Genomic DNA, 114,069 nt, shown 5'->3' with positions numbered 1-114,069 from the left:
GATTGTTACCCGCTTTCCAAGCTTACAGCAGGTCGCAGGTTGATGCCATTGCCGCCGCCCCTGAAAGACAGCTTTTCAGGTCTGTGTACTTTGCTGCATGAGAGCCCGAATGTCGGATAAGGGTCAACTTGCGTCGTCAGGGCTCTCGGCGTCAAAGGTCCAAGAGAGTTCGAAGTCGGTCGTTCAGAGTGATTGCGTTTTGACTCCAGTGCGCCGCGCGTCATTGGACGCGCAAAGGACGCTATAACACTTTGAATTTTGCATGACCCTTTCCGAACCGGAGGTCAGCGCAGCAAAACCATGCCGGTTTCCGGGGGGTCCCGCCCTAAGGCAGCCTGAACCGGTATTCGGTCACGTGATGGTAGATCTGCCCGGGCCACAGCGTGGCTTGCGGGAAATACGGCCGGTTCGGCGCATCCGGCCAGATTTGCGGCTCCAGGCAAAAGCCCGAAAACGCCTTGTAATGGCGTCCGCCCAGTCCAGGCGAGGACGGCGCCAGATACTGGCCGGTATAGAGCTGGACGCCCGGCTCGGTCGTCCAGAGCTCCATCTCGACGCCGGAATTCGCGCCTTGCGCCCACGACGCCTGCTTCAGCGGCCCGCGCGTTGAGGCGAGGCAGAAATTCTGGTCATAGGGGAGCTGTTCGCCCTCGGTCTCCATGCGCAGCGGCCGCGCCTGGCGAAAGTCGAAAGGCGTGCCGTCGACCGGCTTTACCGTGCCTGTCGGAATGAGATCCGCGTCGACCGGCAGATAGGCGCCGGCATTCAGCATCAGCCGGTGATCGAGAATGTCGCCGGCGCCGCCGTCATCCAGGTTGAAATAGGAATGCTGGGTGAGGTTGCAGAGCGTCGGCTCCTCGCAGGTGGCGGTCAGTTCGACGCTGAGCGTGCCGGGGATCTTGAGCCGGTAGGTGCAGGTCACGTCGAGCGCGCCGGGAAAGCCCATCGTGCCGTCGGGGTCGTGCAGGGTCAGCGTGACAAAATCCCTGCCATGCAGCGAAACCGCCCAGGCCCGGCGCGAAAAACCTTGCGAACCGCCATGCAGCGTGTGCTTTTCGAGGAAATTGCGCTCGGTCTGATAGCGTTTGCCGGCAAGCGTGAAGCGGCCGTCGCGGATACGGTTGGCATAGCGCCCGACGACGGTGCCGAAGAAGGCGGTGTCCGTCTCATAGTGCTCGAAACGATCATAGCCGAGCACCAGCGGCGCGTCGTGCCCGGCCAGACGCAGATCCTGGATGATCGCACCCAGCCCGATGATGTTGGCGGTGAGGCCGCCTCCACGGATGGTGAAGCGGCGGACGGCCTCGCCCGCCTGCGTCGTGCCGAAAACCTCGCCGTCCTTCATTGCCATGCTCGCAAGTTCATTGATCGATGCCAGCCTGGCCTTTCGAAGCGGCCCAGGATCGTTTTCGGTATTACCGCATCAGGCTTCTAGAGACCAAGTCCGCCGATGCAGACATATTTGGTGTCGAGATAATCCTCGATGCCCTGATGGCCGCCTTCCTTGCCGAGGCCCGATTCCTTGACGCCGCCGAACGGCGCTTCAGGGGTGGTGATGAGCCCTTCATTGACGCCGACCATGCCGTATTTCAGCCCTTCCATGACCCGGAAGGCGCGGCCGAGATCGCCGGTGTAGAAGTAGCAGGCCAGCCCGAACTCGGTGTCGTTGGCGAGTGCCACGGCCTCTTCCTCGGTTTCGAACTTGAATACCGGCGCCACCGGGCCGAAGATTTCTTCCTTCATGAAGCGCATCTTCGGCGTCGCATTGGCGATCACCGTCGGCTGGAAGAACGAGCCGCCGAGCGCGTGGCGCTTGCCGCCGGCGACGACCTTGCCGCCCTTGGCAGTAGCGTCGGCAATCAGCTCCTCGACCTTCTCCACCGCCTTTTCGTCGATCAGCGGTCCCTGCTGGACGCCTTCCTCGAGGCCGGAACCGACCTTCAGCCCGTTGCTCGCAGCAGCCAGCTTTTCGACAAACTGGTCGTAGATGCCGGCCTGCACCAGGAAGCGGTTGGTGCAGACGCAGGTCTGGCCGGAATTGCGGTACTTGGCGGTGATGGCGCCGGCGACGGCCCGCTCGAGATCGGCGTCATCGAAGACGATGAACGGCGCGTTGCCGCCGAGCTCCATCGACACTTTCTTGACCGTCACCGACGACTTCTGGATCAGGATCTTGCCGACCTCCGTCGAGCCGGTGAAGGTGATCTTCTTGACCAGCGGGTTGGCGCAGATCTCGTCGCCGATCTCACCGGCGGCGCCGGTCAGGATATTGATTACGCCTTTAGGGAAGCCGACTTCCTCGGCAAGCGCGCCCCAGGCAAGGCCGGAGTAAGGCGTCTGCGACGCCGGCTTGACCACGGCGGTACAGCCGGCGGCAAGCGCCGGACCGAGCTTGCGGGCCAGCATCGAGGACGGGAAATTCCATGGCGTGATGGCGGCGATGACGCCGACCGGCTCCTTGGTCACCAGGATACGGCGGTCCGCCCAAGGCGACGGCACGACGTCGCCATAGGTGCGGCGGCCTTCTTCGGCGAACCACAATATGTAGGACGCGGCCGAGCCGATCTCGCCCTTCGATTCGAACAGCGACTTGCCCTGCTCGATGGTCAGCAGTTCGGCCAACACGTCCTGATTATCCATCATCGCGTCGTGCAGCTTGCGCAACAGCTTCGAGCGTTCGAGCGCGGTGGTCTTGCGCCATGTCTGGAAGGCCGCGTCGGCGGCTTCGATGGCGCGGCGGGTCTCGGCCTTGCCCGACTTCGGCACCGTGCCGATCTTGAGGCCGGTGGCAGGATTGTTGACGTCGACCGTCTGGCCTGAATCGGCCTGCACCCATTCGCCATTGATGAGATTGGCCTGCCGCATGAAATGGCTGGTTTTCTGAAGCATGATCTCGCCTCCGTTCGGCACCTGGCGGGCCGGTCGCTGATTTCGTGAATGGACGTGCGCGATAGCATCGCTAGAGCCACTGCTCTTAGCCCAGGGCAAGCCCCGCAAGCAATCACAAGATGGCATATAGGGTTTGGGCCAGCCAAAGCGAGAGGCGATGCAGCCGGGTTCTTATCCAAAAACCCGGATTCTTATCCAAAAAACCCGGGTTCTTATCCAAAAACCCGAGTTCTTATCCAAAAACATGGACGACCACTGTCAGCCAAAACGCAGTGGTCACGACCGCACAGGCGGTGGCGATGGTCATCTGGTTCGACGCCAGCGCCTGGCCGGTGTTGAACTGCACCGCGATGAGATAGGAATTGATGCCGGACGGCAACGCCGCAACCATGACCGCCACCTTGGCCGTCAATGGCGGCAGGCCGATCAGCCAGACCAGGCCGAGAACCAGCGCCGGCATCAGGAACAGTTTCAGCGCCGACAGCGCCAGCGCCGGCCTTACATTGCCGGAAATGCCGAAACGGCGCAGGCTGAGCCCCATGGCGAACAGCGCCACCGGAGCGGCGGTGCCGGCCAGCGCGTCGCTCAGCCGCGTCGCAAGCACCGGCAGCGGCGCACCGGTGAAGCGCCACGCCAGCCCGGCCAGTATGCCGATGATCAGCGGATTGATGAATACCCGCCTGAGAAAGCTCCTGACGACGCGGAGCGGATGCACCGGCTCGCTGCCGCCGCGGCCGAACATCTCGAACAGGATGATCGAGGCCATCATCATCACCGGCAGGTGAATGGAGACGAGCAGTGACAGCACTTCGAACCCGGCCGGCCCGAACACGCCGATGATGAAGGGCGCGCCGAGCAGGACAACGTTGGAGTAGGACGATGACACGCCGCCGACGACGCCGGCGCGGGCGTCCCGCCCGAAGATACGCGTAATGACCAGATGGCCGGCAGCCCAGGTAAGCGCCACCGCCGCGAAATAGGCGCCCCACAGCGACCACGGAGCCACGCCGTGGAAATCAGCCTTTACCATGGTCTGGAACAGCAAAAGCGGCATTGCCACGTTGATGGCGAATTCGGATACGCCCTCGCCGCTCGCCGGCTTCAAATAGCTGGTCAACCCGGCAAGATAGCCGAGCCCGACAAGACTGAAAACGAAGAGGACGGTTTCGGTAAGCGGAGACATTTTTCCCGTGATAGGCGAGGCTCGGCGGCGGCGCAATCGCCCTTCCCTCGCGAATGTACCGGCCAACAATCCGGGCGCTCGGATCTTGCCCGAATTTGCTCATGGTTGGATGCCGGCGCTATACAGGGTTGTTGGGGGAAACGCGGCGAATGGGCCTTGTCGGAAATCAGCACTTCTTCAAGCAGGCGTGGCTGACGGCTTTCGTCGGCGCCCTGCTTTCCCTCGTGGTGACCTCGGCTCATGCCGTGGAGCCGGCGAGCCTCAAGGGCGTGGCGCTGATTGTCGGCCAGTCGAAATACCAGCACATAGCGGCTCTTCCCAACCCCGCCAACGACGCCCGCGACATCGCCAAGATGCTGACCGATCTCGGCTTCGACGCGCGCAGCGTCACCGACCGCGACACGGCAAAGCTGAAGCGCGACCTCGAGCGTTTCGCCGAGGATGCAGAGGACGCCGACGTCGCCTTGATCTACTATTCCGGCCACGGCATCGAGGCCGGCGGCGAAAACTATCTGGTGCCGGTCGACGCCGACGTTTCTTCATTGAAGGACGCCGATCAGGCCCTGGTGCCGATCTCCGCCGTCATGGACGAATTGACGACGACCGTGCCGGTAACGATCATGCTGCTCGATGCCTGCCGCACCAACCCGTTTCCGGCGGATGCGGTGCTGCGCCGGGCGCCGACGGCCTCGGCCTCGCCGATTGGCGCCGGCGGCCTGGAGCCGGTGCGCGGCGCCAGGGCACTGGCGAACGCGACCGCGACGGAAAATCTGGGAACGGTGATCGGCTTTGCCGCCGAGCCGGGGCGGCCGGCACTCGATGGCATCGTCGGCGAAAACAGCCCCTACGCAGCGGCACTTCTGCGCCATCTCGCGGCGATGAAGGGCACCGAGTTCGGCTCGGTCATGCGCATGGTGACAGAGGAGGTCTATCTCGACACCAAGGCAAAGCAGCGGCCATGGGTCAATGAAAGCCTGCGCCGGCTGCTCTATTTCGGCGTTGCACCGCAGGAGCCGACCGGCGACGACGGCCTGATCACCGGCGAGCGGCGGCAATTGCTGCTGACGATCGCCGAGTTGCCTGACCCCAAGCGGGTACAGGTCGAACTGGCCTCGCTGCAGGACGGCGTCCCGCTCGACGCGCTTTATGGCGTGCTGAAGGCGCTCGGCACCGAAAACATGCCGGAGGACCCCACCGACCTGCAAAAGCTGCTCGACGCCCAGGCCGAGCGCCTGAAGAAGATGATCTCCGAGCGCGACGCGCTGCGCACCGACGACCCCGAGATCAGCCGCCTCGTCGCCTCGGCCGACAAGGCGATCGGCCAGGGCGCCATCGTCACCGCGCGCAACTTCCTCGACCAGGCGGTGGGCCGGGTCGAGCAGGCCAGCGGCGTGGTCGATCGGGCAGAGGATCTGGTCAGGCAGAAGCGTCTTGCCGACGCGGCGATCTATGCCAGGCGCGCCGACGCTTCGGCGCTGGTCTTCGACTATCTGTCGGCCGCCAACGATTACGGCAAGGCCTTCTCGCTGGTCGAGAAATGGGACGACAGGCTGCGCTGGAACTACAAGAACCAGGAGGCGGAAGCGCTTAACGCGCATGGCAACGCCACCGGCGACAGGCAAGCGCTGCAGCACGCCATCGACGCCTACCGCGTCATCCTGAACTTCATCCCCAATGGCGAGCAGAACCGCGACTGGGCGATCACCCGCAACAACATGGCTGTGGTGCTGCAGACGATCGGCGAGCGCGAGCGCCAAATCGACCGGCTGGAAGAGGCAGCGAACATCTTTCGCGATTCGATTGCCGTGTTCGAGCGCGAGAAGGACGACATCAACTGGGCGGCCGCCCAGAATAACCTGGCCAATGTGCTGTTGAAGATCGGCGAACGCGAGAGCGACCCGAAACGCCTGAACGAAGCAGTGGTGGCGATGCGCGCCACGCTGGAGAAGCGGCCGCGCGACAAAGTCCCGCTGGACTGGGCCGCCTCGCAAAGCAACCTTGGCCTTGCGCTTTACGCGCTTTCGGAACGCGAACCCGGCGGCGCGCGCCTGACCGAGGCCGAGGCCGCCTACCGGCTGGCGCTTGAAGAATACACGCGCGAAAAGGCGCCCGTTCAGTGGGCGATGGTCCAGAACAATCTCGGCAATACGCTGGTGTCTCTCGGCACGCAACGCAACGACAAGGCGAAAATCGACGAGGCAGCCGCGGCATTCCGCGCCGCGCTCGAAATCCGCACACGCGACACCTTCCCGCTCTCCTGGGCGAGCAGCCGTCTCAATCTGGGTAACGCGCTGAGCAGTGCTGCCCGTTTCGATCTCGGCACCGGCCTGCTCGAAGAGGCGGTTGCTGCCTATGGCGACGCGCTGACCATATTCACACGCCAACGTTTTCCGACGGATTGGGCTTCGGCGGAGAACAATCTCGGCTCGATCTACCAGACGCTCGGCCAGCGCACGCGCGATCCTGCCAGGCTTGAGCAATCGGCTGCTGCATACCGGGCGGCACGGCGCGTCTATACCAAAAAGGAGTTTCCGCTCGACTGGGCAATGACCCACTACAATCTCGGCAACACGCTGCAACTGCTCGGCGGCGTGACCGACAAGCCGGTGCATTACGAGGCGGCGATCGAGGCCTATCGCGATGCACTGCGCGAATACAAGCGCGAGACGACGCCGCGGCAATGGGCACTGGCGCAGGCCGGCCTCGGCTCGGCGCTGCAATGGCTGAGCATGAGCGAGGCCGACCCCGGCAAACTGGCCGCATCGATCGCCGCGCGCCGGGCGGCGCTGGAGGTGCTGACCTTCGAGACCTCGCCCGTCGACTGGGCAAACGCGCAGAACGGCATCGGCATGAGCCTGACCAATCTCGGCAATCTCGAACGCACCGGCAAATATCTGGATGAAGCCGAAGCCGCCTTCGAGGCGACACTCAAGGTCTTCACCCGCGAAAGCCAGCCGATGCAATGGGCCTTCGAGCAGAACAATCTCGGCGACGTCCACTGGAACCGCGGCAGCTATGGCGGTGGCAATGCCGAATACCAAAAGGCGATCGAATTCTTCGAAAACGCCAAGCAGGGCTTTACCGAAGCCGGCTACACACTCCCGATCCCGCTGACCGACCGCAAGATCGATCTGGTGAAGAAGCAGATAGCGAAGAAATAGGCGTTTCGGCCGCAGGTTGCACTCGGCTTGTCTTTCAGCCGGCTTTGCCGTCCCTATATGCCGGTCACCGGGGACCTGCCTGCCGGTCACCCGAAAAGGATGTCTGATGCTTCGATTTGTGCTGGCGCTGCTGTTGCTTGCCGTTTCCGCCACAGCCCATGCGACGGAAGCCGGCTGGGCGCTGCTGCGCGACGGCGGGCATGTGGTCCTGCTTCGCCATGCCATGGTCACAGGCACCACCGATGCGGCCAATTTCGATCTCGGCAAATGCGCCACCCAGGTCAATCTCTCTGAGCGCGGCAAGCAACAGGCACGCAAGATCGGCGCGCTGTTTGGCGCCCGCGCCGCACCGGTCGAGCGCGTGCTGTCCAGCCGCTATTGCCGCTGCCTCGAGACCGCCCGCATTGCTTTCGAAAGCGAACCGGAGCCGTTCGCACCGCTTGACCTGCTGAAGACCGACGAAAAGGAGAAGGCCGCCCAGATCGCTGCGATCCTGGCCGAGATCCGCGGCTATTCCGGGTCCGACAATCTGGTCATGGTCACGCATCTCGAAAACATCAAGGAATTGACCGGCATCTCGCCGCGCGAAGGCGAGGCCGTGGTCGTCGAGCCGCAAGGCGACGGCCTGCGAGTACTCGGCCGCGTCACTTTCTGACTGCGCCGGCGCCGGTTGAAGCGTTCGCTAGTAGTGAAATCTAGCGTTTGGTATCTTAAGCGGAATACCGGTTCCGACCCGCGATGAGGTCTTGATCGAGTCGAAGGTCGACATTGACCCATTGACCCTTAGTCAGGACCAACGGGCGCTTTCAACGAAAGCGAATGCGATGGTACCGTCTCATCAGGACTTCCGAGCCGTGACAACGGGCGAGGTTTTCGTCCTCTACTTGGCCGGCCGGAGCCTCAGCGGCCGAAAAAACGCCCGGATGTCCTCGACCAGGAGTTCGGGTTGCTCAATCGCCGCGAAATGTCCTCCTTTCGGCATGTCGGTCCAGCGCTCGACACGGAAGACTCGCTCGACCCAGGAGCGAGGTGGCATAGGAAGCTCTCGGGGGAAGACTGCAACGCCGAGGGGCGGTGTTATTCGCTCTCTTGGCCCGAAGATCAGGGGGCAGAGCCGGTTCTCTTTGTAAATCCGGAGCGAGGCCTCGATCGTGTTACCGAACCAGTAGAGCGAGATGTCGGTAAGCAGCGTGTCTAGAGGGATGGCGCGTTCGAGTTCGCCTTCGCAGTCGCTCCAACTGCGGAACTTCTCGGCAATCCATGCGGCTAGCCCGATTGGGGAATCTGTCAGTGCAAAGGCTAGCGTCTGGGGCTTGGTCCCCTGCAGAAAAGCGTAGGCTCCCTCCGTTGCAGCGAAATTCGCCGCACTGTCGAGGAATGCCTTCTCCTCCGGCGTGACAGGTGGGTCGTCGCGACCGAGGGTCGGGCGGAAACTGCCTGGAATGTAATTCAGGTGCAATCCGATAAGGTCGTCCGGGTAAAGCCGAGCGAGCCAGGTCGAGACGCCTGCGCCGATGTCGCCACCTTGTGCGGCGAAGCGATCATATCCCAGTTCGCGCATCAGCCCCCGCCACAGCTTCGCGACACGCTTTGAGCTAACGCCGGCCTGATGCGGCGGGGACGAGAAGCCGAAACCCGGAAGCGACGGTGCGACGACATCGAAGGCGTCCTCGGCATCCCCGCCGTATTTGGCAGGATCCGTGAGCAGCGGAATGACGTGCTCGAACTCGGCGAAGGAGCCGGGCCAGCCATGAGTGAGGATCAACGGCAAGGGTGCTGACCCCTTTCCTTTCTGATGAACGAAATGGATGTCGCACCCGTCTATCGTGACCCTAAACTGAGGCAACAGGTTCAGACGTTTTTCGTGATCGCGCCACCTGAAATCGTATTCCCAGTAACGTGAAAGCTTTCTGAGGAAATCAACGTCAGTACCGTCGTCCCATCCGTATGCGAAGATCGACGACGGCCATCTTGTCGATTGGATACGACGCTGTAGGTACTCGATCTGTTCATCCGGGATGTGGATGTGGAAGGAATGCATGGCCACGGGTGTTGCTCCGATCAGCGGCGAAGAATTGTCCCATCATCAAGGCACAGAACGCAGGAAACTTCACTGAGCGACCGCTTTGTCCGCTACTTGCTCGTTCCCATCTACGAGACGAAGGTAACATTCCACCCTTAGTGGCAATTCGTTTAAGTTACTTGGCGTCAGATTTTCACCGCTACCAGCCAAGCGTCGACACGGAGCTTCCATCCCTCGATCATGTCCGCGAACGCGTCCTCTGTAAGTTCGGACAGATAGGATGCTCCTGCCGGGCTCCAAGGCCGTGAACGCATAGGTAATCGACGCCTCCGTGCCTCCGTTAGTGGTCGGTCGGCAGGCCACCTCGACAAATCCGAAACGCGAATCCGCGTAACGCGAACATAGCGGATGCGATACGCCAGCCGTCCACCCACAGGGTCTCTCCGATCGGCGTGAACAGCGGGAAGCCGCGGTCGATCGGCCCCGAAAGCACGATGCTGTGGCTGCGCTCAAGATGGCTCGTCATCCGCCCTCGCCGCCGGTTTCCGCCAGACCGTGGCTGTCCGCTGCGGCAAGCTCCATTTCGTAGATGCGCTTCAATTGGCCGATTGTTTCCAGGGTCGCCGCGGAGAACGGTGTCCGGCCTTCGAAAGCATGCAGCAGGATGCCCTCGATGAGGTCACCCAGGCTCATGTCGCGATGCTCAGCCAAGGCCTTGAGCACCTTCACCAATCGTTTTTCCAGGCGCACCCCGGTCTGCACGCGTTCTATGGTCATAGATCTTTGTACCATGGTACATTGGTACACCCAATGGTCAGAGATGGGGCGGTTTCGGCATATCGCCGGGGGTTACCAGCGACCCCTATTGCTCTGCCTGGGCAGCAATCCCATCTGCGCGCGGCGTATCAGGCCTTTTCCTGCCCGGAAAAACCGATTAGACAGCCCAAAACACATGCGGACAGATTCCGCCCGCAATCGAAGGAAAAGCCCTTGTCCACCACGTTCGACAAAGTCGCCAAGATCATCGCCGACACCAGCGAGATCGACATCGAGACGATCACGCCCGAAAGCCACACCATCGACGATCTCGGCATCGACAGCCTCGACTTCCTCGACATCGTCTTTGCCATCGACAAGGAATTCGGCATCAAGGTGCCGTTGGAAAAGTGGACGCAGGAAGTCAATGACGGCAAGGCTTCGACCGACGACTATTTCGTCATGAAGAACCTGTGCGCCAAGATCGACGCGCTCGTCGCCGCCAAGAACGCCACGTGAACACAGCGCCTGACGCGCCCGACCCACAACAGCCTCCCATGAACCCCCACGACGTCGTCATATCAGGCATCGGCCTTGTCTCGTCACTGGGCGAGGGTCCGGATGCGCATTGGCAAAAGCTCCTCCAGCCACGGCTTGAGCCGGTTCTGGAGGCCTCGCGCTTCTCGCCCTATACGGTCCATCCTCTGCCCGAGATCGACTGGAACCTGCAGATCGCCAAGCGTGGCGACCAGCGGCAGATGGAAACCTGGCAGAGGCTCGGCACCTATGCGGCCGGCCTTGCGCTCGACGATGCCGGCATCAAGGGTAATGACGAACTCTGCGCGACCATGGACATGGTGGTGGCCGCCGGCGGCGGCGAGCGCGACGAGGCGGTCGATGCGGCCATTCTCGCGGCATCGGAAAGCCGCAATGACCGCGACGTGCTGCTCAACGAGAAGCTGACCACCGAATTGCGTCCGACGCTGTTTCTGGCACAGCTTTCCAACCTGCTCGCCGGCAACATCTCGATCGTCCACAAGGTGACGGGGTCGTCGCGCACCTTCATGGGCGAGGAAGGTGCCGGCGTTGCCGCTGTCGAGACCGCGGCCGCGCGCATCCGCTCCGGCCAGTCGACGCATATACTGGTCGGCGGCGCTTTCCAGACCGAACATTCCGACATGCTGCTCGGCTATGAACTGGCCGGCTACCTGCATCGCGGTCCGTGGCGGCCGGTCTGGCAGAGGCAAGGTGCCGAAGGCGGCGGCGTGGTGACCGGATCCGGCGGCGCGTTTCTCGTCCTGGAGCAGCGCGAGCATGCGGAAAGCCGTGGCCGGAAGATCTATGCGGAACTCGGCCCGGTCCTGTCCGGTCGCGCCAGGCGCCGGCGGGACGAACTCGACGGCGAGATCGCCGTGCTGTTGAAGCAAGCCGCATTGCCGAATGGCGAGCTGCTCGCGATCTCCGGCGCTTCGGGCGCCCATGCCGCGACCGCCGCCGAGAAATCGGCGCTCGACGCCAATCCGGCGATCGCCGCACGCGGCTTTTCGACGCTGACTGGCCACATGAAGGAAGCGCAGTTCCCCTTTGCCGTGGCGCTGGCGGCGCTGGCTGTCGACCGCAAGGCCGCCTATCCTGTCTTCGACGCCACAGTCGAAAAACCGTTTGCCGGTGTCCCGAAGACCGTCCTTGCAACGGCGATCGGCTATCACCAATTCGAGGGCATGGCGCTGATCAAAGCCGCCTAGAGCATCGGACCGAAAAGTGTGGCGCGGTTTCGGGCGATCCGACGCTCCAAGAGAAACAGGTTTTTGGACAACAAATGGCCAATCTGAACGACCACATGGGCAGGCCCATCGTCGCCGTCACCGGCATCGGCGTGGTGACGTCGCTCGGTGTTGGCAAAACCGACAATTGGGCGGCACTTACCTCAGGCAAGTCCGGCATCCATCCGATCACCCGCTTCCCGGTCGATCATCTCAACACCCGCATCTCCGGCATGGTCGATTTCCTGCCGTCGAGTTCCAAGGGCGCCAGTCTCCTCACCTATGAGCTTGCCGAAACCGCCGCCCAGGAAGCGATGTCGGAGGCCGGCCTCGATGCCGGCGATTTCGGCGGACCGCTGTTCCTCGCTTCGCCGCCGGTCGAGCTCGACTGGAGCGAGCGCTTTTCGCTCTACAATTTCGACGCGCCCAATAATTCAGACAGGCACGACACCGGTGCCGAGAGGCTGCTGCGGGTAGCGCGCGGCCTCAGGGAACTCGACATCTTCGAGACCACCCAGTTCGGCTCGATTGCCGACCGGCTTGCCGACCGTTTCGGCACACGCGGCCTGCCGATCACGCTGTCGACAGCCTGCGCTTCGGGCGCCACCGCGATCCAGCTCGGCGTCGAGGCGATCCGCCGCGGCGAATGCGACAGGGCGCTGTCGATCGGCGCCGACGGCTCGGCGACCGCCGAGGCGCTGATCCGCTTCTCGCTTCTGTCGGCGCTCTCCACCCATAACGACATCCCCGAAAAGGCCTCAAAACCCTTCTCCAAGGATCGCGACGGCTTCGTGCTGGCCGAAGGTTCGGGCGCCCTTGTGCTGGAATCGCTGGAGGCAGCACTTGCCCGCGGCGCCACCGTTCTCGGCATATTGCGCGGCTGCGGCGAAAAGGCCGACGACTTCCATCGCACCCGCTCCAAGCCGGACGGTTCGCCGGCGATCGCGGCGGTGCGCGCCGCTCTTGCCGATGCCGGCCTGAGCGAGGACGGGATCGATTATGTCAACGCCCATGGCACCTCGACGCCCGAAAACGACAAGATGGAGCATTTGTCGCTGTCGACGGTATTCGGCGAGCGGATCTCGTCAATGCCGGTCTCGTCGAACAAGTCGATGATCGGCCATACCCTATCGGCTGCCGGTGCTGTCGAGGCCGCATTTTCGCTGATGACGATGCGCGAAAGCATCATTCCGCCGACCATCAACTACGACAATCCCGACCCGGCAATCGTGCTCGACGTGGTGCCGAACACCAAGCGCAACGCCGAGGTCGGCACCGTCCTGTCGAACTCCTTCGGCTTTGGCGGCCAGAACACCTGCCTTGTCATGGCGCGGGAACCGGTCTAAGCGACCTTTTTCAGCCAGACTGAACCGACAGGCACCATGCGCGCATTGCAACTTATCGAGGACCGCCGCCTTGAAACGGTGGACCTGCCGCCCCCGCCGCAACCTGCGCTCGGCGAGGTGACGCTGCGCATCAAGGCCGTGGCGCTGAACCACATCGACGTCTGGGGCTGGCGCGGCATGGCTTTTGCCAAGCGCAAGCTGCCGCTGGTCGTCGGCGCCGAGGCTTCCGGCGAGGTCGAGGCGGTCGGCCCCGGCGTTTCCAGCCTTGTGCCCGGGCAATTGGTGTCGATCTATGGCGCCCACACCTGCGGTCTTTGCCGCGCCTGCCGCGAAGGCCGCGACAATCTCTGCGAGCATGTTTCGGGCGTGCACGGCTTCCATCTCGACGGCTTTGCGCAGGAAAAGATCAACCTGCCGGCGCGCCTTCTGGTCCCAGCTCCGCCCGGCGTGAGCGAAATCGGCGCGGCGGTGGCGCCTGTCACCTTCGGCACGGTCGAGCACATGCTGTTCGACAATGCCCGGCTGCAACCCGGCGAGACGATACTGGTCCATGCCGGCGGCTCCGGCATCGGCTCCGCCGCTATTCAGCTGGCCAAGAAGATGGGCTGCACGGTCATCACCACCGTCGGCTCGAACGACAAGATCGACAAGGCCAAGGCGCTCGGCGCCGACCACGTAATCAATTATCGCGACGACCGCTTCGAAGGCATCGTGCGCAAGCTGACCAAGAAGAAGGGCGTCGACGTGGTGTTCGAGCATGTCGGGACCGACACCTTTGCCGCCTCGATGCTGTGCCTGAAGCGCGGCGGCCGGCTGGTCACCTGCGGCTCGACCTCCGGCGTGTCGACACAGATCAATTTGATGCAGTTGTTCCAGCAGCAGTTGAAGCTGCTCGGCTCGTTCGGCTGCCGCATGGAAAATATGGCCGACGCCATGCAGAAGATGGCCGCGGGCCTGGTCGCGCCGGTGATCGACACCGAGGTCGGCTTCGACGGCATCGATGCGGCGCTGAAGCGCATGGAAGGCCGCGACGTCTTCGGCAAGATCATCCTGCGCGTCGGCTGAAATGATCGGCAACGCCTTCAGGAAGATCCGCAGGGACCTGGGATTCCGCTATGGCAGGCGGCTTCGCCAGTTCAACTACTGGCTGGTCGCGCGGGTCGCTATGATCATCATCTCCGCGCTGCGCCTGCTGCCGCCCGACAGCGCGCTCAATTTCGCCGACCGCGCTGCCCGCCGCATCGGCCCCTGGGTAGCGCGCCATCAGGTCGCCGTCGACAATCTGCGCAAGGCCTATCCGGAAAAGAGCGATGCCGAGATCGAGGCGATCGCTTCCGACATGTGGGGCAACATGGCCCGCCTGGCCGCCGAATACATCTTTCTCGATGCTTTGTTCGACTACGATCCCGCTGCGACGAAGCCAGTCCGTGTCGAGGTCAAGGGCGTGGAGCATTTCGTGCGCATTGCCGGCGAGGACAAGCCGCATATCGTCTTCACCGGGCATCTCGGGAATTTCGAGCTGCTGCCAGTGGCGGCGGCGACCTTCGGCATGAACATCACGGCGCTGTTTCGCCCGCCCAACAACCCTTATCTCGCCGATTACATCCTCTCGACCCGCCGCTCGAGCATGGGATCGCTGCTGCCGTCTTCGACCGGTGCCTCGTTTGCGCTTGCGGCCATCCTGGAGAAAGGCGGCAATATCGGCGTGCTGGTCGACCAAAAATTCACCGGCGGGCTCGAGACGACATTCTTCGGCCGCCCCTGCGAGAGCAACCGGGTTCTCGGCACCCTGGCGCGGCACTACGATTGCGATGTCTACCCGGCGCGCTGCGTACGCCTGCCGAACAACCGTTTCCGGCTCGAGATCGAGGACAAGCTCACCTTGCCGCGCACCGCCGGCGGCAGTGTCGACGTCCGCGCCACCACCCAGCTTCTCAACGACGTGGTCGAGCGCTGGGTGCGCGAAGACCCCGGCCAGTGGATGTGGTTCCACAAGCGCTGGGAGATCAGCGGCCGCAAAAAGCGTCGGCCAGCGACAATGCGCGACAAACCCGCCTGAGCGCACCATCTTTTTTGGGTGCAAGCCTTATTTTGTTCTTGCTTTGTGCCGGCAGCTATGCTACTAATTTCGGTATGGTGCTATTTGGCCCCAACGAACCCGCCGCTCCGGCGGGTTTTTTATTGCGGGCCGAGGAGCAGGCCCTAATTCGTCACGAGAATCCGCGTATTGCCGAAGCCGGCTTCGCGCACCATCGAATAGAACGCGGCGGCGTTGCTGGGGTGGAGGCGCACACAGCCATGCGATGCCGGGCGCCCCAATTGCCGGATCGCGCCGGTGCCGTGGATGGCATAGCCGCCGCGGAAGAACACCGAATAGGGCATTGGCGACATGTCGTATTTGCGCGAATACCACATCCGGGCCGTCCGCTGTGGCCGGTAACTGCCGCGCGGCGTGATGTAGCCCTTGCGGGCGGTGGAAACGCTCCACCGATAATACGAAAGCCCGTATCTTACCGTCATCGTCTGTGAGGATATGTCGATGTTCGCGACCAGGCTGGCCGCCCGGCTCTCGAACGACGAACCGAACAGCATCGCCATCAATGCCGCTGCCATGAGAACAGTGTTTTTCATGCAATCAAACCCCTTTGATGCCCCTTGCCTGCCTGCCGTCACGCTGTTCTCCAGCGTTTTGATGGCAAGCCAGCGAGCTAACACCTACTCCCTGACGATTTCACCAATCCAAAGCAGCGAATTTGAACGATTTCCCGCAATAGTTGCCGTAACGACACGCAATCGCCTGGCAATTCGCCATCGGGCTTGCAAAACCCCCTCATCCGCTGCTCAATTCGCCGAATGAACGAACCGAACGAACGGCTCCTCAAGGCTATCGATGACCGGGCCGATGATCTGGTTGCACTGACTGCGGATCTGATCCGCTTTCCGACCATCAATCCGCCCGGCGAAGCCTATCGGCCATGTGCCGAATATATCGGCGCGCGGCTGAAGAAGCGTGGTTTTGAGATCGAATTCATCCGTGCCGAGGGCACGCCTGGCGACACTGACCGTTACCCGCGCGTCAACGTCGTCGCCCGCTTCGATGGCCGGGCGCCGGGTGCTTGCGTGCACTTCAATTCGCACATCGACGTCGTCGAGCCCGGCGACGGCTGGAGCCTCGATCCGTTCGCCGGCATCGTCAGGGATGGCAAGGTCTATGGCCGCGGCGCATGCGACATGAAAGGCGGGCTTGCCGCCTCGATCATCGCCGCTGAAGCCTTCATGGAGGTGTTTCCCGATTTTCCCGGCGCCATCGAGATTTCGGGGACGGTCGACGAGGAGTCCGGCGGCTTTGGCGGCGTCGCGCATCTGGCCAAGCTCGGCTATTTCTCCAGGCCGAAGGTCGACCACGTCATCATTCCCGAGCCGCTCAACAAGGATCGCATCTGCCTTGGCCATCGCGGCGTCTGGTGGGCGGAGATCGAGACCAAGGGCGAGATCGCGCACGGCTCGATGCCGTTCCTCGGCGACAATGCGGTGCGCCATATGGGCGCCGTGCTGCGGGCCTTCGAGGATGAATTGTTTCCGGCGCTCGACAGCAAGATGACGCGCATGCCGGTCGTGCCCGAAGGCGCAAAACGCTCGACCATGAACATCAACTCGATCCATGGCGGCCAGACGGAGGATTTCCGGCCCGGCCTGCCCTCGCCCAACGTGCCCGATTCCTGCCGGCTGACCATCGACCGCCGCTTCCTGCTCGAAGAGGATCTCGCTGCGGTCAAGAGCGAGGTGACCGATATCCTCGAACGGCTGAAGCGCGAGCGCAAAAAGTTCGATTACGAAATCCGCGATCTGATGGAGGTGCTGCCGCTGATGACCGAGCGCGACGCGCCGGTGGTTAAGGCGGTCGCGCAAGGCATCATGGAGATATTCGACCGCGAACCGGATTACGTGATTTCGCCCGGCACCTACGACCAGAAGCACATCGCCCGTATCGGCCACATCTATGACTGCATCGCCTATGGCCCGGGCATCCTCGATCTCGCCCATCGGCCCGATGAATGGGTCGGCATTGCCGACATGCTGGACTCGGCAAAGGTGATGGCGATCGGCCTCGGCGTGCTGCTGAGGGGCGCCGGCCCGCCATGATCCGGCCATGGGCGGAAAAACATTCCTCCCGGCGTCGGCACACGGTACGAAACGCAATTTACTCGGGGGCGAATTCACGCTTCTATCCGCCCGGGTTTGAGCACGTGTTTTAGACATGGGGAGTTGCACGATGAAATTGTGGAAAACCATTCTGGCCGCCGCGGCGCTGGCGTTGGCCGCCGGGACCTCAGCGATGGCCGCGCGCACCGACCTGGTCATCGGCATTACGCTCGAACCCCCGCATCTCGACCCGACCGCGGGTGCCGCCGCGGCAATCGACGAGGTACTCTATGCCAATGTCTTCGAGGGCCTGACCCGCATCGGCCCGAACGGCGAGGTGCTGCCCGATCTCGCGCAAAGCTGGAGCATTTCCGACGACGGCAAGGTCTACACTTTCAAGCTGCATACAGGCGTGAAATTCCATGACGGCACCGACTTCAACGCCGACGACGTGAAATTCTCGCTCGACCGTGCCCGCGCCGACAATTCCGTCAACGCGCAAAAGGCCCTGTTTGCCGCCATCGACAAGGTCGAGGTCGTCGATCCCGCGACGGTGAAGGTCACGCTGAAGAACCCGCAAGGCTCGTTCCTCTACAATATGGGCTGGGGCGACGCGGTGATCGTGGCGCCTGAGACAGCCGACACCAACAAGGAAAAACCGATCGGCACCGGCCCGTTCAAGTTCCAGAACTGGGCCAAGGGCTCATCGATCACGCTGGTCAAGTCGGACAATTACTGGGGCGCCCCGGTGTTCCTCGACAAGGCCGAGTTCCGCATCATTCCGGATGCCGCCGCCGCCGTTCCGGCGCTGCTTTCCGGCGACGTTCAGGCCTTTCCGTTCTTCGACCCCGACAGCGTCGCCCAGGTCAAGGACGATCCGCGCTTCAAGGTGGTGATCGGCTCGACCGAGGGTGAAACCATCCTGTCGATCAACAACAAGAAGCCGCCCTTCGACAAGCTGCAGGTCAGGCAGGCGATTTCCTTTGCGCTCGATCGCAAGGCGATCATCGACGGCGCCTCGGCCGGCCTCGGCGTGCCGATCGGCTCGCACATGTCGCCCGCCAGCAAGGCCTATGTCGACTTGACCGGCCTCTATCCGCACAATGTGGAGAAGGCCAAGGAATTGCTGAAGGAAGCCGGCCTGGAGAATGGCTTCAAGGCGACGCTGAAGCTGCCGCCGCCCTCCTATGCGCGGCTTGGTGGCGAGATCATCGCCTCCGAGCTTCGCGAAATCGGCATCGATCTCGAGATTATCCCGGTCGAATGGGCGCAATGGCTGGACCAGGTCTTCACCAAGAAGGATTACGACCTGACCATCGTTTCCCACACCGAGCCCAATGACATCGATATCTATTCGCGCAAGGACTATTACTTCAACTATGACAATCCGGCCTTCGATAAGATCATCGACGAATTGAACCTTACCTCCGACGAGGCCAAGCGCACGACGCTGCTCGGCGAGGCGCAGAAGGTCCTGGCCGATGACGCCGTGGTCGGCTTCCTCTACGAATTGCCGAAGGTCGGCGTCTGGGACGCCAAACTGCAGGGCCTGTGGGAAAATGCCCCGATCCAGGCCAACGACCTGACCAAGGTGAAGTGGACGGATTGAGCGGGTCGCTGACAGAAGGGCGAAAGTTGCACTCCGTCCCACCCCCCTCTGCCCTGCCGGGCATCTCCCCCTCAAGGGGGGAGATTGAGCCCTCACCGCCGCTTTCGCTAACCACTAGCGTTGCAGGGACAGTGCCGGCGTGGAAACTGCCAATCTCCCCCCTTGAGGGGGAGATGTCCGGCAGGACAGAGGGGGGTGGGCGGGAACGCAAGCTTCGCCCAGTGCTTGCACCGGTCTCCTCATGACCGCCTACCTCCTCAAGCGCCTCGCCATCGCCGTCGTCACGCTGGTTCTGGCCTCGATGGTGGTCTTTGCCGTGCTGGAGATCATTCCCGGCGACCCGGCGCGGCTGATGCTTGGCCTGAACGCCAGCGCCGACCAGATCGAATTGCTGCGCAACCAGATGGGTCTCAACGCTCCCGTCGTGCTGCGCTATCTGCATTGGGCCGGCGGCTTGCTGAGCCTCGATTTCGGCCGTTCCTATACCTATTCGGTGCCGGTCATCGATCTGGTCCGTGAGCGTCTCGTCGTCTCGCTGCCGCTGGCGCTGATGGCGCTGGCGCTGTCCACAGTCATTGCCATCCCGGTCGGGCTGTTTTCCGCCAGCCGGCGCGGCCGGGCCGGCGACACGGTTGCGATGGGCGCCGCCCAGCTTGGCGTCGCCGTGCCCAATTTCTGGTTTGCGCTGATGCTGATCTATCTGTTCGCCGTCTGGCTGCGGCTGGTGCCGGGCGGCGGTTTTCCCGGCTGGGGCGCCGGCGTCTGGCCGGCGCTGAAGTCGCTGCTCCTGCCGGCGGTCGCCCTCGCTCTGCCGCAGGCGGCGATCCTCGCCCGGGTCACCCGCTCGGCGCTGATTGAAGTGCTGAATGAGGATTACATCCGCACCGCCCGCGCCAAGGGCCTGCCCTATCGTCTTGTCTTGTGGCGGCATGCGCTGCGCAACGCCTTGATCCCGGTGGTCACCATTCTAGGCCTGCAATTCGCCTTCCTGCTTGCCGGCACCATCATCATCGAGAACGTCTTCTATTTGCCCGGCCTCGGCCGGCTGGTGTTCCAGGCAATCAACCAGCGTGACCTGATCGTGGTCGAGAGCGTCGTCATGCTGCTGGTTGCCGCCGTCATCATCGTCAATTTCGTTGTCGATCTCTCCTATGCGGTGGTCGATCCGCGCCTGAGAGGCAGGCAATGACGCTGCACATCGACATCCCCGACGAGAACCTTGCCGGCATCCTGGCCAAGGCGTTTCGAAACCGTTCGTTCCTCGCCGGCTTCGTCGTCACCGCACTGGTGGCTGCGGTCGCGATCCTCTCCTTCGAGTGGACGCCTTACGACGTCACCAGGCTGGTCATTTCCGACAAGACCCAGGCGCCGTCGCTGGCGCACTGGTTCGGCACCGACCATTTCGGTCGCGACATCCTGTCGATGATCATGGTTGGCGCCCGCAACTCGATTGCCGTGGCGCTGGTGGCGGTCGGCATCGGCATGGGCGTCGGCGTGCCGCGCGGCGCCTTTGCCGCGGCGCGTGGCGGCCTCGCCGACGACGTGCTGATGCGGCTGAACGACCTGGTCTTCGCCTTTCCGGCGCTGCTTTCGGCAATCATGATCACCGCCATCTTCGGGCCCGGCGCGTTCAACGCCATCATTGCCATCGGCATCTTCAACATCCCGGTGTTCGCGCGCGTCGCCCGCGCCGGCGCCCTGGCGATCTGGCCGCGCGAATTCATCCTCGCCGCCCGCGCCGCCGGCAAAAGCAGGACGCTGATCAGCATCGAACATGTGCTGCCCAACATCGCCACGCTGCTGCTGGTGCAAGGCACCATCCAGTTCGCGCTGGGCATACTGGCCGAAGCCGGGCTTTCCTATGTCGGGCTGGGTACGCAGCCGCCGATGCCGAGCTGGGGCCGCATGCTGTTCGACGCCCAGACCCGCATGGTGGTGGCGCCGTGGATGGCGATCTTTCCCGGGATGGCGATCGTCGTCACCGTGCTTGGCCTGAACCTGCTTGGCGACGGCATTGCCGACATTCTCGATCCGAAGTCGCGGCGGCAGCGATGAGCCTGCTCGAAATCGAGAAGCTGTCGCTGGCCATCGGCGGCACGCCCATCCTCAGGGACATCGAGCTGTCCGTGGCGCCCGGCGAAGTGATGGGGCTGGTCGGCGAATCCGGCTCCGGCAAGTCGATGACTGCGCTCACCGTGATGCAGCTCTTGCCCTGGGCGGCACGCGCCACGGGACGCGTTACCTTCGACGGCATCGACATCCTGGCGGCGAGCGAGGACCAGATGTGCGCGCTGCGCGGCGACGACATCGGCATGGTGTTCCAGGAGCCGATGACGGCGCTCAACCCGGTCAAGACCATCGGCGAGCAGGTCGCCGAGGGTATTCGCTGGCACACCAGGGCGCGCCGCGCTGACGCCGAGCAACGGGCGCGAAAAATGCTCGACCGGGTCGGCTTGCCGGCAGCGCAGTTCCCGCTGTCGCGTTATCCGCATGAGCTGTCCGGCGGCCAGCGCCAGCGCGTCGTCATCGCCATCGCCTGTGCGCTGAAGCCCAAGCTGCTGATCGCCGACGAGCCGACGACCGCGCTCGACGTGGAGCTGCAGGCGCAGATCCTCGACCTGCTGCGCGACCTGGTTGCGGAAAACCGCATGGGGCTGCTGCTTATCTCGCACGACCTCGCCGTGGTGACCGAGATGGCGGATCGCATCACCATCCTGCGCCATGGCGAGGTGATGGAAGCCGGCGACACGGCGCGCATTCTGTCCGGACAGCTTCATCCCTATACGCGCCAGCTGGCGCAGGCCTCGATGCATGTGCCCGCGCGCGCCAGAACGCATGAGGTCGGCCAAGGCAAGCCCCTGCTCGAGGTAATGAGCGTGACGCGCGACTATCCGGCACGGCGCATTTCGCTTTTCAAGCGAGGGGCTCCCATCCGCGCCGTCGACGATGTTTCCTTCTCGATGGCGCCCGGCCAGTCGGTGGCGCTGGTCGGGCGCTCCGGTTGCGGCAAGTCGACGCTTGCCCGCATGGTCCTGGCGCTGGACAGGCCGACATCAGGTACGATCCGCTTCCGCGGCGATACCCTCACCGGCAAGAGCGAGGCGGAGCTGAAACCGGCACGGCGCGACATGCAGGTCGTGTTCCAGGACCCCTATGGCTCGTTCGACCCACGCCAGAAGGTCGAGAGACTGGTGGCCGAGCCGCTGCATGTGCTGGAGAAGAAGCCGTCGCCCGCCGCGCGGCGCGAGATGGTGGCGTATGCGCTGCACGAGGTCGGCCTCTCACCAGGCGACATGGACAAGTATCCGCATGAGTTTTCGGGCGGCCAGCGCCAGCGCCTTTCGATCGCCCGCGCCATCATCACCCGGCCGAAACTGGTCGTCGCCGACGAGCCGGTCTCGGCGCTCGATGTCTCGATCCGCGCCCAGATCCTCGATCTGTTCGCCGACCTCAACCAGAAGCTCGGCATCGCCTATCTGTTCATCACCCATGATCTGACCGTCGCCCGCGCCATCACCGACGAGGTGATGGTCATGCATGACGGCAAGATCGTCGAGCGCGGCAGGACGAGCGAAGTACTCGACCACCCGCAGTCCGAGGCGGCCAAGGCGCTGGTCACTGCTGCTCCAGACCTGCACCGGGCGATTGCAAAACGGCTGCACGAACAGGGGTAAGCAGCCGGTTCGCAAAGCGAGTTCATCGTGCCGGTGGCACAATGAAAGGCCAGCGAACGCCGGGACGCTGCGGAGCAGCGGGGACCCGGCTGTGTCGCTTCGTGGCACGGCTTAACCTTATTCGTTTGGCGCACGGGCGGGAGAATGGCCATTGACAGCAAACGGTTATGAAAGGCGCGACGGGCCGGAGCCTGATCGGGTTCCTCCGCTGGGCCTGGGCGGCTCCGCTGCTCTGTTCGGCGCGGGTGCTCTGCTGCTGTTCCTGACAACGCGGGTAGCCGTCCCGGCATTCGTCTCCGCCACCGGGGCAGAGCCTGTGGTGATGTGGTTCCTGGCCGCAAGCATCGTCCTTTTTGGCCCCCTGCTTCTCACGGCTGCCCTGCTGTTGTATCGGGAACGGCGTTCAGGAAGGCCGGGGTGGTTGGGCGCGCGGCTATGGCTTCGCCCGATGAATGGCGGCGACTGGCTCTGGGCTGTTGGAGGGCTGGCGGCCGTCGGCGTGTTGACCGGCGGCATCGGCGCCGCGCTCCGGATGCTGCAAGACGGGATGAATTTTAATCCCTCGTTCATGGCTTTCGAGCCGCTCGGTCCCGGCCGATACTGGATTCTCGGCGCGTGGCTTCCGTTTTTTGTGCTGAACATCGTTGGGGAAGAGTTTGTCTGGCGGGGTTTCGCGCTACCGCGGCAAGAGATTGCCTTCGGCAGGCGGGCTTGGCTGGTCAACGGGATCCCGTGGTTGCTGTTCCACGCTGCCTTCCCCTGGCAAGTCCTGTTGACCCTTGTGCCGATCACATTGCTGCTGCCCTATGTCGTCCAGCGGCGTCGCAGCACATGGGCCGGGATGGTTATCCACGCCGGGTTCGGAGCGATGGGCTTCCTGGTCCTGGCGTTCGGGCTTGCATGAATGCCGCACGAAGTGAAGGGCTTGACGCCGAGCGGAGCAAAGCTGCCTGACCAAGGAAACGACGAATCTGAGAATGATGAACCCGACAAACCCGAGTGGGGCAAGTAACCCAAGGGATGCTAAGTATGGAGACGGGCAATACTTTACAGATATTGTACCAAAGACGAAAACTGGAGAGTTTCTATCACAGAAACTCGTTATTAATTCACGTCAGGCCGGATGGTCCTGTCACTACGGGGACGACGGCGACGTTGGCGGGTGTGTGGAGAGGCTTTGATTTTGGTGGGCGTGTTGACCTGTCGCCCGATCCTGTGGGGAGCGAAAGATGGTGACGATACTGAAGTGGATTGCCATCGCTGTACTTGGGCTGCTGGCATTGATGCATGCGGCACTGACTGCTTCACTGATCTGGCACATGTTCCGCTACGATGTACCCGGAGCTTGGATAGGGGAGCCCGAATTAGTCAGGCAATACCTGATTCCGCTGGCTTCCATTTTTGGTCTCTTGATACTGATGCGATACGCCAAGCCGACCGAAAGAAAGGCGTGCATCGCAGTTCTCGCTGCCGTTACTGTGTCCTTTGCGCTGTTTCTATTGTTGCATTTAACCGGTCGATTGACGATCAAATAGAGGGGACACTTGGGGCCCGCGCAGCGATTTTTGGCTGTTCTGCATGCTGATTTTTGCCTCTGATAGTGCTTCGCGCGGGTAGAATTTTGCGTTCGCGGCCTGTAAATTTTGTCATCGAATCCGGTTTGCGCGCACGAAATTTGGGCTCTCGCGGACAGTGGATTTTGCTCTTTCTCCGCTGCTTTTTTGTGTCGCTGTTTTGCTGCCCTGAGTGAACTTCCGTGCAGTCCTCAGTACACGGATCAAGTGGAGGGGGAACGGCAAGATAAAAGGACTGACGGCAGGTTGGGGTGGAAGTGGTTGAAGCGATTGGATCGGGGTAACGTCCACGCGGCTTGGATGAAAAGCGGTGACATCCATTAGCCGGCCTCTCGTCAAGGGCGCGCGGAACTTTTTTGGCGGCGTCAGCCGCCAATTTGCATCTTTTTTTCTTTCCCTTAGCGGCAGGTTTTGAACCGCACCCGTTTCTTCGCGCTTGGCTGCGAGAACGATCGCGCCACGACAAGGCCGACCGGCTGACGTCGAGCGACAATCTTGGCAACAACACGCTCGACGAGACGTTCATCTGTGCCGCCAACGACAATCTGACCTCGCGCACGCGCGTTGCAGGCACCTATGTTTACCCGGCGGCGACAGCGCCGCGTCCGCACGCGCCAACAGCGATCGGCGTCAAGACGCTCGCCTATGACGCCAACGGCAACATGACCTCCGACGGCACCAGGACGCTCGCCTGGGACGAGGCCAACCGCCTGAAGACGGTGACCCAGGCCGCCAGCACCGTCTCGCTGTTCTACGGTCCAGACGGGGCGCGAGCCAAAAAGACCTCATCCGTCGCCACCACGCTCTATCCCGACGCCTCCGTCGAGATCAATCCGGCGACACCCGGAGCAGAGACCTACACCCGCTATCCCCATCCCGACATCAAGGTGGTGGGCACGGTAAAAACCTTCCTGCACCGCGATCATTTAGCGTCTGTGCGCATGGTCACCGATGCAACAGGCGCCGTAGCCGAAGCCACTAACTACGCGACCTACGGAGAACGCCTCAACACCGGCTTCCAGACGCAGAAGAGCTACATCGGCGAACGCTTCGATCCCGAGACCGGACTGCTCTACCTCAATGCCAGATATATGGACCCGCTGCTGGGGCGGTTCATCTCACCGGATAATTGGGACCCGACGCTGGCGGGGGTTGGGACAAACCGGTATGCCTATGCCGGAAATGATCCGGTGAACCAGAGTGATGCGAATGGGCACTCCTATGGATCACAAGATCCTGGCGGCACGCCTGACAACATTAATGGAAAGGAAAGCACGAAGGAAAACGAACGCCAGAAAGCTGAAAAAGAAATAAGAGATAAGCTAAACGCTAATCCCGATGACAAAATTGGTCTACTCAATATCTATCCAGCTAACAGTAAGAAAGGCTTCAATTTGTAGCAACTTATGGTTCAAAGTTTGGCACCAAACATGTCAGTGGACAATTTAACACGACGACCACTTTTGATGATAATGTAATTGCGCCCGGTAAATACAATTTATCTGCCAGACCGCATATTACTCAAAAGACTGGATTTGCTGGAATAAAGCAGATGATTGGCTCCTTGTTAAGTGGTAATTATAGCATGAACGTGAATAAGCATGAGGGGCAATACGAAATTGATAACACTGGTGATCCTGGCTGGACGTTGGAAGCTGATGGAACGTTAGTATCTGGGCGGACCATTCATCCGGGGAGGAGCCCCACGACTGGTGAAGGAGGGATGTCACTGGGTTGTTTGGTGGCAAACACTAAAGACTATAACTCGCTTATGAATGTAATCGGCCCGAACAAGGTGAGTAGTGCGAGTTTACAGGTAAATGATTTCCCAATTGGTCCGTGATGAGTTGACATCATGCATTTTAAAATAGCATTGCAAATTGCCGGATTTGTTGCAATTTGGTTTTTCGGAGGATCGACCCAGATGCAGGCCGGCGGTACTGTGCCATCAACTCCTGAGATACTGAACTGTTCCATTGGAATCTTTGCCGATAATTGGCCCTTCACTTGGCGAGGAGTTGAAGAGCAATGTATATCACGCGTAACCTCGCAAACTGCGAAGGAGTTTATAGACTGGGATACGAAAGCTGAAGAATTTAATGAGGATACTGGTGCACTTTACCTTTTTATATGGGCAAGATTGATTGATAAGAATCTTGCGACTCCATTGCAATTGGACGAGAGAACTAAAGATTTTGATCAAATAACTCGATCGCTTACGGACTCTTATGTTGGCATTTACGACGGTATTGAAAAGTTGCAGGAAGAATTGAAAATGTCTTTGGCCCAAACAGGGGGTGGGTATGCGAATTCGCTCTATGCGATAAGGCTTTTAGGTTTAGCCCCAATTGAGCACGCGCGGCCCACCATCTTGTTCCTGAAGAGTCTGGTTGATCTTGACACCAACACCATTAAGGTCACGGGACAATACGGGGAAGAGATTGTAGAAATGCAAGAGTTGTTGGATTATCGAGCCAGTGCACAAGGTCGTTAGTTGCCATTCACAGATCCTAATTATGACGCGGGTCATTACTTAGTGGCCGCTATTGTGCGGCAGGAATTGGAGAGAATTTCGCAATTTCGGTGCACTTTTATCGCGTTCGTCCGGCTATCATTGCACGTAGATTGACCACATGGCCCGCCTCGCATGCATAGCGGCGGCCGGCAATTACAATGTGGCCAGCTCACCACCTCCACCAACCCTGCCGCAACTCAAGGCAACAAGTATGACGGCTTTGGCAAGCTCGCCCGCCAGGACGTCACGCTGGGAACGCTGACCCACACCACGACCAGCGTGCGCGATGCCTCTGGCCAGACGCTGCGCACCCAGTATTTGCCGGTGCAGCTCGACTCGGCACGGCGGCCGCCCCGCTGCAATACACAGTGAACTCATGAGCGCCCAGAATGGCCTTGCCGAGAGCAGGAAGGGCTCTCACATTAATCTTGAATTACCATGACTCAGAAGTCAGCCGATGCCTCAGCCTTCCTGCTTCACCACATCGGCCGGGCTGATATCGAGCAGGTCGAGCGTGCGGCGCAACAGCTGCATTTCGCTCCCGGCGAGTTGCGAATCGGCCTTGGCGATTTCGGCCATGTGGCGGGCGAGCAGCTTGCGCCGTTCGACGTCGAGGTCGCGAAACTGCGCGATTGCCTGCGAGCTGTTGGTCTCGTAGCCGAAATCGTTGAGGTATTCGATGACACTGTCGACGCTGGTTTCGGGTATGCCGAAGGCGTCCCGGCAGATACGCCTGAAGGCGGTCATCTCGCTTTCGCTGACCGAACCGTCGGCCAGGATCATGCGGAACAGCATGAGCAGCTCCGCCGACAGCACAGGATCGTCCGCGACCTTGCGCACGCCGGGGTCGCCGTCGAAGATCGAGCGTATCTGGTCCAGCAATCCCATCGCCATCAGCCCCTTCCGATTCGTCGGGAAGGTAGCGCGGAATCGGCTTGGCGCAAACGGGGTGCGATGGTGGAAAAGCCGCCTGCGTGCACTCATTGGTGTGTGACCGCGCGACTGATAGTATGCCGTTGTACGAATCATGTTGAGGAGGGACCGAACATGAATCTCAGTGCGCCTACCCAGCTTATTTTCATTATATCCCTTGTTATCGCCATTATCGGCGTTCTCGCCGCGCTTGGCGTCCTTGCGTTCATCCCTTTGGCTGCTGTGTGGATTGTCGTCATCGCTTACATCGTGCTGGCCGCCGGCTGCCTGATGCGCGGCGCAAAAACCCGCCCAGAAAATAAACAAGCACCGCCACCGCGGCGCCCCCGCCCAAACGCGGGGCGCTTTTGATTCCGACGAATGGTCTGTTAAAGTCGCGTGGCGGAAGGAAAGCGCATGCCCGACAGCGAAGACGGCAGCCGCCACGAAAGCCCAGGCCTCGATCGGTTCGAGATGGTGCGGCGCGCGCCGAGCCATCGGCTTCAGGGCGTCGTCACCGACATGTGCGGCTTTCGCGAAACCATGCCAGGCCATTTCCGCGCCGTCGAATATGCCTCGCTGACCGTGCCGCTGGTCATCAGCTTTGCCGAACCCTTTGCCATTGGGCTCGGCCAGGACCCGGGCGACAATGACCGCTTCACCAGTTTTGCCTCCGGCCTTTATGCCGGGCCGGTAGTGATCGAATCCTGCGGCGGCACCTGCTGTGTGCAGATCAATTTCACCCCGCTCGGCGCTCGTCGCTTCTTCGGCCGGCCGATGAGCGAACTGACCGACCGCATGGTCGGCCTGGATGACGTGCTCGGCGTCGAAGGCATCGCGCTTCGCGAAAGGCTCGGCAATGCGCCGGATTGGAGCACACGCTTTGCCATCGCCGAAGCCTTCGTCGGTGATCGGTTGGCAACCGCGGACCGCACTCAGGCCGAAATGGTCTGGGTCTATGAGACGATCGTCTCGACGCGTGGGCGGATCCGCATCTCGACGCTGGCCGAAAAGCTTGGCTGGAGCCGCAAGCATCTTACCGGAAAATTTTCGGACGCTATCGGCACCGGCCCAAAAACGCTCTCGCGCATCGTCCGCTTCAATCATGCGCTTGGCCTGTCGAGACAGGCCAACAGCGCTTGGGCCGACATCGCCGCCGACTGCGGCTATGCCGACCAGGCGCATCTGGTACGCGAGTTTCGCGACCTGGCAGGCGTCGCGCCGACGGCGCTTGCCGCGAGGTAACATTTCTTCAAGACGCGCAACCGGCCGTCGCGCAGACTGGGTTGATCGACCAACCCGCTGAAGGAGATCAGCCATGCCGAACACCCCCGAACCACCGCTGCTTTATCCGGCGCTGCGCTACAGGAATGCCGGCAAGATGATCGACTGGCTGTGCGAGGCCTTCGGCTTCAGCGTTCGCGCCCGCTATGGCGAAGGCGACGTGGTGCACCACGCCGAACTCGCTTTCGGCTCTTCGATCGTCATGCTCGGCACGGCGCGCGACGACGCCTATGGCAAGATGGTCGGCGCGCCGGGTTCGGGTGGCGGCAAGTCGATCTACGTTGCGGTCGCTGACGCAGACGCGGCATACGCGCGAGCAAAGACCGCCGGCGCCGAGATTCTGGAAGAACTCACCGACCGCGACTATGGCAGCCGCGAATTCATCTGCCGCGATCCGGAAGGCAACGTCTGGTCGTTCGGCACCTACTGGCCGAAGGCTGACGAGAAAGCATGATCCCGAAAAGTGGAGACCGGTTTTCGGACAAGATCATGCTCAGGCAAAGTATCTAACGCGCCAGCCCAAAAATCGTGTCGCAGTCGAGGTGGGTTTCCAGTTCGGCTGCGATCTCGTCCAGTGCCCGTTCGACCTCGGCGCGGTAGTCGATGCCGCCGCCCTTGACGCCGAGGCTTTCGAGGAATTTCGCCCGGAAGGCGTCGGCGGAAAACAGCCCGTGCATATAGGTGCCCAGCACCTTGCCGTCGGCCGAGATAGCGCCGTCATCGATGCCGTTGATAACGGCGGACGGCCGCAGCGTGTCCGGACCGGTGGTGCGGCCGAGATGGATCTCGTAGCCCTCGAGCGGCAGATCGAATTGCACCGAGCGCGCGCTGACATTGCGCACCGTCTTTTCCGGCTCCATCACCGTTTCGACGTCGAGCAGGCCAAGCCCTTGCGTTTCTGTAACGCTGCCCTCGATGCCGTCGGGATCGCGCACGATATGACCAAGCATCTGGAAGCCGCCGCAAATGCCGACGATATGACCACCGCGTTTCCTATGCGCGGCAAGGTCGCGGTCCCAGCCGTTCTCGCGAAATTTCAGGAGATCGCCGATCGTCGACTTCGAGCCGGGAATGACCACCAGACCCGCATCTTCGGGCAAGCGCTCACCAGGCGGCACGAACACCACCTCAACCTGCGGTTCGGCCTTGAGCGGGTCGAGATCGTCGAAATTGGCGATGCGCGAGAGCACCGGCACGGCGATCTTCAGCGCTCGCTTCTCGCCGGACGCCAGTCGCTCGAGCACGACGGAATCTTCCGATGGCAGCCGCGCCGCCGCCTTCAGCCACGGCACGACGCCAAAACAGCGCCAGCCGGTGAATTTTTCGATCGCCTCGATGCCGTCTTCGAACAGCGAGACATCGCCGCGGAACTTGTTGATGAGGTAGCCGACGATCATGCGCCGGTCCTCCTCCGGCAGGATCAGATGGGTGCCGGCGACCGAGGCGATAACGCCGCCGCGATCGATATCGCCGACCAGGATCACCGGCACGCCGGCGCGCGTCGCAAAGCCCATATTGGCAATGTCGCGGCTCCTGAGATTGATCTCGGCCGGCGACCCGGCGCCCTCGACAATGACCAGATCGGCGCCCTCGCCGACCTTTGCCCAGGAGTCCAGCACCGCATCCATCAGCCGGCCCTTCAGCGCCTGGTAGTCGCGCGCCCGCGCCTCGCCGAACACCTTGCCCTGCACGACGACTTGAGCGCCGACATCGGTCTGCGGCTTGAGCAGCACCGGGTTCATGTGGACGGTCGGCGCTGCGCCGCAGGCGATCGCCTGCAGCCATTGGGCGCGGCCGATCTCGCCGCCGCCTGAATCGCCTGGAATATCGGCGACAGCGGCGTTGTTCGACATGTTCTGCGGCTTGAACGGCCGCACTTTCAAGCCGCGCTTCTTCGCCGCGCGGCACAGACCGGCGACGAGCACCGTCTTGCCGACATCCGAACCCGTGCCCTGCAGCATGATCGCCTTGGCCATATCAGTCCCTGCCCTGCGCAACGGTTGCGGTGATCGTCGACTTGGCCGCCAGTGGCCCGCCACGCCAGAGATAGAGCGCCAGCAGCGGCTCCTTGCCGGTGCGCATGGCGTGGTTGATGTCAGAGGCATGGTGGATCACTTCGCCCGCCGCTCGAAGGCGAAAACCGCCGTCGCCCATGCGCCATTCGGTGCCGCCGGTCAGCGGGATGTAGATCTCCTCCGCGACATGGTGGTGATCGGGGTAGACAATGTCGGGCCCAAGGATCAGCAGGCCGCCCGCGACCTCGTCATTGACGAAATGGCCGCGTGTGCCGAACACCTCCAGCCAGCCGTAATTGTCGATGAAAACCGTGCCGAAATCCGCCTCGCCATAGGTCTGGCCCCAGTGCAGATCGCCGCGACGCTCCGCAACCAGCCGCGCCAGCGACTTGGCCGCAGCGGGAGCGAGTTCGACGATCCGGCCGAGTTGGACGAGACAAGGCAGTGCATGCGGTTCGAGCGGCCGGCCCGGCATGTCCCAGTCGATTCGGGCCATGGCGTCGCGCACCAGCGCATCATCGAACGTCTGGAGATAGGCATGGAAGCATCCAAGCAGTTCGTCGAAAGTTGTCGTCACACTTTGCTCCAAAGCGCATTCGCACACAGCCGCTGCCCAGATGGTTGGATGGAGACGATCGGGTTGCGCGGCGGCATCATTGGTCTAGATTGGACGGCGCGCAAAGCCAAAAACGATCAGGCCAGCAGGCCGGAAACATCAGGGAGCACGTCATGGACGCCGCTGTCGATGCGAGCACCAGCCAGTTCGAACTCAACGAGGACCAGCGCGCCATCCAGGAGATGGCGCAAGCCTTCGCCGCCGACCGTGTGGCGCCGAACGCACTCGACTGGGATCGCAACAAGTATTTCCCCGCCGATGTGATCCGCGAGACAGGTCCGCTCGGCCTTGGCGGCATCTATGTCCGCGACGACGTCGGCGGCTCGGGGCTCGGCCGGCTCGACGCCGTGCTGATCTTCGAGGCGCTTTCGCGGGCCGATCCGGCGTTTTCCGCCTTCATCTCGATCCACAACATGGCGGCATCGATGATCGACCGCTTCGGCAGCGACGAGCAGCGCCGGCGTTTCCTGCCGAAGCTGACCTCGATGGAATGGCTGGCAAGCTACTGCCTGACCGAGCCCGGCTCGGGCTCCGATGCCGCGGCGCTGAAGACGCGTGCGGTCAAAAGCGGCGGCGACTATGTGCTGAACGGCGCCAAGCAGTTTATCTCCGGTGCCGGCGACAGCGACCTCTATGTCGTCATGGCGCGCACCGGCGCCGACGGGCCGAAAGGCATTTCCACCTTCGTCGTGCCGAACGATGCGCCCGGCCTTTCCTTCGGCGCCAACGAGCACAAGATGGGCTGGCACATGCAGTCGACGCGCCAGGTCGTCTTCGAGGACTGCAAGGTGCCGGCCGAAAACCTGCTGTCGGTCGAGGGCGCCGGCTTCGGCATCGCCATGGCCGGGTTGGACGGCGGCCGGTTGAACATCGCCGCCTGCTCGCTCGGCGGCGCGCAATCGGCACTCGACAAGGCGCTCGCCTACACCGCCGAGCGCAAGGCTTTCGGCTCGAGGATCAACCAGTTCCAGGCGCTGCAGTTCAAGCTTGCCGACATGGAGACCGAACTGCAGGCAGCGCGCGTCTTCCTCTATACCGCCGCCTCGAAGCTCGACCGCAACGCGCCGGAGGCCTCGAAATGGTCGGCGATGGCCAAGCGCTTCGTTACCGACGCCGGCTTCAATGTCGCCAACGACGCCCTGCAGCTGCACGGCGGCTATGGTTATCTGCACGATTACGGCATCGAGAAGCTGGTGCGCGACCTGCGTGTCCACCAGATACTCGAAGGCACCAACGAGATCATGCGCGTCATCATCGCTCGCGCGCTGATCGGACGGTAAGGCAGTAGGCAGTAGGCAGTAGGCAGTAGGCAGTAGGCAGTAGGCAGTAGGCAGAAAGATGACCGGCAAGATCAATTCGTACAAGGATCTTATCGTATGGCAGCAGGCGATGGATCTGGCCGTCACCACCTACTCCCTGACCAAGGCATGGCCAAAAGAGGAATTGTATGGGTTGACCAGCCAAATCCGCCGCTCAGCAACCTCTATTCCTGCAAACATCGCGGAAGGTTACGGCCGAGACAACAGAGGCTCCTATCAGCAATTTCTCAGGATTGCCCAGGGATCGCTGAAGGAGTTCGAGACACACCTCCAGATCGCCGAACGCATTGGCCTTGCTACGTATGATCAAGCTTATCACGTGCTTTTAGCGACCGAGGGCATCGGGAAAATGCTTCGCCAACTTATTAGCAAACTTGCGCCCGAATAGGTCGCTTACTGCCTACTGCCTACCCAAACCACGGAGCGCCATTATGACCACCATCGCCTTCATCGGCCTCGGCAATATGGGCAATCCGATGGCCTCCAACCTGGTCAAGGCCGGGTACGCCGTGCACGGCTTCGACCTGGTGCCGGAGAATCTCGTCATCGCCAGGGAACACGGCGTCGTCATCATGGCCAACGCCGTTGCGGCGGTGAAAGACGCCGATGCGGTCATCACCATGCTGCCAGCCGGTAAGCATGTTCTGTCGGTTTACGCAGACATAGTATCCAGGGCAAAAAAAGGCGCGCTGTTCATCGATTCCTCTACCATCGATGTCGAGTCGGCTCGAAAGGCCCATGCCATCGCCGCCAAGCACGGGTTGCTGTCGATCGACGCGCCGGTCTCCGGCGGCACGGGCGGTGCGGCGGCCGGCACGCTGACCTTCATGGCCGGCGGTTCGAAGGATGCCTTCGCCAAGGCCGAACCAATGCTCAAGCCGATGGCAGGCCGCATCGTTCATTGCGGCGACGACGGCGCCGGACAGGCGGCGAAGATCTGCAACAACATGATTTTGGGCATTTCGATGATCGGCGTTGCCGAGGCCTTCGTGCTGGCAGAAAAGCTCGGCCTGTCGCACCAGGCGCTGTTCGACGTCGCCTCGACCTCGTCCGGCCAGTGCTGGTCGCTGACCACCTATTGCCCGGTGCCCGGCCCGGTGCCGACATCGCCCGCCAACAATGGCTATAAGCCTGGCTTCGCGGCGGCACTGATGCTGAAGGACCTGAAACTGTCGCAGGAGGCCGCACAGAGCGTCGGTGCAGCAACGCCGCTCGGCGCCGAGGCAGCCCAGCTTTATGCGCTGTTCAACGCACAAGGGAATGCCGGCGCGGATTTTTCCGGCATCATTAATTTCCTCCGTGGTGACCCGGCGTAAGCTCCAGGTTCACAGGTTTTCGATCTGCCCAATGCGGAAAGCCGGCAAATTTAGGTTTGCTTAAGCTCTTGCTAACCCTGCAGTAACGATATGCGTTTAAAACGGATTGCGAGGCGGACATCCGCCCGGCGCTCCGGATCAGGTCTCGCGTACCGGAGCCCGTAAGTTTCGCCGTAAGTTTCGCAAGTGTATTGTTGGCGAAGCGCCATGCGTATCTGGCAAAGCCGCGTTCCGATGGAGCGCGGTTTTTGCGTTTCGCATTCTTCAAGGACAATGAGGCGATCGCCCTGGCGTGTCTCCAGATGATCGTCGGCGTCGTGGCTGCTGTCCTGAGCTACGTCGACCCACAGGTGGTCGCGCCCCAATCCCCCAGCGCGTCGGTGCCATGGCTCATCGGTCAGCTACGCTACTTGCGTGCGAGCACGACGTGGGCCTCTTGGGGGAACATCAGCTCCCCTTCAGTTGAATAGATTGCCAGCGAAAAATCTAGATCACCGGTGATCGCTGCGATGACTGCTTCCCGATGCCCGGCATCAATTCTGCTGACCAGCCCGGCCTGCGGAGTCGCTGCCAGCTGTAGTCGCACATATTCCCTAGACGAGGGAAATCGGATGTTTTGTGTCGTCGTGTGGATGGTCACCTGACGAAATCCCGCCTCGGCCACCAATCGGTAAAGCTCGTCCGCATCGGCGAGTGAATGCTCAGACCTTTTCGTTGCCGAAGCGCATGGACCGAGGTGTCGATCCAAGGCATCCGCCAGCGCGTTCGCCGCAGGAGTGTGCTCAATAGCGCTGAAAACGTTTAAAGCCAGTCGGCCGTCAGGCACCAGAACCCGGAACATCTCACGGAGCGCACTAGATCGATCCGGAAAAAACTGCAGTCCGAGCTGGCAAAGAACCAGATCGAAGGCGGAGTCAGGGAACGGCATTTCGAGCGCGCTTCCCTCGTGCCAGTCGATACGCGCTCCAGCGCCTCTCGGGAGCGACCGAGCAACGGCGAGCATGCCCGTATTGATGTCGAGGCCGACGACCTGCCCACTTCCCATACGCTCGGCCGCCGAGCGTGCCACCACGCCGGTGCCGCAAGCTACGTCCAAAATCCGCTCACCAGATTGAGGCGCAGCACGATCCATCAGGTCCGCAGCCCACAGGGCTGTGATTGCCGGGACCAGGTAGCGCTCGTAGAGGTCCGCGGCGCTGCCTTCCAGCTGCCACTGCTCCTGCTGGGCCATAGTGTCCCTCCCGCACAACGATCTCGGGCAACGGGCCCGATCGGCGCTTCAGCAGCCATCATAAAGCGCGTGTCTGTCGACTAGCAACCGGGCAATGGAAACCGGCAGGGTGCTATTCTTCGCGTTCCGTATCACAACGGTCTTTGCACCATCCGCCCCAAGTAGAATCAAACTCGCATTCTACTGTGCACTCCACGCGCGGCATCTCGCCAATATTTACGAGGCCGACATCCACGAGTTTGTAGCGAGCGATCGCCTTTGGATATTTCCTGAAAACACCCTCAATTTCCGCCACGAAGTCCTTGTGCTCTTCTGGAGCCGGCCTTTTGAAAGGTGTTTTGGCGTCCTGCGCAAGAGATACAGTGATGACCGATTGCATAACCAAGGCTAGGATCAAAGAAATGGTGCGCATCAACTGTCTCCAATACGCCTTACGTGGAGAGATGTTTTGATGGTGGATGGCCGCAACTCCGGAACGGGGGGAAGGCCGTATCGAGGGTAGTCTGCGTCAAACATGGCCCACCATCGCCCGTGTAATCGTTGCACGGGCAGTTGCCGTGCGCCTCTATGTGCGCGTTGCAAGGGTTCCCGAACCCAAACCCATCATCAGGTAAAGTTACTCCCGCCCGCGCCAGTAGGGCCGCGGCTTCTTTCCGCGCGCTGATGATCAAGAACGCGGCCTTTTCCAGGGCTTCCGATTGTTCGCGCGTGAGACCCTCCCGAGACAGATATTTAAACATGTGTCACTCCCTCAGATTTGGATTCGCCAAATGCCTCAATTGGGAAAGCAAGCATGCTTCAATTTGCACACCGCTCGACTTGTTCGCTCTTCAACGTGGCGCTATTCGTTGCGACGTGGCGCTAAGGACAGCTAGTCGCCCATTTTGGTCTCCTTGAACGAATGATCCCTTGCTGAAGTTGATCAGGCGAAGTTGACAGGACCGGACTTACGGATGGCTTACGGAAGTCACGCTGATCGGCGGCAGGTGACAAGACGGGCGCCGTTCGCACGCTTGCCGCGCTCGGCATGGACGAGTTTTGCCAGCCGGGGAGTGAGGTAGGCTTGGCGCGCCAAAGCTGAATAGTCGGCAGTGCCTGGATGGGGCGCGTTTCCACCCGCAGCCGAATTCGAACTGACTTTGTCCACGTCCTCGATCATCTGCTCGGCGATCGACGCAGCGATCGCCGAGCGTCCGACTGCAGGACGCCCGGCGATAGTTCTACCTTACCCCTTGCGCAAATCCGCTTGCGCCAGATCGAGCGCCGTGGCGATGCGGTCGCAGGCCATGTCGATCGTCTCGCGCGTCCAGATCAGCGGCGGCGACAGGATCATCGTGTCGCCGGTAGCGCGCAGCATCATGCCCTGGACAATCGCGTGGTCGCGAACCATCACCGCCGCGCTGCCGGCAGGCAGGAAGCGCTCCTTGGTCACCTTGTCCTTGACGATCTCGATCGCCCCCATCAGCCCGAACGAGCGCACCTCGCCGACCAGATCGTGCCCACCGAGACGTTCCTGCAGCGCCCTGGCGAAGTAAGGCCCGGTGTCGTTCCTCACGCGCTCGACCAGGCCTTCGCGCTCGATGATCTCGAGGTTCTTCAGCGCCACCGCGCAGGCCACCGGATGCCCGGCATAGGTGTAGCCGTGATAGAATTCGCCGCCCTTCTCGACCAGCGTCGCCGCGATGCGGTCGCCGACCAGCAGCGCCGACAGCGGCTGATAGCCAGAGGTCAGCGCCTTGGCCGTGGTGATGGTGTCGGGCTCGACATCGAAGGCTTGTGCGGCGAACCACTCGCCAGTGCGGCCATATCCGGTGATGACCTCGTCCAGCATCAGCAGGACATCGTATTTGCGGCAGATGCGCTGCACCTCCGGCCAATAGCTCATCGGCGGGATCTTCACCCCGCCTGCCCCCATCACCGGCTCGCCGATGAAGGCGGCCACCTTGTCGGCGCCGGCTTCGAGGATGGCGTCCTCGACCGCTTTTGCCGCGCGCAGGCCGAAATCATGGTCGCTTTCGCCGGGCAGTGCGAGCTCATAGGCATAGGGCATCATCACATGGACGATGTTGGGCACGGCGCCTCCGAGCTGCTTGTGCATCAAATCCATGCCGCCGAGCGAGGCGCCGGCGATGGTCGAGCCGTGATAGCCCATCTTGCGTGAGATGATGCGGTTCTTCTCGGGCCTGCCTTCCAGCACCCAATAGTGACGGACCAGGCGCAGCGCCGTGTCGTTGGCCTCCGAACCGGACGAGCCGTAGAACACCTGGTTGATGTGCCTTGGCGCGATCTCCGCCAGCTTTCTCGACAGCAGAACCGGCGTCGGCGTCGAGCATTTGAAGAAAGAGTTGTAGTAGGGCAACTCCTTCATCTGGGCGTAGGCGGCGTCGGCAAGCTCGTCGCGGCCATAGCCGACATTGACGCACCACAGCCCAGCCATGCCGTCGAGGATTTCCGTCCCTTCGGCATCATAGATGAACGGCCCGTTGGCGTGGGTGATGATGCGCGAGCCGGTCTCGCGCATCTCTTTGTGGTCGGTGAACGGATGAAGGTGATGCGCGGCATCGATCTGCTGAAGCTGCTTCAGCGAATAATTCTGGTAGGTCATGTCTGGTCTTTCCTCTTGAACCAATCCGGCAGCTTTCGCGCCGGGGCGGATTCGTCAGAGGACAGCGGGCGGCGAATAGCCGATGCGAGCGCAGAGCCGCAACAGCTCGGCGCGTAGCGTGCGCGACGACGGCGTCACCGCCACCCCAAATGCGCAACCCGATTTCGCCAGCCGAGCCATGCATGTACCTTAGGCTGCCTCGAGCCCTCAGTTCAAGCCGTGCCGGTCAAGCGACGCCGGTCAATTGGTGCCAGTCAATTGGTGCCAGTCAGGGCCCGCTGCAGGAAGACGTACTTCATCGCCGCCTGTGCGGCCTGCGGCCGCCGGTCGCCGCGTCCACCATGGCCGCCTTCGGTCTCCTCGAAGAACAGCGTCTTGCCGTGGCCGGCCGCCTGCAGCCGTGCCGCCATCTTGCGGGCATGGCCGGGATGGACGCGATCGTCGGCGGTCGAGGTCGTCAGCAACACCGGCGGATAGGCTGCATCCGTGTCTACATGCTGGTAGGGCGAATAGGCGGCGAGCCAGGCTGCCTCTTCCGACTTCGCCGGATCGCCATACTCGGCCATCCATGACGCGCCGGGCGGCAGCTCGGTGTAACGCAGCATGTCGAGCAACGGCACGTCGATGATCACTGCACCGAACAATTCCGGGTGCTGGGTCAGCGAGACGCCGGTCAGCAAGCCACCATTCGATCCGCCCTGGATGCCCAGTGTGGCGGGCGTAGCGATGCCGCGTTTGATCAGATCTTGCGCGACGGCAGCGAAATCGTCGAAGGCATTCTGGCGATTGGCCTTGAGCGCTGCCTGGTGCCAGTTCGGGCCGAACTCGCCGCCGCCGCGGATGTTGGCCTGCACATAGGCATTGCCCTTCTCCAGCCACAGCCTGCCGCGCACGCCGGCATAGCCGGGCAGCAGCGGCACTTCGAAGCCGCCATAGCCGTAAAGCAATGTCGGCACGGGTCCATGCAAGTCGCGCTTCCTGACGACGAAGTACGGGATCATCGTGCCATCCTTCGAGCGTGCCTCGAACTGTTCGGAGAGCAGGGACGACGCGTCGAAACGCGCCGGCTGCGACTTCACCGTTGCCAGCCCCGCAGCGTTGTCGTCCGACCAGATGATCGAGCTCGGCGTCAGGAAATCGGTGAAGGAGAAGGAGACGCTGGAACCGAAATGCTCGGCATGGCTGATGCCGACATTGCCGTTTTCGGGCAACGCCACGGGCTTGAACTCCCAGTCGCTGTCGCTGCGCTTGCCGGCGACGACCTTGCCGCGCACATTGTCCATCAAATTGATGAACAGCCGGTCCTGCGTGCGGGCAATACCGGCGATCGAGACACGGTGCGCCGGCTCGAGCACGGTATCGAGGGATCTGAATAGCCCGGTTTCGATCCAGCGCTCGAAATCGAGTGAATAGAGTCCGTCGGGCTTACACAGAGTGCCGCCCGGCGCAGTCCACGGGGTACGCACGCCGAAGACGAGCTGGCCCTTGAACAGCGCTGTATCGGTGACGTCGTCCGGCAACGGGATGCGCCTGTTCTCGCCGGAAGGCAGCCGCAGGAAACTGTGCGAGGCGAAGAAGTCGATGGTTCGGGCGAGGAAGACATGACGCTTGTCGCCGTCGAATTCGACGGACCCGCCGGCGGCAAGATCCTGCTTCAGCGCCTCGAAGATCGGCATCGCCGCTTCCAGTGGCGTGCCGCGCCGCCAAAGCTTGACCACGCGCGGATAACCGGACTGGGTCTTGTCGTCCTCCTCGAAGGCGGCGGAAACGATAACCGTGTCCTCGTCCAGCCAGCTAAAGCTCGATTTCGAGGCGGGAGCGCGAAAGCCGCCATCGACGAACGATCTGCTTTCGATATCGAATTCGCGCATCTCGCTGGCATCGCCGCCATCCGGCGACAGGTTGAGCAGGCAGCGGCTGAAGTCGGGGTAGAGCCGGCTGGCGCCGCTGAACACCCATTTCACCCCCTCTTTCGCCGCCAGACTGTCGAAGTCGATGATCGTCTGCCATTCCGGCTTGTCGGTCTTGTAGGAGGCGACGGTGGTGCGCCGCCAGAGGCCGAGTACGTTCGTCCGGTCCTGCCAGAAATTATAGACGTAGCCGTTGATAGCGGCCCCGACGGCGATGTTATCCTCGGCTGTCATCAGGTCGAGCGCCGTCTCGAACGACATCTGATAGGACGGATCACCCTGCAGCTCCCCGACCGTAACTGCATTTTGGTGATGCACCCAGTCGAGCGCCTGCTTGCCCCTCCTGTCCTCAAGCCAGAGAAACGGGTCTTCGGCCGCCGAACCCGGCTGGCCCTTGGTATTCGATTTGCTCATGAGGTCTCCGGTTGAGTCGGGTGGCGACATAGCCAAGATCGACATGGGGCCGCTTACATTCAAGTCATTCGTCAGAAACGGCGGCTTTCTGGCATTCACACCATCCGTCTTCGAATGACCGTTACAACTGCCAGCGCCAGGCAAATGGCACCGAGCGTCATTGGCAGGCCGCCGGCGCCAACAACATCCATGGCGCTGCCCGCCAGCGGCGGCACGGCGATGCCGCCGACGCCCCACATCAGCGAGAAGGCGGCGTTGCCGGCGACCAGTGCCGAGCCGGTGAACCGCTCGCCGAGTTCAATGATCGACATCGTGTAAATGCCGTAGGAAACCGCGCCCCAGATGAAGACGCACGGCCAGATCAGCGGCGTCTCGATGAGAACCGGCAACAGAACGCATCCGAGCACCGTCATCGAAACACAGATGAACCGCACCAGCCGCGCTGTCAGTCGTTCCGCCAGCAGGCCGAGCGGCACCTGCATAGCGATGTTGCCGGCGATCATCACCGACAGCAGCGCCGACATGCGCGCTTCCGCAATGCCATAATGTGTTCCGTAGACCGGCAGCAAGGCGAGCACCGCCTGTTCGAAACCGGCGGCCACGACGACGGCCGATAACAACAGCCAAGCCTGCGGCACGAACCCCAGGACCGAAACCCGGTGCCCGCTCTCGTCGACCTTGGGCAGCCGTGCCAGCACCGAGGCGAGGCAGGCGCCGCAAAACAGGAATGCGGCAATGCCGACGACGAACGGTGGCCACCCCTCGGTGCCGACGGCAAGCAGGCACAGCGGCCCCGCCGCAAAGCCCGCCGAAATGATGGTCGAATAGATGCCCATGACGCGGCCGCGGCGTGTCGGCGGCGCCAGTGCGATCACCCAGACTTCGCTCAGCACGTAGAGCGGGTTGGTGACGGCGCCGATCAAAAAGCGCAGAGGAAACCACAGATAGACATTTTGCGTCCAGCCGATCAGCGCCAGCACCAGCGCGGAAAGTGCCGCGCAAGTAAGCGCGGTGCGCCCTGCCCCGAAACGCCCCGCCAGCGCCGGAACCAGCGGCGACGAGACGATGAAGCCGATCGGCGTCATTGCCGCCGACAGGCCGATCATGGCCGGCGAGACGCCCTGGCGCTGCAGGATGAAGCTCAACAGCGGATAGCTCAGCCCTTGCGCGATGGCGAACACCGAGACGGTGGCGATCACGCCGGTGATCGCCGCCCATTGCACTGTCTCGCCGCTGTCCTGTTCCGCCCGGTCCATGATGCAGGACTAGCGTTTCGCTTTCATCGCGGTAAGCACCGGCAACGAAAACCGCTTGCGCCAGCCGGAAGAGAATAAGAGCCTGACGATCCCTCCGGCTGCCCTTTAGGCATGTCGCTTCCCTCGTCCTAGTGGTCGCCGCCTCCGCAATGGCTGGCCGGCCGGCAGTCCATTATGCCGCCGCATTGCCGCAGCGTACGAGGACTATCATGACCGCCGCCATTCAGCCCGCCGAACCTGCATTGGCAAACGACCGCGCCCGTCGCGGCGGCCGCGCGGGAAAGCGTGCCGGCGGATCGGCGGCGTTCGAGCAGCCGCCGTTTCGGCAGTTGAAGAACCCGCTGGCGCCGACCCGGCTGGTTTCCGACGACGAGCTGGAATCTATCCACCTCGCCTCTCTGCGCGTGCTGCGGGAAATCGGCGTCGACGTGCTGCATGACGAAGCCCGGCGCATCATGAAGGCGCATGGCGCCGATGTACGCGAAGGCGGCGAGCGGGTGCGCTTCGACAGTGACATGATCCTGGAACTGGTTGCGCACTGCCCGCCGGAATTCACCATCCACGCCCGCAACCCGGCGCACAACGTGCGCTTCGGCGGCGATAATCTGATCATCTCGATGATGGCGTCGGCGCCCAATTGCTCCGACGTCGACCGCGGCCGCCGGCCGGGCAACCAGCAGGACTACCGCAACTTCCTCAAGCTTGCGCAGATGCACAACATATTGAACTGCACGGGCGGCTATCCGGTCGAGCCGATCGACATGCATCCGTCCGTCCGCCACCTTGAATGCATACGTGACCTCGCCACGCTGACCGACAAGATGTTCCACATCTATTCGCTCGGCAAGGAGCGCAACGTCGACGGCATCGAGATCACCAGGATCGCACGTGGCATCAGCCATGAGCAGTTGCTTGCGGAGCCGTCGGTATTCACCATCATCAACACCAATTCGCCGCTCAAGCTCGACGTGCCGATGATGGAAGGCATCATCCAGATGTCGAGCAAGGGCCAGGTGGTCATCGTGACGCCGTTCACCCTGTCCGGCGCTATGGCGCCGGTGACGATTGCCGGCGCGCTGGTGCAACAGAATGCCGAGGCGCTGTCCGGCATCGCCTTCGCGCAGATGGTGCGCAAGGGCGCGCCTGTCGGCTACGGCGGCTTCACCTCGAATGTGGACATGAAGTCCGGCGCGCCGGCCTTCGGCACGCCGGAATATATGAAGGCGCAGCTGGTCGGCGGGCAGCGCGCCCGCCGCTACAACATCCCCTACCGCACCTCCAACACCTGCGCAGCCAACACGGTCGACGCGCAGGCCGCCTATGAAAGTGTGTTCTCGCTGTGGGGCGCCATCCAGGGCGGCGGCAACCTGATGATGCATGCCGCCGGCTGGCTCGAAGGCGGCCTGCGCTGCTCCTATGAGAAGACCATCCTGGATATAGACCTGTTGCAGATGGTCGCAGAGTTCCTGACGCCGCTCGATCTTTCCGAGGAAGCACTCGGTTTCGACGCCATACAGTCCGTCGGCCCCGGCGGCCATTTCTTCGGCACCCAGCACACGCAGGACCGCTACAAGACCGCGTTCTATGCGCCTATTATCTCGGACTGGCGCAATTTCGAGAGTTGGGCGGAGGCCGGATCGCCGACGGCGCTCGAAAAGGCCAATCGCGTCTGGAAGGAACGGCTGGCCTCCTATGAAGAGCCTTACATGGATCCGGCAATCCGGGAGGAGCTCAACGCCTTCGTCGACAAGCGCCGGGCCGAAGGCGGCGCGCCGACCGATTTTTGATCATCTGATGAGTAGTCGACCCCCACTCCGTCTTGATGGCAGGCTGGCCCGAAACATCGCTGTATCCCATCTCCGCTTTGTTTTCGCGCCCCGCTCACTCGATTCAATCTCTTCAAAAACGGATCTATCTTCATGAAATCTCATGCAAAAGCGGTTGTCATCGGCGGCGGCGTCGTTGGCTGCTCGGTGCTCTATCATCTGGCCAAATCTGGCTGGACCGACATCATGCTGATCGAGCGTTCGGAGCTCACTTCCGGCTCGTCCTGGCATGCGGCGGGCGGCTTCCATACGCTGAACGGCGATCCCAACGTCGCCAAGCTGCAGGCCTATACGGTGCAGCTTTACAAGGAGATCGAGGAGATTTCCGGCCAATCCTGCTCGCTGCACCTGACCGGCGGCGTGATGATGGCCGACACGCCCGAGCGCATGGACTTCTTGCGGCTCGCCCACGCCAAGGGCCGCTATCTCGGCATGGACACCGAACTGATCACGCCGTCCGAAGCCAAGGCAATGTTCCCGCTGATGGACGAGACGAATTTCGTCGGCGCCATGTGGGATCCAGTCGAGGGCCATCTCGACCCTTCCGGCACCACCCATGCCTATGCCAAGGCCGCCAGGAAGCTAGGCGCCGAGATCGTACTGCGCAACCGCGTCGTGGAACTGACGCAGGAGGTCGACGGCACCTGGAACGTCGTCACTGAGCAAGGCACAGTCAAAGCCGAGCATGTGGTCAACTGCGGCGGCCTGTGGGCGCGCGAGATCGGTCGCATGGTCGGCGTCGAACTGCCAGTGCTGGCCATGGAGCATATGTATCTCCTGACCGAGCCGATGCCGGAGGTCGAGGAATTCAACAAGTCGACCGGCCGCGAGATGATTGGCGTGCTCGATTTCAAGGGCGAGATCTATACCCGCCAGGAGCGCAACGGCATCCTGCTCGGCACCTATGAAAAGGCCTGCAAGCCGTGGTCGCCGGTCAGCACGCCCTGGGATTTCGGCCACGAGCTGCTGCAGCCAGACATCGACCGCATCGCGCCGTCGCTCGAGATCGGCTTCAAGCATTTCCCCGGCATCGAAAAGGCCGGCATCAAGCAGATCATCAACGGCCCCTTCACCTTCGCGCTGGACGGCAACCCGCTGGTCGGCCCGGTGCAGGGCCTGACCAATTTCTGGTGCGCCTGCGCCGTCATGGCCGGCTTCAGCCAGGGCGGCGGCGTCGGCCTGGCGCTGTCGAACTGGATGGTCCATGGCGACCCCGGCTTCGACGTCTGGGGCATGGACGTTGCGCGCTTCGGCGAATGGGCAACGCTGCGCTATACCAACGCAAAGGTCCGCGAAAATTATTCGCGCCGTTTCTCCATCCGCTTTCCCAACGAGGAATTACCGGCGGCAAGACCAGCGCAGACGACCCCGCTTTACGACACCATGATCGCCAACAACGCCGTCATGGGCGACAGCTGGGGTCTCGAAACCCCGCTCTGGTTCGCGCCGAGAGGCTCGGAGCCGAAGGACGTTGTGTCCTTCCACCGCTCCAATGATTTCGGCCCGATCGGCGAGGAAGTGCGCGCCACCCGCGAGAAGGTCGGCGTCACCGAGATCGCCAACTTCGCCAAATACGAAGTCTCCGGACCAGGGGCCGAGGACTTCCTCAACCGTCTGATGACCAATCGCATGCCGAAGACCGGCCGCATCGTGCTGACGCCCATGCTGAACGAGTTCGGCCGGCTGATCGGGGACTTCACCATCGCCAAGGCGAGCCCAAGGGGTGGGGAAGAACGCTTCATGATATGGGGTTCTTCGGCAGCGCAAAAATACCACATGCGCTGGTTCGAGAAGCATCTGCCGAAGGACGGAAGCATCCGCATCCACCGCTTCGACCAGACGCTGGTCGGTCTCTCCATCGCCGGGCCGAAATCCCGCGACCTGCTGCAGAAACTGGTCGATGTCGACATCTCGACCACGGCCTTCCGCTTTATGGATTTCCGCGAAATGGCGGTCGGCGGCGCGCCCTGCATGGTCAATCGCATCACCTACACCGGCGACCTCGGCTACGAGATATGGATGGCGCCTGCCTACCAGCGCTTGGTCTACAAGGCGATCAAGGAGGCTGGCGAAGAGTTTGGGCTTGTCGATTTCGGCATGCGGGCTTTGCTCTCTATGCGCCTTGAAAAGAACTTCCCGACCTGGTTCCGCGAGCTACGTCCGATCTACGGACCGTTCGAAGGCTCGATGGACCGCTTCATCAAGCTGGAGAAGAACGACTTCATCGGCCGGGAAGCAGCGGCCAAGGAACAGGCAGAAGGGCCGAAACTGCGCCGTGTCTCCTTCATCGTCGATGCCGCGGATGCAGACGTCATGGGCGACGAGCCGATCTGGGCCAAGGTCGGCGGCAAGGATTACGGCACCGTGGAAAAGCCGCATGGCTATGGCGCGCCGCGCTTCGACGCGGGCGGCAAGGAAGTGCGCGGCTCGAACGCCGCCGAAGGCGCGTCTGCCGTGCGCGGCATTGTCGACGGCGACTGGCGCGTGGTCGGCTGGGTCACCTCCGGCGGCTATGCGCATTATGTCGAGAAGTCGATGGCGCAGGGATATGTACCGGCGGCGCTTGCCGAGAACGAGAGCGCCGGCCTGTTCGAGATCGAAATCCTCGGGCACCGGCGTCCCGCACGCGTCAATGTCGAACCGCCTTTCGACCCGAGCGGCGAAAAGATGAGGACGTAGGCGCAGCCAGCCGGTCGCATTGTGCGGAGCATACTCTTCATGCTAGCGCAGCCGGCAACACTCTGCTGGCAAGGGCGATGAGATTTCATTGAAGTACAATCTGAGATGGGCCGAGTGGCTGGCCGAGGGACGGATCGGCCCCTTCCCGGCGGCGATCGTCATGGTCGCGGCTTACTTTGCCTTGCAGACCATCATACTGTCCCTGTTGAGCTCTTGGGCGGGAACCGGCGTCGGCATCGATGATGCGGAGCAGCTGATCTATGTTCCGTATCTCTGGGCTGGATATGGCGGCTCGCAACCACCCCTGTACACCTGGATCAACTGGCTGGCCGCGCATGTTTTCGGCACCAGTATCTTCACGCTGAAGCTCGTCAAATACTCCGTGCTGTTCCTTGCCGCCTGCAGCGTGTTCGCCGCCATGCGGCGGTTCAGCTACACCAAAGCGACAGCGGCGGCGGCCATGTTCGGCCTGTTTACGATCCCGCAGATCGTCTGGGAATCGCAGCGCGCCTTGTCGCATTCCGTCGCCGTCGTCGGCTTCTGCTCGCTGCTCCTGCTGGCCATGGCCTATCTTCTCGAGCGGCGAAGCATGATCGCCTATGCGGCGTTTGGCCTGGCCACGGCGGCGGCAATTCTTGCCAAATATAATGATGTCTTCCTCGTGGTGGCCCTTGTTGCGGCCGTGCTGTCGCTGCGCGAATGGCGCAGCGCGATTCTCGATCCGAAGTTCGCCATCAGCATAGCGGTCGCGATATTGGTGCTGGCGCCAACCACCTATTGGAGCCTCATGCATCCCGCCGATTTATTGTCGAGAGGCGAGAAGTTCGGAATAGACGCGCAACAAGGGCGCGTGGCGGCGGCCTTTGTCGGCGCCGGCAAGTTTATCATGGGCACCTTCAATTTCGCGGTCTTGCCGGTGCTCGTTTCCGCCCTCACGTTCTGGCTGGCGAAGTTCCGTTTCTCCGAGCGGCACCCGAAAGGTCCGGCAAGGGAAATTCTGTTGTGGCGTACCTTGGCGCTCGGCTTGGCCATGCTTGCAGTACTTGTACTTGCCACCGGCGTGACGGTGGTCAAGGACCGCTGGCTGCTACCGGTCCTGTTCATGTTGCCGATGGCCATCGTCGCCACTATGGAACGGCTGGCGCCGCGCGGCAGGAATGCGCAGCTCCTGGTGATCGCGGCTGGAGCGATCATCGCCGTGCTGCTCGCGCCCGCCACCTGGTACGTCCAGATAAACGGGACCAGTGGCCTCTCGCGGATGATCCGCGTGGATTACCCCGCCCTCTATCGCCAACTGACTGCGGACGGACCGGTCAAAACCGCAATATCTGATGGTGCATGGGTCGGAAACCTGCGGTTGGTCGATGAAAACCTGGTCGCACTTGACCAGGAAGTGCCTAATTTCGAAACGCTGATGCAGGAGCCGGCCGTACTCGTCTGGCTTGACCGAGACGATCCGCGTCCGGTCATTTTGGAGCAGCTCAAAGCGGCCGGCTATGAGCCGGACGGCCAACCACGGCAAATGATGGTTCCGCTGTTGCGCGGCACCGGCAAGTCCGCCCGGGCCGGCGCCTATGTAAGATTGAAGAGAATGGCGGTGGGAGAAACCACCGCGCCCAAGGAAGGCGTTAGCGGAGGAGCCGAGGGTGGACAGGAACCCGACTGACCGGCCCCGTCATCACCGCAAGATCATGCCGTTCGAGCCGGACGGCTCGAACGATGTGCTGCACAAAAAATCGCGGCTGAAGGCCGCTGAACTCAACCAGCATGCGCTGGGCTATGGAGCGCTGGCGGAAGTCGAATGGCAGGCGGCGGGCATTGCTGCTCCTGACCTGCCCGCCATGCGCCGATATCGGCTCGAGCGCATCCGCGCCGAGCTGAAGCGCCGCGACTATGCGGGAGCCCTGCTCTACGATCCGGTCAATATCCGCTATACCACCGACGCAACCAACATGCAGCTCTGGGTCGCACACAATCGGACCAGGCATTGTTTCGTTGCCACCGATGGCCCGGTGGTGCTGTTCGACTATTTCTCCTGCGAGCACCTTTCCGATCATTCCGGCGTCGTCGACGAGGTGCGGCCGGCGGTGTCGTGGGCTTATCTGTACAGCGGCGAGCTGACCGGCCAAAAAGCCCGCCGCTGGGCAGCCGGCATCGCCGACCTGGTATTGGAACATGGCGGCGGCAATCGCCGCATCGCAGTCGACCACATCAATCCCGAGGGCATCGAAGAGCTCGCCCGCCTCGGCATCTCGACCGGCAATGGCGAGGCGGTGATGGAAAATGCGCGGCTGATCAAATCGCCCGACGAAATCCTTGCCATGCGCCGGGCGATCGCCGCTTGCGAGGCGGCAATGGGCGAGATGGAGAAGGCGTTGAGGCCTGGCATCTCCGAGAACGAATTGTGGGCCGAACTCCATCGCGGCAACATCGCGCGCGGCGGCGAATGGATCGAAACCCGGCTCCTGTCGTCGGGTCCGCGCACCAATCCATGGTTCCAGGAGTGTTCGTCGCGGACGATCAAGGCCGGCGAGCTCGTCGCTTTCGACACCGACCTGATCGGTCCTTACGGCTTCTGCGCCGACCTTTCGCGCACCTGGCTTTGCGGTGACGCGCCGCCGTCGCAGGAGCAGCGCGACCTGTTCCGCATCGCCGCCGACCAGATCGCCCACAACACGGAGCTGATGCGGCCGGGCATATCGTTCCGCGACCTCGTCGAGGGCTCGTCAGTGCCACCGGGAGACTGCTTCCCGGCCCGTTACGGGGTGCTCTATCACGGCGTCGGCCTTGCCGACGAATACCCGACTTTGCCGCATGCTGGCGACTGGACCGACGACACACCGGACGGAGTGCTCGAACCTGGCATGGTGCTGTGCGTCGAGAGCTATATCGGTCGGCTTGGCGGCTACGAAGGCGTCAAGATCGAAGAACAGATCCTGATCACTGAAACCGGCTACGAGAAGCTTTCGACCTACCCGCTCGACAATCGGCTGCTTGGCGGCTGAGCGATGCTAATGCATGTCGCGCAAAACTGTGCAGCGGCTTTGCGATAACGACATGCATAAAACAAGAATCTAAAGCGCGTCGCATGAGGCCGACCGAACGCGACGCGCTTTACGTGAGCGCCGCGATCGCCTCGCGCATCGCGGCGACGATCGTTTCCGGCGTCGTCCTGGCGGTGATGAACGGCAAGCCTTTGCGCCGCCTTGTCCAGCCGACGACCGTCACCTTCTGCGCCGCCGGCTCGAAACGCTGCGCCAGCGCCCAGCTCTCGCAATCGATCGCCGCGACGTCCGCCCTGCCCTCGGCAACGGCAACGATCGAAGCACGGTGCCCACAGCTTTCGCTCAGCCCGGAAAAGATATCCAAACTCTCGCCCAATGCTTGCAGGTCGCGGGCTGGCGCGATGATGCCCGACATGGAATCGAGGCTGTTGAAGGTGAAGCGCTTGCTGCGAAGCTGATCGAGCGGAATGACGGCACCGCCGTCGGCCGGCGCCCTTGCCGGCGGTGCCTCGCCCGCCCTCATGACGATGGCGCTCGAATAGAGTTCGCCCTGTCCACCCTTGAAGGCGTCGTAACGCGGCTGGCCGATGAGCTGGACACGCTGCGACAGGCCGAGTTCCATCGGTCCCCAGCAGGTTTGTGCAAAGAGCAGCGCCGGATGCAGCCAGAGCTGGTGAAAATCCAGTTCGTCCGGCGGCAATGTCGCCGGATCGGGCGCGATGGGTTTTCCCTGATCATCGCGAATACCGCCAGGTACGGGGGGCAAATCGCCGGTGCGGCGGATGATCGTCTCCGGCGCATCGATGCCTTTTTGCCTGAAAGCATCGCGCAGCCGCGCCCATTGCGCGTCGACATCGTCCCGCGCTTCCGGCCAGTCGTACATCGGCAAAGCCGCAATGAATTCGCTCATGCCGGGATTTGACCGTTATGCGGGGAAATTGACAAGGTCAGGAAAGCGTCGTCCGCGCGGCACCGCCTGCAACAACGCAAGAATCATTCTTTCGGCGGCTCGGCGGGTACCGGTGCGCTGCCAAGCCCATTGAGGCTGCGTGCCCTGACGCGCGGCTTGAATGCGCGTCCTGGTTCCGGCATGCGCCGCAGCACGGGATGGACGACCGGCTCCTTCGCCTTGAAGGCATAGGCCTTGAGCAGCGCGAAATAGTTCGGATAGGCGTAGCCATTGTTCATCCGCAGCCATTCGTCGCGGCGGTCGGCGAACAGCTTCGGCAGCCTGTACCAGGCCACCGTCGGGCTCTTGTGATGGACGAAATGCAGATTGTTGTTGAGGAACAGGAAGGACAGCGGCGAGCGCTCGACGATGATCGTGCGGCCTTCCGGATGTTCAGACCATTGGTGCTCGGCGTAGGTGCGGATCGAAATCAGCGACTGCCCAAGCCACACCGGCACCAGTATGTAGAGCCATAACGGCATGCCGAAGCCGAACTGCACGACAGGCAGCACCACGACGAGGCCGATCGCATGCAGCAGCCATGCCTTGCGGATGGACTTGTCGCCCGCGGCAACCTGCTTGGCGTCGTCGATGAAAAAGCCGATGCAGGAAAGCCACGGGCCTAGCACCAAACGCCCGATCATCGTGTTGTTGACCTTCAGCAGGAATTTCATCGCCGACGGCAGCTCCTCGTGCTGCCAGAGAGCCTTGTAATAGCTTTCGGGATCATCGAGCGGATCGGTCAGGCGCTCGTCTGCATGGTGGCGCAGATGAATGGTCTTGAACCGGCGAAACGGCCAGACAAGGCCAATCGGCAGGAACACAAAGGCTTCGTTGAGCCGCGCATTCCGGGTTGGGTGGCCGTGCAGGACCTCGTGCATCAGCGAGGATTGCAGCGCCGCAATCAGGGTCAGAAAGGCGAGTGCCAGCAGCGGGTAAGAGGGCCAGAGCAGGAAGCCGGTAGCGAGCCAGCCGCCGTAGCAGAGAAGTGCGAGAAATGCTGTCGGCCATTCGATGGCCATTGCGCCGTGTCGCCTGTTGCCCATGCTCGTCATGCTATCGACCACTGCCTTCCAGTCGCCGGAACCCGTTTGATTCCTGACAACATTGTGTCAGGAGCGTTGCGTCGGCGCAACGCGATAAAGCGCACAAACTGTTGCGATTGCGCATTTTCAGCTGCATATGTTATGTATTGTAAACAGCCAACAGGATTCATTTGCGCCTGAAGCCCGCGTTCGCGGCTTTAAGCGCAAATTTTTCCTCCTATTGAATGGGGTAGCGATTTGGATAAGCGCGACCTGTCGACGATCTTTCGCGAGCGCCTGAAAATGCTCTTGACAAGGTCCGATTTGAACCAGTCGGCCTTCGCCGCCGCGGTTGGCATCGACCGTTCGGCGCTGTCGCAGCTGCTCTCCGGCGCCTCGATCCGCCTTCCCCGCGCCGAAACGCTGCTCAACATCGCCGCCGAATTCAAAGTCTCGCTCGACTGGCTGCTCGGCCTCAGCCACGACGAGGGCGTCACCGGTGAAATCCGCGAGAGCCTTGAGATCGAGGAGGCGCCGGACGGCTTCGACCGCACGCTGCTGGCTCGCTGGCATGCCGAGGCGGCGGGAACGAAAATCCGCTACGTGCCGGCCGGCATTCCCGATCTTCTGCGCACCGAGGCGCTTGTCGACTACGAAGCCGTTATCGCCAACAAGAGTCGCGAGGCACAGGCCGGCGAAACGCAGTACCGCATCGACTACAACCGACGGCCCGAAACCGACATGGAAGTCTGTATGCCGCGCCACACGCTGGAGATCTTCGCGCGCGGGCTGGGCGTGTGGGACCGCTTTCCGGAGGCCGACCGCCACCAGCAGCTCCTGCACATGGCGACGCTGCTCGACGACCTCTATCCCACCTTCCGCCTGTTTCTCTATGACGGGCGGATGCGCTATTCGATCCCCTACACCATCTTCGGGCCCTATCGCGCCGCCATTTACGTCGGCGACATGTATCTGGTGCTGAACGCCACGCAGCCGATCCGCATCCTGACCAGCCATTTCGACAATCTGATCCGTGCCGCGGACGTCAACGCGCATGAAGCGGCCAGCTTCACACGAAAGCTGGCGGAGATGCGATTTTGACCGGTTGCTCTACGTGCCGACATTGACGCCACATAAAGAATTCTTTATATCCTTATCTCAGTTATTCTTCCGGGAAGGCGTATTTCACATGACCAATCCGATCGACGCTCTGCTTGCCGAAAAGGGCGTCCTGCTCGCCGATGGCGCCACCGGCACGAATCTGTTCGCCATGGGCCTTGAGGCCGGAGAGGCTCCCGAGCTCTTGAACGAGACCGCGCCCGACACCATCACCAGCCTGCACCAGAACTTTGTCGATGCCGGCGCCGACATCATCCTGACCAACTCTTTTGGCGGCACCCGCCATCGGCTCAAGCTGCACCACGCGCAGGACCGGGTCTATGCGCTGAACAAGCGCGCGGCCGAGATCGCAAGCGCCGTCGCCGGCAACGCCGGCCGCAAGGTGATCGTGGCCGGCTCCGTCGGCCCGACCGGCGAGCTGCTGGTGCCGCTCGGCGCCATGACCTATGACGAGGCGGTCGAAGCCTTTGCCGAGCAGATTGAGGGGCTGAAGGCCGGCGGCGCCGAAGTCGCCTGGATCGAAACCATGTCGGCGCCTGACGAAATCCGCGCCGCCGCCGAAGCCGCCATCCGCGTCGGCCTGCCCTATACCTATACCGGCTCCTTCGACACCGCCGGCCGCACCATGATGGGACTGCTGCCGAAGGACATCCACGGCGTCGTCGATGGCCTGTCGCAGACACCGCTCGGTGTCGGCGCCAATTGCGGTGTCGGCGCCTCCGACATTCTCGCGTCGCTGCTCGACATGACCGCGGCGAAGCCGGAAGCAACGGTGATCGTCAAGGGCAATTGCGGCATTCCCGAATTTCGCGGTGCCGAGATCTACTATTCCGGCACACCCGAGCTGATGGCCGACTATGTGCGCCTCGCCGTCGATGCCGGCGCCAAAATCGTCGGCGGCTGCTGCGGCACCTCGTTCCAGCACCTCGCCGCAATGCGCAAGGCGCTCGATGCGCACACCAAGTCGGATCGCCCGACCGTCGAGCAGATCGTCGAACGCATCGGCCCGATGCGCAACAAGCAGGCTACGGTCAATGTCGCCGAGACCAGCGAAGCCCGCCGCGAGCGGCGCCGCGGACGCGCCTGACCCTTTCGTCTGCGACATGGTCCGCGCGAAGCAGTGCGGCCGCGAAAAAAGGCCGGCAAGGTTTCCCTCGCCGGCCTGCCTCACCCGCCCGTAGGCCGGCTCCCCCTATCAGAACGATCCCATCTGAAAGAAACCGGCCGTCATTGCCACTACCGGTTACCGCCGAGCGCCGAGGCAAGGCGCACGAGCGAGAGGAACTCGGACCTGTACCCAAATGGGTCGGCTCCCCTGGCGGCGGTGGCAATCTGCATGATCTTGTCGTAGCCGAACTTCGCGGTAGCATCCTCGTCGCGCAGCTTCTGGCCGAAGGCAGCAACGGCAACAGAGAAACGCTGGTCGGTGCTGGCCTGATCGAACGACGCCACCTCGTTGGCTGACGTTACCGGCGTGGTGATCAGCTTCGAGGTGTCCTCGTTCGGCAGCTTGTAGCGGATCTTGACGAAAGCATATTCGTCGGCATTGGCGACACCGCCATTGTTCACCGAGGCCTGGCCGTAGCGCAGTTGGTCGATCTGTTCGCCGCCGCTGCCCTTAGGCGTGATCTCGTAGATCGCGGTGACTGAATGACCTGAGCCGATCTCGCCGGCATCGACCCGGTCATTGTTGAAATCCTCGCGGTTCAAGGCGCGGGTTTCGTAGCCAATCAGCCGGTACTCCGAGACCTTGTTCGGGTTGAACTCGACCTGGATCTTCACGTCCTTGGCGATGGTGAACAGTGTCGAGGAGGCATCCTCGACCAGCACCTTCTCGGCCTCCGCCAATGTATCGATGTAGGCAGCAGTGCCATTGCCGTTCTGGGCGATGGTCTGCATCATCTGGTCGTTCAGATTGTCGCGGCCGAAGCCGAACACCGACAGGAATACGCCTGTCTTGCGCTCCTTTTCGATCAGCCGCTTCAGGTCGTCGTCGTCGGTCTGGCCGACATTGAAGTCGCCATCGGTGGCGAGCATCACCCGATTGATGCCGTCCTTGACGAAGGATTTCTGCGCCAGCCTGTAGGCTTCCTTGATGCCGGCCTCGCCTGCCGTCGAGCCGCCGGATGTCAGATTGTCGATGGCAGCGAGGATCTTGTCCTTTTCCGAAGCCTTGGTGGGCTCCAGCACGGTACCGGCATCGCCCGCATAGGTGACGATCGAGACGGTGTCGTCAGGTCTCAGCTTGTTGACCAGCAGTCGGAAGGCCGACTGCAGGAGCGGAAGCTTGTCCTGCTCGTTCATCGACCCCGACACATCGATCAGGAAGACCAGATTGGCCCTGGGCTGCTCGGCCGGCTTCACGTCGAAACCCTTGATGGCGACATGCATCAGCCTGGTGTGCTCGTTCCACGGTGTCGGCATGACGCTGACGGTCGAGTTGAACGGCGTCGAGGCGGAGTCCGGGCCTTTCCAGTCATAGGGGAAGTAGTTGACCATCTCCTCGACGCGAACCGTGTCGGCCTGCGGGATAAAGCCTTCCTTGAGCGAGCGCCGGACGAAGGAATAGGAAGCGGTGTCGACATCGATCGAGAAGGTCGAGACCGGGTCTTCAAGCGCGGCATGCACCGGGTTGGTCTTGAAATTCTCGACGCGGTCGCGGTTTTCCTCTTGCGGCAGCATCTGGTCGGCCGGCGCAGCGGCGGGCTGCTGTGCCATCAGCTTGGGCTCGGCAACCGTGCCAGGCATCCGGCCGACCCGCGCGCCGCCATCGGCTGAAGGGGCCGCGGAGCTTGCGTCGCCGTTCAACGCAAGCTCGCTGCTCGGCTGCGGTTCGGGTGCATTGCGGCTGAGCACATCCTGCTGCGTCAGCCCGCCGACTGCGGTCGATTCCGCCTTCGGCGGCGATGTCGGCGCCACAAGCGCATCGCCGGTGTCGCGGCTTTCACTGTCGGCGTCCGCCTTCTTCTGCTTGTCCGCTTCGGCAACGACCGGCGGTTTGACGGTCGTCGGCTTGTCAGCCAGCGTTTCGGTGATCTTATCCCCGCCGAATTCGGGCCCGTCGAATTTGGATTCCCCCAGCATATAAATGGTAGCGTATCCGGCGATCGGCAGGGCAACGAGCCCGGCAATGGCCGGCGTGGCGAAGAGTTTCTTTTGCATGATTTCGCTCCAGAGCCTTTGTGCTCGCTCTGTGAGACGAAGCCCGCTCACCGATCCTTGGGCGCCCGGCAAAGTTTTTTCTTCCATGTCATAGGCGCGCAGCGCGGCCTGGAGGGCACGCGCCTTTGCGTCCGCGTCCGGCGCCGGTGCTGCGATGTCGCGCAGTCTGTTCAGTTCGTTGTCGTCGACCATGGTCACACTTCCCCGGCTGAACGCATCAGCGTCTTCAGCCGTTTCTTCGCTTCATGGATGTGCCAGGAAACCGTTGTCTCCGAGATCGCCATCGCCTCGGCGGCGGCGGCGTGGCTCAGCCCTTCGCCATAAACCAGCAGCACCGCATCGCGCTGCTTGTCCGGCAGCTTGCGCACCGCTGCCCAGAGCGGCTCGGCCGGGTCTTCCGGCTCAGACGAGATTTCCCCCGAAATCAGCGCATAGGCGCCATAGGCCTCGGTCTTGACCGTCTCGCGGGCGGTCTTGCGCATCATGTCGCGCGCCGCATTCAGCGTCATGATGTAGAGCCACGTCGTGAAGGCACCGCTGCCGTGATAGTCGCGGATCGCCCGCCCGAGCCGGACGCAGACTTCCTGGGCGATGTCCTCGGCGTCGGCCTTTTTCCCGCACCAACGATAGGCGGCGCGATAGACGAAACCATAGTGCCTTTCGAGCAACTTGCCGAAAGCACCCCGGTCTCCGCCCTTCGCCCGTCCGATCAGTTCGGCGTCGGAGGCTTCGCTTTCGTCCAGCATCATCGCCATCATTTGCCTGTTGGACGAAGGCTAATGGCGGTTCCTTGGGGCGATGGAAAGAATTTTTTGGCGGGCGGTCACGTCGTAATGGTTGGCGTGACTTGGCCGAGCGTCTCCGCAAACAGCGTCGTCAGCCGCTTCCAGTGGCGTTCGGCGCCGGCTGCATCGAAGGCACTATGGTCCGGCATGCACCAGCCATGCGCCATGCCGGCATAGTTCTCTATGACATGATCGACCTTGGCGGCGCGCAGTGTTTCGGCGAGCCGCGCCGATTGCTCCGGCGGAAAGCTGCGGTCGACACCGGCAGTGCCGATTTAGACCCTTGCCTTGAGTGAGGCGGCCTTCCGGTGCGGACTGTCGGCGGCGTCACCGGCCAGATTGCCACCGTGGAAACTGGCAGCAGCGGCGATGCGGTCGGAATAGGTGGCCGCCGCGTTCAGCGCCCGCGCTCCGCCCATGCAGTAGCCGACAATGCCGACCGGCCCGGTCAGGCCTTGGGCAGCGAGCGCATCGAGGAACGCGCCGCTGTCGCGGATCGTCATCTCCTGGGTCGTGCCGCCGACGAGACCTGTGATTGCGGCCTTGCTCCTCTCGTCACTGAACGCAGTCTTGGCTTCGAAAGGGCCGTAGGGCGCGTTGCGGTAAAAAAGGTCCGGCACCAGCACCGCATAGCCTTCGTCGGTAAGCCTTTCCGCCATCTGGTCGAGCGCCGGTCGCGGGCCAAAAGCGTCCATGTAGAGGATGATCGCTGCCTTGGCTGGGGCTGCCGAGCGGAACAGCCCGGCTTTGGCCACGCCGTCACTCGTCTTGATCTGGATCGCTTGCTTGGCCATCGCCCGCTCCGTTGACATGTCGTGCGATAGATATCCGCGCTGACCGTCGCCGCAAGCTGTAATGAGGCGATCTGCTTCAAGATTTCGTGCGGCATTCGGCGACGCTACAGACGCGCGAATGCTGCCATGTGAAAGGCCTGAACCTCGGCCGGATAGCGATAATCGGTACCGTAAGGACAGGCGTTGCGATCAAGGCAGCCGCCGGTCCGGCAGGGCGCGCCGTTTTGCCCGCGCACATGGGCCAGACAGGTTTCATGTGCAAAACCATTCGCAGAATAAGCCTCGACCGGACAGGATTTCAGGCAAGGTTTTTCCAAACATGTATCGCAAAGGTGAACCACCTCGTGGGGTTGTTGGAGCGCAATCTCATTTTCGAACAGCAGCGCGCCGCGATAGGCGTGCCAGAGCCCGTATTGCGGATGCATGAGGATGCCGAGCGGCGACGGCCGCAAGCCCTCCGCCCGCACCGCCCATTGCTGGAACGGCAGATACGGTCTGTCGGACGGTGACACGGCGCGCGCCCCGAATTTTCCGGCCACCGCGCCGATCACTTCGCGAGACCATCTGTCGAGCGGATCGTCGATCGGCTGTGACTGTTTCTCCAACCAGCGCAGGAAGTGCGGCCAAGGTGCGGCACCCGCCTGCCCCACCAGCAGAACGGATCTGGCGGCAGCGCCGGAGAGACCGGAGGGTTTTTCTTCAGCACCTGCAAAATTGAAGCCGCCGCGAAGCATAAGGCCATGGACGGAAAGTGCCGCCGCGATTGTTTGAGTCATGCCGCGCTCGGGATCATCCCTTCTTGTCCGGGTCGGAGAAGGCGCTCCGCCAGACTTCCTTGTGGATGATGTTGGCGACTTTAGCCCCGCCTGATTCGGGCTCCTTTCAGGTGAAGGCGTCGGCCATCGACGCCTTCTTCCTGGCGATGAAGTCCTTCAGCCCGTCGTCGATGCCCGGGTCGAGATACGGCGCCTCGTAGCTCTCCAGCCAGCGGCGGGCGAGCTCGTTGGCGCGCTGCGGCGCGGTTTTTTCGCCTTCGGCCAGCCATTGCTCGTAGGAATTGTTATCGGCGATGTTGGAGCGGTAGAACGCGGTCTGGAAATTGGCCTGGGTGTGATCGCAGCCGAGATAGTGGCTGCCTGGGCCGACCTGGCGGATGGCGTCCATCGCCTGGCCGTTTTCCGACAGGTCGACACCCTCAGAGAACTTCTGCGTCATGCCGAGCTGGTCGATATCCATCATGAACTTTTCGTAGCAGGAGGCGAGACCGCCCTCGAGCCAGCCGGCCGAATGCAGCACGAAGTTGGTGCCGGCGAGGATCGTCGAGTTCAGCGTGTTGGCGCTCTCGTAGGCGGCCTGCGCATCGGGGATTTTTGAAGCACAGAGCGAACCGCCGGTGCGAAACGGCAGGCCGAGCCGACGGGCAAGCTGTGCGGCGCCATACGAGACCAGCGACGGCTCCGGCGTGCCGAAGGTCGGCGCGCCCGACTGCATCGAGATCGACGAGGCGAAGGTGCCGAACAGCACCGGCGCACCCGGCCGGATCAGCTGGGTGAACGACGCTCCCGCCAGAACCTCGGCTAAAACCTGGGTCAGCGTGCCGGCGACCGTCACCGGGCTCATCGCACCGGCAAGGATGAACGGCGTGACGATACAGGCCTGATTGTGGCGCGAATAGACCTTCAGCGCTCCCAGCATGGTCTCGTCGAAGACCATCGGCGAGTTGGCGTTGATCAGGCTGGTCAGCACCGTGTTGTTCTCGACGAAATCGTCACCGAACACGATCTTGGCCATCGCCACCGTATCTTCCGCGCGCTCGGGCGCGGTCACCGAGCCCATGAACGGCTTGTCCGAATATTTGATATGGCTGTAGACCATGTCGAGATGCCGTTTGTTGACCGGCACGTCGACCGGCTCGCAAACCGTGCCGCCCGAATGGTGGATCGACGGCGCCATATAGGCGAGTTTCACGAAATTCCGGAAATCCTCGATCGTCGCATAGCGCCTGACGCCGTCGAGATCGCGCACGAAGGGCGGTCCATAGACCGGCGCGAACACTGTCGCGTTGCCGCCGATCTGCACCGAGCGCTCGCCGTTGCGGGCGTGCTGGGTATAGACGGACGGAGCGGTCTTCAACAGCGAGCGGCAGAGGCCCTTGGGGAAATGCACCCGCTCGCCCTTGACGTCGGCGCCCGCCTCTTTCCAAAGCTGCAGCGCCTCGGCGTCGTCGCGGAAGATGATGCCGATCTCCTCCAGCACCGTATCGGTGTTCTTTTCGATCAGCGCCAGCCCTTCCTCGTCCAGCACTTCATAGACGTTGATCTTGCGCTTGATATAGGTGAGCTGTGTGCCGGGGCCGCCGCCCGAACGCGCGGCCCGTCGGGCTGCGGCGCCACCGCTGGCAGCGCGCCCGCGCCGTGCGTTTGACGCTTCCTGATCGACCGGCGCGTTCTCACTCATAATCGTTCTTCCCTGGCTTTCGTTCTGGCCTGATTTACTCCGGCCGGGCTGTTGTACCGGCCTGAAATCCGTTTGCGGCCGCATATTGCGGTCTCTGGCCGGATCGTAGCCATGCACCCTATTCGAAACGGCCCGCCAGCGCCAACGCCTGTCGCAAAATCGACAAGAATTCCAAGAGATTTACGGTCGCTTTCGTTTTGCGGGAAGTCGCAAATCAGCTATGGACAACCGGCCCGTGCGGGTTAGGTATTGACGCGATATTTTTAAGCTGCCGCGATAGTTGTAGCCGGCAAGGAGCCTGAGAAAAAATGGCCGACGACGAGATCATCCTTTCGGAACTCTCCGACGACGAGTTGGTGCAGCAGATGCACGACGATCTTTATGACGGGTTGAAGGAAGAAATCGAGGAAGGCACCAATATCCTTCTCGAGCGCGGCTGGGCGCCTTACAAGGTGTTGACCGAGGCTCTGGTCGAGGGCATGCGTATCGTCGGCGAGGATTTCCGCGACGGCATCCTGTTCGTTCCCGAAGTGCTGCTGTCGGCCAACGCGATGAAGGCCGGCATGTTCATCCTGCGTCCGCTGCTTGTCGCCACAGGCGCGCCGAAGCAGGGCAAGATGGTGATCGGCACCGTCAAGGGCGACATCCACGACATCGGCAAGAACCTGGTCGGCATGATGATGGAAGGCGCCGGCTTCGATGTCATCGACCTCGGCATCAACAATGCGGTCGAAAAATATCTCGATGCCATCGAAAAGCACCAGCCCGACATCATCGGCATGTCGGCCCTGCTGACGACGACCATGCCTTACATGAAGGTCGTCATCGATACGATGAAGGAAAAAGGCATTCGCGACGACTATGTCGTACTGGTCGGCGGCGCACCGCTCAACGAGGAATTCGGCAAAGCCGTCGGCGCCGACGCCTATTGCCGCGACGCCGCGGTGGCAGTCGAGACCGCCAAGGACTTCATGAAGCGCAAGCACAACGTCCGCGCTTCGGCCTGAGCCAATAAGTCCGGCACGAACAAGAAAAGCCGCGCCTTGCAGTGCGGCTTTTTTATTCCCAAATGTTGAGAGCCGTGCGGATCAGGGTTTCTTGACGGTATCGTCAACTGCCTTCGCAGTGGATTTGATATCCTTACCGACGCCGCGCACCGTGTTGGCGCAGGCCGAAACAGCCAAGGCGCAGGCGAGAATAGCGATTGGCGCGACGCGGAACAATTTCATGAATGGTGTCTCCCTCAGCATATAAATTCGCTGGACAGCAACGAAGATCGATTAGACTGGTTCCATGACTACCGCGCGAAAACAACAATCCGATCAAGGCGACAGGCTGCTCGTCATCGCCTGCGGGATGATCGCGCGCGAAGTTTTGGCGGTCAAGGAGCAGCTCGGGCTCGACCATCTCGACCTGACCTGCCTGCCGGCGGAGTTCCATTTCTATCCGGACCGCATCGCGCCGGCCATGGACAAGGCTATCGAGAAGGCCAAGACCGACGGCTACAGACACATCTTCGTCGGCTATGCCGATTGCGGCACGGGTGGCCTGCTCGATCGGATCTGCGAGAAGCATGGCGTCGAGCGCATGGCCGGGCCGCATTGCTTTGCTTTCTACCAGGGCATGGATGCCTATGCGAAGGTCGCCGATGACGACATGATGTCGTTCTACATGACCGACTTCCTCTGCCGGCAATTCGATGCCTTCTTCATGAAGCCGCTCGGCCTCGACAAGCACCCGGAGCTGATCAAGGACTATTTCGGCAACTACGAGAAGCTGATCTATATCGCTCAGACCAACGACCCGGAACTCGACAAGGTCGCCGAAAAGGCGGCGAAAATGCTCGGCCTCGCCTATGAGCGCCGCTCGACCGGCTATGGTGACCTGACGAAGGAACTGGCCAGCGCCTCAGCACATTCGTAAAAGAAATAGCGTCCTCTAAGCGTTTGCCGGAGGCTGCCGTTCATTTTCGCCCACCGATTCACCGATCCGATATGACATCGATAATGCGCCCGGTTTCAAGGCGGATCGGTCCCCGCGCGGTTGGATCTTTAAGCAATATTTCGGCAAGCATTGCATCGACATTGTCAAAATTACTTTGCAGAATTGACGGATCACTTAGCTCCCAATACGCCCCTTCATCGACGACATTGAGACTGGAGAACAAGCGAGTAATTTCGCGAAGAAAGCTGATGATCTCGATATGAGCGCCTGCACCTGAAAACTGAGTTTTACAGTGTTGTTGAACGAAGAGGTGCTTGTCGAACTCAAGCCGCAGCGGTTCCGAATTGGGATGCGGTTGAAGCTCTATTCCAAACACAGGGCCAATATAGTCCACGTTTCGTTCATCAATGACTCGATTGAGCGTCTTCTCGCGCTCATCGATCTCGCGCACCGGCCAGTCTCGCGCAATGGCGAACGCCTTGGCTTCGTGCAGCAAAGCAGCATATTGCTCGTGACCCCGTAACTGTCCTTCAAAGTAGATTGTTACTCCCAACTACCTCTCCCAGTGACGCGCATTCCTGACGAATACCCGCGCTCTTATTCCGCCACAAGCCGGGCGAGCACATCGGCAAAGCTCGTCTTGCAGATGAAACCCAGCCGCTTCCTGCGCCCGCGACGCATCATAGACCCGGTCGATCGACGAAAACATCGTCCAGCCTTTCTTCGCGTAGAGCGCCGGATAATCCGGAAAATAGCGCGCCACGACCGACGGCGCGTCGGCGATCAAGGCCGCGCAATCTTCGGGCTGGAAAGGCGTCGGTGCCGAGATGATGAAAGTGTCGAAGCCCAATTGCGGCGCTTTCTCCAGGGCAGCGATGTGGGCGTCGGCTGCGTCCTCCACCGTCAGCCGGCGGAACAACAGCTCATTGGCCTTGGTGTTGGCATCCGACTGTTCGATCACGTGCGCCATGTCGTCCGCCTCGGGAAAAAACCGGGCGGTGCGCAACACGATCACCGGCAGGCCGAACTGCAAATGATAGAGCCGGCAGAGCTGTTCGGCTGAAAGCTTGGTGACGCCGTAGATGTTGCGCGGTTCAGGCGACATGTCTTCCGTCAGCCATGCCGCCTTGCGCGTCCCGCCGGTGAAGCCGGCGCGAATGGTTTGGGAAATCATCAGCGACGTCGTCGACGTGAACACGAAACGCTGAACGCCGAATGCTGCCGCCGCGTCGAGCAGGTTGAGCGTGCCGCGCACATTCGTCTCGACGAAATCCTCGTTGCGATAACGTTCGATGTCAGGCTTGTGCAGCGCGCCGCTATGGATGATGGCCTCGACGCGGTTCCCCTCGACCGCCCTCATGACCAGGTCGCGATCGGCCACTGAGCCGACGATCGGCGTTTCCGAAGACGGAACGGGATCGAGGCCGGTGACGTCATGGCCAAGAGCCCGCAGGCGCGGCGCCAAGGCGCTGCCCAGCCAACCGGACGATCCCGTCAGCAAGATCCGCATTCTTTCCACCTCGTTTCTGCTGTCGATGCTCAGGCACGGATGACAGAACGCGGCGAAACATTAAGGTATGCGCCAGACAAGAAAACAGCCTGCTCCAGCCATCAAAAAGGAAACGCCACCGATGATCGCTCGCCTCATGTTTGCCGCAGCAACTGTCCTCTGCTTGACCATGCCCGCGTTCGCCGATGGCGAGGTGCAGACGCTGATAACGGCTGCCGACAAGGCGCGGCTCAACAAATATGGCGAGACGCGCAAGGCAGCGCTTGACGAGGCGAAGGCCGGCGATCCCGCCGAGGTCAAGCAGCTCGACGCTTTGCTGGCAAAGCCGCTGGTTCCCTTCTCTGACAGGGACCTGACCGGCAAATGGCAATGCCGCACCATCAAGGCCGGCGGATTGAGCCCGCTCGTCATCTATGGCTGGTTCAAATGCGAGGTGAGCGACGACGGTTCTGGCTGGAGACTGGAAAAGATCACCGGCTCGCAACGCACCAAGGGCCGCTTCTTCGACGATGGCGAGAAACGCGCGATCTATCTCGGTTCCTTCCACGTCAACGACGATCCGGCAAAGCCCTACGGCAGCGGCCCGGAAAGCGATCAGGTCGGCTATGCCTTCCGCAACAGCGCCAGTGAATGGCGCATCGAGTTCCCGGCGCCCTATTACGAATCGAAGCTCGATATCCTCGAATTCAAGCGCTGAGCCCGATCACCAGGGGTTAACCCGGTCAGCCTAGCATTCGCGCGCAAAGAACAGGTTCTTTGCGGGGAGTCGCAGAGCATGGCACTGTCGAAAACAAACCAACGGCCGATCGTCGTCGTCACCGAAGGCGGCCCGCATATCTGGGCGATCGTCAACGCCCTCGCCGATCAACTCGGCCCGGTCAGCGTCATCCTCGAAGCTCCTGAATCCAAAAAGCAATTGCTCCTCGCGCGGGCGCGGCGGCAAGGCTGGACCTCGGCCATCGGTCAACTCGGCACGATGGTGCTGACGCGCCTCGGCAAGCGCTTCTTCGCCGGCCACGCAGCACGGCTTGCCGCCGGGCAGAAGCTGCAAACCGAACCGAAGCCTGGGCAAAAGATCATTTATGTCTCGTCGGCCAACGCGCCGGAGTGCCTGCAGGCGATTGCGGAAATCCAGCCGGGTGTGGTGCTGCTCGCCGGCTGCCGCTTGCTGTCGCGGCAGACGCTGGCGAAAATCCCTTGCCCGGTCCTCAACTACCATGCCGGCATCGCCCCGAAATATCGTGGCATGAACGGCGGTTACTGGGCGCTGGCTTCAGGCGATGCGGAGAACTTCGGCACCACCGTGCATCTGGTCGCCGCCGGGGTCGACACTGGCGGCGTGCTGCGGCAGACGCGTGGCAAACCGCAGCCCGGCGACACAGTTTCGAGCTACGCGTTGCGGCAGGCGGCCTTCTCGCGCGACATCTGCGTCGAAGCGGTCAGGGATGCGCTGGCCGGCAAGCTCGGCACGGTGGATCCCGGCCTACCTTCGACACAATGGTATCATCCGACGATATGGTTTTATCTCTGGACGGGGATAAGGAACGGCGTCTGGTGACGCGCCGATTTACCGGACAGCCACCCGCCACTAACATTGCATCATGAGCGACATCGACCACCGCACCATCATTGCCGGCCTTTCGGTCGAGGACCGTCGCGACCTCACCGCCAGGGTTGACCGGCCAGGCATTGTCCGGCTGGCGGTCCATGCCGGGCTGGTTATCCTGCTAGGCGCGCTGATCGCCGCTCGCATCCCGTTCTGGCCCGCGCTCGTCTTGCCGCAGGGAATCCTGATCGTCTTCTTCTTCACGCCGTTGCACGAGACCATCCATGAAACTGCGTTCAGAACGGCGCGGCTCAATCGCACCATCGCCGCCGTGGCCGGCTTCCTTATCCTGCTGCCGCCGGCATGGTTCCGCTATTTCCATTTCGCCCATCACCGCCATACGCACGACCCGGACAACGACCCCGAACTGATGGCCCCGAAGCCGGAGACCATCAGCCAATATCTGCGCTATCTGTCAGGCGCCCCCTATTGGATCGCCATGGGCCGTGTGATCGCAACCAATGCGGCGGGCCGCAACCGCGACGGCTTTGTGCCGGAAAAGCGCCGCGGCAAGGTGGTTGCCGAAGCACGGCAGTTCCTGATCGGCTATGCGGCATTGCTGGCCGCATCGCTCGCCGCGCAGTCGGCGCTGCTGTTGTGGGTCTGGATCGTGCCGGTGCTGGTCGGACAGCCGTTTTTGCGTGCCTACCTGCTGGCCGAGCACGCGTTGTGCCCACATGTCGCCAACATGCTCGAGAACACCCGCACCACCTTCACCACAAGGCTGGTGCGCTTCGTGGCTTGGAATATGCCGTACCATTCCGAGCACCATTCCTATCCGGCCGTTCCCTTCCACCGCCTGCCGCGCTTCCATGACATCGTCGCGGAGCATTTACGCACGACCGAACGAGGTTACGTGCGCTTCCACAGGAAGCTGGTCGGCAGCTACGATGGCCGCGCCGGCTGACCAGTGCTGGAAGAAACTCCGCTTTCAACCGCGGCCGTCGATTGCGTCGCTTTTGAAGGCCCCCGCGTCGTCCCATAACAAGCAGCCCAACAGCGCTTCCGGCAATGCTCGAAACCACTGCATTGGCCAAAAGATCGGAATCGATCTTCGGAGAGCACGATGCAGCGGAGTTAAGTGGTAGAGCATCGTTTGTGAGTCGATTGGACGCACGGCGCTCTGCAGGAGCAGGAATTCATGGCCGATCTGATCGTCGTCTACTGGCGCGACATCCCCGCCCAGGTCATCGTCAAAAAGGGCCGGCAGAACGCCAAGCGCGAACTGCCGCTGCGCTTCACCGAGGCGATCGACATGTGCGCCATGCGCACCGGCGCCGGCGGCACCGACGACTATCTTGCCGAATGGCGCAAGGCAGAACCCATTCCGGTCAGTGACGATCTTGAAGCCGAGGCCGAGAAGGCTCTTCAGGAACTTGATGCGAAATACGACCGTGAGCGGCTGGTCGCTCTGGTCAAGGCGGGCGGCAAAGAAAATGTCTGATCCCCAATCAATGCCGGCGACGACGGCTCAAGCCGGCGTGACCCAGGCGACCATCGTCAAGAAGGCGGCGCCGAAATCCGACTACAAGCCGGCCGACGTGTCGCCGCAGCGGCGTGCGCAGCGCTCTTTCGCGGTGCGCCTTTGGTCTGTGCGGCATTCGCGGCTGCTCGAATGGTTCTACGGCAAATTCGCCGACATGTTCCTGCTCCTCCATCCGCTGTGGAAGGGCATCGGCTACAGCCGTGTCGAAGGGCCTGTGAAATTCGTCGAAAAGCGCGTCAAGGGATTCATGTTCGACTGCCGCATGTGCGGCCAGTGCATTCTTTCTTCGACCGGCATGTCGTGCCCAATGAACTGCCCCAAGCAATTGCGCAACGGCCCTTGCGGCGGTGTCCGCGCCAACGGCAATTGCGAGGTCGAGCCTGACATGCCTTGCGTCTGGGTCAAAGCCTGGGAAGGCTCGCGGAACATGGTGCATGGCGACAAGATTTTGGAAGTGCAGAAGCCGGTGGATCAGTCCTTGCGCGAAACTTCCGCCTGGCTGCGGGTCACCGCGCAGGCCGCGGCCGCCCGCAATGCGGCCCGGAATACTACGAAGACCGGAGCATCGGCATGATCGGCCGTCAGCCAGACGAGAATCCGGCCGGCATCCATTTGCCGCTCGATCCCCTGCCCGGCCACACCTCGCGTGGCCGGCTGGAACGCGTCCTCAGGCGCGGCGAGTTCGCAGTGACGACCGAGCTCAATCCGCCCGACAGCGCCGATCCGGAAGACGTCTACAACCGCGCCAGGATTTTCGACGGCTGGGTCGACGCCATCAATGCCGTCGACGCTTCCGGCGCCAACTGCCACATGTCGTCGGTCGGCATCTGCGCGCTGCTGACCCGCATGGGCTATGCCCCGATCATGCAGATCGCCTGCCGCGACCGGAACCGCATCGCCATCCAGGGCGACGTGCTTGGGGGTGCTGCGATGGGCGTCGCCAACATGCTGTGCCTGACCGGCGACGGCGTGCAGGCCGGCGACCAGCCCGGCGCCAAGCCGGTGTTCGATCTCGACTGCATGTCGCTGCTCGAAACCTGCCGCGTTATGCGCGATAACGGCAAATTCCTGTCCGGCCGCAAACTCACGACCCCGCCGCAGCTTTTCCTTGGCGCGGCGATCAACCCGTTTGCGCCGCCGATCGATTTCCGGCCCTATCGGCTGGGCAAGAAGATCGCCGCCGGGGCACAGTTCGTGCAGAGCCAGTACTGCTTCGACGTACCGATGTTCCGCACCTACATGCAGAAGGTCCGCGATCTCGGCTATACCGAGAAATGTTTCATCCTGTGCGGCGTCGGGCCGCTGGCCTCGGCCAAGACGGCCAAATGGATCCGCTCCAACGTACCGGGCATTCACATTCCCGATCAGATCGTCAAGCGCCTGGAAGGCGCTCAGGATCAGAAGAAGGAAGGCAAGCAGCTCTGCATCGACATCATCAATGAGGTGAAGGAAATTCCCGGTGTGTCCGGCGTCCATGTGATGGCCTATCGCCAGGAAGAATACGTCGCTGAGATCGTCGACGAATCTGGCGTGCTGAAGGGTCGCCGGCCGTGGAAACGCGAAATCCGCCGCGACGACCAGCTCGTTGCCGACCGGCTCGACCACATACTGCATGACGACCTCACCGAAACCCAGGTCGACATGGTCAAGACCGCGCATTGACAGCGCGAATCGTCAGCATTCGCTTGATCAGAAACAGATAACGATATAAAGAACTCTTTATATCACGATGGAGAGATTTCATGACCCGCACTATCGTCGCCTCGGCGACACGAGAAATCATCATCGGCTTCGATCAGCCCTTCTGCGTGATCGGCGAGCGCATCAATCCGACCGGCCGCAAAAAGCTGGCCGCCGAAATGATCGCCGGCAATTTTGAGACCGTCATCAAGGATGCGCTGGAGCAGGCCGCCTGTGGGGCGACCATGCTCGACGTCAATGCCGGCGTCACTGCAGTCGATCCCAACGCCACCGAGCCGGCGCTGCTGGTGCAGACGCTGGAGATCGTGCAAGGCCTGGTCGACCTGCCGTTGTCGATCGACTCCTCCGTGACTGCGGCAATCGAAGCGGCGCTGAAGGTCGCCAAGGGCCGGCCGCTGGTCAATTCTGTCACCGGCGAGGAGGAAAAGCTCGAAGCCATCCTGCCGTTGATCAAGAAATACAACGTTCCTGTCGTGGCCATTTCCAACGACGAGACCGGTATTTCGATGGACCCCGATGTGCGCTTCGCCGTCGCCAAGAAGATCGTTCAGCGCTGTGCCGACTTCGGCATTCCGGCGCATGATGTGGTCGTCGACCCCCTGGTCATGCCGATCGGCGCGCTGGGCGATGCCGGCCGCCAGGTATTTGCCCTGCTACGCCGGCTGCGCGAGGAGCTCAAGGTCAACACCACCTGCGGCCTCTCCAACATCTCGTTCGGCCTGCCGCACCGTCATGGCATCAACGCCGCCTTCATCCCGATGGTGATCGGCGCCGGCATGACCTCGGCGATCATGAACCCGGTGCGGCCGCAGGAAATGGAAGCGGTGCGTGGCGCCAACGTGCTGAACGGCACCGACGAGAACTGCACCAATTGGATCAGGACCTACAAGGACTACAAGCCTGCTGAAGGCGGCCAAGCCGTTGCCGCCCGGACGCAGGTCAACGCGCCGGGCGATGGCAATGGCAATGGCGGACGCAGGCGCGGCGGCCGCGAAGCGCGTATGGCCCGGGGTTGAGCCAGGTCTTGGCCGACACGATATGGGGCCTAGGACTGGGGAGGAACCGAGACATAGCGGCATCGCTGCCGTAGCCAAGACCCGAGCTGCGTAGAAAGTAAAGTCTGGAACGTATGAACTCTCCCGTCAACATCACCGATCCGCTCGTGCTGTTCATGCCGTCGGGCAAGCGCGGCCGGTTTCCGGTCGGCACGCCGGTTCTGGACGCCGCGCGCCAACTCGGTGTCTATGTCGAGAGCGTGTGCGGCGGGCGTGCCACTTGCGGGCGTTGCCAGATCGAGGTGCAGGAAGGCAATTTCGCCAAGCACAAGATCGTTTCCTCCAACGATCACCTCTCGCCCAAGGGCGCCAAGGAAGAGCGCTACGAGCGCGTACGCGGCCTGCCCGAGCGCCGCCGGCTGTCCTGCTCGGCGCAGATTCTCGGCGATCTCGTCGTCGACGTGCCGCAGGACACCGTCATCAACGCGCAGACCATTCGCAAGGACGCCGACACCAGGGTCATCGCCCGCGATGCGGCAATCCGCATGTGCTATGTCGAGATCGAAGAACCCGACATGCACAAGCCGCTCGGCGACCTCGACCGTCTGAAGATCGCGCTGATGAAGGACTGGGGCCTCAAGAGCCTCGATTTCGATTTCCATCTGTTGCCGCAGGTGCAAGGCATTTTGCGCAAAGGCAACTGGACCGCGACCGCCGCCATCCACAAGGACACCGACAGCGAGACCGCACGGGTCATCGCTTTGTGGCCCGGCCTCAAGAACGAGGCGTACGGACTTGCCTGCGATATCGGCTCGACCACGATCGCCATGCATCTGGTGTCGTTGCTGTCGGGCCGCGTCGCCGCCTCGTCGGGCACATCCAATCCGCAGATCCGCTTCGGCGAGGATCTGATGAGCCGTGTCTCGTACGTGATGATGAACCCGGACGGCCGCGAAGGCATGACGGTCGCCGTGCGCGAGGCCATTTCGGGGCTTGTGGACAAGGTCTGCACCGAAGGCAACGTCCAGCGCAACGACATCCTGGATTCCGTGTTCGTCGGCAATCCGATCATGCACCATCTGTTCCTCGGCATCGATCCGACCGAGCTCGGCGGCGCCCCCTTCGCGCTAGCCGTCTCCGGCGCCGTGCACATCAAGGCATCGGATATCGGTTTGAAGCTCAACCAGGGCGCCAGGCTCTATATGCTTCCTTGCATTGCCGGCCATGTCGGCGCGGACGCTGCCGCAGTGACGCTGTCGGAAGGGCCGCACCGCCAGGACGAGATGATGCTGATCGTCGATGTCGGCACCAATGCCGAGATCGTGCTCGGCAATCGCCAGCGGGTCGTGGCGGCCTCATCGCCAACTGGCCCGGCCTTCGAAGGTGCGGAAATCTCCGGTGGCCAGCGCGCCGCACCGGGTGCCATCGAGCGCGTCCGCATCGATCCTGAAACGCTGGAACCGAAATACCGCGTCATCGGCTCGGAACTCTGGTCCGACGAGCCGGGCTTCCTCGACAGTGTGCAGGCGACCGGCGTCACCGGTATTTGCGGCTCCGGCATCATCGAGGTGGTCGCCGAGATGTATCTCGCCGGCATCATCTCCGAGGACGGCGTCGTCGATGGATCGCTGAGCGGCCACTCGCCCCGCGTCGTCGCCAATGGCCGCACCTTCTCCTATGTGCTGAAGGAAGGCGAGCCCAAGATCACCATCACCCAGACTGATGTGCGCGCTATCCAGCTAGCCAAGGCCGCCCTTTATGCCGGCACCAAGCTTTTGATGGAAAAACAGCACACCGATCATGTCGACCGCATCCACTTCGCCGGCGCATTCGGCTCGTTCATCGACCCGAAATACGCAATGGTGCTGGGCCTGATTCCGGATTGCGACCTCGACAAGGTCTCGGCCGTTGGCAATGCGGCCGGCGCCGGCGCCCGCATGGCGCTGTTGAACCGTGGCTATCGCCGCGAGATCGAGGAAACCGTTAGCAAGATCGAGAAGATCGAGACGGCGCTGGAGCCGAAATTCCAGGAACATTTCGTTTATGCCATGGCGCTCCCGAACAAGATCGACCCGTTTCCCAAGCTGTCGGCGGCGGTGAAACTGCCGCCGCGCAAGACGGTGAGCGAAGACGGCATTGCCGGCGACGCTGCCCCGCGGCGGCGTTCGCGCGAAGGCCATGCCGCGCGGCGCGGGCGGGGATGACTCGCCTCCGCCAGGCTGTCAGACCTTCCATTTTCATTTGTATGCAAATGTTTCCAGATCGCGCCGATCTGGAAACGAAATCGCGTTTTCGTGAAATCCGCCAGATACATAGGCGGAGCATTTAACCGGCATCGAACGGCCGGCGGAAACAGTTTTCGGCCACCGCAACGCTCCAAGGAGATCAAGATGTCGATGTTCGAAAGCTTCGGCCGCTATGGTGCGGCCTTCAAGAAAACACGCGAAGCGCGCAAGTCGCTGCGCATCCTCAACAGCTTGCCGCCTGAGATCCAAAAGGACATTGGCTGGCCGGTGTCGCCGCGTTCGAGCGAAAGGCAGCTTTCGGTCGGATGGGGCACGCAGCGCGGATGAAATTCATCGACAAATGCAAGCTGCTCGGTATTCGCCGGAGCCGCAATGCGGCTCCGGCTGCACCCAACAATTGGCTGCGCGCCGCGTTGCTGCCGCGGCGTTGAGCTGCACCGGTAGGCCAGAGACTTCATGGCCGGACGCTTTGTCGACAGCTGGGATCAAACGACCGTGTTGAGATTGCATCAATCTTGACTTTTTTGGTGGCGACACAATCTTCGAAATAGTCGGGGGTTCTCTTAGTCGGCTCAGCCGAAGTCCGTGTATCTGCATGCCCAGTCTCAAAAGCCACGTCGTGTCGTTCGTCCTCAGGTACAGCCGCAAGAAGGCGTTTTCCAGCCCCGAGAACCTGCAGCGCTGGATCGCCTATGCGCGCAGGACGGAAAACCATCAGCCGCCTGCGTCGCTGTGGTCACGCCTGGAGATCACAACCCGCACGATCAACGGCTTTCCCGTCTACGAGATCGCTCCCCAGGCTGGTGAGCGGAGGCGGATTCTCTACCTGCACGGCGGCGCTTACGTCTTTGAAATCACACCCTATCATTGGCGGCTGATCGCCGACATGGCCGACCGCCTCGGGTTCGGTATCACCGTGCCGATCTATCCCATTGCTCCCGAACACGATTTTCACGCCATGTTCGGCATGGTCGGCGCCGTCTACCGCCAGATGTTCGGCGAAACCAGGGCGAATGATATCATCTTCATGGGCGATTCCGCCGGCGGAAACATGGCCGTCGTGCTGACCATGATGGCTGCGCAAGACGGCCTGCCCTTGCCATCACGCCACGTGCTGATTTCGCCCGGTCTCGACGTGTCGCTCGCCAACCCAGAAATGTATGAGGCCGAACGCAACGATCCGTGGCTGGGCATTGCCGGCGGCCGCGAGGCGATCCGGCTTTACAGCGCCGGCATCGATCCCACCGACTGGCGCATCAGCCCGGTTTACGGCGACCTGTCGGTGCTGCCCAAAACGCTGCTGCTGACCGGTTCACGCGATCTGCTCACCCCCGACAATCTGATTTTCGCGGAAAAGGCACGCGCGGCCGGCGTCGAAATTGAGGTCGTCCACGAGCAAGGCATGTTCCATGTCTGGCCGTTGATCGACATGCCGGAGGCGCGTCGCGCGCGGGACAGCATAGTGGCCTTCTTGACCAACGAAACTGACAGTTATCATGCCAAGGCAGGAGAGTTGTCGCTGCAAAGGGCAGACCGCGACGGAACGCCTCGCGATCTGGTTGCGCCGCTCAGGTCGTAGTTGGCTCAGAACTTCCCAGTTTCCCTGAACATCTCAAACGTCGCGCGGATATGGTCGGCGACTGCCTTCACTGGAGCGCTGGCGTCCGGCGTCACCACCATGGCCAGATTGTAGGTGCCGATGTCAGGCATGCCGTCCTTCGGGCACAGCTCGACCATATCGCTGCCGAGGAACGATTTCGGCAGCGGCGCGACTGCAAGATCCGCCATGATCGCGGCGCGCTGGCCGGCCGTGTGTGCGCTCATATAGGCGATACGGTAGTTGCGGCCCTCGCGGCCAAGCGCCTCCAATGCCCCTGCCCGCCAGGCACAGCCCTCTTCCCACAATGAGACCGGCAGCGGCTCACGCAGATGCGCGCAACCGCCCTTGGCACCGGCCCAGACGATCGGCTCGGTGAGCAGCACTTCGGCGCCGATCGCGCTGGTCTTGTACGAGTTGGTGAGCAACGTGATGTCGAGCGCCCGGTCGTCCATGCGCCGGCGCAGATTGACGCTCTGGTCGATGGTGACGTCGACCGCGATAGATGGATGCGATTGTGCGAACCGCTTCAGCACATGCGGCAGCACACGTTCGCCGTAATCGTCCGGCGAGCCGAGCCGCACCACGCCGACAATGTCTGGAATGATGAACTTCGACACCACCTCGCGATTGATCGACAGCAGCCGGCGCGCATAGCCGAGCAGCATCTCGCCATCGGTGGTCAGCGTCACCGAACGGGCGTCGCGCGCGAACACCGAGCGGCCGAGAATGTCCTCCAGCTTCTTGATCTGCATCGAGACGGCCGACGGCGTGCGGAAGACCGCATTGGCCGCAGTGGTGAAGCTGCCGGTCTCGGCGATTGCGACGAAAGTGCGCAGAACATCGAGATCGAGCAGCGGCAGCGGATGATTGAGTGGGGCGTTCATGGCAAGCGGCCTTCAATTTTTCTGATGCAAACCATCATTCCATTTCGTTTGATTGAACATCAGTTTGGGAGGATAGTCAACTCGGTCGGAGGCAGGACGCATCGAAGTGGTCCCGAAACAACCATGACACGGACCTGCAATCGACACGAAATGAAGCTGAAACAAAGCCGGTGTACCGCCTGACGCTGCAAGCGCCGGGACGACCCGGCCCAACGCGAAGGAGAATGAGATGTCTATCCTGTCATCCATCGGTCGGATCGCGACCGAGTTCAGCGAGGCCCGTGCCCGCTACCAGACGGAACGCGCCATCCGCGCGCTGCCGATTGAACTGCAGAAGGATATCGGCTGGCCCGAAGCTGCCGATGCCAAGGCCGGCACTCGCCATGGTGTGGGATCGTGGGCTGGAGCAAAGTAAACCGTGTGTATCAACAGCTGAAGGCCTGCCGCGCAGATCAGCCCGGCAGGCCTTTTTGTTTGTACTCCAATGATTTTCCCGAGCCATGTCGCCGTCGCATGCCGCATATGAGCAAGTCGCATAGCAGCCCGCACTGGCAATCAACGCATTGTAAATAATCGAAAATCCTGGGCAGAATGCCCAAATTTGTCGCATTCCGTGTCGCTTTTCATATCAAGTGCTTCGCTTTTGCGATTTAGTTTCCCCTCACGTAAGCCTATATCATCATCAACAAACGAGCTGCCCCACTCCATCAAGCGAAGGCGACCCGTCTGAGCAACCGAATGGAGATGATCATGAAGCTTTTTGCCCGCCTCTTTGCCCGTCGCGAAATGAACCTGACGACCGCGCTCGAGCGCCAGCGCCTGGCCAACACCATGCCTGGCCAGACCGGTGCCATGGCTGCCGCGCGCCTCGGCTTCGTCGCCTGAGACGCGGCAATCCCGGCGGAAGCAGCCTAGCGCTGCTTCGAAGTCGATCCAGCGCCGCTTCGGTTTTGCCGAGGCGGCGTTTTTCGTGTGCGCAGACTGCGTAGGCTCGTTTGGTCGATCCGGCGGCATGTTGCGTCCTTCGCCGCATAGCGATCGCCCATTTGCGACCCGTGTCGCAAATAAAGTCGCTCCGTTGCCATCTAGCCAATTGACAGGAAACGTCTTTCCTGATGTCGCTGTGCTAATCGCGACATCCTGTTCGCGCCATTGCAGCGTGAGGATCTACCCGTGAACGTCGTAAAGCACCCGATCCGGCGATCGTTCGTATTCTTCCTGGTCCCCGATTTCACCATGATCGCCTTCGCGACGGCGCTCGACCCGTTGCGTTCGGCCAACCGCATGCTCGGCTATGAAGCCTATCGCTGGCGGCTCGCCAGCATCGACGGCAAGCCGGTGCGCGCCTCGAACGGCGTCGAATGCGCCGTCAACACCTCGCTGGAGGAAGAGCGCAAGAAAATGTCCGGACCGGACCGGCCGAACATGGCCATCGTCTGCAGCGGCATCAATGTCGAGCGCTACCAGAACAAATCGGCCTTTGCCTGGTTGCGCGAGGAGTACAATCGCGGCGTTGCCGTCGGCGGCCTGTGCACCGGCGCGCATATCCTGGCCGCCGCAGGCCTGCTGTCCAACAAGCGCTGCGCCATCCATTGGGAGAACCTGCCGGGCTTTTCCGAGGCGTTCCCCAAGGCCAATGTCTTCGCCGACCTCTTCGAGATCGACCAGAACATCTACACCTGCGCCGGCGGCACCGCCGCGCTCGACATGATGCTGAAGCTGATCGGCGACGATTTCGACGAAAGCCTCGTCAACCGCGTCTGCGAGCAGGTGCTGACTGATCGCGTGCGCAGCCCGACCGACCGCCAGCGCCTGCCGCTGCGCGCCCGCCTTGGCGTGCAGAATTCCAAGGTTCTGGCTATTATCGAGCTGATGGAAGCCAATCTCTCCGAGCCGCTCTCGCTGATCGAGGTCGCTGATCATGTCGACCTGTCGCGCCGGCAGATTGAGCGCCTGTTCCGCACCGAGATGGGGCGCTCCCCTGCCCGTTACTATCTGGAGATCCGCCTCGACCGCGCCCGGCACCTGCTGATCCAGTCGTCGTTGCCGGTGGTCGAAGTGGCGGTCGCCTGCGGCTTTGTTTCCGCCTCGCATTTCTCCAAATGCTATCGCGAGTTGTACGCCCGCTCGCCGCAACAGGAACGCGTCGATCGCAAGCAATTGCTGGCGGCTTGATCTGGCAAATCAGCAGAGGACCGGCGAAGTGTGATATTCCCGCATCGAGAGATGTCGCATGACCACGAGTTCGAGCCTATCCCAAAAACCGGCCGACCCGCACAGCTTCCGCCTCGATGCAGAAAAATGGGCCGCGTTCATGGCGGCACTGGACGCCCCTACGCGCGACCTTCCACGTCTAAAGCGCCTGTTGAGCGAACCGAGCATCTTTTCCGGTCGCGGTCGAGTGTAGGTTGCGGCGACTATACCTGCGCCGTGCGCATAGCCTCGACGCGGATGTCTTCCGTCAGCCGCGCTTTCAGCGCCGAGAATTCCGGGCTGGTCTTCAGCGTGTAGTGGCGCGGATGCGGCAGGTCGACGGCAACGTCCGATTTGATGCGGCCCGGCCGTGCCGTCATCACGACCACGCGCGACGCCATGAAGATCGCCTCCTCGATGTCGTGGGTGACGAACAGCACCGTTTTTTGCCGGCGCTCCCAGATGCCGAGAAGCAGTTCCTGCATCAGCCCGCGGGTCTGGTTGTCAAGCGCGCCGAACGGCTCGTCGAGCAGCAGGATCTCCGGATCGTTGGCCAGTGCCCGGGCAATCGCGGTGCGCTGCTGCATGCCGCCGGAAAGCTGCTTCGGCCAATGGTTTTCAAAACCTCTCAGCCCGACGAGATCGACGTAAGAAGCGACGATCTCGCTGCGCTCGTGCTCGGCCATTCCACGTTCGCGCAGGCCGAAGGCGATGTTCTCGGCGACCGTCAGCCACGGAAACAGCGTATAGGACTGGAAAACCATGCCGCGGTCTGGACCGGGCCGGTCCACCACCCTGCCGTCGAGCAGAACACGTCCCCCACTCGGCGCTTCGAGGCCGGCGACGATCCTGAGCAGCGTCGACTTTCCACAGCCGGATGGCCCCAGGATCGTGATGAAGTCGTTGGCGGCGACCGCCAGATCGATCGGCATCAGCGCCTTGACCGGCTGTCCACCGCCGACACCGGCGAAGGTGCGCGAGACGCCTTCGATGAGCAGCTTGCTCACGCCAGGCTCCATGGAAACAGCCAACGGTTGAGCGCCTTGAAGGCGAAATCGGACAACAGCCCGATCAGGCCGATGACGATGATGCCGAAGATGATCTGCCCTGTCGCCAGCCGCGACTGGCTGTTGATGATCATGTAGCCGATGCCCGACGACGAGCCGATCAGCTCGGCGACGATGACATAGGTCCAGGCCCAGCCGAGCACCAGCCGCAGGGTCTCGGCAATCTCCGGCGCATTGGCCGGCATGATCACGCGCCGCACGATGCCGTTGTCGGACGAGCCAAGCGTGTAGGCCGCCTCGACCAGGTCGCGCCGTGTGCCGCCGACCTTGACCGCGATGATCAGGATGATCTGGAACACCGAGCCGACGAAGATCACCAGCAGTTTTTCGAGCTCGCCAACGCCCGCCCACAGGATGAGCAGCGGGATGAAGGCCGATGCCGGCAGATAGCGGGCGAAGGAGACGAACGGCTCCAGGAACGCCTCCACGGGCTTCCAGGCACCCATCAAGATGCCGAGCGGCACGGCAACGATGGCCGCCATCAGGAACCCGCCGAAGACGCGCCAGATGGTGATAAGGATGTCGAGCCAGAAGCGGTCCTCGACCAGCAGCCGCCAGCCGTCTCTCACCATCGACAGCGGATCGGCAAGGAAAATGCGATTGACGTGGCCGCCAAGCGTGATCCACGCCCAGAACGCCACGAACAGCACGAAGAACGAAATGCCGAGCACGGTTCGAATGCCCGGCGAGACCGGATGCAAGGGGCGCGGCATCTTCGACCGTCCTCTGATCTGAATGAAAAAGCGGCGGCGCACGCGCCGCCGCCGGGCGACAATCCTGGCGGTTAGTCGGCGACGGCGCTGGTGTCGGCCAACGTCGAGACGTCAGGAGCTTCCTTGATCAAACCCATCTGCAGCAGAAGCTCGCCAGCGGTCTTGGAAAAGTCCTGGAATTCCTTGGTGAAGAACTGCTTGTTTTCAGCCTTGTCGGCCCATTTCAGGTATTTGGCCGACTCTTCGAATTCCTTGGCCGACTGCTTCACGTCGGCACCCATCGTCTCATAGGATTTCGCCGGATCGCTCTTGATCAGGTCGAGTGCCTCGAAATAGCTGTCGGCAAGCGCCTTGCCCGCATCCGGATTGGCCTTGAGGAACTCCGGCGTGCAGCCGACCGTATCGAGCACCATCGGATAGTCGAGAGTGGTGACAAGGATATGGCCCTGGTCGGACTTTTCGCGCACCGCCGAGATGAACGGCTCATAGGTGACCGCCGCATCGTTCTGGCCGGCGAGAAACGCCTGCGCCGCCGCATCCGGCTCCAGGTTGACGACCGTCACGTCCTTGGTCGACATGCCGTTCTTGTTGAGCACCCAGGCCAGCATGAAATAGGGCGAGGTGCCCGGCGCCGAAGACGCGACCGACTTACCTTTGAGATCGGCGACGGTCTTGATGTCGTTGCGGGCGACGATGCCGTCGGCGCCGTAGGATTTGTCGAGCTGGAATATCTGCTTGGTCGTCACGCCATTGGCGTTCCAGACCAGCCAGGTCTCGACCGTGGTGGCGGCGCATTGCAGGTCGCCGCTGGCGATGGCGAGCGGCCGGCTGGCTTGCGGCACCTTCTTCAAGGTGACGTCGAGGCCGTGCTTTTCGAAGATGCCGGCCTGCTTGGCGAGCGTCAGCGGCGCAAAGCCGGTCCACCCACTGATGCCGATGCTGACCGATGTGGCGGCCATCGCCGGCGCGGACAATCCGACGGCAAGCGTCAAGCTTGCGGCAAGAATTCCGATCCTGTTCATGTCGGTTCCCCTTTAATGTGTTCGGATGCGGAATTGTGTCACAGACGCCCGCAGGCTTGTCAATGAAGCAGATGCTGCACTGCGGTATGTCACCATCGACAGCAAACTCCGCCATCAGCGGCTGTCGTACATCCAGCTGCGGTCGCGCCACATTTTTTCGCCGACTAGGCAGTCGGTGACGGGGATGTCCTGTGCCAGCACCAATGGCGGATGCGCCGCCTCTTCCGCCGCTCGCTGCGGCGAGGCCGGACCGGCAAGCTCCAGCACCAGCTTGCGACGGATGGCCTCCGGAAACTGCGTCCAGTCATTGACCGGGATCATGAAGGAGCCCGGCCCGCCGATGACGCAGTCGCTGTAGTAGCGGTCGAGATTGTTGACATCGTAAGCGCTGCTGAACCCGCCCCTGGTCATCAGCGGCAGGCCGTTGACGGTGATGCCTTGCTTGATCACGGCGTCGCGGGTGATATCGACAGGTGCGCCCTGGTTGTTGGGGCCGTCACCCGAAATGTCGATCACCCGCTTCACGCCCTGGAAGCCGCTTTCAGCAAAGAGATCGCTGGCGAATTCCAGCGCGCCGGAGATCGAGGTGCGCCTGGCACTGGCCGGCGGATGAGCGGAAAGCTGCGCTGCCAGCCGCTCGGCGTCGGCACGATTGGCGATCACCGTCCACGGCACCACGACCTGCTGCCAGGTCGCGCCAGCCCATTCGACATAGGTGACGGCAATCTTGCCATGAGCGCCTTCGCCGATTGCCTGCAGGACATCGTCATGCGTCAGCGCCGCCGCATAGCCATGACGCTGGATTTCGAGCTCGCCCGGCGACATGGACAGCGAAACGTCGACTGCCAGCACCAGTTCGACGTCGACCGGCTCGGCGGCGCGGGAGTTTGCAGTCAGCCATAGCACCGACGCCAGCGCGGCGGCACCCGAGACGAGATGTCTTGCACGGGCAAAACCAGACATGCCGCACGGTAAGCGAAAATCGCCGATCGACAAAGAGAAAAGCCCGGCGGAGAGCCGGGCTCATCCGGTCACATTTTTGCGAACCGCCGGAAAACGAATTTCATTTGTGGATGCGGCGCCCGCCCCGTCCCCGCCATTCCACGGCCTTCTCGACATCCGTCTCGGAGGATGGGTCCGGCTTCGGTTTTCTAGCACCGACCCCGCGCGCTGCCGTCCAGTTCGGCTTGAATGACGGCGGAAGCCACAACAGAATACCTGCAACCGCGGCAGGCAAGATGATCGCAAAACGCAGAATTGAAAGTACGATGCCGCAGATGCCGACGATCTGCGCGGCCCGGCGGACGCCGAAGCGTCTCAGGAACAAATGTCTTGCAATCACGCCGCCATCCAGATCGTAGGCGGGCAGGATGTTGAGAATGATAAGTGACACGTTCAATAATGCGCCAATCCAAAGCGTCCATTCCAGAGGACCGGCCGACCTTGACGGCAGCCACCCGAATGGCCTTTCGGGCGCAACTGGGATGAGTTCTCCAAAAACCAGATAATAGGCCGCATCGAAAAACGCGGCGAGCGCGACGTTCGCCAGGGGACCCGCTATCGCAATCCGCGCCCAGGCCGGCGATGGCGCTGCGGCGCGTTTGAAACGCGTGAGCCCGCCGAAGAGATATAATTCTATCCTGTCGGTGGCGACGCCTTGTCGGCGTCCGATCCAGGCGTGTGCCAGTTCGTGCAGAAATATCGACGCAAACAGAAGCGCTGCAAAGATAGAGGTATGGATCAGTGCATCCTTGGGTCGGCTCGCCCACTCGTTCAGGAAGGGCAGCACAATGGGAATTGCGAAGGTCCAGCTGACGCGAACCGGGATATTCCGGTTCAGTTGAAACACAAGCGTATCGTTTTTTCTGTCCCAGCCGATCCGCCGCAAAGGCACCCCCTAATCGCAGCGCGACGGTAAGCGAGAATCATCGCTCCACAAAGCGAAAAGCCCGACGATGAATCGGGCTTCCGCATTCAGGGTCCTGCTGGCACTGCTCGGCTTGCCTGTGTGGAGAACCGGCAGGCAAGCAACGCTTAGCTGCGCGGATTGAGGTTCTCCGGGTCGTAGAGCGGCCTGTAGCCGACGGCGGCCACTTCGACCGGGTACTTCTCGCCGAAATATTCGACGCTCAGCTTGCGGCCCTCCTGGCAATACGCCCAGGGCAGGTAGGCGAGCGCGATGTTCTTGCCGAGGGTCGGACCATAGGCCACCGAGGTCGTGAAGGAGCGGCGGCCGAGCTCATCGACGAGCGTCTCACCGGTTTGCGGGTCCATCACCGGCATCGTGCCGACCGGATAGCGGAGAACGCCATTGGAATCGGTATTGTCGGTCATGATAAGCGTGCAAAGCATGGCCGGCTGATGCGCCCGGGTGCGATATTCCAGATGCTTTGCCTTGCCACAGAAATCGGCCTCCTTGACTTTCGGACGGGCAAGGTCGGCTTCCAGCAGATTGTATTCGGTCAACAGGTCCGCATTCTGCAGGCGCAGGCTCTTCTCCATGCGGCGGCTGTTGGCATAGGTCTCGACGCCAAAGGCCATCACGCCGGTCGACCGCAGCGCGTCCCAGACAGCTAGGCCGTCGTCGTAGCGCATGTGCAGTTCCCAGCCTTGCTCGCCGACATAGGAGATGCGGAAGGCGGTCACGTCCTTGCCGGCGATCCTGACGGGCTTGATCGCGGCAAAGGGAAAATTCTCCGGCGTCAGCCCATCGGGGTTTTCCACGCACTTGCTCAATGTCGCCCGCGCGTTCGGACCCCAGATGCCGACGGTCACATATCTCTCGGTCACATCGGTGACGCTAACGTCGAAGCCTTTGTCCTCTGCCGTCCGGCGCATGTACTGGAAGTCGCGCGGCCCGGCATCGGCGCCGTCGATGACGCGGCAGCGGCCGGCCATGCGGATGACGGTCAGGTCGGCGCGCACCATGCCTTCCTCGTCGAGGAAATGGGTATAGATGCCCTTGCCTATATTGCCGTCACCGCCGATTTTTGCCGCGCACAGCCATTCCATCAGCGCGACATGGTCCGGGCCTTCCACGTCGTACATGGCGAAATGCGACAGGTTGACGATGCCGCAATCCTCGCTCATCGCGAGATGCTCGGCGTTCGAGACGCGCCAGAAGTGGCGGTTATCCCATTCGTTTTGGCGCACCGGCACCCGGTTGCCGTATTTCTCGAGCAGATGCTCGTTGGCGGCGTAGCCATGGGCGCGCTCCCAGCCGCCGAGTTCCATGAAATAGCCGCCGAGTTCCTTCTCGCGCTCCCAGAAGGGCGAGCGGCGGACATTGCGAGCCTTGGAGAAGGGCTCGCGTGGATGGACCGCTGGGTTGTAGACCTTCATAGCGGTTTCGGTGCAGCGATCCCAGATGAACTGTTCTTTCGTCTGGTGCGGATAGAAACGCGAATAGTCGATGGCGTGGTGGTCGATCGCCGTGCGGCCGTCCGTCATCCAGTCGGCGATGAGCTTGCCCATGCCGGGGCCGTCCTTGACCCAAACCGCCACCGCATACCAGAGGCCCCTGACCTTCTGGCTTTCGCCCATCGAGGGGCCGCCGTCCGCCGTCACCTGCAATAGGCCGTTGAAGGAATGGCTCTCATTGTAGCCCAGCTCGCCCAGGATCGGCGTCAGTTCCATGGCGCGCTCGAGCGGCGCCAGGATCTGCTCCATGTCGAGATCGCGTTGCGACGGCGAAAGCCGCGCCTCGTTTTTCTCGAGAATATCGCGCGGATGGCAGAGTCGCGGATTGGTCTCTTCGTAATAACCCCATTCGATCTGCCCGCCTTCGGCGGTCTTGGGGTCGCCGGTATCGCGCATGTAAGCTGAGTTGCCCTGGTCGCGCAGCAGCGGCCAGCCGATCTCCTTGCCGGTGCCGGCGAACTCGGTGTATGGCCCGAAGAAGGTAAGCGGATGGTCGATCGGCATGACCGGCAGGTCCTCGCCCGCCATTTCCGCGATCAGCCGTCCCCAGATGCCGGTGCAGACCACGACATAGTCGGCCTCGATGGTGCCGCGGTCGGTCACCACGCCCTTGATGCGGCCGTTCTCGATGACGAGCGACCTGGCCGACGTATTGGCAAACGCCCTGAGTTTGCCGGAAGCTTCCGCCTGATCGACAAGCTTGCCGGCGACGGTCTGCGAGCGCGGGATGACGAGGCCGGCGTCGGGATCCCACAGGCCGCCCTGTACCATCTGTTCTTCGATCAGCGGGAATTTTTCCTTGATCTCGGCGGGATCGATCAGGCGGGCGCGTGTGCCGAAGGCCTTCGCCGAGGCGATCTTGCGCTTGATCTCCGCCATGCGGGCGTCGTCGCCGACGCGGGCGACCTCGAGGCCGCCGATGCGCGCGTAGTGACCCATTTTTTCGTAGAAATCGATGGAATAGAGCGTCGTCCAGCACGACAGGAAATCATGGCTGGTCGTGTAGCAGAAGTCGGAAGCGTGCGCCGTCGAGCCGATATCCGTCGGGATGCCCGATTTGTCGATGCCGACAATATCGTCCCATCCGCGCTCGATCAGGTGATGGGCGACCGATGCGCCGACGATGCCGCCCAGCCCGACGATGACGACCTTCGTCTTTTCCGGAAACCCTGCCATTGCCCGCGACTCCAAGATGCTATGCGAGCAGACTATAGGGCGGCGCGGCGCCGCGCTTGCAGCCTGTTTGCGACATCGCCAAAAAAGCCCGCGCCACCAGCCCGTCGAATGCAGTTAGACCTAAGCCTTCGCCCTGCTCGGTACGAAGGCACTGCTAGAGCCCGTCCTGCGCAGCTTCGAAGAAAAATGCATACCTTCATCGCCGATTACCGGAAGCAAATAAAAGGCCGGGCGTTTGCCCGGCCTTCAAAAATCATGGCGTCGACTTTACTTGATGCGCGCGACGCCGCCCGAGATCTCGATCGTCTCCGAACCGGTCAGCGCCTCGAGGTCGCCATTCGGCAAGGTAACAAAACAGCCGCTCGGGCAAAATTCCACGGTTTCGCCAGCGGCCAGCGCCAGCTCGGTCTTGCCGCCGCCTTCCGTCACGATCAGCGTGCGGGTCTCGGCGTCCTTGTTGACCGCGCTGGCGGCATGGGCCGAACCGCCCACGGCCAGAAAAGCGACGGCGGCGACGAGAGACTTCCACATTTTGCAGTATCGGTGTTGCCACCGCCTCTGTTGCATTTCGCAAGGCATTCTCGCCGTTTGCAGGTGAGCTTATATGTAATGCAAGCTGAACGGCAACTGAATGCCGCATTCATGCCGCAATTGGTTTCCGAAGGCTTGAAGGCAAGCTCCAAACAGCTAGTCAGGATCGGGCTTCCGTACCTTGCGTCCCGACTTGGCGAGACGTTTCGCCTCGACCGCCGCTAGGGCTTTTGCTTGTTCCCGCTCGGCGAATTCGACTTCGATCTTGTCGTCGTCGATCGGCCACGCCTCGTGCTTTTTGGTCTCGACGACGGCGCGCGGTGTCGACGGAATTTCGATATGCTGGTCGGCGAACACATCGAAGATGGCAAAGCGGATGTCGTTCTGGACGATATTGCCACTAAGAACGTCTGCCAGGAATACGCGGATCTCGAATTCGAGCGCGGCCGGGCCGAAATTGGAAAACAGCACAAAGGGTTCCGGGTTCTTCAGCACCAGCGGATGGCTGCGTGCGATCTCCAACAGGACGCCATGCACGTGCTTGACGTCGCTGCCATAGGCAACGCCGACCTTGATGTCGACGCGGCCGAGCTTGTTGCGGTGCGTCCAGTTGCCGACCGCATTGTTGATCAGGTTTGAATTGGGCAGGATCACCGATTGCCGTTGGAACGTCTCGATCTCGGTGGCGCGCACGCTGATCTTCTTGACCGTGCCGCTGATGTCGCCGGCGACGATCCAGTCGCCGACCTTGAACGGCCGCTCGGCCAACAGGATCAGGCCCGACACGAAATTCGAGACGACATTCTGCAAGCCGAAACCGATGCCGAGGGACAGGGCGCCGGCGACCAGCGCGAGATTGGAGAGGTCGATACCGGCCGCCGAGATGCCGACCAGTGCCGCGACCGCGACACCGGCATAACCGACCGCCAGCCGGATCGAATTGCGCACGCCGGTGTCGACCCGGCCGCGCGCCATCACCGAGCCGTCGAGCCAGCCCTGGAACCAGCGCGTCAGGAAATAGCCAATGATGAAGACGACGACGCCGGTGAGAATGCCGGTGACCGAGATCGTCACCGAGCCGACGGTGAGGCCGGTCGCCAGCTTGTAGGCCCAGGCCTGGATGTCGCCGGGCTGGAAGCCCCACATCAACAGGATCAGCGGCAGGAACACCAGCACAATCATGATGTTGATGGCGGCGCTGACGACAAGCCCGAGCTGGTCGAGGGCGGCATCTTCGTAGCTTGAATTGGCCGCTAGCCAGCGCCCGATCGAAGTTTTGGCGAAACCACCTTCCTCGCCGATCGCTCGCGCCGACAGGAAGCCGATATAGGCGGTGACCAGGATGGTGCCGGTGACCACGACCTGCAGCGAGACGAAAATTGCAAGGCCGATATAGCCAAGCAGTGCCGATGCGATGGTGAATAGGCCTAGCGCGACGGCGGTGTAGCGCAGCCACGCCGGCCACGGGCGCCAGCTTCCGTCGGGGGCCTTGAACGGCTTCAGCAGGCCCATAAGGATCAGGATGATGCCGACGACGATGGTGGCGATGAAGCTTCTGGCGATGGTCAGCGACAGTGGCGAGCCCATCTTGTCGTTGACGACAGACAGGAAGTTGTTGCTGCCGATGACGACAGCCATGGCGGTCGTCAGCCGCACCAGCCAACGCGCCGGGCCGGTTTCGACCGGGATCAAACGCCAGTTCGGCAGTCGGGGCTCGAGCGCTGCGTTGGTCAGGCGGTTGACGCAGAACACCACCGCGATAACGGCAACCAGCGAATTCAGGAAGATCCCGATGTCACCGCGTAAAACATTGTAATAATCGAAGAAGAAGATCGTCGAGACAAGGAAGGCGCCGACCGCCAGCGTCGGCAGCAACGTCGACCAGAACGCCACCGACAGGCGGCTGAGATAGGAGGGGTCCTCGACGGAGGGATCCGCTTCGAAGACGCGGCCGAACAGGCGTCGGCCGCCGATAAAAAGCACTGCAGCGAATGCGAGCGCCATCAAAGTCGCGGCAAGAATGGCCTGGAACTTGAACTTGAAGGCGAAGCTCAGCCAGGATGACACCGCCTTATAGAAGCCGGAAAACTCAGCGTTGGCGTCGGAAAAGACTTCGGGGCTAAGCGCATCGGACAGCACGTAGCGTTTGGTAAGCACATTGCGGAACAGCTCGCTGCGCATGTTGCCGATCTTCTCGATCAGCCCACTGATGCGGATCGACAGGTTCTGCGCGCTGGCAATGACGGCGTTAATCTCGGCTTTTTCGGAAGCCAGCGCCTGGCGTTCACCGGTCACGATGTCGGGCTCGGCCGGCTGGCCCGCGGCCGGCGGAGGTCCCAGCGTCTCGATCCGATCGTTGATATCGCCGAGACGCGAGCGGAACGCCAGCGCGCTGGTGAGCGCCGCCCGCGACAGATCCTCCAATTGCAGGCGGATTTCCACGAGGGTGGCATCGTCTTGGCCATCCTGCTGTATCTTCTTCTCGAGACCGTCGGTTTTGGCCGTCAGGCTCTGGATGACCTTCTGCTGGTCGGCGATCAACCCGGCGGCGCCCTGCCCGAGTGCCTGCGCCATAGTAACGAGCGACGGCGGCGCCGAGACAACAAGTGCAGCGATCAGGACCAGGCGGAGTAAACGAAAGAACATGATTTTTCTGGCGACTCGCGGACGGCAGCGGCAGTTTTGAAGCACGTCCTTGATAAAGACGCTCATATCACGGGGCAAGTCATGCCAGGCGGCTCGTTTTCGAAGTCCGCCAATCGAAGTCGGCCAATCCAGTCGAAGTCGGGGAGTCGAAAAGCGATGGCGCAATCTTGGCTTTGCGTTGGCGGCCTGCTCTATAGTCTGCCGCAAAGCCTGAAATGGATGACAATAAGAATGGCGGAATATTCGGCCTTTTCGCTTCTCAAGAACGCGCTGACCGGAAACAAGGACTGGAGGCCGGCCTGGCGCAAGCCCGACCCGAAGGCGTCCTACGACGTGATCGTCATCGGCGGCGGCGGCCATGGCCTGTCGACCGCCTACTACCTAGCCAAGGAGCACGGCATCACCAATGTCGCGGTGCTGGAGAAGGGCTGGCTCGGTTCCGGCAATGTCGGCCGCAACACCACGGCGGTCCGTTCCAACTATCTCCTGCCGGCCAACACGCGCTTTTACGAGCATTCGATGAAGCTGTGGGAGAACCTGGCCCATGACCTCAACTACAACGTCATGTTCTCGCAGCGCGGCTGCCTGAACCTCGCCCACACACCTGCTCAGTTCGACGACTATGCCCGGCGCGGAAACGCCATGCGCCATCTCGGCGTTGACGCCGAACTGATGACCACGGCCGAAATCGCGCGCTTGGTGCCGGCGCTCGACGTCTCCGCCACCGCGCGTTTCCCGATCGTCGGTGGCCTGATGCAGCGGCGCGCCGGCACCGCCCGCCACGACGCCGTCGCCTGGGGCTATGCGCGCGGCGCAGATCGCCGCGGCGTCGACATCATCGAAAATTGCGAGGTCACCGGCTTCCTGCGCGACGGCGACCGCATCATCGGCGTCACGACAACGCGCGGCGAAATCCGCGCAAAAAAGGTAGCGGTCGCGGTTGCCGGCAGCACCGGGCGGGTCATGCGGCTTGCCGGCATCGAGACGATGCCGATCGAGAGCCACGTGCTGCAGGCCTTCGTCACGGAATCGCTAAAACCGTTCATCGATACGGTCCTGACCTTCGGCATGGGCCATTTTTATATGTCGCAATCTGACAAGGGCGGGCTTGTCTATGGCGGCGATCTCGACGGCTACAACAGCTACGCCCAACGCGGCAGCCTGCCTATCGTCGATGAGGTGATGAGCGAGATGCTGGCGCTGTTCCCTGGGCTGGCCCGTGTCCGCATGCTGCGCTCATGGGGCGGCGTCTGCGACATGTCGATGGACGGCTCGCCAATCATCACCACCGGTCCGCTGCCGGGCATGTATCTCAACTGCGGCTGGTGCTATGGCGGCTTCAAGGCGACGCCGGCTTCCGGCTGGTGCTTTGCCTGGACCATTGCCAAGGACGAGCCGCACGGTCTCAACGCGGCCTTCACGCTCGACCGCTTCTACCGTGGCCTGGTGATCGACGACAAGGGCCAGGGCGCCACGCCCCGGCTGCATTAGGCCATGATCCCGAAAAGTGGAAACCGGTTTTCGGACAAGATCATGGTCAAACGAGAAGTTTAAGAGATCCATGCTCATCACCTGCCCCTATTGCGGCCCGCGCGACGTGATCGAATTCACCTATCAGGGCGACGGCAACCGCCAGCGCCCACAGCCCGCCTCGCAGAACCTCGACGCCTGGAACGCCTATGTCTACGACCGGCTTAACCCGGCCGGCGACCACAATGAGATCTGGCAGCATTCCGGCGGCTGCCGCGCCCATCTCAGGGTCGTGCGCAATACGCTAACGCACGAGATCTCCAGCACCGCGTTCGCGCGCGGCGACCACAACTCGGTTGCGCGGCACCGGGCCGAGGACAAGCCATGAGCCCGCGCCGTACCGAGGCCGGCGGCCGCATCGACCGGCTGCGGACCATCCGTTTCACCTTCGACGGCGCGCCTTATACCGGCCATGCCGGCGACACGCTGGCTTCGGCGCTGCTGGCCAACGGCGTCACCCTGTTTGGGCGTTCGTTCAAATATCACCGCCCGCGCGGCGTGCTGACCGCCGGCGTCGAGGAACCGAACGCGCTGGTCACAGTGTTGAGGGGCGAGGTTCGCGAGCCGAACATCCCCGCCACAATGGTCGAAATTTATGACGGGCTGGCCGCAGTCAGCCAGAACCGCTTCCCTTCGCTTGCCTGGGACGTCAGTGCCGTGAACCAGCTCGGCGGCAAGCTTTTGTCGGCCGGCTTCTACTACAAAACCTTCATGGGACCGGTGATCGGTCCGCTGAAGGGCACTCGCTTCTGGATGTTCTGTGAGCATTTCATCCGCCGTGCCGCCGGCCTGGGCAAGGCAGGCACGGCTCCCGATACGGCGCGCTACGAACGTATGAACGCGTTTTGCGATGTGCTGGTGGTCGGCTCCGGCCCGGCGGGGCTGATGGCCGCCAGGGCGGCTGCCGATCAGGGTGCACGCGTCATCCTGGCCGAGCTCGAGCCGCATTTCGGCGGCTCGGCCAATTGGTCGCGCGAGACGATCGATGGCATGCCGGCCGCCGACTGGGCAGCGCGCGCCGCCGGTCAGCTTGAAGGCCGTGATAATATCCGCCTTTTGCCGCGCACTACTGTCTGGGGTTATTATGACGGCAACACGCTTGCCGCGCTCGAACGTGTCACCGACCACAAGGAAAAGGCCGGCAAGGGCGAGCCGCGCCATCGCTATTGGACGATCCGCGCCAAGTCGGTGGTGCTGGCCACCGGCTCCCTGGAGCGTCCGCTGGTCTTTCCGGGCAACGATCGGCCAGGCGTGATGCTGGCGCATGCTGCCGAGCGTTTTGCCAATGAATATGGCGTGCTGCCGGGCGACAGGGTCGCGCTGTTCACCAACAATGACAGCGCCTATCGCTCCGCGCTTGCGCTGAAGAAGGCCGGCGCCGTCGTCGTCGCCATCGTCGACGTGCGCCCAGAACTTTCGAGCGAAATGCGCAAGCTGGCCGGCGAAGCGGAGGCCGAGATCCTTTCTGGCCACGCGGTAATCGCCACCGAGGGCGGCAAGGCGCTTTCCGGCTTCAAGGTGCAGCGCTTCGACATGGTCAACGGCGCGCTTTCCGGCGAAGCGCGCAGCATCCACGCCGATTGCCTGCTGATGTCGGGCGGATGGTCGCCGACCATTCATCTGGCCAGCCAGGCCGGCGCGAGAGCGGAATGGAACGAAGCATTGCAAGCGTTCCTGCCGCCCAAGCCGACGACGCGGCAATGGATCGGCGCCGGCGCCTTCACCGGCAGTTTCTCCACCGCCGAGGCGATCGCCGAAGGCCGCGCCGCCGGCCTTTCCGCAGCGGGCGCAACCGCCACGCCGGCGGCCTTGCCTGCCGTCGAGGCAGCACCTGGCGATCCCGATCCGGCGCCGGTGCTCGAGATCAAGGCCAAGGGAAAGAGTTTCGTCGACTTCCAGCATGACGTGACGGCGGATGACGTGCGGCTGGCGCATCGCGAAGGCTTCGTCTCGGTCGAGCATCTGAAGCGCTACACCACGCTCGGCATGGCAACCGACCAGGGCAAGAGCTCCAACATACCCGGCCTCGCCATCATGGCCGAGGCGCTCGGCAAGCCGATCCCAGAGGTCGGCACGACGCGCTTTCGCCCGCCCTTTTCGGCGGTATCGATCGGCTCGCTAGCCGCCGAACGCTTCGGCGATCTGAAGCCCGAGCGGCTGACGCCGATGCATGACTGGCACGTCGCCAACGGCGCCACCATGTATTCGGCCGGCCTGTGGTATCGGCCGATGATCTACGGCCATCCCGGCGAGACGATCGAGCAGGCCTATGTGCGCGAAGCGAGAGCCACGCGCGAGAGCGCCGGCATCGTCGATGTCTCGACACTGGGCAAGATCGCGGTGCAAGGCCCCGACGCGGCGGAATTCCTCGACCGCGTCTACACCAACGTGTTTTCGACGCTGGCCGTCGGCAAGGCGCGTTATGGGCTGATGCTGCGCGAGGACGGTCTCGCCTTTGACGACGGCACCACATGGCGGCTCGGCGAGCAGGATTTCCTGATGACCACCACCACCGCCAATGCCGGCAAGGTGATGCAGCATCTGGAATATTTCCTCGACGTGATCTGGCCGGAGCTGAAAGTCCACGTCGCCTCGGTCACCGACCAATGGGCCGGTGCCGCCATCGGTGGGCCGAAGGCAAGGCAGCTACTGGCTGCTTGCGTCAGCGGCACCGCCGTCGACAATGCCGCCCTGCCCTTCATGGGCATCGTCCACGGCGAAATCGCCGGCGTGCCGGTGATGATCTGCCGGCTGTCCTTCTCCGGCGAAATGGCCTTCGAGGTCTATTCCGGCGCCGGCTACGGCACCCATGTCTGGGAGGCGCTGATCGAAGCCGGCAAGCCGTTCGGGCTGGTGACCTACGGGCTGGAGGCGCTGGGCACCATGCGCATCGAGAAAGGCCACGTCACCGGTGCCGAGATCGACGGCCGTACCACGGCACGCGACCTGCATCTCGACTGGATGCTGTCGAAGAAGAAGTCGTTCATCGGCTCGGCGATGATGGATCGCGAGGGGCTGATCGCACCCGACCGCCTGGAACTCGTCGGTATTGTTTCGCTCGACAACCAGCCGCTCAATGGCGGCGCACACATCGTCGAGGAGCTTGACGAAGCCAATCCGCACGGCTCGCTTGGCCATATCACCGCCTGCTGCTATTCGCCGGCGCTCGGCAAATATATCGCGCTTGCCCTGGTCAAGGGCGGCAAGGCGCGGCGCGGCTCGCGTGCCTACGTTTCCGACCCGCTGCGCAACCGGTTCGGGCCGGTCGAGATCGTCTCCAACCATTTCTTCGATCCGGACGGGAGCCGCATGCATGGTTGAGCGCCAATCACCGCTTGAGCCGGTGCTGCATCCGGGCTCGCATGGCAATTTCGAGCACGGTGTCGAAATCATCCTCTCCGAAACCAGGCCGGGTTCGATCCTGCAGCTCGCCGCCTGGCCTGGCGAGGAGAAGACGTTGATGGCCGGCATCCATGCGGTCACCGGCTTGGCTTTGCCCGACGGCGCCGGTGGCGGTGTGACGAACGGCGCCAGGTCGGTGTTCGGCTTTGCGCCGGGAAAGTTCACTGTGGTCGATGAAGCCGAGGGATTGGCGCCGGCCTTTGCCGATGTCGTCACTTCGGCCATCGGTACGGTGACCGACCTTTCGCACGGCCGCACCGCGATCCGTATCGCCGGGCCGAAGGCCGAGTGGGTGCTGGCGAAATTCTTCGCAATCGACTTCGCGCTGCCGGCCTTCCCGATCGGCGCCGGCCGCTCGACCATGCATCACGACATCTTCGCGCAAATCCAGCGCACCGGCGCCGATCAGTTCGACATCTATGTGTTCCGCTCGTTTGCCCGCTCGTTCTGGAAAGCGCTCTGCCATGCGAGCGAGGAAGTCGGCTACGAAGTGCAGTAGAGCCGGACGGCGCTTCACGTCACTCCGCGAACGTCACCCACTCTTCCAGCGGCGCGCGGTCGGTGCGGAAGGCATTTTCGGGCTTGGACGTATCCTCATGGCCGAGCGCCATGCCGCAGACGACGATCTCCTCGTCGGGAATGTTGAGCACCGGCCTGATCTGCCGGTGATAGGGCGCGAAGGCGGCTTGCGGACAGGTGTGCAGGCCCCTGCCCCGCGCGGCGACCATGATGTTTTGCAGGAACATGCCGTAGTCGATCCACGACCCCTTGTTCAGCCGCCGGTCGACGGTGAAGATCATGCCGACCGGGGCGTCGAAGAAGACGAAGTTGCGGTCGTGCTGCGCACGCATCCTGTCGACCTCGCGCCGGCCGATGCCGAGCACGCCGTAGAGGCCGAAGCCGTTGGCCCGCCGTCGCGTCAGATAGGGTTCGAAGAACTGGTCGGGATAGTAGCGGTACTCGTCCCACTCGGCCTTTTCGGCGCGGATGCCCGAGCTGAGGATGGCGTCGGTGATGCGCTGCTTGACCTCGCCCTTGGTCACATAGACCTTCCAGGGTTGCATATTGGTGCCTGAGGGCGCGCGCGCGGAAACGGCGAGAATATCGCGGATGGTCTCGTCGTCGACCATATCGGGCAAGAAGGCGCGTACCGACCGCCGCGAGGTGATCGCGTCATCGACGATCGCCGCCGCAATCCGGGAGTTGTTTTCCAGCATGGGCCGTCCTTTTGCGTATGATCCCGAACCCGATTTTCCGGAAGGATCATGCGCCGACTAGAAGTGATGGAGCATCCTTGCGCGTCTTTTTGAACGCCCGATAGCCTACCCGCCTCGACCGGACGCCCCACTCGCCGCTCGTGCGCCGAGCCTTTGCCCGAACCGTCAAAATGGCGCAAGTAAATCTTGTGATTTCGTGAAAATCCTCTTGATTTTTTCATGAACCCGCCATCAAATGAAATTTGCTGGGAATTTTTCACCAAGACAGGGATGGCTTTGCCCTCAACCGCCGCCAGATCGGAACAGGACAGCGGCGAACGGCTGCTGGCCGGCGACATTCGCGCGTTGCGCAAGGCGCGCGGCCTGACGCTTGCCGAAATCGCACTGAAGCTCGGCCGTTCCGTCGGCTGGGTCAGCCAGGTCGAGCGCGGTCTGTCGGTCCCGTCGCTCGGCGATCTCAGGGCCTTCGCCGAATTGTTCGGCGTGCCGGTCAGCCTGTTCTTCAGCCATGACGTACCTGTCGAGACCGAGCGCGGCGTGGTCGTGCGCGCCGGCAACCGGCGCACGCTTGGCACAAGCGATTCCGGCCTGGTGGAGGAGCTTCTGTCGCCCGATCTCGGCGGTAGCTTCGAGATGCTGCGTTCGGTCTTCGCCCCGGGTGCCGAGCTGCAGACCGAGTCGCGCCGGCCGACCGAGGAAGCCGGCTACGTCGCTTCCGGCAGTTTCGACATCGAAATTGCCGGCGTCTGGCACCGGCTTGGCGAAGGCGATTCCTTTCGCTTCGACGGCAAGCCGTTCCGCTGGCGCAATCCTGGAGCGGAACCGGCTGTGGTGATCTGGGTGGTTTCGCCGCCCGTCTATTGAACGAATGCATGTCGCCCAAAAGTGCGTGGCGGTTTTGGGACAACGACATGCATCAAAACAAATAGTCGGAGAAGAACATGGCCGGTTTGCCGACCACGGCACGCGTGGTGATCATCGGAGGCGGTGCCGTCGGCGCCTCCTCGCTCTATCATCTCGCCAAAGCGGGCTGGACCGACTGCGTGCTTCTGGAGAAGAACGAGCTGACTTCCGGCTCGACCTGGCATGCCGCCGGCAACGTGCCGACTTTCTCCTCGTCATGGTCGCTGATGAACCTGCAGCGATATTCGACCGAACTCTATCGCCGGCTGGCCGACGAGGTCGGCTATCCCATGAACTACCACGTCACCGGTTCCCTGCGTCTTGCCCATACGATCGAGCGCATGCAGGAATTCCAGCGCGCCAAGGGCATGGGCCGCTACCAGGGCATGGATATCGACGTGGTCGGGCTCGACGAGATCAAGCGCCGTTACCCCTTCATCGAGACGCATGAGCTGAAAGGCGCGCTCTACGATCCGAATGATGGCGATATCGACCCCGCGCAACTGACCCAAGCAATGGCCAAGGGCGCGCGCGACATGGGCGCGAAGATCATCCGCTTCTGTCCGGTCACCGGCGTGAGCCGAGACAATCACGAGTGGGTGGTCGAGACGGCGCAAGGCGAGATCCGCTGCGAGATCGTCGTCAACGCCGCCGGCTACCGCGCCGCCGAGGTCGGCAGGATGTTCGGCCGCGAGGTGCCAATGATGGTGATGAGCCATCAATATATCCTGTTCGAGGAAATCCCCGAACTGGCGGCGTGGTCGAAGGAACAGGGCAAGAAGCTGCCGCTGCTGCGCGACGTCGATACGTCCTATTATCTGCGCCAGGAAAAGAACGGCATGAACCTCGGCCCCTATGAGCGCAATTGCCGCGCCCACTGGGTCGGCCACAACGACCCGATGCCCGACGACTTTTCGTTCCAGCTGTTTCCCGACGATCTCGACCGGCTGGAACATTACCTGGCCGATGCTGTCGCCCGCGTGCCGATCCTCGGCACCGCCGGCCTGTCCAAGGTCATCAACGGGCCGATCCCCTATGCGCCGGACGGCAACCCTCTGATCGGGCCGATGCCCGGCGTGCCCAACGCCTTCGAGGCCTGCGTCTTTACCTTCGGCATCGCCCAGGGCGGCGGCGCCGGCAAGGTGCTGGCCGAATGGGTGACCGAGGGCCAGACCGAATGGGACATGTGGTCGTGCGATCCGCGCCGTTTCACCGCCTTTGCCTCGGCCCCGGATTATTGCGTCGCCAAGGGCATGGAGATCTACGGCAACGAATATGCCATCCAGTTCCCGCGCCATGCCTGGCCGGCCGGGCGCGACCGCAAGCTGTCGCCGCTCCACGACCGCATCAAGGCACTCGGCGCTCGGTTCGACGCTTATAATGGCTGGGAACGCGCCACCTGGTATGCCAAGCCAGGCGACGACATCTCCGAAGAATCCACGCTGACCTTCCGCCGCGACGGGCCGTGGCAGCATCGTGTGCGCGAGGAATGCATCGCCGTCCGCGATGCCGCCGGCATTCTGGACCTGCCGGGGTTTTCCCGTTTCAATCTCGATGGTCCGGGTGCCGCCGAATGGCTGAGCCTCCAGGTGACAGGCCTGGTGCCGAAACCCGGCCGCATCGGCCTCGTCTATTTTGCCGACGACAAGGGCCGCATCGTCACCGAAATGTCGGTGGTCCGCCACGACGAGAACCTGATGACGCTGATCACCGCCGCGGTGGCTCAGTGGCATGATTTCGAATGGCTGAAATCGCGCATCCCGAAGGACGCCACTTTCAAGCTGGTCGACCGGACGGAGGAATACTCCACCCAGATCCTCGCCGGCCCCAACTCGCGAAAAATCCTCGCCGAACTCTGCGCGGCCGACCTCACCCTGCCCTGGCTGACGCATCAGGAAACCAGTATCGCCGGACGTTGGGCAAAGCTGGTGCGCGTGTCCTTCGCGGGTGAGCTCGGCTGGGAAGTCCACAGCAAGGTCGACGATACCGCAGCCATCTTCGACGCCCTCTGGGCAGCTGGCCAGAAGCACGGCCTGAAACCGTTCGGCATGTACGCGCTGGATTCGCTGCGGCTCGAAAAAGGTTACCGCACCTGGAAGGGTGACCTGTCGACCGACTATTCGATCCTGCAGGGCGGGCTGGAGCGCTTCGTCAGATGGGACAAGCCCGACTTCCGAGGCAAGGCGGCGCTGCAGAACGAGAAGCAGCAGGGCGTAAAGAAACGCTTCGTCACGCTGGTCGTCGAAAACCCCGGCGACTGCGATGCGCCCACCATGTCGACGCTGTGGCATGACGGCCGGATCGTCGGCGAGACGACATCCGGCGGCTGGGGTCATCGCATCGACAGGTCGATCGCGCTCGGCATGCTGCGCGCCGACCTCACCGAGCCGGGAACCGCGGTCGAGATCGAGATCTTCGGCGAACGTTTTCGGGCGGTCGTGCAGAGGGATGAGCCGTTATGGGATCCAAAGAACGAGAGGCTCAGAGCATGAAGACTGTTATCCTCACCGATGGCGGCATGGGCCAGGAGCTGGTCCGCCGTAGCAGTTCCGAGCCGACGCCGCTGTGGTCGGCCAGGGTGCTGATCGACGAACCGGATCTGGTGCGCGACCTGCATGCGGAATTCATCCGCGCCGGCGCCCGCGTCATCACCATCAACACCTATTCAGCCACGCCGGAACGGCTGGCACGCGAAGGCGCGCAAGAGCTGTTCAAGCCCCTGCAGAAGCGCGGCATCGAACTGGCAAGGCAAGCCCGCGACCAGGCTGGCGACGCGGCGATCGCCGGCTGCCTGTCGCCGCTGTTCGGCAGCTATGCGCCGGCGCTGACGATATCCTTCCAGGATACGCTCGACATCTATCGCCGTATCGTTGCCGAGCAGGCGGGCGGCGTCGATCTGTTTCTGTGCGAAACCATGGCGTCGGCCGAAGAGGCGCGCGCCGCCGTCACCGCGGCGTCGGAAAGCGGCAAGCCCGTATGGGTGTCGTGGACGCTTGCCGACCACGGCACGCCGCGCCTGCGCAGCGGCGAAGCTATTGCGGCGGCGGCGGGCGCTCTTGCCGGCCTGCCCGTCGCGGCCCGGCTGATCAATTGCTGCCGGCCCGAAGCGATCGCTGCAGCGCTGCCCGAACTGATCGCTCTCGGCGGTCCGGTCGGCGCTTATGCCAACGGCTTCACCTCGATTGAGGCGCTCAAGCATGGCGGTACGGTGGAAGTGCTGCACGCCCGCCACGACCTCGATCCGGATGCCTATGCCGGCCAGGCGGTCGATTGGGTCGAGGCCGGCGCCGGCATTGTCGGCGGCTGCTGCGAAGTCGGACCGGCCCACATCGCCGCGCTGCGCGACCGGCTCGAACAGGCCGGTTATGAAATTTCGGGAGCAGCATAATGCCCAAGCCATCTTCGCGCATTTCCGGCATCGTGCCTTCGGGCAAGGATGGCTGGGAGGTTCATTCCGCTGCCTGGGCGCGCAAGCAGGCCGGCGAGGACATCATCATGCTGTCGGTCGGCGACCATGATTTCGACACGCCGAGCGAGACGATCGAAGCCTGCGTGACGGCGGTTCGCGCCAGCAATCACCACTACACGCCGCTTGCCGGCGTTCCACGCCTGCGCAAGGCGATGGCGGCGGCCTCGACGCGGTGCACCGGGGTTGCGACCAGCCCCAACCAGGTCATCGCCACTCCGGGCGGGCAGGCCGCGCTTTACGCGGCCATTCAAGCGGTTCTCGACCAGGGCGACCATGCCATCGTCGTCGCGCCCTATTACGCCACCTATCCCAACACCTTCAGTGCGGCGGGCGCCGAGTTCAGCGTCGTCGAGACCCCCGCCGAGGATGGCTTTCAGCCGCGCGCCGCCGACATCCGCGCCGCCCTCCGGCCGAACACCCGCGCCATCCTGATCAACACGCCGAACAATCCCACGGGCGCCGTCTATTCGCGCGAGCGCCTGGAAGAGCTGGCGCAGATCTGCCGCGAACATGACCTCTGGCTGCTGTCGGACGAGGTCTACTGGACGCTGGGCGGCGGCGAGCACGTCTCACCACGCTCGCTGCCCGGCATGGCGGAACGCACGCTGGTCATCAATTCGATGTCCAAGAGCCACGGCATGACCGGCTGGCGCATGGGCTGGCTGACCGGGCCGGAATCGATGGTCTCGCTGTTGACCGACCTCAATCTGGTGATGACCTACGGCCTGCCGGCCTTCATCAGCCTCGCCTGCGCCGAGGCGCTCGAAAATGGCTACGGCGTCAAGGAAATCGCCGAGCGCTACGCCGCGAGGCGCACCGTCGTCCTCGATGCCATGCGCGGCATGAACAACATCACCGTGCGCGGCTCCGAAGGCGGCATGTACGTCATGCTCGACATATCGGCGATCGAGCCGGACGACGAAAAATTCGCCTGGGCCTTCCTCGACCAGGAAAATGTCGGCGTCATGCCCGGCTCGAGCTTCGGCGAGGCCGCCGCCGGCCACATCCGCTTCAGCCTCTGCCAGCCTGAGCCGGTACTGATGGAGGCTGCCACGCGCCTGCGCCGCTTTGCCTCCAGCTATGGTCGCGAGGCCGCATGAACGCCTCGCCCACCAAAACCATTCCGACCAAGGTCATTCCTCCCAAAGCGAGGGCGGTCATCATCGGTGGCGGCGTCTCCGGCTGCTCGGTCGCCTATCATCTGGCCAAGCTCGGCTGGACCGATATCGTGCTGCTCGAGCGCAAGCAGCTGACGTCGGGCACGACATGGCACGCCGCCGGCCTGATCGGCCAGCTGCGCGGCTCGCAGAACATGACGCGGCTGGCGAAATACTCGGCCGACCTCTACGTCAAGCTGGAGGCCGAGACCGATGTCGGCACCGGCATGCGCCAGGTCGGCTCGATCACGGTGGCGCTGACCGAGGAGCGCAAGCACGAGATCTATCGGCAGGCATCTCTCGCCCGCGCCTTCGATATCGATGTTCGCGAGATTTCGCCCAACGAAGTCAAGCAGATGTACCCGCATCTCAATGTTTCCGATGTGGTCGGCGCCGTGCATCTGCCGCTCGACGGCCAGTGCGACCCGGCCAATATCGCCATGGCGTTGGCCAAGGGCGCGCGCCAGCGCGGGGCGACGATCGTCGAGAACGTCAAGGTGACCAAGGTGCATACCAGGGCCGGCCGCGTCACCGGCGTTTCCTGGGTGCAGGGCGACGAGCAAGGCCTGATCGAGGCCGATATCGTCGTCAACTGCGCCGGCATGTGGGCACGCGAACTTGGCGCCCGGAACGGCGTCACCATCCCGTTGCACGCCTGCGAACATTTCTATCTCGTCACGGAACCGATCCCCGGCCTTTCCCGCTTGCCGGTGCTGCGCGTGCCGGACGAGTGCGCCTACTACAAGGAAGATGCCGGCAAGATGATGCTCGGCGCGTTCGAGCCGGTGGCCAAGCCCTGGGGCATGAACGGCATAAGCGAGGATTTCTGCTTCGACCAGTTGCCGCAGGACATGGACCATTTCGAGCCGATCCTGGAAATGGGCGTCAACCGCATGCCGATGCTGGCCACCGCCGGCATCCACACCTTCTTCAACGGCCCCGAGAGTTTTACCCCCGACGACCGCTATTATCTCGGCGAGGCGCCGGAGCTTTCCGGCTACTGGATGGCGACCGGCTACAATTCGATCGGCATCGTCTCCTCCGGCGGCGCCGGCATGGCGCTGGCGCAATGGATCAATGACGGCGAGGCGCCCTTCGACCTCTGGGAGGTCGACATCCGCCGCGCCCAGCCGTTCCAGAAGAACCGCCGCTATCTCAAGGAGCGCGTCTCCGAAACGCTCGGCCTGCTCTATGCCGATCATTTTCCGTACCGGCAGATGGCAACCTCGCGAAACGTCCGCCGCTCGCCGCTGCACGAACATCTGAAGGCGCGCGGCGCGGTGTTCGGCGAGGTCGCCGGCTGGGAGCGCGCCAACTGGTTTGCGCGGGAGGGCCAGGAGCGCGAATACCGCTATTCCTGGAAACGGCAGAACTGGTTCGACAACCAGCGCGAGGAGCATCTGGCGGTCCGAAACGGCGTCGGCCTGTTCGACATGACCTCGTTCGGCAAGATCCGCGTCGAGGGCCGCGACGCCTGCGCCTTCCTGCAAAGGCTCTGCGCCAACGACATGGACGTGACGCCGGGCAAGATCGTCTACACCCAGATGCTCAACCAGCGCGGCGGCATCGAGAGCGACCTCACCGTCTCGCGATTGTCCGAAACAGCCTTCTTGCTCGTCGTGCCCGGCGCCACGCTGCAGCGCGACCTGGCCTGGCTGCGAAAACACCTTGCCGACGAGTTCGTCGTCATCACCGATGTGACCGCTGCCGAAGCCGTGCTTTGCCTGATGGGCCCGGATTCGAGGAAGCTGATCCAAAAGGTCAGCCCCAACGATTTCTCCAACGGGAACAATCCGTTCGGCACGTTTCAGGAGATCGAAATCGGCATGGGCCTGGCCCGCGCCCACCGCGTCACCTATGTCGGCGAGCTCGGCTGGGAGCTTTATGTCTCGACCGACCAGGCCGCCCACGTCTTCGAGGCGATACAAGAAGCCGGCGCCGACGTCGGCCTGAAGCTATGCGGCCTGCACACACTGGATTCCTGCCGCATCGAAAAGGCGTTCAGGCATTTCGGCCACGACATCACCGACGAGGACAATGTGCTGGAGGCCGGGCTGGGTTTCGCGGTGAAGACCGCCAAGGGAGACTTCCTCGGCCGCGATGCGGTGCTGAAGAAGAAAGAAACCGGCTTGTCACGCCGGCTGGTGCAGTTCCGCCTGAACGACACCGAGCCGCTGCTCTTCCACAATGAGGCGATCCTGCGCGACGGCAAGATCGTCGGTCCGATCACCTCGGGCAATTACGGCCATCATCTCGGCGGCGCGATCGGGCTTGGTTACGTGCCGTGCCAGGGCGAGAGCGAGGCGGATGTCCTGTCGTCGTCCTACGAGATCGAGATCGCCGGCGAGCGCTTTGCCGCCGAGGCCTCGCTCAAGCCGATGTACGATCCGAAGGCGGAACGGGTGCGGATGTAGCGCACCTCAGAACGCGTCGATCCTGGCCGCGACTTTCGCCACGAACCTGGTCCGACTGCCCTCTGTCGACAGGTTCATCGAGTAATGCGCAAGGTAGGAAACCGACCCGCCGGGCTTGATCGTCGCACGCAGCACCCGCTTGACCAGCTTGCGCGGCGGGTCACCCATCAGCATGGCTCGGAACCGGCTGCCGCCATAGGTCGTGACCGCGACCACCTTGCGGATGTTGTGCAATGACGGCTGCACCTTGCCGTCGACCAGCTTGAACGACACGCCGGGCAGGAAGACGCGATCGAAAAAGCCTTTCAGAATGGCCGGATAGCCGAAGTTCCACACCGGAAACGACAGCACCAGCGCCTCGGCCCGCAGAAGGCGCTCGACATAGGCTGACGCCGGATCGCCGTCGCTGCGTTCGTCGTGATAGGACATCCGTTCGGCGTGCGTCAGCCTGGGATCGAAACCCTCGGCATAGAGATCACAGTCGTCGACCACATGGCCGGCCGCTTTCAGCCGCTCGACGATCGTCCGGTGCAGATCGGCGTTGAAGCTGGTCTCCACCGGATGAGCGTAGAGGACGAGGACGTTCACAGGAGAACATCTCGCAAGTCGGCACCAAGCACCCCCCTCTGCCCTGCCGGCCATCTCCCCCTCAAGTGGGGAGATCGGCTGTCAGTATCGCTTTCGCCAGTTGACGACGTTGGAAGATGGTCGAGACGATGGAACTGCCAAATTCCCCCCTTGAGGGGGAGATGCCAAGTGGTGGCAAAGAGGGCAGGCCAGAGGGGGGTACAGCGCCACACGCCCGTCATCGTCTCAACCCGCCTTCTCCAGCCCCTTGAACAGGAACGACTTGCCCGAGCGATAGTCGTAATCCGGGTTTTCCCAGGCGATCATCTTGCCCGGATTGAGCAGCCCTTGCGGGTCGGTTTCGCGCTTGAAGGCGAGCTGCACCTCGTCGGTGCGCTTCATGCCGCCTTCTTCCAGCGTGTAGCGGTGCGGGTTGAAGATCCAGCAGCCATTGTCCTCGTGGATGCGGATGATCTCGTCGAGCCGCTCCGCCGTGGTGAAGCGCACCAGCGGCAGCCCTGCGATGCCGATGGCGCCGTCGAAGCGGATGAATTCGAGATGCGCCGGCACCTCGTCGCCGAAGCGGTCGACCATCGCCTTGACGTGGCCGAGGTGGTCCGGCGACGGGTAGCGGGTCTGCAGGTAGGTGATCGTCGGATCGACCCGGATGGCACGCAGCGTCGTGTGGTTCCAGGTCAGCTCATAGGCCGGCGGCAGCCCTTTGAGATCGGCCTCCTTGTCGGCGCGGAAGACGATCTCGCCCTTGCTGCGCGCCGTGAAGGCGAGGAAGGCATCCATCGCATGCGGTGCGATCATCAGGACGACGATGCTTTGGCCGCGCCGGAAAAACCGCTGGTGGCGCTTGAAGTAATCGTAGGGGATCGGTGCTGCGATCGGCGTGATCAGTTTTGCCAGTATGCCGTCCTGGATGGCGAGGTCGTTGCCGAAGCCGGCCGCATCCATGAAATCGTCGAAGCCGACGATGACGTCGATCCAGTCATAGCTGGCGGTCAGCGGCATCTCGACTTCGGTGATGATGCCGTTGGTGCCGTAGGCGTGCATGACCTTCAGAACGTCCTCGCCGGTGAGCTCCATGACACGCGGCTCAGCCTCCATCGTCACGGTCCTCAGCCGGATGACGTTGCCGAGGTCGCGCAGTCCGCCCCAGCGGATCGAGCCGATGCCGCCGGAGCCGCCGGCGACGAAGCCGCCGATCGATGCGGTATTGTAGGTCGACGGCGACATGCGGAGCTCCTGGCCGGAATGCGCCCGCGTCGCTCTGTCGATGTCGGCGAGCACGGCGCCGGGGCCGGTGACGACACGGCCCGGCGCGATCATCTTGACCGCGTTCATCTCGGCGAGATTGAGCACGACGCCGCCGGACAGCGGCATCGCCTGCCCGTAATTGCCGGTGCCGCTGCCGCGCGGCGTCACCGGGACGCCGTGCCGGTGGCAGGCGGCGAGAATGCGGACGACCTCGTCTTCGGTTTTCGGCGTCACGATCAGGTCGCCGGTGACGTGCTCGAGCTGCTGCTTCAGCACCGGGCTGTACCAGTAGAAATCGCGGCTCTTCTGCTGGACGATCGCCGGATGGTCGTCGATCTTCAAACCGTCCAGGTCGCGCTTGAGCGCCGCAATATCCATCATTCCACCATCAGATCATCGAGTTCGGCATAATCGGGCAGCTGGCGCTCGATCGCCCGGCCGTCGCGCACGACGATGCGATCCGATTCGGGCCGTGACAGCAATTCCGTCCAGCTCCGCCCCTTGAAGACGACGAAATCGGCCGGCGCTCCGGCGGCAAGCGTGCCAACACCATCGAGCCGCATCACCTTGGCCGGCGTCGAAGTCACCGCTTGCGGCCAGTCGGCGACGGGATGGTCTAGATGCAGGATGCGCGTCGCCATGCGATAGACCTCCAGCATGTCGAGATCGCCATAGGCATAGAACGGGTCGCGCGTGTTGTCGGAAGCGACCGCGACGGCAATGCCGCGCGCCTTCATCTCGTGCAGCAGCGTCACCCCGCGCCAGCGCGGCGTTGTCCTGTCGCCTCGCCGGTCCTGCAGATAGAGATTGCACATCGGCAGCGACACCACCGCCAGGCCGGCCTTGGCGACCTTGTCCAGGGTGTCGAGCACGTCGAGGTCGGGCTGGCGCGCCAGCGAGCAGCAATGGCCGACCAGGATGTTCCCGTCAAAACCGTTCCAAAGGGCTGCTTCGGCGATTTTCTTCAGCGAGATCGCCGCGATATCGTCGGTCTCGTCGGCGTGGAAATCGAGGTCGAGGCCGTGCTTGATCGCCTGCGCGAACACCTGGTCGAGCAATTCTTCGAGATCCGGCACCATGTAGGTAACGACGCCGAGCACGCCCTTGGCGGCAGCCACCCGTTTGGCCAGCCTCTCGAACCATTTCCTGTCGCGCACGCCCTCGATGCCGAGCAGGCAGGCCGCCTGCAGCTCGATGCGGCCGCGCCATTTCTCCCGCATCGTCTCGAACACCGGCCAGGAGATCTCTTCCTGCGGCGCGACGCTGTCGAGATGCGTGCGCAGCGCCCTGGTGCCGTGCGCGTAGGCGCAGCGCAGCGAAAAATCCATGCGGCGGGCAACGTCGTCGGCGCTCCAGCGCGCCGCCCGGTCAGCGCCGGTCGCATTCAGCGCGCCCATGAAGGTGCCGTCCGGGTTGGGCTTTCGGGGCCAGATATGGCCCTTGTCGATATGGGTGTGGCAGTCGACAAAGCACGGCAGCACGATGCGGCCGCCGAGATCGATGGCGTCCGCCGGTGCTGCCGATCGCCGATGCGCCGCAATGCTGGAAATCCTGCCGTCGGCGACCGCGATATCTGCGAGTGCAAAACCGTCGGCGTCGGAAGGAGCGGCAAGACCGGGCGTCAGGGAGGCGTGAAGCCGGACCTTGGAGAGGACGAATTGGCCGGATTTGGGGATCATCGCAGAGGTCATCGCTGCCCCTCATCCGGCTGCCGCCACCTTCTCCCCGTATAGAGACGGGGAGAAGAGGCTGACCGCGACCGCGGCGCACTTTCAGCAACGCTGGTGATGGGCGAGATCGTCGAGGAAGGCGTCCTTCTCCCCGTCACTATACGGGGAGAAGTGCCCGGCAGGGCGATGAGGGGCAGCGCTGACGCCGGGATGGGCGACAGGCAGCTTTTGCCTACAAAACACGGCACCATCACCGCTCCTGCCTCAGCGCGCTCTCGTGCCAGCGCCGCAAAATGAGATGCGAAATCAGCGACAGCACCAGGAAGATCAGGATGCCGGTGAGCGAGATCAGGATCAGCGCCGCGAACAGTCTTGGTGCGTTGAGCCGGTAGCCGGCCTCGATGATGCGCGAGGCTAGGCCGGACGACTGGCCGGTGGCGCCGGCGACGAACTCTGCCACCACCGCGCCGATCAGCGACAGGCCGCCGGCGATCTTCAGCCCGCCGAGGAAATAAGGCATCGCCGCCGGCAGCCGCAGATAGCGCAATTGCTGCCAGCGGGTCGCACCGTTGAGCTTGAACATGTCGCGCAGATTGCGGTCGACGGAATTGAGGCCGAGCGTGGTGTTGGAGAGGATCGGGAAGAAGGCGACGATCCAGGCGCAAAGCAAAAGCTTCGTCGTCTGGTTGTCGACATAGATATTGATCAGCGGAAAGATCGCGACGATCGGCGTCACCTGCAGCACGATGGCGAACGGAAAGAACGACATCTCCACCCATTTCGACTGAGCGAACAGCACTGCCAGCCCGACACCGCCGACCACGGCGAGAAGCAGGCTCAAGAAGGTTATCCTGAGTGTCACCAGCAGCGAGGAGAACAGCAGCCCGGCATCGTCGTGCAGCGTTTGCAGCACCACGCCGGGACGCGGCAGTATGTATTTCGGGATGTCGTTCCAGACACAGATGCGGTCCCACAGCCAGATGGCCAGGATCATGATCGCCAGCGGCAGCAGCCATCTGCCGATGCGCTCGAAGCGCTCCTGGCGGACGCGGCGCGCCTCCTCCGGGTCGAGCGCCAGGACTGGTTCTTCAAAGGCCGTCATGATGCGGTCCGGCAGTTGAGTTGATGGCGCCGATCAGCACGTCGGATGCCTGGCGGCAGAGCGCGGCATAGTCGGGCGAGGTGCGAAACGCCTCGTCGCGCGGATAGGATGCATCGACGGCAAGCTCGGCAAACACCCGGCCCGGCCGCGCCGCCATGACGACGATGCGGTTGGAGAGGAATACGCTTTCGAAGACGCTGTGGGTGACGAAAACGACGGTAAAACGCTCATCCTGCCATAGCTCGAGAAGGTCGTTGTTGAGCTTGAAGCGGGTGATCTCGTCGAGTGCGGCGAACGGCTCGTCCATCAACAGAATACGCGGCTTGGTCACCATGGCGCGGGCGATCGAGACGCGCATCTTCATGCCGCCCGACAGTTCGCGCGGCACGGCCTTCTCGAAGCCGGTCAGGTGAACCCGCGCCAGCATCTCCATCACCGCCGGCGCCGCCTTGGCACGCGACACGCCCTTCAGCCGCAGCGGCAGCCAGACATTGTCGAAGACGTCGGCCCAGGGCAGCAGCGTCGGTTCCTGGAAGACGAAGCCGATATTTGAACGGTCGCCGATATTCGAACGCTCGAGGGCACCGCTGCCGCGCCAGTCGAGCACGCCCGAGGTCGGCGTCGACAGGCCGGCAATCAGCCGCAGCGCCGTCGACTTGCCGCAGCCCGACGGCCCGAGCAGGCTGAGGAAATCGCCTTCCCGGATCGTCAGCTCGACATTGCTGAGCGCGGTGACGCCGTTGGAAAACACCTTGCCGACACCGCGCAGCGCCAACAGCGTCGGCCCTGGTATGCTTCCTGGCTGTTGCGCCACTTTCTCCAGCTTCACGGCCTACTTCTTCAGGTCGAGCCCGACGCTCTTGTTGACGAAGGCCAGCGTGTAGGCCTTCTTGATGTCGATGCCCGCCGGCGTGACCTTGGCCTTGATCATCTTGTCGTAGAAACTCTGGATGCGCGCATCGGTCATGGCGCCGATGCCGAGCTTTTCGCTGTCGCCGGAATCGACCACGCCGAACTTCTTCAGCTGCTCGATCGAGAAGGCGATCTGCTCATCCGTCATGTCCGGATTTTCCTTTTTGATCATCTCGTTGGCGGCCTTGTTGTCACCGTAGAGATAATTGTACCAGCCCTTGGCCGAGCCATCGACGAAGCACTGGACCACCTCGGGACGCTTGTCGATCGTCTCCTGCATGGTCTCGACCGTCGTTGCATATGTGTCCCAGCCATAGTCGGCCAGCAGGAACTGGTTCGGCGTGAAACCGCCCTGCTTCTGGACGGCGAATGGCTCCGAGGTGACGTAACCCTGCTGGATCGACTTCTTGTTGGCGATGAACGGCGCCGGGTTGAAGGTGTAGGGCACGCGCTTGGCGGCATCGAAGCCGAGGTCGGTGACCATCCACTGGAAGAAGGTCTGCGCACCTTCGTCGCCAAGGATGTACTGGTCGGCGTTCTTCAGGTCTTCCCATTTATCCAGCCCCTGCCCGGGATGGGACATGATGACCTGCGGGTCCTTCTGGAAGTCGGCCGCCACGACGCGCATCGGTATGCCTTGCTGCACGGCATCGAAGGCCGACAGCAGATTGCCGCCCATGTAAAAATCGATCTTGCCGGCCAGAAGCAGCGGCCGGCCGCTGACCTGTGGGCCGCCCTGCATGATCGTCACGTCGATGCCGCAGGCGGCATAGGTGCCGTCCACCACAGCCTGGTAGTAACCCCCGTGCTCCGGCTCGGCCAGCCAGTTGGTGCCGAAGGTGACTTTTTCGTTCGCTGCCGCGGCAAGCGTGCCTGCGCCAAGCAGCACGATCACGCCCGCCGAAATCTTGAGTTTTCCGTACATCCACACCACCCTTTGTTCGCTCCGGCGCGTCACGCGTCGGGCTCGACACCATTGTTTCAAGAAGCAAGACACATGCCACCGGCGCGTTGCGCCGGGACCGCCCGCTTGTGCAATGCCCGCCTGAGCAATGGCGGCGCGAAGGCCGGACGGGTCATGCTGTACGAAAGGCATCGTGCCTATTTTTTGATCGCCTGTCCACAATCGCCCTCGTGACATGCACCGCCATCTTGATGCCCGCATCGCTCCGGCCTTAGAGCGACGTGCGTCCACTTGGACGCACAAAGTACGCTCTAAAACTTTGAATCTTCGCATCGTGCTTTCCGAAAATCGATCCCGATTTTCGGGCCGATGCGATAGGCTGCCGTGAACGGAGATTGCCATGTTCAAATTTCTCACGCCGAAGTCGATCAAGCCGCCCTTCGCCCGCTACAGCCATGGTGTCGAACTGCCGCCCGGCAAGCGGCTGGTGCTGTGTTCGGGCCAGGTCGCAATCACCCCGGACGACCAGATCCCCGAGGAGGCCGGCGCACAGGCCGAGCTCTGTTTCCGGAACATATCGGCGATTCTCGGCGAGGCCGGGCTCGGCCTGTCCGACATCGTCCGCATCAACACCTACGTCACCGACCGCGCCTTCCTGCGGCCCTATATGGAGGTTCGCGACCGGCTGTTCGCCAGCCCGGCGCCGGCCTCGACGCTGATGATCGTGTCCGGTTTTGCCCGGCCGGAATTCAAGGTCGAGATCGAGGTGATTGCGGCGGGATGATCGACAGCCGATCGTTCCCGCGTTAGGTCTGGGCTTGTCGGTTCAAGAGGCATGACATGACCACTGCAAAAAAACGCGTATGGTGGGGTGACTACCGGACCACCGAATACGCGACCGTCGATCCTGAGACGACCATTGCCGTTCTGCCGCTGGCAGCGATCGAACAACACGGGCCGCATCTGCCGGTTTCGACCGACACCTCGATCATGAACGGCATGCTGGAAACGGTGATCGCGCGCCTGCCCGGCGATCTCGACATCCGCATCCTGCCGGTCCAGGCGGTAGGCAAGTCGAACGAGCATTTGCATGCGCCGGGCACCCTCACCCTGCCGGCGACGACCTTGGTCGAGGCGTGGACCGAACTTGGCCTGTCGGTCGCGCGTTCCGGCGTCCGAAAACTGATTGTCGTGAACTCGCATGGCGGCAATGAGGAGATCATGGGCATCGTCACCCGCGAATTGCGCGTGCGGGCAAAGATGCTGGCGGTAAAGACCAGCTGGCAGCGTTTTGGCCGGCCGGCCGGCATGTACACCGAGCTCGAGGACCGCCACGGCATTCATGGCGGCGACGTCGAGACCTCGCTGATGCTGCACTTCCGGCCCGACCTCGTCGACATGGGGAAGGCCGACAATTTCGTGTCCAAGGTCGCCCGCGCCGAAAAGGAATTTGCGCTGCTGCGCCACACTGGAACACACGCCTTCGCCTGGATCGCCAGCGACCTCAACCCGAATGGCGTGGTCGGCGACGCCAGCATTGCAACCGCCGAAAAAGGCCGGCTCACCGCCGAGCATCAGGCCGACGGTTTCATCGGCCTGCTGAGGGACGTGGGCAAGGCAAAGCTGGCGGATTGGTTGGCGTAGGTGTTTGATCCCACCAGATCAGGCCTCGCTCACGAGGGGCGATTCCATTCGCGCGCGAGGATCCTCACTTCACGTCTTGAAGCGGCGACACCGTGTAGATTTCGTCCAGTATCTTCACCATCAAGGTGTTGGCGGTCGCCTGGCCGTCGAGCGCGAGAGTCAGGTTGGTCCATATGACCAGGGTGACATCATTGGCCGGATCGTAGCCCATGAAGGACTGGTAACCGGGCATCTCGCCTTCGTGATAGTAGATTTCGTTAGGCCCGAAAGTCAGCGTTAGGATGCCATAGCCATATTTTTGCATGGCGGGTTCGCCCGGCTCCGGCGCCTCAGGGCTTGCAAGCCACTGCCGCTGGAAGTCGGCATTGAAGAGCTTGCCCCCGACCAGCGCGCGCATCCAGGTCGCGAGGTCATCCGCGGTGGAGATGACTCCGCCAGCCGCAAAGTAGGCGGACGGGTTCTGCCATGTGTCGTCGTTGGGCTTGAGCGTTCCCGCCCTGGCCGCAGCCTGGAGGTCGTCCGGATAGGGCGCATCAGCCAGGGCGTACGAAGTACTGCCGTAGAGATAGCCGCTTGAGTATGGCTCGGGGATGGCGTTCGACGTGCTCGGCGGCAACGCGGTGTTCTTCATGCCGAGCGGCCCGAACAGGCGGTCCCGGAAGATGGTCGAGAGCGGCTTGCCGTCGATCTTCTCGGCAACAAGGCCGAGCAGATAGTAGTTGGTGTTGTTGTACTCGAATCCGGCACCCGGCGCGAAGTCCGGCGGCCGTTTGAACGCCATGCCGAGTACTTCATCGGCGGTCCATACCCTGTAAGGATACTTGTCCAGGCTTTCGGCAAGTTCCGGCGCATTGGTGAAGTTAGGGAGGCCGCTCCGCATTGTTATGAGCTGCCGAATGGTTATCTCGTCGCCGTTGGGAACGCGCTGGACGTATTTCGAGATCAGATCGGCGAAGCTCAGTTTCCCTTCCTGCACCAGTTGCACGATGACAGCGGCGGTCATCGTCTTGGTGTTCGAGGCCGCACGGAAGTGGGTATCGGCGCGCGGCGGGTTCGTGGCACCCAGTTCAGTCGTACCGTAGCCGAAGATGAGGTTGCCCCGCGGAGTCTTGAGCAAAACCATGGCACCGGGCAGCATAAGTTCCTTGGCCAAACCCTCGACAGTGGCTTGGAGCGCTGCCAGGTCGATCGACTTGAGAGCCGGCATGGACGCGGCCATGGCGCTGCCTGTCGCGCAGACCACGCCAACAACGATGGCCAAAATTCTCCCGATCATCATTCGCCCCTTGGCCGTGTGTTAGAACTCCTGCGCATTTTCCTGGATTTTTAGGCTCAGATTTTCAATTCGAACGGCGTGCCTTCGAAAGCATCCGCGCCGCGCCCGATCGCCTGGATCGCTTCGATCATCCGGCCCCTGCGATCGAGCAGTGTGTCGGCGATCGCGATCAGCCGCGGATTGGGCGTCGCCGTGGGCGACAGCCTGCGCAGAGTCTCGGCCAACTCGACCTCGTCGCGCTTCGGCGCCAAGGCTGCCGCGATGATATAGGCCGAGGCGGTCGAGCGGCTGATGCCGGCATAGCAATGCACCACCAGCGGCCGCGAGCGATCCCATTGGCGTGCGAAATCGAGCAGGTTCAAGACATGCTCCTCGCCCGGCATGGTCATGCCCTCCTGCGCCACCGCAATGTCATGCATGACCAGATGCAGATGGTTTTCCCTGGTGATCGAGGCCGGTCGCATCACCTCCGTTCCGGCAGCGAGCAGCGAAAGAAGCCGCCCGGCCCCGGTCTTCGTTACCGTTTCCTCGACTTTGGACAGCGAGCAGACGTGGATCATTGGGTAGTTTCTCCCTTGGCATCATCGTCGCGCCGCGAGGCCCAGCCGGCAAGTGCGGATTCGAGCCGCCGCCATTCTTCATCGGCTCCCGGCAGGCCGGCGCGCAGCACATCCGGACGATCGGCGAAATGCCGAAGCAGGATGCCGCGCTGGCCGAGCACCGAAAACAGGCCGGCGGCGCCCGCCAGCCTGATATAGCGGAACAACGCGGTGCCACCGGCGACAGGCACGCCGAAGCGGCCGAACAGCGTATCGAGCCGCGCGGCATCCTCGGCCAGACGGCGCCGCATCCCGGCCTGCCAGCCGGTATCGGCAAGCGCCCTTATGCCATATTCGAGCGCCGGCCCGGCAACCGCCCATGGCCCGAATTGCGCCTCCAGCCGCTCGACCGTCAGCGCATCGGCCAGTGCAAAGCCAAGCCGCAGGCCGGCCAGGCCGAAGAACTTGCCGAACGAACGCAGCACGACGATGCCGCCCTGGTCGACGTCGCCGGCCAGGCTTTCGCTGCGCGGGCCGACATCCATGAAGGCCTCGTCGACCACCAGCAGCCCACCTCTGGCGCGCAATATCCCGGCAAGTCGAAGCAATCTTTCGCGCTCGACGACGCGCCCGTCCGGGTTGTTGGGATTGACGACGACGGCAAGGTCGGCCGCCGCCAGGGCTTCGAAATCATGGACTTCAGCCGCCGCATGGCCGGCGATCGCCGCTGCCCGCCGATGCTCGGCATAAGTCGGCCCGAGCACCAGCGCCGTGCCCGGGCTGACCAGGGAAGCGACGCGCGGCAACAGGATCTGCGTGCCGGGCGCCGCTGCGACATTCGTCGCCGACGGGGCGCCATAGGCGCGGGCCGCGCGTTCAGCCAAGTCGCGGCTGCGCGCTGTTTCCGGCAATCGCGACAGGGCGGTGGCGGGCAAATCGAAAAGCGGGTAGGAGTGCGGATTGATCCCGGTCGAGAGGTCGACGAAAGGCAGCGGCGCGTGAGGGAAAAGCGCCCTCGCCCGGCCAAGGCTTCCGCCGTGGTCAACTGCCGCCGTCACTCCATCAAGAGACTTCATGCCGATCCTGATCACTTTCCTGTCGCTGGCCATCGAACTTGTACTCGGCTACCCGGCCCGGCTCTTCGATGCCATTGGCCATCCCGTCACCTGGTTCGGCAGGCTGATATCCTTTCTCGACCGCAGGCTCAACCGCGCCACTGATTCCGACGCCGACCGTCGCCGCTGGGGCGTCGTCGCGCTGCTGGTGATCGTGCTGGTGCCGGCCGCCCTCGCCCTCTGGCTCGAAACCTTGCTTTGGAGCATTCCCCTCGGCTGGTTGGTCACCGCAATCCTGGCGACGTCGCTGCTGTCGCAGAAGAGCCTGGCCGAGCATGTCGAAGCGGTCGCCGACGCACTCGACAGCGGCGGACTGGATATAGGCCGCATTGCCGTCTCGCGGATCGTCGGTCGCGACCCGGAAAAGCTCGACAGGGCCGCTGTCTGCCGCGCCGCGATCGAAAGCCTGGCCGAGAATTTCTCCGACGGTGTCGTCGCTCCGGCCTTCTGGCTCGGTATCGGCGGGCTCGCCGGCGGCGTCGCCTACAAGGCCGCCAACACCGCCGATTCGATGATCGGCCATCGCACCCCGCGCCACGAAGCCTTCGGCTGGGCGGCGGCGCGCTTCGACGATTGGATCAATCTGCCGGCGTCGCGGCTGACGGCGCTGCTGATCGTACTCGCCGCTTTTCTGGTCAAGGGCGCCAACGCCAAGGGCGCCTGGCACGCCGTGCGGCGCGATGCGAAAAAACACCGCTCGCCCAACGCCGGCTGGCCGGAAGCAGCGATGGCCGGCGCGCTCGGCCTGGCGCTCGCCGGCCGCCGTTCCTATGACGGCGTCATGGTCGAAGACGCATTGATGGGCGAAGGCGGCCGGCGCGATGATGTCGAGAGCACCGACATCCGACGGGCGCTGAAACTCTACCGCGTCGCCGACTTACTGCTGATCGCGCTGTTCGGCGTGGTCGCGGTGATCGTCATCGCCGCGTGAACGTCCGAATGGGTCGGCAAACCCGACCTACCAGGTAACACGGACTTCCTTTGCGCTCGGATCGGCTTCCACGCCAAACCTTTGATCGCGTACCCACCGGCAGCTACGGGAGAAGATTTCAATAAGGGTTCGACTACGACAAAAAGTCGTTCAGCGTTTGGCCCATACATGTAAAGGATGCATTCGCCTTCACCAAACAAGTCACCGTCAAACTCGCCGACCGATGCATCCTCGATAGCTTTCTCTAGCCGATCCTCGAGCGCATAAATGGATTCGCGTTCGTCAGCGGCACCAAACTGACCATCATTGAGAATAAGATAGACGATTACCGCCTGGTCCACGAACAATCTCCAGCTTCGCAAGCGACCAGAACTCTATCCCTGAGATCCGGCGGCACTGAAACTCTACCGGATCGCCGATTTTCTGCTGATCGCACTGTTTGGGGTAATCTCGACGGTCGTAATTCTGTTGTGATCTTCGCCCGATCTCAGGCGAAACAAAAACCGCCAAGCGACGGGTCGTTGGAGCCCAATTAGCACCATAGCCAAATTAGTAGCATAGCTGCCGGCACAAAGCAAGAACAAAATAAGGCTACGCCTCAAATAATCGCGTCAGGTCGGCGCCGCCCCTCACCCTTACCATTCCAGGGGCGAGCCGCTTCGTGCGGCTTTCCCTTCTCCCCTTGTGGGAGAAGGTGGCCGCGAAGCGGCCGGATGAGGGGTGTTCCAGCTTGGCACCAACAGCGCCCCGGCCAGCACCTCTCAACCGTCTTTGCGCTGCGCGCCAATCCACCTTCTCCCACAAGGGGAGAAGGAAGAAGAGGCGCCAGCAACACCCCTCAGAACTCGATCCCCTGCTGCGCCTTCACGCCGGCGGAGAAGTGGTGCTTGGTCACGCCCATCTCGGTGACCAGATCGGCCGCCTCGACCAATACCGGTTTGGCGTTGCGGCCGGTGACGACGACATGCAGGCCTTCGCGACGCGCCTTCAGCGCCGCGACCACCTTTTCGAGATCGAGGTAGTCGTAGCGCAGCGCGATGTTCAGCTCGTCGAGCACCACGAGGCTGATCGACGGCTCGGCCATCAGCTCCAGCGCTTTCGCCCAGGCAGCCTCGGCCGCCGCGATGTCGCGCTTCAGGTCCTGTGTCTCCCAGGTAAAGCCTTCGCCCATGGCGTGCCAGACGACACGGTCGCCGAAGGCGGCAAAGGCGTCTTTCTCGCCGGTGTGCCATTTGCCCTTGATGAACTGAACGACGCCGACGCGCTTGCCATAGCCGAGCATCCTGAGCGCCAGCCCAAAGGCGGCCGTGGTCTTGCCCTTGCCCGGTCCGGTGTTGACGATCAGCAGCCCCTTCTTGACCGTCTTGGCCGCGACCTCGGCGTCCTGCACCGCCTTGCGCTTGGCCATCTTGGCGCGGTGGCGTTCCTCGTCCTTGGGATCGATAGTATCAGCCATGTCATTTCACCTTGAGCGGCAGCCCCGCCACCATCAAAAGCACGGTGCCGGCAACAGCCGCGACGTCCTGGTTCAGCCGGCCGGCGGCGTCGCGAAACCGTCTTGCCAGCGCATTGTCCGGCACGATGCCCTGGCCGACCTCGTTGGACACCACGAACCACGGCCCACGCGGCCGCGACAGCACATCGGCCAGCCTCCGGCATTCGGCCTCGACATCATGGTCGGCCAGCATATGGTTGGTCAGCCACAGCGTCAGGCAATCGATCAGCACCGGCTGGCCGTCAGGCAGCGCTCCGATCGCGCCGGCAAGGTCGAGCGGCGCATCGATGGTCGTCCAGCCGGCGCCGCGGCGCGAGCGGTGCAGCGCGATGCGCTGGCGCATCTCGTCGTCATAGGCTTGCGCCGTGGCGATATAGCTCCAAGGCGGCGGGCCGACCGTCACCAGGCTCTCGGCATGCGCGCTCTTTGCGGAGCGGGCCCCGCCGGTGGCCAGGGGCAGTGCCCCGGCCGCGCGGGCCGGCCAAGCTGTCGCGCCCGGTG

At 62.6% G+C, this 114,069-nt stretch carries 104 protein-coding genes and 1 pseudogene; 57 read left to right on the top strand and 48 right to left on the bottom strand.

The features are described 5' to 3' along the window. Nucleotides 1–325: 325 nt before the first annotated feature. The 3 genes from NKI72_RS08725 to NKI72_RS08715 form a co-directional block, all read right to left on the bottom strand. Nucleotides 326–1,351 (bottom strand): aldose epimerase family protein, encoded by a 1,026-nt coding sequence (locus NKI72_RS08725; protein ID WP_352816948.1) that lies wholly within the window; start codon nt 1,349–1,351, stop codon nt 326–328. A gap of 80 nt (nt 1,352–1,431) precedes the next feature. Then, a complete protein-coding gene (locus tag NKI72_RS08720) occupies nt 1,432–2,889 on the bottom strand; it encodes an NAD-dependent succinate-semialdehyde dehydrogenase (RefSeq protein ID WP_352749015.1) in 1,458 nt (485 codons plus the stop codon). Between the two features lie 232 nt (nt 2,890–3,121). Next, entirely contained in the window at nt 3,122–4,072 is a 951-nt protein-coding gene (locus NKI72_RS08715) for an AEC family transporter (protein ID WP_352685107.1), read from the bottom strand. A gap of 149 nt (nt 4,073–4,221) precedes the next feature. On the opposite strand from NKI72_RS08715, the gene NKI72_RS08710 reads away from it, so the two are divergent. Next, nucleotides 4,222–7,233, top strand: coding sequence for a caspase family protein (locus NKI72_RS08710; protein WP_352850049.1), 3,012 nt, complete (start codon nt 4,222–4,224; stop codon nt 7,231–7,233). A 106-nt stretch (nt 7,234–7,339) separates the two neighbouring features. Next, the gene (locus NKI72_RS08705; RefSeq protein ID WP_352470325.1) at nt 7,340–7,888 is read left to right on the top strand and encodes a histidine phosphatase family protein; all 549 of its coding nucleotides are present in this window, start codon (nt 7,340–7,342) and stop codon (nt 7,886–7,888) included. A 225-nt stretch (nt 7,889–8,113) separates the two neighbouring features. On the opposite strand, the gene NKI72_RS08700 is transcribed toward NKI72_RS08705, so the two are convergent. From NKI72_RS08700 to NKI72_RS08690, 3 genes are all read right to left on the bottom strand, one after another. Next, nucleotides 8,114–9,274 (bottom strand): epoxide hydrolase family protein, encoded by a 1,161-nt coding sequence (locus NKI72_RS08700; protein WP_352817182.1) that lies wholly within the window; start codon nt 9,272–9,274, stop codon nt 8,114–8,116. Nucleotides 9,275–9,596: 322 nt separating this feature from the next. Next, nucleotides 9,597–9,782: a hypothetical protein gene (locus NKI72_RS08695; protein ID WP_352816954.1), complete on the bottom strand. Its 186-nt coding sequence runs from the start codon at nt 9,780–9,782 to the stop codon at nt 9,597–9,599. Continuing rightward, entirely contained in the window at nt 9,779–10,033 is a 255-nt protein-coding gene (locus tag NKI72_RS08690) for a ribbon-helix-helix domain-containing protein (protein ID WP_352816957.1), read from the bottom strand. Before NKI72_RS08690 ends, NKI72_RS08695 begins: the two co-directional genes overlap by 4 nt. A gap of 213 nt (nt 10,034–10,246) precedes the next feature. Between NKI72_RS08690 and NKI72_RS08685 the strand changes: the two genes are divergently transcribed. The 5 genes from NKI72_RS08685 (at nt 10,247) to NKI72_RS08665 (ending at nt 15,180) form a co-directional block, all read left to right on the top strand. Then, nucleotides 10,247–10,531: an acyl carrier protein gene (locus tag NKI72_RS08685; protein ID WP_023719977.1), complete on the top strand. Its 285-nt coding sequence runs from the start codon at nt 10,247–10,249 to the stop codon at nt 10,529–10,531. Between the two features lie 38 nt (nt 10,532–10,569). Continuing rightward, a complete protein-coding gene (locus tag NKI72_RS08680; protein ID WP_352816959.1) occupies nt 10,570–11,757 on the top strand; it encodes a beta-ketoacyl-ACP synthase in 1,188 nt (395 codons plus the stop codon). A gap of 74 nt (nt 11,758–11,831) precedes the next feature. Next, entirely contained in the window at nt 11,832–13,121 is a 1,290-nt protein-coding gene (locus NKI72_RS08675) for a beta-ketoacyl-ACP synthase (RefSeq protein ID WP_352816962.1), read from the top strand. Nucleotides 13,122–13,157: 36 nt separating this feature from the next. Then, nucleotides 13,158–14,186, top strand: a complete 1,029-nt coding sequence (locus tag NKI72_RS08670) for a zinc-binding dehydrogenase (RefSeq protein WP_352850048.1) — start codon at nt 13,158–13,160, stop codon at nt 14,184–14,186. Between the two features lies 1 nt (nt 14,187). Further along, complete coding sequence (locus NKI72_RS08665) at nt 14,188–15,180, top strand: lipid A biosynthesis lauroyl acyltransferase (RefSeq protein WP_352831026.1); 993 nt, start codon at nt 14,188–14,190, stop codon at nt 15,178–15,180. Nucleotides 15,181–15,323: 143 nt separating this feature from the next. On the opposite strand, the gene NKI72_RS08660 is transcribed toward NKI72_RS08665, so the two are convergent. Then, complete coding sequence (locus NKI72_RS08660; protein ID WP_352831028.1) at nt 15,324–15,752, bottom strand: L,D-transpeptidase; 429 nt, start codon at nt 15,750–15,752, stop codon at nt 15,324–15,326. A gap of 222 nt (nt 15,753–15,974) precedes the next feature. Between NKI72_RS08660 and NKI72_RS08655 the strand changes: the two genes are divergently transcribed. The 10 genes from NKI72_RS08655 to NKI72_RS08610 all read left to right on the top strand — a co-directional run bounded on the left by NKI72_RS08655 (nt 15,975) and on the right by NKI72_RS08610 (nt 27,008). Further along, the gene (locus tag NKI72_RS08655) at nt 15,975–17,264 is read left to right on the top strand and encodes an acetylornithine deacetylase/succinyl-diaminopimelate desuccinylase family protein (protein ID WP_352831030.1); all 1,290 of its coding nucleotides are present in this window, start codon (nt 15,975–15,977) and stop codon (nt 17,262–17,264) included. 130 nt (nt 17,265–17,394) lie between these two features. Next, nucleotides 17,395–18,873: an ABC transporter substrate-binding protein gene (locus NKI72_RS08650; RefSeq protein WP_352831032.1), complete on the top strand. Its 1,479-nt coding sequence runs from the start codon at nt 17,395–17,397 to the stop codon at nt 18,871–18,873. Between the two features lie 241 nt (nt 18,874–19,114). After that, on the top strand, nt 19,115–20,062 hold the full coding sequence (locus tag NKI72_RS08645; protein WP_352816973.1) for an ABC transporter permease: 948 nt from the start codon (nt 19,115–19,117) through the stop codon (nt 20,060–20,062). Then, the gene (locus NKI72_RS08640; RefSeq protein ID WP_352850047.1) at nt 20,059–20,928 is read left to right on the top strand and encodes an ABC transporter permease; all 870 of its coding nucleotides are present in this window, start codon (nt 20,059–20,061) and stop codon (nt 20,926–20,928) included. The genes NKI72_RS08645 and NKI72_RS08640 overlap by 4 nt, the downstream gene beginning before the upstream one ends. Then, entirely contained in the window at nt 20,925–22,547 is a 1,623-nt protein-coding gene (locus NKI72_RS08635; protein WP_352831035.1) for an ABC transporter ATP-binding protein, read from the top strand. Before NKI72_RS08640 ends, NKI72_RS08635 begins: the two co-directional genes overlap by 4 nt. 151 nt (nt 22,548–22,698) lie before the next feature. Continuing rightward, nucleotides 22,699–23,451 (top strand): CPBP family intramembrane glutamic endopeptidase, encoded by a 753-nt coding sequence (locus NKI72_RS08630; protein ID WP_352831037.1) that lies wholly within the window; start codon nt 22,699–22,701, stop codon nt 23,449–23,451. Nucleotides 23,452–23,776: 325 nt separating this feature from the next. Next, nucleotides 23,777–24,082 carry a hypothetical protein gene (locus NKI72_RS08625; RefSeq protein ID WP_352719647.1) on the top strand — a complete coding sequence of 102 codons (306 nt, stop codon included), beginning with the start codon at nt 23,777–23,779 and terminating at the stop codon, nt 24,080–24,082. 395 nt (nt 24,083–24,477) lie between these two features. Then, nucleotides 24,478–25,521, top strand: a complete 1,044-nt coding sequence (locus tag NKI72_RS08620) for an RHS repeat-associated core domain-containing protein (protein ID WP_352831039.1) — start codon at nt 24,478–24,480, stop codon at nt 25,519–25,521. Nucleotides 25,522–25,976: 455 nt separating this feature from the next. Then, on the top strand, nt 25,977–26,615 hold the full coding sequence (locus NKI72_RS08615) for a hypothetical protein (RefSeq protein ID WP_352831041.1): 639 nt from the start codon (nt 25,977–25,979) through the stop codon (nt 26,613–26,615). 153 nt (nt 26,616–26,768) lie between these two features. Then, nucleotides 26,769–27,008 carry a hypothetical protein gene (locus NKI72_RS08610; RefSeq protein ID WP_352831043.1) on the top strand — a complete coding sequence of 80 codons (240 nt, stop codon included), beginning with the start codon at nt 26,769–26,771 and terminating at the stop codon, nt 27,006–27,008. 90 nt (nt 27,009–27,098) lie between these two features. Here NKI72_RS08610 and NKI72_RS08605 read toward each other — a convergent pair whose 3' ends face one another. Next, a complete protein-coding gene (locus NKI72_RS08605; protein ID WP_352831045.1) occupies nt 27,099–27,530 on the bottom strand; it encodes a TerB family tellurite resistance protein in 432 nt (143 codons plus the stop codon). A gap of 153 nt (nt 27,531–27,683) precedes the next feature. Between NKI72_RS08605 and NKI72_RS08600 the strand changes: the two genes are divergently transcribed. The 3 genes from NKI72_RS08600 to NKI72_RS08590 all read left to right on the top strand — a co-directional run bounded on the left by NKI72_RS08600 (nt 27,684) and on the right by NKI72_RS08590 (nt 29,286). Then, the gene (locus NKI72_RS08600) at nt 27,684–27,920 is read left to right on the top strand and encodes a hypothetical protein (RefSeq protein WP_352850059.1); all 237 of its coding nucleotides are present in this window, start codon (nt 27,684–27,686) and stop codon (nt 27,918–27,920) included. Between the two features lie 45 nt (nt 27,921–27,965). Further along, nucleotides 27,966–28,793 (top strand): helix-turn-helix domain-containing protein, encoded by an 828-nt coding sequence (locus NKI72_RS08595; RefSeq protein WP_352490695.1) that lies wholly within the window; start codon nt 27,966–27,968, stop codon nt 28,791–28,793. Between the two features lie 73 nt (nt 28,794–28,866). Continuing rightward, nucleotides 28,867–29,286 (top strand): VOC family protein, encoded by a 420-nt coding sequence (locus NKI72_RS08590; RefSeq protein ID WP_352613989.1) that lies wholly within the window; start codon nt 28,867–28,869, stop codon nt 29,284–29,286. A 52-nt stretch (nt 29,287–29,338) separates the two neighbouring features. Here NKI72_RS08590 and NKI72_RS08585 read toward each other — a convergent pair whose 3' ends face one another. Both NKI72_RS08585 and NKI72_RS08580 read right to left on the bottom strand, forming a co-directional pair. After that, nucleotides 29,339–30,808, bottom strand: a complete 1,470-nt coding sequence (locus NKI72_RS08585; protein WP_352613988.1) for a cobyric acid synthase — start codon at nt 30,806–30,808, stop codon at nt 29,339–29,341. 1 nt (nt 30,809) lies between these two features. After that, nucleotides 30,810–31,424, bottom strand: a complete 615-nt coding sequence (locus NKI72_RS08580) for a dimethylsulfonioproprionate lyase family protein (protein ID WP_352539675.1) — start codon at nt 31,422–31,424, stop codon at nt 30,810–30,812. Nucleotides 31,425–31,576: 152 nt separating this feature from the next. Between NKI72_RS08580 and NKI72_RS08575 the strand changes: the two genes are divergently transcribed. Genes NKI72_RS08575 through mmsB form a run of 3 tightly spaced genes read left to right on the top strand, consistent with a single transcriptional unit; the run spans nt 31,577 to nt 34,098 of the window. Next, complete coding sequence (locus tag NKI72_RS08575) at nt 31,577–32,743, top strand: isobutyryl-CoA dehydrogenase (protein WP_352613986.1); 1,167 nt, start codon at nt 31,577–31,579, stop codon at nt 32,741–32,743. A gap of 58 nt (nt 32,744–32,801) precedes the next feature. Next, on the top strand, nt 32,802–33,170 hold the full coding sequence (locus NKI72_RS08570; RefSeq protein ID WP_352613985.1) for a four helix bundle protein: 369 nt from the start codon (nt 32,802–32,804) through the stop codon (nt 33,168–33,170). Between the two features lie 43 nt (nt 33,171–33,213). Next, nucleotides 33,214–34,098 carry a 3-hydroxyisobutyrate dehydrogenase gene (gene mmsB, locus NKI72_RS08565; RefSeq protein WP_352831047.1) on the top strand — a complete coding sequence of 295 codons (885 nt, stop codon included), beginning with the start codon at nt 33,214–33,216 and terminating at the stop codon, nt 34,096–34,098. Between the two features lie 406 nt (nt 34,099–34,504). On the opposite strand, the gene NKI72_RS08560 is transcribed toward mmsB, so the two are convergent. From NKI72_RS08560 to NKI72_RS08535, 6 genes are all read right to left on the bottom strand, one after another. Continuing rightward, nucleotides 34,505–35,329, bottom strand: a complete 825-nt coding sequence (locus tag NKI72_RS08560) for a class I SAM-dependent methyltransferase (protein WP_352850045.1) — start codon at nt 35,327–35,329, stop codon at nt 34,505–34,507. Between the two features lie 112 nt (nt 35,330–35,441). Further along, nucleotides 35,442–35,741 carry a hypothetical protein gene (locus NKI72_RS08555; RefSeq protein WP_352831051.1) on the bottom strand — a complete coding sequence of 100 codons (300 nt, stop codon included), beginning with the start codon at nt 35,739–35,741 and terminating at the stop codon, nt 35,442–35,444. 19 nt (nt 35,742–35,760) lie between these two features. After that, nucleotides 35,761–36,069, bottom strand: a complete 309-nt coding sequence (locus NKI72_RS08550; protein WP_352831052.1) for a DUF6422 family protein — start codon at nt 36,067–36,069, stop codon at nt 35,761–35,763. A 485-nt stretch (nt 36,070–36,554) separates the two neighbouring features. After that, a complete protein-coding gene (locus tag NKI72_RS08545) occupies nt 36,555–37,934 on the bottom strand; it encodes an aspartate aminotransferase family protein (RefSeq protein ID WP_352539670.1) in 1,380 nt (459 codons plus the stop codon). A 254-nt stretch (nt 37,935–38,188) separates the two neighbouring features. Continuing rightward, nucleotides 38,189–40,258, bottom strand: coding sequence for a prolyl oligopeptidase family serine peptidase (locus NKI72_RS08540; protein WP_352831053.1), 2,070 nt, complete (start codon nt 40,256–40,258; stop codon nt 38,189–38,191). Nucleotides 40,259–40,353: 95 nt separating this feature from the next. Then, the gene (locus NKI72_RS08535; protein ID WP_352470304.1) at nt 40,354–41,514 is read right to left on the bottom strand and encodes an MFS transporter; all 1,161 of its coding nucleotides are present in this window, start codon (nt 41,512–41,514) and stop codon (nt 40,354–40,356) included. Nucleotides 41,515–41,723: 209 nt separating this feature from the next. Here NKI72_RS08535 and NKI72_RS08530 point away from each other — a divergent pair, with 209 nt between their 5' ends. The 4 genes from NKI72_RS08530 (at nt 41,724) to NKI72_RS08515 (ending at nt 49,024) form a co-directional block, all read left to right on the top strand. Next, complete coding sequence (locus NKI72_RS08530) at nt 41,724–43,301, top strand: trimethylamine methyltransferase family protein (RefSeq protein WP_352850044.1); 1,578 nt, start codon at nt 41,724–41,726, stop codon at nt 43,299–43,301. A gap of 132 nt (nt 43,302–43,433) precedes the next feature. Next, nucleotides 43,434–46,019 (top strand): GcvT family protein, encoded by a 2,586-nt coding sequence (locus NKI72_RS08525; protein ID WP_352470302.1) that lies wholly within the window; start codon nt 43,434–43,436, stop codon nt 46,017–46,019. Nucleotides 46,020–46,107: 88 nt separating this feature from the next. Next, nucleotides 46,108–47,685 carry an ArnT family glycosyltransferase gene (locus tag NKI72_RS08520; protein ID WP_352831057.1) on the top strand — a complete coding sequence of 526 codons (1,578 nt, stop codon included), beginning with the start codon at nt 46,108–46,110 and terminating at the stop codon, nt 47,683–47,685. Between the two features lie 25 nt (nt 47,686–47,710). Beyond that, nucleotides 47,711–49,024, top strand: coding sequence for a M24 family metallopeptidase (locus NKI72_RS08515; protein ID WP_352831278.1), 1,314 nt, complete (start codon nt 47,711–47,713; stop codon nt 49,022–49,024). A 109-nt stretch (nt 49,025–49,133) separates the two neighbouring features. Here the strand turns inward: NKI72_RS08515 and NKI72_RS08510 are convergent, their stop codons facing one another. Both NKI72_RS08510 and NKI72_RS08505 read right to left on the bottom strand, forming a co-directional pair. Continuing rightward, nucleotides 49,134–49,934 (bottom strand): phosphate/phosphite/phosphonate ABC transporter substrate-binding protein, encoded by an 801-nt coding sequence (locus NKI72_RS08510; RefSeq protein ID WP_352539667.1) that lies wholly within the window; start codon nt 49,932–49,934, stop codon nt 49,134–49,136. A gap of 83 nt (nt 49,935–50,017) precedes the next feature. After that, nucleotides 50,018–51,028 carry a fatty acid desaturase gene (locus NKI72_RS08505; protein ID WP_352539666.1) on the bottom strand — a complete coding sequence of 337 codons (1,011 nt, stop codon included), beginning with the start codon at nt 51,026–51,028 and terminating at the stop codon, nt 50,018–50,020. Nucleotides 51,029–51,256: 228 nt separating this feature from the next. Between NKI72_RS08505 and NKI72_RS08500 the strand changes: the two genes are divergently transcribed. Continuing rightward, nucleotides 51,257–52,099, top strand: coding sequence for a helix-turn-helix domain-containing protein (locus NKI72_RS08500; RefSeq protein WP_352452091.1), 843 nt, complete (start codon nt 51,257–51,259; stop codon nt 52,097–52,099). A gap of 88 nt (nt 52,100–52,187) precedes the next feature. After that, entirely contained in the window at nt 52,188–53,204 is a 1,017-nt protein-coding gene (gene bmt, locus NKI72_RS08495) for a betaine--homocysteine S-methyltransferase (RefSeq protein WP_352831061.1), read from the top strand. 149 nt (nt 53,205–53,353) lie between these two features. Here the strand turns inward: bmt and NKI72_RS08490 are convergent, their stop codons facing one another. The 5 genes and pseudogenes from NKI72_RS08490 to NKI72_RS08470 form a co-directional block, all read right to left on the bottom strand. After that, nucleotides 53,354–55,471, bottom strand: a complete 2,118-nt coding sequence (locus NKI72_RS08490; RefSeq protein WP_352831063.1) for a vWA domain-containing protein — start codon at nt 55,469–55,471, stop codon at nt 53,354–53,356. 2 nt (nt 55,472–55,473) lie between these two features. Further along, complete coding sequence (locus NKI72_RS08485) at nt 55,474–56,034, bottom strand: RNA polymerase sigma factor (RefSeq protein ID WP_352539663.1); 561 nt, start codon at nt 56,032–56,034, stop codon at nt 55,474–55,476. Nucleotides 56,035–56,102: 68 nt separating this feature from the next. After that, nucleotides 56,103–56,858: pseudogene (locus NKI72_RS08480) on the bottom strand (dienelactone hydrolase family protein). Between the two features lie 104 nt (nt 56,859–56,962). After that, entirely contained in the window at nt 56,963–57,592 is a 630-nt protein-coding gene (locus NKI72_RS08475) for a hypothetical protein (RefSeq protein ID WP_352539661.1), read from the bottom strand. A 148-nt stretch (nt 57,593–57,740) separates the two neighbouring features. Further along, entirely contained in the window at nt 57,741–59,315 is a 1,575-nt protein-coding gene (locus NKI72_RS08470) for a trimethylamine methyltransferase family protein (protein WP_292654762.1), read from the bottom strand. A gap of 308 nt (nt 59,316–59,623) precedes the next feature. On the opposite strand from NKI72_RS08470, the gene NKI72_RS08465 reads away from it, so the two are divergent. Then, entirely contained in the window at nt 59,624–60,322 is a 699-nt protein-coding gene (locus NKI72_RS08465) for a cobalamin B12-binding domain-containing protein (RefSeq protein WP_023676506.1), read from the top strand. An 81-nt stretch (nt 60,323–60,403) separates the two neighbouring features. Here the strand turns inward: NKI72_RS08465 and NKI72_RS08460 are convergent, their stop codons facing one another. Further along, nucleotides 60,404–60,544: an entericidin A/B family lipoprotein gene (locus NKI72_RS08460; RefSeq protein WP_023676507.1), complete on the bottom strand. Its 141-nt coding sequence runs from the start codon at nt 60,542–60,544 to the stop codon at nt 60,404–60,406. 64 nt (nt 60,545–60,608) lie between these two features. Between NKI72_RS08460 and NKI72_RS08455 the strand changes: the two genes are divergently transcribed. Further along, a complete protein-coding gene (locus NKI72_RS08455; RefSeq protein ID WP_352539660.1) occupies nt 60,609–61,238 on the top strand; it encodes a DUF1638 domain-containing protein in 630 nt (209 codons plus the stop codon). 58 nt (nt 61,239–61,296) lie between these two features. Here NKI72_RS08455 and NKI72_RS08450 read toward each other — a convergent pair whose 3' ends face one another. Together NKI72_RS08450 and NKI72_RS08445 are read right to left on the bottom strand one after the other, a co-directional pair. Beyond that, complete coding sequence (locus NKI72_RS08450) at nt 61,297–61,812, bottom strand: hypothetical protein (RefSeq protein ID WP_352539659.1); 516 nt, start codon at nt 61,810–61,812, stop codon at nt 61,297–61,299. Beyond that, nucleotides 61,813–62,769, bottom strand: a complete 957-nt coding sequence (locus NKI72_RS08445; RefSeq protein WP_352539658.1) for an NAD-dependent epimerase/dehydratase family protein — start codon at nt 62,767–62,769, stop codon at nt 61,813–61,815. Nucleotides 62,770–62,890: 121 nt separating this feature from the next. Here NKI72_RS08445 and NKI72_RS08440 point away from each other — a divergent pair, with 121 nt between their 5' ends. The 10 genes from NKI72_RS08440 to NKI72_RS08395 all read left to right on the top strand — a co-directional run bounded on the left by NKI72_RS08440 (nt 62,891) and on the right by NKI72_RS08395 (nt 72,382). Next, a complete protein-coding gene (locus tag NKI72_RS08440; RefSeq protein ID WP_352470292.1) occupies nt 62,891–63,466 on the top strand; it encodes a DUF4893 domain-containing protein in 576 nt (191 codons plus the stop codon). Between the two features lie 78 nt (nt 63,467–63,544). Beyond that, nucleotides 63,545–64,327 carry a formyl transferase gene (locus NKI72_RS08435; RefSeq protein ID WP_352850042.1) on the top strand — a complete coding sequence of 261 codons (783 nt, stop codon included), beginning with the start codon at nt 63,545–63,547 and terminating at the stop codon, nt 64,325–64,327. A gap of 43 nt (nt 64,328–64,370) precedes the next feature. Beyond that, on the top strand, nt 64,371–65,282 hold the full coding sequence (locus NKI72_RS08430) for a fatty acid desaturase (RefSeq protein WP_352850041.1): 912 nt from the start codon (nt 64,371–64,373) through the stop codon (nt 65,280–65,282). 234 nt (nt 65,283–65,516) lie between these two features. Beyond that, on the top strand, nt 65,517–65,819 hold the full coding sequence (locus NKI72_RS08425; protein ID WP_352539655.1) for a virulence factor: 303 nt from the start codon (nt 65,517–65,519) through the stop codon (nt 65,817–65,819). Beyond that, entirely contained in the window at nt 65,812–66,435 is a 624-nt protein-coding gene (locus tag NKI72_RS08420) for a methylenetetrahydrofolate reductase C-terminal domain-containing protein (RefSeq protein ID WP_352831065.1), read from the top strand. Before NKI72_RS08425 ends, NKI72_RS08420 begins: the two co-directional genes overlap by 8 nt. Further along, nucleotides 66,432–67,523 carry a methylenetetrahydrofolate reductase gene (locus NKI72_RS08415; protein WP_023676515.1) on the top strand — a complete coding sequence of 364 codons (1,092 nt, stop codon included), beginning with the start codon at nt 66,432–66,434 and terminating at the stop codon, nt 67,521–67,523. The genes NKI72_RS08420 and NKI72_RS08415 overlap by 4 nt, the downstream gene beginning before the upstream one ends. An 80-nt stretch (nt 67,524–67,603) precedes the next feature. Beyond that, nucleotides 67,604–68,578 carry a methyltetrahydrofolate cobalamin methyltransferase gene (locus NKI72_RS08410; protein WP_023676516.1) on the top strand — a complete coding sequence of 325 codons (975 nt, stop codon included), beginning with the start codon at nt 67,604–67,606 and terminating at the stop codon, nt 68,576–68,578. Nucleotides 68,579–68,691: 113 nt separating this feature from the next. Beyond that, nucleotides 68,692–70,761: an ASKHA domain-containing protein gene (locus NKI72_RS08405; RefSeq protein ID WP_023676517.1), complete on the top strand. Its 2,070-nt coding sequence runs from the start codon at nt 68,692–68,694 to the stop codon at nt 70,759–70,761. 186 nt (nt 70,762–70,947) lie between these two features. After that, nucleotides 70,948–71,130: a hypothetical protein gene (locus tag NKI72_RS08400; RefSeq protein ID WP_352470285.1), complete on the top strand. Its 183-nt coding sequence runs from the start codon at nt 70,948–70,950 to the stop codon at nt 71,128–71,130. Between the two features lie 268 nt (nt 71,131–71,398). Then, nucleotides 71,399–72,382, top strand: a complete 984-nt coding sequence (locus NKI72_RS08395) for an alpha/beta hydrolase (protein WP_352539654.1) — start codon at nt 71,399–71,401, stop codon at nt 72,380–72,382. A gap of 5 nt (nt 72,383–72,387) precedes the next feature. On the opposite strand, the gene NKI72_RS08390 is transcribed toward NKI72_RS08395, so the two are convergent. Continuing rightward, nucleotides 72,388–73,287 carry a LysR substrate-binding domain-containing protein gene (locus NKI72_RS08390; RefSeq protein ID WP_023676521.1) on the bottom strand — a complete coding sequence of 300 codons (900 nt, stop codon included), beginning with the start codon at nt 73,285–73,287 and terminating at the stop codon, nt 72,388–72,390. A 229-nt stretch (nt 73,288–73,516) separates the two neighbouring features. Here NKI72_RS08390 and NKI72_RS08385 point away from each other — a divergent pair, with 229 nt between their 5' ends. The 4 genes from NKI72_RS08385 to NKI72_RS08370 all read left to right on the top strand — a co-directional run bounded on the left by NKI72_RS08385 (nt 73,517) and on the right by NKI72_RS08370 (nt 75,694). Further along, nucleotides 73,517–73,702 carry a hypothetical protein gene (locus tag NKI72_RS08385; protein ID WP_352452109.1) on the top strand — a complete coding sequence of 62 codons (186 nt, stop codon included), beginning with the start codon at nt 73,517–73,519 and terminating at the stop codon, nt 73,700–73,702. 335 nt (nt 73,703–74,037) lie between these two features. Further along, a complete protein-coding gene (locus NKI72_RS08380) occupies nt 74,038–74,172 on the top strand; it encodes a hypothetical protein (protein WP_013894968.1) in 135 nt (44 codons plus the stop codon). A gap of 351 nt (nt 74,173–74,523) precedes the next feature. Continuing rightward, complete coding sequence (locus NKI72_RS08375) at nt 74,524–75,462, top strand: GlxA family transcriptional regulator (RefSeq protein ID WP_352501106.1); 939 nt, start codon at nt 74,524–74,526, stop codon at nt 75,460–75,462. A 58-nt stretch (nt 75,463–75,520) separates the two neighbouring features. Next, complete coding sequence (locus NKI72_RS08370) at nt 75,521–75,694, top strand: type II toxin -antitoxin system TacA 1-like antitoxin (RefSeq protein ID WP_352500959.1); 174 nt, start codon at nt 75,521–75,523, stop codon at nt 75,692–75,694. A 10-nt stretch (nt 75,695–75,704) separates the two neighbouring features. Here the strand turns inward: NKI72_RS08370 and NKI72_RS08365 are convergent, their stop codons facing one another. The 8 genes from NKI72_RS08365 to NKI72_RS08330 form a co-directional block, all read right to left on the bottom strand. Beyond that, nucleotides 75,705–76,487, bottom strand: coding sequence for an ABC transporter ATP-binding protein (locus NKI72_RS08365; RefSeq protein WP_352500960.1), 783 nt, complete (start codon nt 76,485–76,487; stop codon nt 75,705–75,707). After that, nucleotides 76,484–77,260 carry an ABC transporter permease gene (locus NKI72_RS08360; RefSeq protein WP_352539653.1) on the bottom strand — a complete coding sequence of 259 codons (777 nt, stop codon included), beginning with the start codon at nt 77,258–77,260 and terminating at the stop codon, nt 76,484–76,486. Before NKI72_RS08360 ends, NKI72_RS08365 begins: the two co-directional genes overlap by 4 nt. 71 nt (nt 77,261–77,331) lie before the next feature. Continuing rightward, on the bottom strand, nt 77,332–78,282 hold the full coding sequence (locus NKI72_RS08355; protein ID WP_352452114.1) for an ABC transporter substrate-binding protein: 951 nt from the start codon (nt 78,280–78,282) through the stop codon (nt 77,332–77,334). A 114-nt stretch (nt 78,283–78,396) separates the two neighbouring features. Next, nucleotides 78,397–79,245 carry a DUF1194 domain-containing protein gene (locus NKI72_RS08350; RefSeq protein WP_352831067.1) on the bottom strand — a complete coding sequence of 283 codons (849 nt, stop codon included), beginning with the start codon at nt 79,243–79,245 and terminating at the stop codon, nt 78,397–78,399. A 100-nt stretch (nt 79,246–79,345) separates the two neighbouring features. Beyond that, complete coding sequence (locus tag NKI72_RS08345; RefSeq protein ID WP_352831069.1) at nt 79,346–80,170, bottom strand: site-2 protease family protein; 825 nt, start codon at nt 80,168–80,170, stop codon at nt 79,346–79,348. A 146-nt stretch (nt 80,171–80,316) separates the two neighbouring features. Next, entirely contained in the window at nt 80,317–82,878 is a 2,562-nt protein-coding gene (locus tag NKI72_RS08340; RefSeq protein WP_352850040.1) for a GcvT family protein, read from the bottom strand. Between the two features lie 267 nt (nt 82,879–83,145). Next, nucleotides 83,146–83,409 carry a hypothetical protein gene (locus NKI72_RS08335; protein ID WP_352452117.1) on the bottom strand — a complete coding sequence of 88 codons (264 nt, stop codon included), beginning with the start codon at nt 83,407–83,409 and terminating at the stop codon, nt 83,146–83,148. 156 nt (nt 83,410–83,565) lie between these two features. Next, entirely contained in the window at nt 83,566–86,055 is a 2,490-nt protein-coding gene (locus NKI72_RS08330) for a mechanosensitive ion channel family protein (RefSeq protein WP_352831072.1), read from the bottom strand. Between the two features lie 231 nt (nt 86,056–86,286). Between NKI72_RS08330 and NKI72_RS08325 the strand changes: the two genes are divergently transcribed. The 4 genes from NKI72_RS08325 to NKI72_RS08310 all read left to right on the top strand — a co-directional run bounded on the left by NKI72_RS08325 (nt 86,287) and on the right by NKI72_RS08310 (nt 91,486). Then, complete coding sequence (locus tag NKI72_RS08325) at nt 86,287–87,546, top strand: sarcosine oxidase subunit beta (RefSeq protein WP_352831280.1); 1,260 nt, start codon at nt 86,287–86,289, stop codon at nt 87,544–87,546. Nucleotides 87,547–87,616: 70 nt separating this feature from the next. After that, nucleotides 87,617–87,913 carry a sarcosine oxidase subunit delta gene (locus NKI72_RS08320; RefSeq protein ID WP_023676536.1) on the top strand — a complete coding sequence of 99 codons (297 nt, stop codon included), beginning with the start codon at nt 87,617–87,619 and terminating at the stop codon, nt 87,911–87,913. Beyond that, nucleotides 87,910–90,906, top strand: a complete 2,997-nt coding sequence (locus NKI72_RS08315; protein ID WP_352831074.1) for a sarcosine oxidase subunit alpha — start codon at nt 87,910–87,912, stop codon at nt 90,904–90,906. Before NKI72_RS08320 ends, NKI72_RS08315 begins: the two co-directional genes overlap by 4 nt. Further along, nucleotides 90,899–91,486, top strand: coding sequence for a sarcosine oxidase subunit gamma (locus NKI72_RS08310; RefSeq protein WP_352452120.1), 588 nt, complete (start codon nt 90,899–90,901; stop codon nt 91,484–91,486). The genes NKI72_RS08315 and NKI72_RS08310 overlap by 8 nt, the downstream gene beginning before the upstream one ends. 19 nt (nt 91,487–91,505) lie before the next feature. Here NKI72_RS08310 and NKI72_RS08305 read toward each other — a convergent pair whose 3' ends face one another. Further along, the gene (locus tag NKI72_RS08305) at nt 91,506–92,204 is read right to left on the bottom strand and encodes a nitroreductase (RefSeq protein WP_352500967.1); all 699 of its coding nucleotides are present in this window, start codon (nt 92,202–92,204) and stop codon (nt 91,506–91,508) included. Nucleotides 92,205–92,474: 270 nt separating this feature from the next. Here NKI72_RS08305 and NKI72_RS08300 point away from each other — a divergent pair, with 270 nt between their 5' ends. The 5 genes from NKI72_RS08300 (at nt 92,475) to NKI72_RS08280 (ending at nt 100,147) form a co-directional block, all read left to right on the top strand. After that, the gene (locus NKI72_RS08300) at nt 92,475–93,068 is read left to right on the top strand and encodes a helix-turn-helix domain-containing protein (RefSeq protein ID WP_352500968.1); all 594 of its coding nucleotides are present in this window, start codon (nt 92,475–92,477) and stop codon (nt 93,066–93,068) included. A gap of 77 nt (nt 93,069–93,145) precedes the next feature. Further along, the gene (locus NKI72_RS08295) at nt 93,146–95,599 is read left to right on the top strand and encodes a GcvT family protein (protein ID WP_352831076.1); all 2,454 of its coding nucleotides are present in this window, start codon (nt 93,146–93,148) and stop codon (nt 95,597–95,599) included. Beyond that, nucleotides 95,596–96,495: a homocysteine S-methyltransferase family protein gene (locus NKI72_RS08290; protein WP_352470270.1), complete on the top strand. Its 900-nt coding sequence runs from the start codon at nt 95,596–95,598 to the stop codon at nt 96,493–96,495. The genes NKI72_RS08295 and NKI72_RS08290 overlap by 4 nt, the downstream gene beginning before the upstream one ends. After that, on the top strand, nt 96,495–97,676 hold the full coding sequence (locus NKI72_RS08285) for a pyridoxal phosphate-dependent aminotransferase (protein ID WP_352831078.1): 1,182 nt from the start codon (nt 96,495–96,497) through the stop codon (nt 97,674–97,676). The genes NKI72_RS08290 and NKI72_RS08285 overlap by 1 nt, the downstream gene beginning before the upstream one ends. After that, entirely contained in the window at nt 97,673–100,147 is a 2,475-nt protein-coding gene (locus NKI72_RS08280; protein ID WP_352831080.1) for a GcvT family protein, read from the top strand. The genes NKI72_RS08285 and NKI72_RS08280 overlap by 4 nt, the downstream gene beginning before the upstream one ends. Nucleotides 100,148–100,153: 6 nt before the next feature. Here the strand turns inward: NKI72_RS08280 and NKI72_RS08275 are convergent, their stop codons facing one another. From NKI72_RS08275 to NKI72_RS08250, 6 genes are all read right to left on the bottom strand, one after another. Further along, complete coding sequence (locus NKI72_RS08275) at nt 100,154–100,735, bottom strand: NAD(P)H-dependent oxidoreductase (protein WP_352831082.1); 582 nt, start codon at nt 100,733–100,735, stop codon at nt 100,154–100,156. Nucleotides 100,736–100,960: 225 nt separating this feature from the next. Then, nucleotides 100,961–102,361: an FAD-binding oxidoreductase gene (locus tag NKI72_RS08270; RefSeq protein WP_502907722.1), complete on the bottom strand. Its 1,401-nt coding sequence runs from the start codon at nt 102,359–102,361 to the stop codon at nt 100,961–100,963. Then, nucleotides 102,358–103,659: a cytosine deaminase gene (locus NKI72_RS08265; protein ID WP_352831284.1), complete on the bottom strand. Its 1,302-nt coding sequence runs from the start codon at nt 103,657–103,659 to the stop codon at nt 102,358–102,360. Before NKI72_RS08265 ends, NKI72_RS08270 begins: the two co-directional genes overlap by 4 nt. 241 nt (nt 103,660–103,900) lie before the next feature. Continuing rightward, nucleotides 103,901–104,752: an ABC transporter permease gene (locus NKI72_RS08260; RefSeq protein WP_352681639.1), complete on the bottom strand. Its 852-nt coding sequence runs from the start codon at nt 104,750–104,752 to the stop codon at nt 103,901–103,903. Continuing rightward, nucleotides 104,739–105,581 carry an ABC transporter ATP-binding protein gene (locus NKI72_RS08255; RefSeq protein ID WP_352850038.1) on the bottom strand — a complete coding sequence of 281 codons (843 nt, stop codon included), beginning with the start codon at nt 105,579–105,581 and terminating at the stop codon, nt 104,739–104,741. Before NKI72_RS08255 ends, NKI72_RS08260 begins: the two co-directional genes overlap by 14 nt. Nucleotides 105,582–105,584: 3 nt before the next feature. Further along, on the bottom strand, nt 105,585–106,589 hold the full coding sequence (locus NKI72_RS08250) for an ABC transporter substrate-binding protein (protein ID WP_352470264.1): 1,005 nt from the start codon (nt 106,587–106,589) through the stop codon (nt 105,585–105,587). 379 nt (nt 106,590–106,968) lie between these two features. Between NKI72_RS08250 and NKI72_RS08245 the strand changes: the two genes are divergently transcribed. Continuing rightward, nucleotides 106,969–107,352, top strand: a complete 384-nt coding sequence (locus NKI72_RS08245; RefSeq protein ID WP_352617542.1) for a RidA family protein — start codon at nt 106,969–106,971, stop codon at nt 107,350–107,352. A gap of 56 nt (nt 107,353–107,408) precedes the next feature. After that, nucleotides 107,409–108,212 carry a creatininase family protein gene (locus NKI72_RS08240; protein ID WP_352747869.1) on the top strand — a complete coding sequence of 268 codons (804 nt, stop codon included), beginning with the start codon at nt 107,409–107,411 and terminating at the stop codon, nt 108,210–108,212. 64 nt (nt 108,213–108,276) lie between these two features. On the opposite strand, the gene NKI72_RS08235 is transcribed toward NKI72_RS08240, so the two are convergent. From NKI72_RS08235 to cobD, 3 genes are all read right to left on the bottom strand, one after another. Next, on the bottom strand, nt 108,277–109,473 hold the full coding sequence (locus NKI72_RS08235) for a serine hydrolase domain-containing protein (protein WP_352850037.1): 1,197 nt from the start codon (nt 109,471–109,473) through the stop codon (nt 108,277–108,279). Between the two features lie 71 nt (nt 109,474–109,544). After that, complete coding sequence (locus tag NKI72_RS08230) at nt 109,545–110,048, bottom strand: tyrosine phosphatase family protein (RefSeq protein WP_352539638.1); 504 nt, start codon at nt 110,046–110,048, stop codon at nt 109,545–109,547. Then, complete coding sequence (gene cobD, locus NKI72_RS08225; RefSeq protein WP_352850034.1) at nt 110,045–111,103, bottom strand: threonine-phosphate decarboxylase CobD; 1,059 nt, start codon at nt 111,101–111,103, stop codon at nt 110,045–110,047. The genes NKI72_RS08230 and cobD overlap by 4 nt, the downstream gene beginning before the upstream one ends. Here cobD and cbiB point away from each other — a divergent pair. After that, nucleotides 111,102–112,073: an adenosylcobinamide-phosphate synthase CbiB gene (gene cbiB, locus NKI72_RS08220; protein ID WP_352539636.1), complete on the top strand. Its 972-nt coding sequence runs from the start codon at nt 111,102–111,104 to the stop codon at nt 112,071–112,073. The genes cobD and cbiB overlap by 2 nt on opposite strands. On the opposite strand, the gene NKI72_RS08215 is transcribed toward cbiB, so the two are convergent. From NKI72_RS08215 to cobU, 3 genes are all read right to left on the bottom strand, one after another. Next, nucleotides 112,004–112,414 carry a hypothetical protein gene (locus tag NKI72_RS08215; RefSeq protein WP_352831088.1) on the bottom strand — a complete coding sequence of 137 codons (411 nt, stop codon included), beginning with the start codon at nt 112,412–112,414 and terminating at the stop codon, nt 112,004–112,006. The genes cbiB and NKI72_RS08215 overlap by 70 nt on opposite strands. 497 nt (nt 112,415–112,911) lie before the next feature. Continuing rightward, nucleotides 112,912–113,529, bottom strand: a complete 618-nt coding sequence (cobO, locus tag NKI72_RS08210; RefSeq protein ID WP_352539635.1) for a cob(I)yrinic acid a,c-diamide adenosyltransferase — start codon at nt 113,527–113,529, stop codon at nt 112,912–112,914. 1 nt (nt 113,530) lies between these two features. Then, the gene (gene cobU, locus NKI72_RS08205) at nt 113,531–114,028 is read right to left on the bottom strand and encodes a bifunctional adenosylcobinamide kinase/adenosylcobinamide-phosphate guanylyltransferase (protein WP_352850057.1); all 498 of its coding nucleotides are present in this window, start codon (nt 114,026–114,028) and stop codon (nt 113,531–113,533) included. Between the last annotated feature and the right edge of the window lie 41 nt (nt 114,029–114,069).

Origin of the sequence: Mesorhizobium sp. M0437 (assembly GCF_040321335.1) — a bacterium.
Taxonomy (GTDB): Bacteria; Pseudomonadota; Alphaproteobacteria; order Rhizobiales; family Rhizobiaceae; genus Mesorhizobium.
The sequence above is the reverse complement of the archived record's forward strand: the minus strand, read 5'-3'. Positions and strand labels throughout refer to the sequence as shown.

Excerpts from the sequence above, each read along its gene's own strand:
- NKI72_RS08725 (WP_352816948.1), bottom strand. The coding sequence starts at position 1,351 with ATGGCAATGAAGGACGGCGAGGTTTTCGGCACGACGCAGGCGGGCGAG.
- NKI72_RS08720 (WP_352749015.1), bottom strand. The coding sequence starts at position 2,889 with ATGCTTCAGAAAACCAGCCATTTCATGCGGCAGGCCAATCTCATCAAT.
- NKI72_RS08715 (WP_352685107.1), bottom strand. The coding sequence starts at position 4,072 with ATGTCTCCGCTTACCGAAACCGTCCTCTTCGTTTTCAGTCTTGTCGGG.
- NKI72_RS08710 (WP_352850049.1), top strand. The coding sequence starts at position 4,222 with ATGGGCCTTGTCGGAAATCAGCACTTCTTCAAGCAGGCGTGGCTGACG.
- NKI72_RS08705 (WP_352470325.1), top strand. The coding sequence starts at position 7,340 with ATGCTTCGATTTGTGCTGGCGCTGCTGTTGCTTGCCGTTTCCGCCACA.
- NKI72_RS08700 (WP_352817182.1), bottom strand. The coding sequence starts at position 9,274 with ATGCATTCCTTCCACATCCACATCCCGGATGAACAGATCGAGTACCTA.
- NKI72_RS08695 (WP_352816954.1), bottom strand. The coding sequence starts at position 9,782 with ATGACGAGCCATCTTGAGCGCAGCCACAGCATCGTGCTTTCGGGGCCG.
- NKI72_RS08690 (WP_352816957.1), bottom strand. The coding sequence starts at position 10,033 with ATGACCATAGAACGCGTGCAGACCGGGGTGCGCCTGGAAAAACGATTG.
- NKI72_RS08680 (WP_352816959.1), top strand. The coding sequence starts at position 10,570 with ATGAACCCCCACGACGTCGTCATATCAGGCATCGGCCTTGTCTCGTCA.
- NKI72_RS08675 (WP_352816962.1), top strand. The coding sequence starts at position 11,832 with ATGGCCAATCTGAACGACCACATGGGCAGGCCCATCGTCGCCGTCACC.
- NKI72_RS08670 (WP_352850048.1), top strand. The coding sequence starts at position 13,158 with ATGCGCGCATTGCAACTTATCGAGGACCGCCGCCTTGAAACGGTGGAC.
- NKI72_RS08665 (WP_352831026.1), top strand. The coding sequence starts at position 14,188 with ATGATCGGCAACGCCTTCAGGAAGATCCGCAGGGACCTGGGATTCCGC.
- NKI72_RS08660 (WP_352831028.1), bottom strand. The coding sequence starts at position 15,752 with ATGAAAAACACTGTTCTCATGGCAGCGGCATTGATGGCGATGCTGTTC.
- NKI72_RS08655 (WP_352831030.1), top strand. The coding sequence starts at position 15,975 with ATGAACGAACCGAACGAACGGCTCCTCAAGGCTATCGATGACCGGGCC.
- NKI72_RS08650 (WP_352831032.1), top strand. The coding sequence starts at position 17,395 with ATGAAATTGTGGAAAACCATTCTGGCCGCCGCGGCGCTGGCGTTGGCC.
- NKI72_RS08645 (WP_352816973.1), top strand. The coding sequence starts at position 19,115 with ATGACCGCCTACCTCCTCAAGCGCCTCGCCATCGCCGTCGTCACGCTG.
- NKI72_RS08640 (WP_352850047.1), top strand. The coding sequence starts at position 20,059 with ATGACGCTGCACATCGACATCCCCGACGAGAACCTTGCCGGCATCCTG.
- NKI72_RS08635 (WP_352831035.1), top strand. The coding sequence starts at position 20,925 with ATGAGCCTGCTCGAAATCGAGAAGCTGTCGCTGGCCATCGGCGGCACG.
- NKI72_RS08625 (WP_352719647.1), top strand. The coding sequence starts at position 23,777 with ATGGTGACGATACTGAAGTGGATTGCCATCGCTGTACTTGGGCTGCTG.
- NKI72_RS08615 (WP_352831041.1), top strand. The coding sequence starts at position 25,977 with ATGCATTTTAAAATAGCATTGCAAATTGCCGGATTTGTTGCAATTTGG.
- NKI72_RS08610 (WP_352831043.1), top strand. The coding sequence starts at position 26,769 with ATGCATAGCGGCGGCCGGCAATTACAATGTGGCCAGCTCACCACCTCC.
- NKI72_RS08605 (WP_352831045.1), bottom strand. The coding sequence starts at position 27,530 with ATGGCGATGGGATTGCTGGACCAGATACGCTCGATCTTCGACGGCGAC.
- NKI72_RS08600 (WP_352850059.1), top strand. The coding sequence starts at position 27,684 with ATGAATCTCAGTGCGCCTACCCAGCTTATTTTCATTATATCCCTTGTT.
- NKI72_RS08595 (WP_352490695.1), top strand. The coding sequence starts at position 27,966 with ATGCCCGACAGCGAAGACGGCAGCCGCCACGAAAGCCCAGGCCTCGAT.
- NKI72_RS08590 (WP_352613989.1), top strand. The coding sequence starts at position 28,867 with ATGCCGAACACCCCCGAACCACCGCTGCTTTATCCGGCGCTGCGCTAC.
- NKI72_RS08585 (WP_352613988.1), bottom strand. The coding sequence starts at position 30,808 with ATGGCCAAGGCGATCATGCTGCAGGGCACGGGTTCGGATGTCGGCAAG.
- NKI72_RS08575 (WP_352613986.1), top strand. The coding sequence starts at position 31,577 with ATGGACGCCGCTGTCGATGCGAGCACCAGCCAGTTCGAACTCAACGAG.
- NKI72_RS08570 (WP_352613985.1), top strand. The coding sequence starts at position 32,802 with ATGACCGGCAAGATCAATTCGTACAAGGATCTTATCGTATGGCAGCAG.
- mmsB (WP_352831047.1), top strand. The coding sequence starts at position 33,214 with ATGACCACCATCGCCTTCATCGGCCTCGGCAATATGGGCAATCCGATG.
- NKI72_RS08560 (WP_352850045.1), bottom strand. The coding sequence starts at position 35,329 with ATGGCCCAGCAGGAGCAGTGGCAGCTGGAAGGCAGCGCCGCGGACCTC.
- NKI72_RS08555 (WP_352831051.1), bottom strand. The coding sequence starts at position 35,741 with ATGCGCACCATTTCTTTGATCCTAGCCTTGGTTATGCAATCGGTCATC.
- NKI72_RS08550 (WP_352831052.1), bottom strand. The coding sequence starts at position 36,069 with ATGTTTAAATATCTGTCTCGGGAGGGTCTCACGCGCGAACAATCGGAA.
- NKI72_RS08545 (WP_352539670.1), bottom strand. The coding sequence starts at position 37,934 with ATGACCTACCAGAATTATTCGCTGAAGCAGCTTCAGCAGATCGATGCC.
- NKI72_RS08540 (WP_352831053.1), bottom strand. The coding sequence starts at position 40,258 with ATGAGCAAATCGAATACCAAGGGCCAGCCGGGTTCGGCGGCCGAAGAC.
- NKI72_RS08535 (WP_352470304.1), bottom strand. The coding sequence starts at position 41,514 with ATGGACCGGGCGGAACAGGACAGCGGCGAGACAGTGCAATGGGCGGCG.
- NKI72_RS08530 (WP_352850044.1), top strand. The coding sequence starts at position 41,724 with ATGACCGCCGCCATTCAGCCCGCCGAACCTGCATTGGCAAACGACCGC.
- NKI72_RS08525 (WP_352470302.1), top strand. The coding sequence starts at position 43,434 with ATGAAATCTCATGCAAAAGCGGTTGTCATCGGCGGCGGCGTCGTTGGC.
- NKI72_RS08515 (WP_352831278.1), top strand. The coding sequence starts at position 47,711 with ATGCCGTTCGAGCCGGACGGCTCGAACGATGTGCTGCACAAAAAATCG.
- NKI72_RS08510 (WP_352539667.1), bottom strand. The coding sequence starts at position 49,934 with ATGAGCGAATTCATTGCGGCTTTGCCGATGTACGACTGGCCGGAAGCG.
- NKI72_RS08505 (WP_352539666.1), bottom strand. The coding sequence starts at position 51,028 with ATGACGAGCATGGGCAACAGGCGACACGGCGCAATGGCCATCGAATGG.
- bmt (WP_352831061.1), top strand. The coding sequence starts at position 52,188 with ATGACCAATCCGATCGACGCTCTGCTTGCCGAAAAGGGCGTCCTGCTC.
- NKI72_RS08490 (WP_352831063.1), bottom strand. The coding sequence starts at position 55,471 with ATGGTCGACGACAACGAACTGAACAGACTGCGCGACATCGCAGCACCG.
- NKI72_RS08485 (WP_352539663.1), bottom strand. The coding sequence starts at position 56,034 with ATGGCGATGATGCTGGACGAAAGCGAAGCCTCCGACGCCGAACTGATC.
- NKI72_RS08475 (WP_352539661.1), bottom strand. The coding sequence starts at position 57,592 with ATGCTTCGCGGCGGCTTCAATTTTGCAGGTGCTGAAGAAAAACCCTCC.
- NKI72_RS08470 (WP_292654762.1), bottom strand. The coding sequence starts at position 59,315 with ATGAGTGAGAACGCGCCGGTCGATCAGGAAGCGTCAAACGCACGGCGC.
- NKI72_RS08465 (WP_023676506.1), top strand. The coding sequence starts at position 59,624 with ATGGCCGACGACGAGATCATCCTTTCGGAACTCTCCGACGACGAGTTG.
- NKI72_RS08460 (WP_023676507.1), bottom strand. The coding sequence starts at position 60,544 with ATGAAATTGTTCCGCGTCGCGCCAATCGCTATTCTCGCCTGCGCCTTG.
- NKI72_RS08455 (WP_352539660.1), top strand. The coding sequence starts at position 60,609 with ATGACTACCGCGCGAAAACAACAATCCGATCAAGGCGACAGGCTGCTC.
- NKI72_RS08445 (WP_352539658.1), bottom strand. The coding sequence starts at position 62,769 with ATGCGGATCTTGCTGACGGGATCGTCCGGTTGGCTGGGCAGCGCCTTG.
- NKI72_RS08440 (WP_352470292.1), top strand. The coding sequence starts at position 62,891 with ATGATCGCTCGCCTCATGTTTGCCGCAGCAACTGTCCTCTGCTTGACC.
- NKI72_RS08435 (WP_352850042.1), top strand. The coding sequence starts at position 63,545 with ATGGCACTGTCGAAAACAAACCAACGGCCGATCGTCGTCGTCACCGAA.
- NKI72_RS08430 (WP_352850041.1), top strand. The coding sequence starts at position 64,371 with ATGAGCGACATCGACCACCGCACCATCATTGCCGGCCTTTCGGTCGAG.
- NKI72_RS08425 (WP_352539655.1), top strand. The coding sequence starts at position 65,517 with ATGGCCGATCTGATCGTCGTCTACTGGCGCGACATCCCCGCCCAGGTC.
- NKI72_RS08420 (WP_352831065.1), top strand. The coding sequence starts at position 65,812 with ATGTCTGATCCCCAATCAATGCCGGCGACGACGGCTCAAGCCGGCGTG.
- NKI72_RS08415 (WP_023676515.1), top strand. The coding sequence starts at position 66,432 with ATGATCGGCCGTCAGCCAGACGAGAATCCGGCCGGCATCCATTTGCCG.
- NKI72_RS08410 (WP_023676516.1), top strand. The coding sequence starts at position 67,604 with ATGACCCGCACTATCGTCGCCTCGGCGACACGAGAAATCATCATCGGC.
- NKI72_RS08405 (WP_023676517.1), top strand. The coding sequence starts at position 68,692 with ATGAACTCTCCCGTCAACATCACCGATCCGCTCGTGCTGTTCATGCCG.
- NKI72_RS08400 (WP_352470285.1), top strand. The coding sequence starts at position 70,948 with ATGTCGATGTTCGAAAGCTTCGGCCGCTATGGTGCGGCCTTCAAGAAA.
- NKI72_RS08395 (WP_352539654.1), top strand. The coding sequence starts at position 71,399 with ATGCCCAGTCTCAAAAGCCACGTCGTGTCGTTCGTCCTCAGGTACAGC.
- NKI72_RS08390 (WP_023676521.1), bottom strand. The coding sequence starts at position 73,287 with ATGAACGCCCCACTCAATCATCCGCTGCCGCTGCTCGATCTCGATGTT.
- NKI72_RS08385 (WP_352452109.1), top strand. The coding sequence starts at position 73,517 with ATGTCTATCCTGTCATCCATCGGTCGGATCGCGACCGAGTTCAGCGAG.
- NKI72_RS08380 (WP_013894968.1), top strand. The coding sequence starts at position 74,038 with ATGAAGCTTTTTGCCCGCCTCTTTGCCCGTCGCGAAATGAACCTGACG.
- NKI72_RS08375 (WP_352501106.1), top strand. The coding sequence starts at position 74,524 with ATGATCGCCTTCGCGACGGCGCTCGACCCGTTGCGTTCGGCCAACCGC.
- NKI72_RS08370 (WP_352500959.1), top strand. The coding sequence starts at position 75,521 with ATGACCACGAGTTCGAGCCTATCCCAAAAACCGGCCGACCCGCACAGC.
- NKI72_RS08360 (WP_352539653.1), bottom strand. The coding sequence starts at position 77,260 with ATGCCGCGCCCCTTGCATCCGGTCTCGCCGGGCATTCGAACCGTGCTC.
- NKI72_RS08355 (WP_352452114.1), bottom strand. The coding sequence starts at position 78,282 with ATGAACAGGATCGGAATTCTTGCCGCAAGCTTGACGCTTGCCGTCGGA.
- NKI72_RS08350 (WP_352831067.1), bottom strand. The coding sequence starts at position 79,245 with ATGTCTGGTTTTGCCCGTGCAAGACATCTCGTCTCGGGTGCCGCCGCG.
- NKI72_RS08340 (WP_352850040.1), bottom strand. The coding sequence starts at position 82,878 with ATGGCAGGGTTTCCGGAAAAGACGAAGGTCGTCATCGTCGGGCTGGGC.
- NKI72_RS08335 (WP_352452117.1), bottom strand. The coding sequence starts at position 83,409 with ATGTGGAAGTCTCTCGTCGCCGCCGTCGCTTTTCTGGCCGTGGGCGGT.
- NKI72_RS08330 (WP_352831072.1), bottom strand. The coding sequence starts at position 86,055 with ATGTTCTTTCGTTTACTCCGCCTGGTCCTGATCGCTGCACTTGTTGTC.
- NKI72_RS08325 (WP_352831280.1), top strand. The coding sequence starts at position 86,287 with ATGGCGGAATATTCGGCCTTTTCGCTTCTCAAGAACGCGCTGACCGGA.
- NKI72_RS08320 (WP_023676536.1), top strand. The coding sequence starts at position 87,617 with ATGCTCATCACCTGCCCCTATTGCGGCCCGCGCGACGTGATCGAATTC.
- NKI72_RS08315 (WP_352831074.1), top strand. The coding sequence starts at position 87,910 with ATGAGCCCGCGCCGTACCGAGGCCGGCGGCCGCATCGACCGGCTGCGG.
- NKI72_RS08310 (WP_352452120.1), top strand. The coding sequence starts at position 90,899 with ATGGTTGAGCGCCAATCACCGCTTGAGCCGGTGCTGCATCCGGGCTCG.
- NKI72_RS08305 (WP_352500967.1), bottom strand. The coding sequence starts at position 92,204 with ATGCTGGAAAACAACTCCCGGATTGCGGCGGCGATCGTCGATGACGCG.
- NKI72_RS08300 (WP_352500968.1), top strand. The coding sequence starts at position 92,475 with ATGGCTTTGCCCTCAACCGCCGCCAGATCGGAACAGGACAGCGGCGAA.
- NKI72_RS08295 (WP_352831076.1), top strand. The coding sequence starts at position 93,146 with ATGGCCGGTTTGCCGACCACGGCACGCGTGGTGATCATCGGAGGCGGT.
- NKI72_RS08290 (WP_352470270.1), top strand. The coding sequence starts at position 95,596 with ATGAAGACTGTTATCCTCACCGATGGCGGCATGGGCCAGGAGCTGGTC.
- NKI72_RS08285 (WP_352831078.1), top strand. The coding sequence starts at position 96,495 with ATGCCCAAGCCATCTTCGCGCATTTCCGGCATCGTGCCTTCGGGCAAG.
- NKI72_RS08280 (WP_352831080.1), top strand. The coding sequence starts at position 97,673 with ATGAACGCCTCGCCCACCAAAACCATTCCGACCAAGGTCATTCCTCCC.
- NKI72_RS08270 (WP_502907722.1), bottom strand. The coding sequence starts at position 102,361 with ATGATGGATATTGCGGCGCTCAAGCGCGACCTGGACGGTTTGAAGATC.
- NKI72_RS08265 (WP_352831284.1), bottom strand. The coding sequence starts at position 103,659 with ATGATCCCCAAATCCGGCCAATTCGTCCTCTCCAAGGTCCGGCTTCAC.
- NKI72_RS08260 (WP_352681639.1), bottom strand. The coding sequence starts at position 104,752 with ATGACGGCCTTTGAAGAACCAGTCCTGGCGCTCGACCCGGAGGAGGCG.
- NKI72_RS08250 (WP_352470264.1), bottom strand. The coding sequence starts at position 106,589 with ATGTACGGAAAACTCAAGATTTCGGCGGGCGTGATCGTGCTGCTTGGC.
- NKI72_RS08245 (WP_352617542.1), top strand. The coding sequence starts at position 106,969 with ATGTTCAAATTTCTCACGCCGAAGTCGATCAAGCCGCCCTTCGCCCGC.
- NKI72_RS08240 (WP_352747869.1), top strand. The coding sequence starts at position 107,409 with ATGACCACTGCAAAAAAACGCGTATGGTGGGGTGACTACCGGACCACC.
- NKI72_RS08230 (WP_352539638.1), bottom strand. The coding sequence starts at position 110,048 with ATGATCCACGTCTGCTCGCTGTCCAAAGTCGAGGAAACGGTAACGAAG.
- cbiB (WP_352539636.1), top strand. The coding sequence starts at position 111,102 with ATGCCGATCCTGATCACTTTCCTGTCGCTGGCCATCGAACTTGTACTC.
- cobD (WP_352850034.1), bottom strand. The coding sequence starts at position 111,103 with ATGAAGTCTCTTGATGGAGTGACGGCGGCAGTTGACCACGGCGGAAGC.
- cobO (WP_352539635.1), bottom strand. The coding sequence starts at position 113,529 with ATGGCTGATACTATCGATCCCAAGGACGAGGAACGCCACCGCGCCAAG.